Raw genomic sequence first — 115,343 nt, forward strand, 5'->3', positions numbered from 1 at the left:
CCGCGTCGTCCGCGAGCTCCGGCGGCGTCGCGTCGGCGAGCGGGCGCTCCAAGAGGTCGGTCACCGCGACCGAGGCGGCCGGGAAGCCCGTCGTCAGGGTGGGCTTCGCGCGGCCTCCGTGGGCCTCGTGGAAGCGGACGACCACGTCGCCGCTGCCGTCGTCGGCCAGCTTGACCGCCGTGATGACGACCGCGTCGTCGTCGACCGTGATCAGCGGGGCCACCTCGGAGCCGCCGCTCACCCGCCGCTCAGGCAGGTTGACGCGGTAGCCCTCGCGCACCGCGTCGCCGATCGCCGCGCCCGGCACCAGGGCGTGCCGGAAGCGGTGCACTCCCTGATCCGTCTCGGGGTCGGGGAAGCGCGGGGCGCGCAGCAGGGAGACGCGGACCGTGGTGGTCGTGCCGGAGTCCTCGGCGCGGACCGTGCGGGTCACGTCGTGGCCGTACGTCGAGTCGTTGACGAGCGCGACGCCCCAGCCAGGCTCCTCGATGTGCACGAAGCGGTGGTTGCACGCCTCGAACTTGGCCGCCTCCCAGCTCGTGTTGGTGTGCGTGGCCCGGTAGAAGTGGCCGAACTGGGTCTCCGACGCGTACCGCTCGGCGTGGATGTCCAGCGGGAAGGCGAGCTTGAGGAACTTCTCCGTCTCGTGCCAGTCGACCTCGGTGTCGATGTCGAGCCGCTGGGCGCCGGGCTCCAGGGTGAGGATCTGGGTGAGGCGCGAGTCGCCGAAGGTGCGTACGACGCGGACCGACGCGCCCTCGCCCGGCTCGACCTCGTCCGCCTCGACGAGATCGGTGACCGTGTTGCGGTAGAACTCGTCCACGTCCCACGCGTCCCACATGTTCGGGAAGTCCGCGTGGATCTGCGGCAGGTTCGCCGCCCGGCCCGGCGCGACCGTCTCACGATCGGCCACCAGGTCGTACGCGGAGACGACCAGGCCGCGCGCGTCGATCTCGACCCGCAGCAGGCCGTTGTCGAGGACGTAGCCGCCGTCGGCGCGCGAGGCGATCGCCGCCGCGCCGCCGATCGCGGCGGTGCGCGCGCCGCCCGCCGGGACGCCGTCGCGTGAGTGCGGCGCGGAGTTGAAGACCAGCTCTCCGGCGCCCTCGCCCGCGAGCGCGCGCTGCGCCTTGTCGATGATGCCGTTGAGTTCCTGCGCGAGGGCCGCGTACGTCGCGCGGGCCTCGCGGTGCACCCAGGCGATGGACGAGCCGGGCAGGATGTCGTGGAACTGGTGGAGCAGCACCGTCTTCCAGATGCGGTCCAACTGCTCGTACGGGTAGACGAAATCGGCGGAGCGGACGGCGGCCGTGGCGGCCCACAGCTCCGCCTCGCGGAGCAGGTGCTCGCTGCGGCGGTTGCCCTGCTTGGTGCCCGCCTGACTGGTGAGCGTGGCGCGGTGCAGTTCGAGGTAGAGCTCGCCGACCCAGACCGGCGGGTTCGGGTACTCGGCCTCGGCCTTCTCGAAGAACTGCTCCGGTGTCTCCCACCGGACGGTCGCCGAGCCTTCGAGGTCCTGCAGGCGCGCGGCCTTGGCGATCATCTCGCGGGTGGTGCCGCCGCCACCGTCGCCCCATCCCGTGGGCGCGAGGGAGTGCCGGGCGACGCCCTTGTCCTTGAAGTTCTTCGCCGCGTGGGCGATCTCGCTGCCCTTCATCGAGCAGTTGTAGGTGTCGACGGGCGGGAAGTGCGTGAAGATACGGGTGCCGTCGATGCCTTCCCAGTTGAACGTGTGGTGCGGGAAGCGATTGGTCTGCGACCACGAGATCTTCTGCGTGAGCAGCCACTTGGAGCCGGCCGCCTTGATGATCTGCGGCAGGCCCGCGGCGAATCCGAACGTGTCGGGCAGCCACGCCTCGTCGTTCTCCACGCCGAACTCATCGATGAAGAACCGCTTGCCGTGCACGAACTGACGGGCCATCGCCTCGGAGCCCGGCATGTTCGTGTCCGACTCGACCCACATGCCGCCGGCCGGCACGAACCGCCCGTCGGCGACCGCCTTCTTGACCTTCGCCCACACCTCTGGCCGGTGCTCCTTGATCCACGCCCACTGCTGCGCCTGCGACATGGCGAAGACGAAGTCCGGCTCGTCCTCGATGAGCGCCGTCATGTTGGACGTCGTACGCGCGACCTTGCGCACCGTCTCGCGCAGCGGCCACAGCCACGCGGAGTCGATGTGGGCGTGGCCGACGGCGCTGATGCGGTGCGCGGAGGGCTCGGCGGGGGTGGCGAGGACCCCTTCGAGCTGCGCCCGCGCCGCGGCGGCCGAGCCGTTCACGTCCTGGAGGTCGACGGCGTCGAGGGCACGGCCGACCGCGCGCACGATGTCGTAGCGCCGCGCGGAGTCCGCGGGCAGCTCCTGCATCAGCTCGCCGAGGACTTCGAGGTCGATGACGAGCTGCCACACCGTCTCGTCGAAGACGGCGAGGTCCATGCGCTCCAGCTTGTACTGGGGCTCGCTGCCCGCGGTCTCCTTGTCGCCCAACTGCGTGGGAAGGAAGGGGTGGTAGTCGAGAATGACGGGGTTGGAGGCGGCCTCGATGTGCAGGCGCACCTCCTCGCCGCCCTCGGCGGGCGCGGCGATCCGCACCCACTGGTTGCGCGGGTTGAGGCCCTTCACCGGGGTGCCGTCGGGGCGGTACACGAGGCCCTCGCACTGGAAGCCCGGCATGTTCTCGTCGAAGCCGAGGTCGAGGACGGCCTCGACGGTCCTGCCCGCCCACTCATTCGGCACGGTCCCGCTCACCCGGAACCAGCTGGTCCCCCAGGGCGCGCCCCACCGCTCCCCCACCGCGGTCGGCGACGGTTCGGCGGCGAGGCCTTCGGCCACCGGCACGGGCTCGCCCGGGGCATTCCAGACGGCCACGTCGAGCGGCACGGAGGCCGGATACACGGCGGGCCTGATGCGCTCGTCCAGGACGCGCTTGAGGCGGGCTTCGACCAGGGTGCGGTCGTCATGCATGAGGGGTCTCCCGGGGAGGTCGATCAGTGGGTTCGGTATTTCAGCCCCTCCGACGTGCGAGGAGCAGGGGCCAATTTCAGCCCCTCCGGCCTGCGAGGAGCAGGGGGCAATTTCAGCCCCTCCGGCGTTTGAGGAGCGGGGTCCGGGGCGGAGCCCCGTGCGGGACGGGCGGCGCTACCCGACGTCCTCCGGCAGCAGCACGTCGCTGATGCCTCGCGCAGCGAGGTGCCCGGAATCCGCCACCCGTCCGGCAAGGACCACCGTGGGGCGCACCCCATCCGCCACGAGCCGCGCGAACGCCTCGAAGACCGCGCCTCCAGGGGCACACTCCGAGCGCCGGGACATGGCGTCGTCCACGACCACCGCGGTCGTCCGGGGCGCCGGCGCGTACGTACGGCCGCGCCACTCCCGTACGATCCGGGCGATCGCCTCCCCCGCCGGCTTGACCTTCCCCTCATTGGTCAGCAGACCCAGGCTGTACTCCAGCTCAGGGAAATCCGCGAGGTCGCGCGAGACGTCGTGCGAGCACCACCACGTCACGCCCCACACGTCCTGGCAGTCGAGCGCGGCCTCGATGGTCTCCTCGGTGAAGGCGGCCGCGTGCTCGGCGGGGATCAGCGGGGCGGGGGCGCCGACCTCCTGGAGCCAGACGGGGCGGTGCGGGTCGAGCGCCCAGGCCTTGGACAGCTCGATCATGTACGCCGCGTGGTGCCGCGTCGCGGTGCCGGTGCGGCCGTGCCGCTGGGCGGTGCCGTTGAAGACCCAGGAGTGCACGGCGGTCACCGCACCGAGCCGGGCGGCCTGCGCCGGGGTGAAGGGCTGGTCGTCCTGGTACCAGGCGGCGTCGTACTCGGCGTGCAGGTGCAGCCTGCCGGGTGCGCCCTCCTCGCAGGCGGCGAGAACGGTACGCAGCCAGCTCTCCGCCTGCTCCTCGGTGATGCGGTCGGGGTCGGGGTGCGGGCCCGCCGAGAACTGGTTGATCTCGTTGCCGATGGTCATGCCGATGAAGTTCGGCCGGTCGGCGAGGGCGGCGGCGAGCGTGCGCAGGTAGGCGGCCTGCCCGGACACGACGTCGGGGTCGGAGAAGATGTTCCGCCGGTGCCAGGTCTGCGTCCACGCGGGCAGGAAGTCGAAGCTGGACAGATGCCCCTGGAGGCCGTCGACGTTGACGTCGAGACCGCGTTCGGCGGCGGCGTCCGCGAGCTGGACCAGCTGGTCGACGGCGCGCGGACGGATCAGGGTGCGGTTCGGCTGGAAGTACGGCCAGATCGGGAAGACCCGGATGTGGTCGAGGCCCAGCGAGGCGATCGCGTCGAGGTCGGCGCGTACGGCGTCGAGGTCGAAGTCGAGCCAGTGGTGGAACCACCCCTGACCGGGCGTGTAGTTGGCGCCGAAGCGCGGCGCGCCCGAAGGCATCGCGGAGGGCGGTGCGGAGTGCGGTGCGGGAGGGGGTGCGGAAGGCAATGCGGATCCTGGTTCTGGAGGGTTCGGGGCGGCAGTTCAGCCCTTGACCGCGCCCTCGCCCACACCGCGGAAGAAGTACCGCTGAAGGCAGGCGAAGAGGACGATCAGCGGGAGCACGGCGATGACCGTGCCCGCGGCGACGAGGCGCTCGTCGTTGGCGAAGGTGCCGTGCAGGTAGTTGAGGCCGATGGTGAGCGTGAAGCGGTCCGGGTCGCTGAGCACGATCAGCGGCCACAGGAAGTCGTCCCAGGCCCCCATGAAGGCGAAGATCGCGACGACCGCGAGGGTGCCCTTGACCGCGGGGAGCGCGATGCGCAGGAAGCGCTGCCAGACGTTCGCGCCGTCCACGAAGGCAGCTTCCTCGATCTCGTAGGGCACGTTGAGGAAGGCGTTGCGCATCAGCAGGACGTTGAGCGCGGAGACGCAGCCCGGCAGCAGCACACCGATGAGAGTGTTGTTCAGGCCGAGCTCACGCATGGTCGTGAACTGGGCGATGATGATGCCTTCGACGGGCACCAGCATGGCCAGGATGAAGACGACCGTGACCGCCTTGCGGCCGCGGTAGCGCAGCCGGGCCAGGGCGTAGCCCGCGAGCGTGGCGCCCACGCAGTTGGTGACGACGTTGGCCGCGGCCACCTTCAGTGAGTTGAGCGCGTAGTCCCATACGGGGATGGTGTCGGCGACCCGCTCGTAGTTGTGGAAGGTCGGGTCGGAGGGCAGGAACTTCGGCGGGGAGCTGAAGATGTCCTCGTGCGGGCCCTTCAGAGAGGTGGAAAGCTGCCAGAGGAACGGGCCGATCATCAGCGCGAGTACGGCGAGCAGGAGCCCGTAGCGCAGGACGATCTCCCAGACGGGCATGCGGCGGCCGTTCTCGTCGGTGACGCGACGGCGGCGGGGCCTCGGGGCGGTGGCGGGCGCGGTGACCGGCGCGGGTACCTTCTCGGCGGTGCTCACGCGTCCTCCTTCCGGTCCGCCCGCAGGACGAGCAGCATCAGTGCGACGGTGACGACGAAGACGACGACGGAGATGGCCGAGGCGTAGCCGACCCGGCCGGTCAGGCCGGTGCCGACGCGCTGCACCAGCATCACGAGGGTGGTGTCCTCGCCGGCCGGGCCACCGGCGGGTCCGGCCATCAGGTACACCTCGGAGAACACCTTGAAGGCGGCGACCGAGGAGAGCGCGCCGACCAGCACCATGGTGGAGCGGACGGCGGGCACGGTGACCGTGAGGAAGCGGCGGAAGGCCCCCGCGCCGTCGACCGCCGCCGCCTCGTGGAGTTCACGCGGCACGTTGGCGAGGGCCGCGAGGTAAATGATCATGTAGTAGCCGAGGCCCTTCCAGACCGTGACCGCCATGGCGCTGAAGAGCAGCAGCCACTGATCGCTGAGGAAGCCGACCTTGCCGACGCCCACCGCTTCGAGCACGGCGTTGACCAGCCCGCGTTCGTCGAGCATCCACACCCAGATGAGCCCCACGACGACGATCGAGGCGACCACCGGGGTGTAGAAGGCGGAGCGGAAGAAGGTGATGCCGGGGATGTGCTTCTGGACCAGCATCGCGAGCAGCAGCGGCAGCAGGACGAGCGCGGGGACGACCACGAGAACGTACAGCGTGCTGTTGCGCAGGCCGATCCAGAACATGTCGTCGTGCAGCAACTCCGAGAAGTTGGCGAACCCGACGTACTCGCCCGGCAGCAGCGTCCGCTTGTCCGTGAAGGAGTTGTTGAGCGTGCTGAGGAACGGATAGAGGATGAACACGGTGACGACCGCGAGCCCGGGAGCGGCGAACAGCCAGGGGCTGGTGGGCAGTTGCCGCGTGATGCGGCTGCCGCCCGCGCCGCGGCGGGCGTCGGCGGGCCGGTCCTTGAACGCCGGACCCGCTGTAGTGATGTCGGACGAGGTCGCCTTGGCGGCGGTGGGACTCTTCATGGCTGGTGTTCCCGGGTCGTGGCTCGGCACGGCGTCGGCGCTCAGCTCTGCTTGAGCAGCCGGTCGCAGTTCTTGACAGCGTTGTCAAGGGCTTCCTTCGGGCTTTCCTTGCCCTGCAGCGCCCTGGCGACGGCGTTGCGCAGCTCGACCTTCATCTGCTCGCTGAACAGCACGGGCGTGTAGTTCACCGCGGTCTTGATGGACTTGGCGGCGGCGACGCGGACCCGCGTCTCCTCCTTGCCGTCCTGCTTGGTGAAGTACGGGTCGTCGAGGGAGCCCGCGGTGCTGGGGAAGATCGCGACCTTCTTGGCGAACTCCATCTGGTGCTGGGCGTCGGTGACGAAGTGCGCGAAGGCGACGGCGGCCGGGGTCTGCTTGGTGCGGGCGTTCACCATCACGCCCATCACGTACATGTTGTCCTTGCCGGTGCTGCTGATCTGCGGGGTGATGCCGATGTTCTTGTAGAGCTTCGGCGCGTCCTTCTTGAACTTCTCCAGGTCCAGAGCGCTGCCGGGGTTCATCGCCACGGCCTCGGTGAGGAACTTCTTGCCCGTCGACTCGGGCGTCGCGGTCAGCGCCTGCCCGTCGAGCGCCTTGGCGTCGTACAACTTCTTGTACTTGGCGAGGAGTTCGACGCCCTTGGCGTCGTTGAAGGTGAAGCCGGTGCCTTCCTTGTTCATCAGCGGTACGCCGTACCGCCCGAAGTCCTCGATGGTGGGGACGTTGGCGAGCGTGGCGACCTTCCCGTCGCTCTTCTCGGCGAGCCGCAGTGCCTGGTCGAAGAGCTGGTCGTACGTCTTGGGGGGCTTGTTCTCGTCGAGGCCGGCGTCCTTGAAGAGGCGCTTGTTGTAGAAGAGCGGCCCGGTGTTGAGGTACCAGGGGAAGGCGTACGTGCCGTCCATGCCCGGTATCTGGTGGCTCTTCCAGGCTCCGGGCAGGTACTCCTTCTCGTACTTCCCGGCCGCCTTGCCGAGGTCGAGCGCGATGCCCGCCTTGGCGAGCGGGGCGACCAGGTCGGGCGATACGTTGACGACGTCGGGCAGTGTGCCGGCAGCGGCGTCGGCGCTGATCTTGTCGGGGTAGCCCTCGCCGGGCTGGTCGACCCAGTTCACCTCGGTGCCGGGGTACTTCTTCTCGAACTCGTCGACCAGGCCCTCGAAGTAGGGCTTGAAGTTCGCCTTCAGGTTCCAGGTCTGGAAGCTGATTTTGCCTTCGATCTTCCCGGACGCGTCCTGGGAACCGCCGCCGTCGTCGCCGTCGCCACAGGCGCTCAGCGGCAGCAGGACAGCGAGGACGGCGCCTGCGGCGACCGCTCTGCGAGGGATGCGGGAGATACGCACGGTGAAACGGCTCCTTTGCTCGGCCCAGCGTGAGACGGCGGTGACTGCAACCGTCCGAGCCGGGCAATCCACGCCGAGGCAGACCCTGCACGGGGTGGTGGCGCAAAGTCAATGGATTCGTGGAACGGAAATCGAAGATCGGTCGATCATCCAGACAACACACCAGGTCAGCGGGGTGTGTTGAAGCTCTTGCGGCGGACGACTAATGCGCTTTAGAGTCAGGCAGCTCAAGCGCATTAGTATCCGGTAGCCAGGAAAGGGGCAACGGGTGCAAGGCAAGCGGTCACCGGCGCGCCGGCCGACCATGAAGGACATCGCGCGCCGCGCCGGGGTCTCCGAGAGCGCCGTCTCCTTCGCGCTCAACGACCGGCCCGGGGTCTCCGACATCACCCGCGACCGGGTGCGCAGGGTCGCGGAGCAGCTGGGCTGGCGGCCCAGCACGGCGGCGCGCGCCCTGTCCGGCGAGGGCTCGGCGACGGTGGGCCTTGTCGTGGCGCGTCCGGCGGCGACGCTGGGCGTCGACTCGTTCTTCCTGCAGCTGATCTCGGGCGTCCAGGAGGTCCTGGCCGAGCGGCACTTGGGGCTTCTCTTCCAGGTCGTGGAGGACGTGGCCGCCGAGTGCGCGGTCTACCGCCGCTGGTGGGCAGAGCACCGGGTGGACGGCGTCCTGGTGGTGGACCCACGCACGGACGACCCGCGGCCCGCGCTCCTCGACGAACTGGGGCTGCCCGCGGTGGTGACGGGCGGCGTGCCCGAGCCGGGCGACGAACACCCCGGCCTGTCCACGGTGTGGGCGGACGACGCGGGCGCGATGGCGTCGGTCGTCGGCCATCTGCACGGCCTCGGGCACCGCCGCATCGTGCACATCGCGGGTCTTGAGGGGCTCGCGCACACCGAGCGCCGCATCCGCACGCTGCGCGTCGAGGCGGCGGGCCGTGGCCTGTCCGGGGTGCGTTCGGTGACGACGGACTACTCCGACGCGGAGGGCGCGGCCGTGACCCGGCGCGTCCTGGAATCGGCCGAGCCGCCGACCGCGCTCGTGTACGACAACGACGTGATGGCGGTGGCCGGCGTCGCCGCCGCGACCTCCCTCGGCTTCGCGGTCCCGGCCGACGTCTCCGTCGTCGCCTGGGAGGACTCGGCGCTCTGCCGCATGGTGCGCCCCTGGCTGACGGCCCTGTCCCGCGACACGGTCTCCTTCGGCCGCACGGCGGCCCGCGAACTCCTGTCCCTGCTCGACAACGGCCCGGCGGCCACGGTGCAGGTGCCGTTGCCGCGGTTGATCGAGCGGGAGAGTACGGGGCCGGTGCGAGGGGATGCGGTACGAGGGGATGCAGTACGAGGGGATGCAGTCTGAGTAGCGTACGTCCGCGTCAGATCGCGCAAAGGAGCCGGAAGCAGCCGCCAAGCAGCCGCACCCGGCCGGTCAGCTCCAGATCATGCAGATCCGGCGGGCGAAGTCGACGTATCCGGTGCGCTGGAAAGCGGCACCGGCGGCACGGAAGTGCGGCCAAAATCGGCAGCAGCGACTCCTCCTCGTAGTCAAGATGCGCAGTCAACTCGACGGACATGCCGGGCAGTTCGGAGCGGAAGCGGACGGGGTCCGCTTCGTCGATGGTCGTCAGGAGCGCGGACAGGTCGTTCTGGATGCGGGCGATGGAGCGGTGTTCCTCGGCCAGTCGGTCGAACGTCGCGCGCAGCTCGGGGTGGTAGTCGGCCATCACGGGGAAGAGGTGCGCGTCTTCGCCGGTGTGATGGAACTCCAGCGCATCGCAGAACGCCAGGCAGTGCTGGCGGATCTGCAGACCGAGGCCCGGCGGCGGAGGGGCGCCCGGCCCCCGATGCGCGGCGAGCGCGGTGAAGTACGCGTCGGTCTCGTCCCGTACGTGCCGCAGCTGACCGCGCGGCCAGCGGTGGACCTGGACCATCTTTGCCGCGAAGTCGGTTGCCTCTTCCGGGGTTTCGGCCTCGTGCACCGGCCGTTCCAGGACGACGACGGGCAGTTCGTGGGCATGACGGTGTCGGGTCTCCGTACGACGTGTTCGGTGCCGCGTCGGGCGCGGTGAAGGTGAGGGAGCGTCACGCGGGAAAGGCGTGGCGGGGCGCGCGAAGGCGCAGGTCAGGCGAGAGGCCCGGGATGTGAACTCACGACGTATCCATCGGCGTCGTCCTTGAGTGAAGGTGCTCGCCCGATCGCCGACCTGCCCACTGCTCTTTGGTCGGCGCCACGCGGCACGAGCACCATTACAGACAACCGCTCCCCCGCCTGTCAACGTGGACCGTTCACCGCGGGCTGCCAACGTGCGTGTGACAGCACACAGTTGCCCCCTGCCTTCGGACTACCGTCGAAGGCAGGGGGCACGTGGCGAAGCGGAACGGGCCGACACCTCGGGGACCCTGGCCCAGATCGCTCCCGAGTCGGTGCCGGATCGGCTCCGGTCCCGTACTGGACCGGTACCGTCAGTCGATCCCGGGGAGGATGTGCGGCTCGGCGAGGTCGTCCTCGTAACCGGCCAGGCGGATGGGGGCCGCCTTGGCCCACGCCTCCAGGTTGCGGAGCTTCGTGGGCCTGCCGGCCCCGTCGCCGCCGCGTTCCGCCGGTCGCTTTTCGTGCTTCGTCAGATCGGGTGTCACCGCGCACTCCTCTGTGTCGCGTAACGGAAGGTCAGGGGGCAGTTCGGTCGCGGTGGCGCCGTTCTCTGGCGGGACCGCGGCCGTGATTGCCGGCCTGTCCCCGGGCGGCCGAGGGAGGTTTGTGGCTCCCTGATGGATACCCGTTCGCTCCAGGTTAACCAAATGAGCAGGCCCCCGCTCGATGGGGCCCGAAAGATGGGGGTGAATTCCGGACAATGACGGACCAGGAGGGGCATGAAATGGAGCAGTCGGCAGTGGCGTTGGTGACCGGCGGATCCCGCGGGATCGGGTTCGCCGTCGCCGGGGCGCTCGCGGCGGCGGACCACCGCCTCGTTGTCACCGCGCGTGACGCCGACGGGGTGCGGGCCGCGGTGGAAGCGCTTCGCGCGACCGGCGCGAAGGCGGTCGGGCTCCCCGGCGACGTCGCCGACCCCGCGCACCTCGAAGACTGCGTCGACCTCGCGGTGCGTACGTTCGGCCGCCTCGACGTCCTCGTCAACAACGCCGCGACGAACGCGCCCCACGGCCCGCTGATGGAGGCCGATCCCGACGTGTGGCGCACCGCCTTCGCCGTGAATGTCGAGGCGGCCCTGCGGCTGACGCAACTCGCGTGGCGGGCCTGGATGGCGGAGCACGGCGGCGCCGTCGTCAACATCTGCACGGAGGGCGCCGAGCACGTGGGCCCGAACGTCGGCGCGTACGGCACGAGCAAGGCCGCGCTGCTGCACCTCACCCGACAGCTGGCGGGCGAACTCGCCCCGTCGGTGCGGGTCAACTCCGTCTCCCCCGGCCTCGTCCGCACGGACATGGCGCGTTTCGTCTGGGAGCGGGCGCAGGAGCAGGTGGCGGCGGGACTGCCGCTCGGCCGCATCGGGGAGCCGGAGGACGTGGCACGGGCCGTGGCCTGGCTGGTCTCGGACGCCGCCTGCTGGATCACGGGCGCCGATCTGCTGGTCGACGGCGGTACGCGGGTGCGCGCGGCGTCCACGACGAAGAGCCCGTCGCAGGTGGTGCACGGCCTCCGTAGTGGTGGGCTCGCGTAGTCAATTGTCGCCAGTTCCCCGCGGGCTCCAGCCGGGCGGCGACCGCCAGTGGCCTCCGGCAGCGGATGTCCGGCCGCGGGGGCCAAACCGCCCCGCTGGGCGCCGCGTTCGCCGGGTACGGGCGGATCGCCAAGGCCCGGTACCTGCTCGCCGTCGTCGCCCCGGTCGGTCACGTACAGGCGGCAGATGCACAGTCACGCTTTCTTGAGCGCTCGATCCAGATAGCTTAGGGTGGAACCATGGCAAGGACCCGGGAGTTCGACACCGAGGCGGCGGTGAGCCGCGCCATGGAGCTGTTCTGGACGCGCGGCTACGAGGCGACCTCCGTGCGCGACCTGACGCAGCACCTGGGAATCGGGCAGGGCAGCCTGTACGCGGCATTCGGCGACAAGGACGGCCTGTACCGGGCCGCGCTTGAGCACTACCGCACCACCCTCGCGGCGGCCGCCCTGCGCGACCTGGAGGAGGGGGCGGATGCCCGCTCGGCGATCCGTACGATGCTGACGGAGCGGGTCCGCATCGCCGCCGAGCATGACGGCCGGGGCTGCCTGGTGGTCAATGCCGCCTGCGAGCGGCTGCCGGGGGACCCGTCGATCCGGCGCATCGTGCGGGACGTGCAGGATGCCGGCCGGGACGCGCTCGCCGAGGTACTGCGAGTCGCGGTGGAGCGGGGTGAGGTTGCGGCGCGCCATGACCCGCATGTTCTCGCCGCCTTCCTCATCACCTTCCTCAACGGGCTGCTGGTCTCCTCGAAGATCACGCCGGATCCCCGCACCCTCGAACCGCTCGTGGAGCTTGCCCTGACCGCTCTCGACTGATCTTTTCATGGCCGCTATCCGTAACACCCGATCCAGAAACGGCACCGGAGACCCGCGGGCACGCCGCCCGCACACCGGAAAGCAGAGGTTGGCAACACATGATGCATGACCATGACGGAACGCCCGTCCGCACCGGCCGTGTCGCCGTCAACGGAACGAGCCTGCACTACCGCACGGCCGGGTCCGGCCCCGCGGTGGTACTGCTGCACGGAGTGCCCAAGACCGGCTACCACTGGCGCCACCTCGTCCCGAAGCTGACGCCCCACTACACCGTCGTCGTACCGGACCTCCGCGGCCTCGGCGACTCCGCCCGCCCCGCGGACGGCTACGACTCCGCGACGATGAGCGACGACGTCGCCGAACTGATGACCCGCCTCGGACACGAGACGTACGCGGTGATCGGCGAGGACTGGGGAGCGGTGATCGGCTACCAGCTGGCCGCCCGCCACCGCGACCACGTCAGCGGCCTCGTCTTCGCCGAGGCCCTGTTCCCCGGATTCGGCTTCGAGGACCACACCGCACTCACCCCCGAGAACGTCTCCAGCGGCCTGCACCTGTGGCACCTGGGCTTCTACTTCCAGCCTGACGTCCCCGAGATGCTGATCTCCGGGCACGAGCGCGAGCTGATCACCTACATGATCAAGAACGAGCGCAGCCGCCCCGACAGCGCCACCCCCGACGCGATCGAGGAGTACGTGCGCTGCTACTCCATGCCCGGCGGCATCCGGGCGATGCTCTCGATCTACCGGGCGATGCTCGTCGACGCCGAACAGAACCGGCAGGCCGCGCGGAAGAAGCTGGACATCCCGGTTCTGGCGCTCGGCGGTTCCGCGTTCATCGGCGATCGCAACGAGTCCCAGATGCGGCTCATGGCCCACGACGTCACCGGGCACGTCTTCGACGCAGGCCACGACCTGGCGGAGGAAGTACCCGACGAGATGGCTGACGTCGTCCTTCCGTTCCTGGCCGCGCATCTGTAACCGCCGCCGGGTCGGCGGCACACGCCCCACCGTCGCCACCAGGGAAGCCCGCCCCGCAGTCGGACGGCGATCAGGCGGTGAGGGTGAGCCCCGGCCCCGCTACCACTTTCCGGGCTCGTAGTCCTTCAGGAAGACGCCGTACACGTCTTCGCCCGCCTCGCCGCGCACCACCGGGTCGTAGACGCGGGCTGCGCCGTCGATCAGGTCGAGCGGGGCGTGGAACCCCTCCTCGGCCAGGCGCAGCTTGTCGTAGTGCGGACGCTCGTCGGTGATCCAGCCGGTGTCGACCGAGGTCATGAGGATGCCATCGGTCTGGAACATCTCCTGGGCGCTGGTCCGCGTCACCATGTTCATGGCCGCCTTCGCGGCGTTCGTGTTCGGGTGGCCCGCGCCCTTGTAGCCACGGCCGAAGACACCTTCCATCGCCGAGACGTTGACGATGTGGGCGCGGCCGCTCGCCGCCTTCTTCGCCGCGTCGGCCATCGCCCCGCGCAGCGCGCTGATGAGGATGAACGGCGAGGTGTAGTTGCAGAGTTGGGTCTCCAGGAGCTCGACAGGAGAGATCTGCTCGATGGTCTGCACCCAGGTGTTGCTGTCGACGACGTCCGGCACGAGGCCGCCCGCGTCGATGGCGGTGCCGTCGAGGTGCCGGGCGACACTGGCGTTGCCCCCGACGAGCGCGAGGTCGGCGACCTGCTGCGCGTCGAGGCCGCTGATGCCGACGGGCAGTGCGGCCAGGCCGTCGACCGCTCCGGAGTTGAAGGCGCCGATGACGGAGTGGGCGGGCAGTTCGCCGGCGGGCAGCGGCGCGCTCTCGCCTTCGACCAGCGCGGCGTACGCGGAGGGCAGGCGGCGTACGGTCTGCGTCGCGTTGTTGATGAGGATGTCCAGCGGTCCCGCCGCGGTCATCCGCTCGGCGAGCGCGACGGCCTGGGCCGGGTCGCGCAGGTCGATGCCGACGACCTCCAGGCGGTGCAGCCACTCGGCCGAGTCGTCCATCGCCTTGAACCGGCGGATGGCGTCCTTGGGGAACCGGGTCGTGATGGTCGTGTGGGCGCCGTCACGCAGGAGGCGCAGCGCGATGTACATGCCGATCTTGGCGCGGCCGCCGGTGAGCAGGGCGCGCTTGCCGGTGAGGTCGGCGCGGGCGTCGCGCTTGGTGCGGTTCAGGCGGGCGCAGTCGGGACAGAGCTGGTGGTAGAAGTAGTCGACCTCCACGTACCGCGTCTTGCAGGTGTAGCAGGAGCGCGGGCGCTCGAGTATCCCCGCGATCCGGCCCTCCTCGGTCCGCGAGGAGGGCAGCAGGCCCTCGGTCTCGTCGTCGATGCGCTGGGCGGAGCCGGTGGCGGTGGCCTCGGTGACGGCCTTGTCGTGGGCGGTCTTGGCGGCGCGGCGCTCCTGACGGCGGCGCTGCTTCACCGTCCGGTAGATCCCGGCCGTGGCCCGGCGCACCGCGATCGCGTCCGGGTGGTCGACGTCCAGCTTGTCCAGCTCGTCGAGGACGCTGAGGCAGACGGCGAGGCGGTCCGGGTCGATGCCGGGCCCGTACGCGTCGCCCGCGTCGTACTCGGCCTCGACAGGCCTCTCGTGGCTTTCGTCCGTCACCGTCATCGCCGCTGTCCTCGTGTCATTCCGTGCCACGGCGCATCTGGTCGTCCGCGGAAGCTCCAAAATCCGAAGTTTACGTAGGGGCGTGCCCGGGAACCAAACCCGCTTCCCGCGCGCACACCGCCACGAGGCCGTCGACCTCGTCCCGCACGCTCTGCGCCAGGAGTTCCAGGTCCGGTACGGCGGCGGCGTCCGCGATCAGCCCGTAGTGCACCCGGCCCCGGTAGGTGGAGACGGCGACGGCGAGCGACTGGCCCTGGGCGAGCGGCGCGAAGGGGTAGACCTCGGTGAGCCGGCAGCCGCCGAGCCGCAGTCCGACGCCGGGCAGCGGGACGCTGGTGACGAGGATGTCGAAGAGCAGCCGGGCGGCCTGCGCGACGACGGGGCCGCCGACCCGGTGCCCGAGCGGGGGCACGTGTTCGGCGAGCAGCGCCACGGCGCCCGCGCCCCGCTCGGGGCCCGCCTCCTTGCTGCGGTCCATGGCGGCGCGCACGCCGCGCAGCCTGGCCAGCGGGTCGTCGTCGCCGACGGGGAGGCGGACCAGATATCCGGAGAGCCGGTTCCCAGGGGGCTGCGCGGTGCGCGGGCGGCGCCGGGAGACGGGGATGAGGGCGCGCGGTTCGACTCCTTCGCTGCGGTCGCCGCGCTCGTCGAGCCAGCGGCGCAGGGCTCCGGCGACCACGGCGATCAGTACGTCGTTGACGGTCCCACCCACGGCCTTGCGTATGTGGTGGACATCGTCCAGGTCGAGGACGACGCCCGCGGTGCGGCGGGTGCCGCTGGCGGTGGCGGTGAGCGCGGCGCAGGAGCGTACGCCCAGGGTGGCGCGGGCGACGGAGGCGCCGATGCCGAGGATCTGGCCCGCGGCGGCGACCGTGGAGCGCACGCGGCCCGGCAGGGTGCGCGGGTCCAGGACGGACCACGGTGGGGCGGCGGGCGCCGGGGGCCGTTGCCGGGCGGCGGGCAGGTCGACGGGGTCGAGGAGGGCCGCGGCGAGCGTCAGGGCGCGCAGCCCGTCGGCGAGTGCGTGGTGGAACTTGAAGAGCACGGCGAAGGTGGTGCCGTCCGCGCCCGGCAGCACGTGTGCCTCCCAGGGCGGCCTGCCGCGCTCCACGGGCCGCTGCATCAGCTCGCCCGCGGCGGCGTGGAAGTCCGCCACGGGCGCCGCGACCCTGATGTGCTCCAGCGGATCGAAGGCGGGCACCGGTACGCGCATCGCGCCGCCCACGGGCAGCAGGACGGAACGTATGCGCATGCGAAGTGCGGGCACGAGCGCCGCGCGGTCCGCGAGGAGCTCGGCGGCACGGTCCGCCGCGTCGGGTCCTTCGGCCTCGAAGACGCCGAGTGCGGCCAGATGCATGGGGTGTGCGGGCGTCTCGATGTTCCAGAAGGCCAGATCGAGAGGCACGAGCAGGTCGGAGCTCTGAGCAGACGACGAAGTCACGGGCTCGCTCTCGCGTCGAGGACGATGCGGGGGATGACGAACGTGAAGTCAATCGCTCCGGCCGACTACGGTCAAGTACGGCCCCGCTACGCTTAGTCAACAACAGGTTAAGTCGCCGACCCTTCGGCCGGACCTATCCCGGATGTCCCCTTCGGTCACGAATCGGCGCGCCTTCAATGAACCTGCACATCGAATACGCAGTCCGGTCACGCTATTCGGCCCGCACTCCCGGTGAATTTCCTTGCAGGGGCCATAGAACGCGCTTTTCGACGGGAGAGTGTCCGATTTGTTGAACGGAATGCCGTCGTGCCCCTGATTTCCTTCTGTGAATCTTGTGAAGGAGCTGCCATCACGCGGTGAACCTGCCTGCACGCAGCAGCGATGCGATGCCGGAATCGCGCCCGATCCGCGCTTCACCGATTGGATGTGCGAGCTGCGAACGTGCTTTGATCCTGGCCGACGCGGAATTCGAATCCCCAGGTTCCGCGTCATGGGAAAACCTTTGCACCATTCATGAGAAGGGCAGCTCACACCATGAACAACGTCCCCCAGGTCGAGACCCTCGAGATTTCCGACGCCGACCTCGACAACGTCTCCGGTGGCCTCGTCGCCGGTGTCGCGTCCAACGTCACCAGCACCGTTGACTCCATCGCCCCCGTCTCGGGCGTCGTCGGCGGCGTCGTCGGCACGGTCGAGGGTGTCACCGGCGTCAACACCGGCGCCGTCACCGGCCTGGCCTCCGGCCTGACCGCCGGTCTCTGAGCCTCCCGCTCATCGAGACGCCTTGATCCGTGAGCCCCGGGACCTCTGGTTCCGGGGCTCACGGACGCCAAGGCGAAGACCCGGCCACCGGCAAAGACGCAAGCACCGGCGAAGGCGCAGCCACCGGCACAGTAAGGGAAGCGTTCCGTGCAGTTCCGCCAACAGGCCCTGTCCAAGCTGCAGTCGCCCGAGGAACTCGACCTTCCGGTGCGCTACGCCCGTCCCCAGGGCCTGCTCGTCCTCGCCGTGACCCTCGTCGTCATGGCCGCGGGGGCCGGCTGGGCCGTGACCGGCTCGGTCGCCTCCACACTCCGCGCGCCCGGCATCCTCACCCACGGCCAGGGCAGCTACGTCCTGCAAAGCCCCGTCACCGGACAGGTGACCCGCGTCCTGGCCGAGGAGGGCGAGCGGCTCACCGTCGGCGCGCCCGTCCTGAAGGTGCGTACGGAGCGGGGCGACAAGACCGTGCGCGCGATCGCCGCGGGGCGCGTGACCGCGCTGGTCGCCAGGATCGGCACCGTGGTCACCACCGGCTCCGACGTCGCGACCGTCGAGCGGGTGGCGGACACCGGCGACCCGCTCGTCGCGATCCTCTACGTACCCGCCGACAGCGCGGCCACCGTCCCCGTCGGCACCCCGATCGACCTCACCGTCCAGTCCGTGTCAACCGAGGAGTACGGGACGCTGCGCGGCCGGGTGAAGGCCGTCGGGCGGGCCGCCCAGACCCGGCAAAGGATCACCGATTTCCTCGGCGACAAGGAGCTGGCCGGACAGTTCACGAAGGACGGCCCGCCCGTCGCCGTCCTCGTCCGCCTCGAGAAGTCGTCCGCCACCAAGTCCGGCTACGCCTGGTCGACCGCCGACGGCCCGCCCTTCGCACCCGACTCCATGACCCTGGCCACCGGCGCCTTCCACCTCGCCGAGCAGCACCCGATCGATTGGCTGCTTCCGTGACCGCACCGCACCCCTCCCCCACACAGCAGCAGCTGCCGCCGCCCGGTGGCCGCCGCAGACACCGCCCCGAACCCCCGCGCTCCGGCCGCCGCAGGGCCGCACCCCGTCCCGCGTCGAAGGGCAGGCGCCCGAAGACGGTCCGCACGCCCACCGTCCTGCAGATGGAGGCCGTGGAGTGCGGCGCCGCCGCCCTCGCCATGGTCCTCGCCCACCACGGACGGCACGTCCCCCTGGAGGAGCTGCGCATCGCGTGCGGCGTCTCCCGCGACGGCTCACGGGCCAGCAACCTGCTGAAGGCGGCACGGAGTTACGGCCTCACGGCCAAGGGCATGCAGATGGAGCCCGCCGCGCTCGCCGAGGTCGAGGCGCCCGCGATCCTGTTCTGGGAGTTCAACCACTACGTCGTGTACGACGGCATGGGGCGCCGCCTCGGCCGCCGCGGCGTCTACATCAACGACCCGGACAACGGCCGCCGCTTCGTGCCGTCGGAGGACTTCGACACCAGCTTCACCGGGGTCGTCCTGGTCCTCGAACCGGGTGCGGACTTCCGTACGGGAGGCCGCAGGCCCGGCGTCATGAAGGCCCTCCCGGCCCGGCTGCGCGGCACCACGGGCACGATGCTCGCCGCGCTCCTCGCCAGCCTGCTGCTCGTCGCGGTCGGCGCCGCGCTGCCCGCGCTCAGCCGGACGTACATCGACCTCTTCCTGGTCGGCCGCCAGACCTCGCTGCTCGGCGTGCTCTTCGCGTCGATGGGCGCGATGGTGGCGCTCACCGTCGTGCTGACCTGGCTGCAACAGGCGAACCTGCTGCGCGGCCGCATCATCTCCTCCACCCTCGGCAGCGCCCGCTTCCTGCGCCATCTCCTCCGGCTGCCCGTCACGTTCTACGCCCAGCGCTCCCCCGCCGACCTCGTGCAGCGCCTCGCGTCGAACGACGCGGTCGCCGAGACCCTGGCCCGCGACCTCACGGCCGCCGGGGTCGACGGCGTCGTCGTCCTCCTCTACGCGGCCCTGCTGTGGACGTACGATCCGCAGCTCACCCTCGTCGGCGTCGGCATCGCCCTGCTCAACGTCGTGGCGATGCGCGTCGTCATCCGGCTGCGCGCCACCGGCACCCAGAAGCTGCGCGCCGACAGCGCCAAGCTCACCAACACCTCCTACACCGGCCTGCAGTTGATCGAGACCATGAAGGCCACCGGCGGTGAGAACGGCTACTTCCGGCGCTGGGCCGGGCAGCACGCCACCACGCTGGAGGAGCAGCAGCGCCTCGGCGTCCCGAGCGCCTGGCTCGGGATCGTCGCGCCGACCCTCGCCACCCTCAACAGCGCACTCATCCTGTGGATTGGCGGTCTACGCGCGGTCGAGGGGCATCTGTCGGTCGGGCTGCTCGTCGCGTTCCAGGCCCTCGTCACCCGCTTCACCGCGCCGATCACCCGGCTCAACGGCGTCGCGGGCCGCATCCAGGACTTCGCCGCCGACGTCGCCCGCCTCAGGGACGTCGAGAACTTCCCCGTCGACACGCTCTACTCCCGCCCCGAGCCCGCCGCGAGCACCCGCCGTCTCAAGGGCCACGTCACCCTCGACGACATCACCTTCGGCTACAGCCCCCTCGACAAGCCGCTCCTGACCGGCTTCTCGCTGTCGGTCGGGCCGGGGCAGCAGGTGGCGCTCGTCGGTGGCTCGGGCAGCGGCAAGTCGACCGTCTCCCGGCTGATATCAGGGCTCTACAGCCCGTGGGAGGGCACGATCCGCATCGACGGGCAGCGCCTTGAGGACATTCCGCGCGGCGCGCTCGCCGCCTCCGTCTCCTTTGTCGACCAGGACGTCTTCCTCTTCGAGGGCACGGTCCGCGACAACGTCGCCCTGTGGGACCCCTCCATCCCCGACGACGCCGTGATCGCCGCCCTCAAGGACGCCTGCCTGTACGAGGTCGTGGCCCGCAGGCCGGCCTCCATCCACGGCCGGGTGGAGCAGGACGGGCGGAACTTCTCCGGCGGGCAGCGCCAGCGCCTGGAGATCGCACGGGCCCTGGTCCGGCGCCCGAGCGTCCTCGTCCTCGACGAGGTCACCAGCGCCCTGGACGCCGAGACCGAGCAGGTCATCATCGACAATCTGCGCCGCCGCGGCTGCGCCTGCGTCGTCATCGCCCACCGCCTGAGCACGGTGCGCGACAGCGACGAGATCGTCGTCCTCGACCACGGCCAGGTGGTGGAGCGCGGACGCCACGAACACCTCGTCGCGGCCGGTGGCCCCTACGCCGACCTGGTCAAGGAGCACTGAGGTGACGTCGGTACCGGGGCAGCAGACCCCGTACGCGCACGACGCGGTCGGCGCCGCCTTCGGCGCGCTCGGCACACCCGTCGACGGCACGGGCCTGCGCAGCGTGCACCTGGAGGGCCCGCAGGTGCTCTGGTTCGTCGTGGCCGGCGCCCTCGACCTGTTCGCCGTCGACGCCGCGCAGCAGGGCCACTGGCACTACCTCGGCCGCCTGGAGCCGGGCACCCTCCTTCTCGGCCCCGTCGAAGGCCCCCGGCACACCCTGGTCGGCCGACCGCTGCGGGGCTGCGAGCTGCGCCGCGTTCCGCTGCGCGAGCTGTACCGGCCCGACTACGGCGACACCTGGTCGTACGAGCAGCGGTACCCCACCCAGTACGACACCCAGGACACGACGCTGAGCCTGCTGGAGCACGCCTTCGCGCTCGGCATCGGGCGCGGCCACCGGGTCCTTTTGGAGGCGCCGCTCGACGGCCGGGCCGTGGGCGACGAGATGGTGACGGACGACGACATCCTCTGGATGCCTGTGGCGCCGGGCAGCGTGCAGTACGGCGCCGCCTACAGCGCCGAGGCCATCGGCGATCTACTCGTCGACGCCGCGATGTGGCAGCGGATGGTCAACCAGCAGTACCGGCTCCTGTCGACCCTCGACCGCTGGATCGAACGCCTGGAGCGGGCCCACGAGGACCGTACTGCGGCCGGGATCAAGGCGGGCGAGAACGTCCGCGAGCAGGCCGACCGGACCCTGCTCGCCTCCATCGGGCGTTCGGGCAGGGGCGGTGCGCGCCGTACCGCGTCCCGCGCCGGCCATGACGCGACGTACGCGGCCTGCCGGCTGGTCGCAGAGGCGGCGGGCATCACGCTGGCCGGCAGCGCGGAGGGCGGCGCGGCCGGCGACCGGACCGACCCGGTGGAGCAGATCGCGGTGGCCTCCCGCGTCCGTTCCCGCGCCGTCCGGCTCGACGGCCGCTGGTGGCGCGAGAACGCGGGCCCGCTGGTCGGCCACAGGGCCGCGAGCGGCGCGCCGGTCGCGCTGCTGTGGCGGCGCGGCGGCTACGAGTCGGTGCACCCCACGTCCGGGCGGCGCACCCGCGTCGACGCGTCCAACGCCGACGAGTTCGAACCGCGGGCCGTCATGTTCTACCGGCCGCTGCCGGAACGGCCCCTGACGCCGTGGCGGCTGTTCCGCTTCAGCCTGCGGGGCACCGGCGGCGACATGCGCAACCTCGTGCTCGCCACTCTGTTGACGGTCGCCGTCGGGGCGCTGGTGCCGGTCGCGACGGGGCAGGTGCTCGGCGTCTTCGTGCCGAACGCGCAGCGGAGCCTGATCGTCCAGGTGTCCCTGGCCGTCATGGTCACCAGCATCGTCTCGGCGGCGTTCATGCTGCTGCAGAACCTGACCGTGCTGCGGATGGAGGGGCGCATGGAGAGCGCGCTGCAACCGGCGGTCTGGGACCGGCTGCTCCGGCTGCCCACGCGCTTCTTCGCCGCGCGTTCCACCGGCGAGCTGGCGAGCGCGGCGATGGGCGTCAGCGCGATCCGCCGGGTACTTTCGGGCATCGGCCCCGTCGCCCTCCAGGCCGGTTCGGTCGGCGCGATGAACGTGGTCCTGCTGCTGCTCTACAGCGTCCCTCTCGCCCTCGCCGCCCTGGCGATGCTGGCCGTCATCGCCGCCGTCTTCCTCACCCTCGGGCTGTGGGAACTGCGGTGGCAGCGGCGCCTGGTGGAGCTCGACAACAAGCTGAACAACCAGGCGTTCCAGACCTTGCGCGGGCTGCCCAAGCTCCGGGTGGCCGGGGCGGAGAGCTTCGCGTACGCGGCCTGGGCGGGCGAGTTCGCGCGCAGCCGCGAGCTGCAGCGGCGGGCCGGCCGCGCCAAGAACATCACGACCGTCCTGAACTCGGTCTACCTGCCGCTCTGCACGCTCGTCATGTTCGCCCTCCTCGCGGGTCCGGCGCGCGGCAGCCTGAGCGCGGGCGAGTTCCTCACCTTCAGCACCGCCGTGACGATGCTCCTGACGTCCGTCACCCAGCTCACCGGCGCGCTGATCTCGGCGGCGGCGGTGCTCCCGATGTTCGAGCAGATCAAGCCGGTGCTCGACGAGGCACCGGAGGTGCGGGCCGGGAGCGCGCAGCCGGGCGAGCTCCAGGGCGGGATCGAGGCGCGCGGCCTGTCGTTCCGCTACACCGACGACGGCCCGCTGGTCCTGGACGACGTGTCCCTGGCGATCCGGCCGGGCGAGTTCGTGGCCGTCGTCGGGCCGAGCGGCTGCGGCAAGTCGACGCTGCTCCGCCTGCTGATCGGCTTCGACGAACCGGTATCCGGCAGCGTGCTCTACGACGGCCAGGACCTGTCGGCCCTCGACCGGTCGGCGGTGCGCCGCCAGTGCGGTGTGGTCCTGCAGAACGCCCAGCCGCTGACCGGCTCGATCCTGGAGTGCATCTGCGGCGCCGAGTCGTACACGCAGGAGGAGGCGTGGGAGGCCGCCGCGATGGCCGGGCTCGCCGAGGACATCAAGCGCATGCCGATGGGCCTGCACACGATGATCTCCGGCGGCGGCGCGGTCTCCGGCGGTCAGCGCCAGCGCCTGATGATCGCCCAGGCCCTGATCCGCCGCCCCCGCGTCCTCTTCTTCGACGAGGCGACGAGCGCCCTGGACAACGAGACGCAGCGCACGGTCATCGACAGCACCCGGGCCCTGAACGCGACCCGTGTCGTGATCGCCCACCGCCTCTCCACCGTCATGGACGCCGACCGCGTCGTCGTCATGTCACAGGGCCGCATCGTGCAACAGGGCCCGCCCGCGCAGCTGTTGGCCGACACGAGCGGGCGTCTGCATGAACTGGTACGGCGTCAGATGCGGTGAGAGCGCGGCGAGAACCTGTCCTTGCGCCTCAGGAGCCGGGGCAGCCCGGGACCGTGGCCTGTGAGGCGTCACGGATCAGCGCTTCGTGCGCCGCCTTCACCCGCCGCACGTCCGGCTTGACGACCTTGCGGTCATAGGTGATCAGGCCGTTCAACTCGCCCTCCACATCGGTGATCTGAGTGTAGACGGCGCCGTTGTTCCCCTTGCAGGCGAGCGCGCGCACGTCGTGGAGCTTGGCGATGTAGTCGTCGGTGTACGTCGCCGGGTCCACGTCGACGTAGCTCTGCTGCACGGCCCAGGCGTGGCCGGGCACCGCGAGGCCGAGTCCGCCGTACTCGCCGCTCACCAGGGCCCGTCGGCCATCGGGGCGCGGCGGGAGTGCCGGGCTGGGGTAGCCGTGCTCGTCCATGATGTCGCCGGCGCCTCCGTCGGCCCCGAGGTTCAGGCCCGACATGTTGTTGACCAGGCGCGTGGGGTCCCAGGCCTTCGCCTGTTCGGCGATGCGGCCCACGTCGTACTGGCCCCATCCTTCGTTGAAGGTGACCCACATGACGACCGAGGGGCTGCTGGAGTGCTCGTCGATCATCTGCTTCATCTCGCGCTCGTACTGGGCGCGGGCGGCGGCGTCCGGGGTGCGCCCGGCCTCCATCGCGGGCATGTCCTGCCAGACGAGCAGCCCGAGCCTGTCGGCCCAGTAGAACCACCGGTCGGGCTCGACCTTGATGTGCTTGCGGACCGAGTTGAAGCCCATGGCCTTGTGCATCTTCAGGTCGTACGCGAGCGCCTCGTCGCTCGGCGCGGTGTGCAGGCCGTCCGGCCAGAAGCCCTGGTCGAGCGTGGCCATGAGGAAGGCGGGCTTGCCGTTCAGCAGGGTGCGCGGAATGCCGTTCACCTTCTCGACGGCGATGGAGCGCATCCCGAAGTAGCTGGTGAGACGATCGTCGCCGACCCGCACCTCCAGGTCGTAGAGGAAGGGGTCGTCCGGCGACCACAGGCGCGGGTCGTTGATCCTGAGCGTCAGCGGCTTTCCGGTGCGCCCGCTGACCTCCGCGACCTTCTTGCGCCCCGCGTACGCGGCGGCAGTGACCGGCACGCCGTCGCGCACGCCCTTCGCCTCGACGGTGACACGCTTGCCCTGCACATCAGGCGTGATCTTCAGGGAGTCGGCGTGGTCGGCGGCGACCGGCTCCATCCACACGGTCTGCCAGATGCCGGAGGACGGGGTGTACCAGATGCCGCTGGGGTCCAGGCGCTGCTTGCCGACGGGCGGGTTCGCGCCGTCCTCCGCGTCGGTCGGGTCGTACACGCCGACGATGAGTTCCTGGGTGCGGCCCGGCTTCAGCGCGTCGGTGATGTCGGCGCTGAACTTGTCGTAGCCGCCCTGGTGTTCGGTGACCTTCGTGCCGTTGACGTAGATCTCGGACTGCCAGTCGACGGCGCCGAAGTTGAGGCGGAGCCGCTTGCCGTGGCCGACCCGCCAGTCCTTGGGGACGGTGAAGGTGCGGCGGTACCACATGCGGTCCTCGTGCCGTTCGACTCCGGAGAGCTGGGACTCCACGGGGTAGGGGACGAGGATCTTCTCCTTGAGCTTCTTGCCGACCGGGGGCTTCTGGCCCGCCTCGGCGGCGGCGAACTGCCAGGAGCCGTTGAGGTTCTGCCAGTCGGTCCGCTTCAACTGCGGCCGGGGGTACTCGCGGTGCGCGTTGCCGGGCGTGACGTCGTCGGCCCATGTGGTGCGCAGCTCGTACTCGGAGTGGTTGGGGCCGCTGGTCCAGAACTGGCCGACGGCGGCACCGTCCGTGCCGTTCAGGCCGCCCTTGCCGTCGTAGCGGATGTCGGCGAGGCCGGGAGCGTCGCCGCCCTTCTTGCCGACGACGGGTTCCTTCAGGCCGACGAGCAGGCTGCGGTGGTCGGCCGGGTCGGGCTTGACGCTTTCCAGGGGCCACGTGGCGCCGCCGATGACGGCGTCGAGGTGGCCGGTGAGGCCGGCGGGCGGGGCGGCGAGCGGCTGGGCGAAGTCGAGCTTGAGGCTGCGGCCGTCCTTCAGCACGGTGGCGTCGATGGCGCCGTCGTAGTCGAAGTCGGCGGGGATGCGCAGGGCGGAGCGCGGGACGGCCTTCTTCTCGCCGCCGGGCTGCGTCCACTTCAGGCGCAGGTTGGAGCCGCCGTAGTGCTCGAAGTACTCGACCTTGATGTCGTACGCCTTACCGGCCGTCAACTCGACGCCCGGGGACGTCTGTTCCTTGTCCCAGTCGTCCTGCCAGTGGTCGATGGCGAGCTTGCCGTCGACCCAGAGGCGGAAGCCGTTGTCGCCGATCATCGAGAAGGTGGTGGCGCCGGTCTTCTCGGGCACGATCCGGCCGGTCCAGCGGACGCTGACGTCGTCGGCCTGACCGGTGGTGGCCTTGAGCCGGGGCTCCAGGTTGCCGAAGTCGATGTTCGGGTCGAGGCCTGTGGCCTTCAGCTCGTCGAAGTCGAAGGCGCCGGGGGCGGACTGGGTGAAGTACTCGCCCTTGAGCCCGTGGATCTCGGCTGGATCGTCGTCGGCGGTCGCGGCGGGGGCCGAGGTCAGCCCGGCGATGCCGAGGGCCCCTGCGAGCAGCAGGGCGAGGTGTCGGCCGAGTCGTCCGGGGCGTCCGGGATGTCTTCTGATGCGCACGGATCCTCCTTGGTGAGGAAGGGTGGCGGCTCGTCGCTGCAGTCTGTACAACGAATCTGTACAACGTTGGAAGGAACGGCAGTTGGCATGACAGCACGCCCCCCGGCGCGCTGTCCAGGGTCCCGGCAGACGCCCCGGACGGCCGGGGCGGCCACCGACGCAGGGAGAAGCAGTGCGGGTAAGCCTTAGGGACGTCGCGGAGCGGGCGGGCGTCTCGATCAAGACCGTCTCGAACGTGGTGAACAAGTATCAGCACGTCACCCCGGCGATGCGGGCCCGCGTGCAGGAGGCCATCGACGAACTCGGCTACCGCCCCAACCTGACGGCCCGCCACCTCAGGAAGGGGCGTACCGGGATCATCGCGCTCGCCGTCCCCGAGCTGGGCAACCCCTACTTCGCCGAACTCGCGGGCGCCGTCATCGACGCCGCGGCCGAGCACGAGTTCACCGTGCTCCTGGATCACACGCGGGGCGAGCGCGAACAGGAGGTGCTTGTCAGCCAGGGGTTCCGGGCCCGGGTGATCGACGGCCTGATCCTCAGCCCGATCGAGCTGGAGGCGGAGGACCTGCGCGGGCGCGAGGACGACGTACCGCTCGTGCTGCTCGGCGAGCGCGAGTACGACCTGCCCTACGACCACATCGCGATCGACAACGTCGCGGCGAGCCGGGCCGCGGTGCGCCACCTCATCGGCCGCGGGCGCACCACCATCGCGTTCCTCGGCGCCCGTACCGACTCCGCGAACCGCCCCGCCCACCTGCGCCTCGCCGGCTGGCGCGAGGAACTGACGGCGGCCGGGATCGCGGCGCCCGAGAGCCTGGTGGGCCCGGTCGGCGGCTGGGACCGGTGGGACGGCGCCAGGGCGATGGCACGGATGCTGGACGCCGGGGTGCGGCCCGACGCGGTGTTCGCGTACAACGACCTGGTGGCGATCGGCGCGATGCGCGTCCTGCACGAGCGCGGTCTGCGCGTGCCGTGGGACGTCGCGGTGGTCGGCTTCGACGACATCGCCGAGGGGCAGTTCGGAGCCGTCACGCTCACCACGGTGGCGCCGGACAAGCAGGCCATCGCGCGGCTCGCGGTCGAGTCGCTGCTGCACAGCCTGGCCCATCCGGAAGAGTCCTGCGGGCGCGAACTCACCGCGGATTTCCGGCTGCTTGAGCGGGAGAGCACGCTCGGCCGCCGGTGATCCGAAGCCGCGCCCGGGCGGCCTGCACCGGTCGGCGAAGAGTGCGCGGAGGGTTTACAGCCCTCTTTCAACGATGTAAAACCTCCCCCGTACCGCCGAGTTGACCGCCAGTGCCGTCTCTCCCGTGAGCGCTCTCAGTGCCGGGGCCGTGCCGTTTGGGGACCTCAATGAAGCCGACCACACTCCTCAGCCGTACCTCAGCCAGGACCCTTGCCGCCGTCGGCCTCGCCGCGGGCCTGGTCTTCACCGCGGGCTGCGCGAAGTCCGAGGACGACTCGTCCGACGGGGGCGGTTCCGCGTCGCAGGGCCGGGGCGACGCCGGGCAGGAGGTCGCGTCCCCGGGCGAGGGCGGCGGCAAGACCTGCGGGATCGACGCGTACGGCGGCGAGAAGCTGGACCTGAAGAAGGCGACCGTCGGCTTCTCCCAGTCCGAGAAGGAGGCCAACCCCTTCCGCATCGCGGAGACGGCCTCCATGCGGGCCGAGGCGAAGAAGCGCGGTGTCGAGCTCCTCACCGCCAACGCCCAGTCGCAGTTCTCCAAGCAGATCAGCGACGTGCAGGACCTCATCGCCAAGGGCGCCGACCTCCTCGTCGTCGCGCCGCTCAACTCCGACGGCTGGGAGCCGGTGCTGCGCGCCGCGGGCGCCAAGCACATCCCGATCGTCACCATCGACCGCAAGATCAACGCGACCGCCTGCAAGGACTACGTGAGCTACATCGGCTCCGACTTCGTCGCACAGGGCAGGCGGGCCGCGGACCGGATGATCGAGACGACGGGCGGCAAGGGCAAGATCGCCATCCTGCTCGGCGCCGCGGGCAACAACGTCACGACCGAGCGCACCAAGGGCTTCGAGGACCGCATCAAGGAGAAGGCCCCGGAGCTGAAGGTCGTCTTCAAGCAGACCGGCGAGTTCGCCCGCGAGAAGGGCCAGCAGGTCACCGAGCAGCTCATCCAGTCCAAGCCCGACATCACCGGGATCTACGCCGAGAACGACGAGATGGGCCTCGGCGCCGTCAACGCCCTCAAGGGCGCCGGCAAGAAGGCCGGTGACGTGAAGATCGTGACGATCGACGGCACGAAGGGCGCCGTGCGGGGCATCGTCGACGGCTGGATCGACGGTGTGGTCGAGTCCAACCCGCGCTTCGGCCCCCTCGCCCTCAAGACCCTGGACGCCTTCACCAAGGGCGAGAAGGTGGCGCGGTCGATCGTCATCAAGGACGACGCGTACACCGAGAAGAACGCCGAGTCCGATCTCGGCAAGGCGTACTGACGTGCTGTCGGTGACCGGCCTGACCAAGACGTTCCCCGGCGTGCGCGCCCTGGACGCGGTCGACTTCACCGCCCACGCGGGCGAGGTGCACGCACTGATCGGTGAGAACGGCGCGGGCAAGTCCACCCTCATCAAGGTCCTGACGGGGGTGTACCGGCCGGACGCGGGTGAGCTGGTGTACGACGGCCGTCCGGTCCGCTTCGCCACCCCGCTCGAAGCGCAGCACGCGGGCATCTCCACCATCTACCAGGAGGTCAACCTCGTCCCCCTGATGAGCGTGGCCCGCAACCTCTTCCTGGGCCGCGAACCGCGCGGCCACCTCGGTCTGATCGACTTCCGGCGGATGCACCGCGAGGCCGACGAGGCGCTGCGGGGCCTCGGTGTCCGCGTCGACGTACGCCGCCCCCTGCGCGAACTCGGCGTCGGAACGCAGCAGATGGTGGCCCTGGCCCGCGCGGTCTCGGTCGACGCGCGCGTCGTCGTGATGGACGAGCCGACGTCGTCCCTCGAACCCCGTGAAGTCCGCACCCTGTTCGGCGTGATCCGCATGCTGCGCGAGCGCGGCATCGCGGTGATCTACGTCAGCCACCGCCTGGACGAGCTGTACGAGGTGTGCGACACCGTCACCGTGCTGCGCGACGGCAAGGTGGTGCACACGGGACCGCTGGCCGAACTCGACCGGCTGCGTCTGGTGGCACTGATGCTGGGCCGGGAGATCGAGACCGTGCGGGACGAGGGACTCACCCGCTTCACGGGCGACCACGGGGCGGCCGAGGAACCGGTCCTGCGGGCAACCGAGTTGACTGTGCGTCACCGTCTGCACGGTGTCTCCGTCGCCATCCGGCCCGGCGAGGTCGTGGGCCTCGGCGGGCTGCTCGGCTCGGGCCGCAGCGAGACGGCGAAGGCCATCGCCGGCGCACTGCCTCCCGGCTCCGGGCGCGTCGTCGTCGCGGGCGCACGGATCCGCACCGGCTCGACCCCGGCCGCCATCCGCGCCGGCATCAGCCTGCTCCCCGAGGACCGCAAGGCGGAGGGCATCGTCCCCGGCCTCTCGGTCCGCGAGAACATCGCCCTGGCCGCGCTCCCCCGCCTCTCCCGCTTCGGCCTGGTGCACGAGGACCGCATCGACGCGATCGTGGACACCTTCATGAAGCGGCTGCGCATCAAGGCGTCGGGACCGCACCAGAAGGTCGGCGAGCTCTCCGGCGGCAACCAGCAGAAGGTACTGCTCGCCCGCTGGCTCGCGATGCACCCGAAAGTCCTCCTGCTCGACGAGCCCACCCGCGGCATCGACGTCGGCGCCAAGGCCGAAGTGCAGGGCCTGATAGACGAGTTGGCGGCGGACGGCCTCGGCGTCCTGCTGATCTCCTCGGACATGGAGGAGCTCATCGAGGGCTCGGACCGGGTCGTCGTCCTCAAGGACGGCGCCGTGGTGGAGGAACTCACCGGCGCCGACGTCACCGAGGACCGCCTGCTTCGCGCCATAGCCACCCCGCGGGCCACCACCGGAGGCCGCGGTGAGTGACCCCTCCCCCACCGCGCTCGCCGTCCCGGCGGGCCCCGGCCCGGACGGCAGCACGGTCGTCCCCCGCGACCGGGAACGCGCGCTCCGCCTCCTCCAGGAGTACGGCGTCTACCTCGGCGTGGCCGTCCTCCTCCTCGTCAACATCCTCTTCACCCCGCACTTCCTCTCCGGCGAGAACTTCCGCACCCAGGCCGTCCAGGTCGCCCCCGTCCTCGTCGTGGCGCTCGGCATGGCCCTCGCGATCGGCACCGAGGGCGTCGACCTCTCCGTCGGCTCGGTGATGGCCCTCTCCACCTCCCTGATCTCGCTCTACCTCGGCTACGGGATGTGGATCGCCCTGATCGTGGCGGTGCTCGGTGGCATGGCCGTCGGCGCGGCGAACGGTTCACTCGTCGCCTTCATCGGCGTCCAGCCCATCGTGGCGACGCTCGCCCTGATGGTCGCGGGCCGGGGCCTCGCCCTGGTCCTTCTCCCCCAGCTCAAGGACGTACGCGACCCGACCATGGCCTCGCTCGGCTCGGGCGACGTGATCGGCATCCCCTACCTGGTGCTGATCGCGGCGGCCCTCGCGCTGCTCGTCGCCTTCGTCGTACGGCGCACCACGTTCGGCCGGCAGCTCCTGGCCATCGGCGACAGCCGCCCGGCCGCACTGCTCGCGGGCCTGCCCGTGCGCCGCGTACTCATCGTCGTCTACGTCATATCGGGCGCTCTCGCGGCGCTCGCCGGCGTCCTCGCGACGGCGCGCCTGAGCGCCAGCGACCCGACCTCGCTCGGCAATCTGATGGAGCTCTCCGCGATCACCGCCGTGGTGGTCGGCGGCACACCGCTCAGTGGCGGGCGCGTCCGGATCGGCGGCACCGTGGCGGGCGCCGTACTGATCCAGCTGCTCACGGCCACCCTCATCAAGCACGACCTGCCGCCGTCGTGGACGCAGATCGCCCAGGCCGTGGTGATCATCCTCGCGGTCTACGCGGCACGCGAGAGGGGCAAGCGATGACCACCGGCACGAAGAGTCCGGCGGACCCCATGAGCCAGGCCGCCCAGGAAGAAGAGCAGGCCGTCGGCCCCTCCCGCTCCGAGCGGCTGAGTGCGCTGGCCCAGCGGCACGGCGCACTCGTCACCCTGATCGTCGCCGCGGTGGCCGCGTCGGCCGGCTTCGACACGTTTCTGACCGGCGACAACCTCCAGAACATGACGCTGTCCTCCGCGTTCCTCGCGGTGGTCGCGCTCGGCATGACGTTCGTCATCGTCACCGGCGGCATCGACCTGTCGGTCGGTTCGCTGTTCGCCCTCGGCGGGGTCCTCGCCGCCTGGGGCTCGCGGTACGGCACGGCGGTGGCGCTGCTCCTGCCGCTCGCCGTGTGCGGGCTGATCGGCCTGGTCAACGGCGTGCTGATCGCCCGCTCCCGGCTCGCGCCGTTCATCGTGACGCTCGCGGCGATGCTGGGCGCGCGCGGCATCCTCCTGTCGGTCACGGACGAGGGCTCAAGGACGTACCTCGTCGACAAGGACACGTTCTTCGCGACGCTCGGCCAGGGCAAGGTGCTCGGCGTCGGCGCGCCCGTGTGGATCACGGTCGCCCTGTTCGTCGCGGGCGCCGTCGTGCTGCGCCGCACCCGCTTCGGCCAGTACGTGTACGCGGTCGGCGGCAACGAGGACGCGGCGGCGCTGATGGGCGCGCCGGTGGCCCGTACGAAGATCGCCGTCTATACGGTCTCGGGCCTCTGCGCGGGGCTGGCCGGAGCCCTCAACGCGGCCTGGCTGGTCTCCGGGGTGACGATCCTCGGCTCCGGCATGGAGCTGGAGGCGATCTCCGCGGTCGTCATCGGCGGCACGCTGCTCTCCGGCGGGTTCGGCTTCATCAGCGGATCGCTGGTCGGCGTGCTGCTCCTGAAGGTGATCCAGAACGTCATCAACCAGATCGGCTCGCTCGACTCGGCCTACCAGCAGGTGGTGAGCGGCGCCTTCCTGGCGGTGGTGGTGATCGCGCAGACGTGGCTGGGGCGCAGGCGCCAGGTGCTGTGACCCCCGTGTTCACACCGGTACGATCTGGCCCTTGCCCAGCGCGATCACGCCGCCCCTCGACACCGTGTACAGCTCCTCGTCCCGCTCGGGGTTGACGCCGATCGTGGCGCCCGGCGGTACGTCGACGTTCTTGTCGAGGATGGCGCCTCGCACCACGGCGCCACGGCCGATCCGTACGTTGTCGTGCAGTACGGAGCCCTGGACGACCGCGCCCTCCTCGACGGTCACACCGGGCGAGAGGACGGACCGGGTGACCTGACCGCGGATGACGCAGCCGGGGCTGACGATCGACTCCCCCGCGATGCCGCCCGCGCAGAACTTGGCGGGCGGCAGACCGGCGGAGTGGGTGTAGATGGGCCAGCGCCGGTTGTCGAGGTTGAAGACGGGGTGGTCGGAGATCAGGTCCATGTGGGCTTCGTAGTACGAGTCGAGGGTGCCGACGTCGCGCCAGTAGCCGTGGTCACGCGGGGTCTCGCCAGGGACGTGGTTGCCGTCGAAGTCGTACACCTGGGCCATGCCGCGCTCGGTGAGCAGGGGCAGGATGGAGCCGCCCATGTCGTGCGCGGACTCCTCGTCCTCGGCGTCCTGCTGGAGGGCGTCGACGAGTGTCTTGGTGGTGAAGAGGTAGTTTCCCATCGAGGCGTAGACCTGGTGGGGGGCGCCCGGCAGGCCGGGCGGGTCGGCCGGCTTCTCCAGGAAGCGGTCGACCTTCACCCCGTCGCGGGCGGGCGTGATGACGCCGAACGACGACGCCTCGGAGCGCGGCACCCTGATCCCGGCCACGGTCACCGCGGCGCCGTTCTCGACGTGCTGCTGGAGCATGTGTCTGGCGTCCATGCGGTAGACGTGGTCGGCGCCGAACACCGCGATGTAGTCGGGCTGTTCGTCGTGGACGAGGTTGAGCGACTGCAGGATGGCGTCGGCGCTGCCCAAGTACCAGCGCGGGCCCAGGCGTTGCTGGGCGGGCACCGGGGTGACGTAGTTGCCGAGGAGGGACGACATGCGCCAGGTCGTCGACACGTGCCGGTCCAGGGAGTGCGACTTGTACTGGGTGAGGACGCAGATGCGCAGGATGTCGGCGTTCACGAGGTTGGAGAGCACGAAGTCGACGAGGCGGTAGGTGCCGCCGAAGGTGACGGCCGGTTTGGCGCGGTCGGCGGTGAGCGGCATCATCCGCTTCCCTTCCCCGCCGGCGAGCACGATTCCGAGCACCGAAGGTCCACCGCGCATCCCAGCCCCCTACTTGTCGGCTATCTGTCGGTGTGCAGGATCTCCTCGTACACATCAACGGTGCGCCGGGCGACCGCGTCCCAGCCGAACTCCCTGAGCACGCGGTGACGCCCGGCCGTGCCCATCGCACCGGCCCGCTCCGGGTCGGTGGCGAGCCTGCTCAGGAGCAGCCCGAGATCGTGCTCGAAGCCTTCCGGGTCGCTCTCCTTGTACGGGACGAGCAACCCCGTCGTCCCGTCGCTCACCACCTCCGGGATGCCGCCGACCCGTGAGGCGACGACGGCCGTGCCGCATGCCATCGCTTCCAGATTGACGATGCCGAGCGGCTCGTACACAGAAGGGCAGACGAACACCGCGGCGTGGGTGAGGAGTTGGACGATCTCCGGGCGCGGGAGCATCTCGGGGATCCACTGGACGCCCGCGCGGGCGCGGCTCAGCTCCTCGAAGAGGGTGCGGAATTCGAGGTCGATCCCGGGAGTGTCCGGCGCTCCCGCGCAGAGGACGAGCTGGACGCCCCGGTCCAGCCGTCGTGCGGCGCGCAGCAGATGGGGCACACCCTTCTGCCGGGTGATGCGTCCGACGAAGAGGACGTACGGGCGCCCGGGGTCGATGCCGAGCCGTTCCAGGACGTCGGTGCGGGGGTCGGGGCGGTACAGCTCGGTGTCGATGCCGTTGTGCACCACGTGGACCCTGGCCGGGTGAACGGCCGGGTAGCAGGTGAGGATGTCCTCGCGCATCGCGCCGGACACCGCGATGATCCCGTCGGCGGACTCGGCCGCGGTGCGCTCGGCCCAACTGGAAAGGGCGTATCCGCCGCCCAGTTGCTCGGCCTTCCAGGGGCGCAGCGGCTCCAGGGAGTGTGAGGTCATCACGTGCGGTATGCCGTGCAGCAGCTTGCCGACGTGGCCCGCGAGACCGGCGTACCAGGTGTGGGAGTGGATCAGATCGCGGCCCGCGAGGGCCGCCGCCATGGAGAGGTCGACGGAGAAGGTGCGCAGCGCGTCGTTGGCGCCGTCGAGCGCGGGCCACGCGCCGTGCCGCACCAGGCCGTCGGACGCGCCGTCCCCCCAGCAGTGCACGTCGAGGTCGACGAGGGGGCGCAACTCCCGCGCGAGGAACTCGACATGGACGCCCGCTCCGCCGTAGACGTCCGGCGGATACTCCCGGGTGAGCAGGCCCACCTTCACGTAGCACCCTCCGTCGTCCGTCCGATGCCGGCCGCGCCACCTCATGGTCACCCAGACGGGGCCTCGGGGGAAGACCGCTGCGGCGGGCGTTCGAAGCAGCAGTCGCCGCACAGCCCGCCGCCGGGGCACCGGTAGTAGAGGCAGCAGCTGCGACGCCGGAAGGCGGTGCCGCGCAGGGTGCCGGTGCCGCGCAGCTCCGGGTGGTCGAGGAGTTCGGCGGCCAGCTCCATGGCCCGCTCCCCGACGTCCGCGCGTCCCGAACGCGCCGCCCAGCCGTGCAGTTCGCGCGCGGCGCCCGCGAGCGCGGAGCCCGCGTTGCCCCACAGCAGCCCGGCGGAGATCCGGTACCGGGCCCGCAACGCGCCGGCGAGCGGCGCCAGATGGCCGTACTGCACGACGTCCCTGAGGGTCCCGGCATCGCCGGGCAGCGGTCGTACGTCGCTCAGCCACAGGTCGTCGGGCGAGGCGCCGTCGGCGTCCCAGCGCAGCAGCGCGGGGTCGAGGTCGGGCACCCGCCCGTACAGCGCGGCGGAGCCGAGGGCGATCGACCAGAGCCGGGCGGCGAGCCCGAGCTGGGCCACGGACACCGCGACACGGTCCTCGGGGACACCGAGCCGCCGCGCGACCTTGTCGACGCGGAAGCCGAGCGGATCGTGGGCGCCGGCCCGGGGCGCCGCGTACGCCTGCGCGAGGGGCCGGGCGCTCCCGTCGTGCGCCGGGGCTCGGCCCAGAGCGAAGAATCCGCCGACGGAGCCGAGTTCTGCCAGGTCGATGAGGGTGGTCACGACAGCAGTACAGCAAATCCCGGGATGCCGGCCGAGCCCGGGGTGAGCATCGGGGTCACTCTCCGCGCCCAGGAGGTAACCCCTCTTCAGGAGGACACGGGAAAGGTCGTACTCCATCGGCAGTAGGACCAATTGCCTGCTCAGGTACGACGACTCGGAGGGATTTCGGAGTCATCGTTGTCACTATGGAAGCAGACCGTTCGCCAGACCGGGATCACCGGACGCACCGCGCCGCGCGGAGCACCTCATGAGTGCTCTGGCGCTGTCCGTGCTGCTCTCCCTCGTCTCAGCCGTGGCGTACGCCGGCGGCGCGATCCTCCAGGAGCGCGTGGCGGCGACGTCGGCGGGCCAGGGGTACGCGCCGCTGCGCCGGGGCGCCTGGTGGACGGGGATCGCCCTGAACGGCCTGGGCGCCCTGCTGCACGTGGTGGCGCTCGCCTACGGTCCGCTCAGCCTGGTGCAGCCGCTCGGCGCGCTGACCATCGTGTTCGCCCTGCCGATGGCCGCCGTGTTCGTACGGCGCCGGGCCGGGGCCACCGCCTGGCGGGGCGCGCTCCTGGCGACGGTGGGCCTCGCCGGGCTGCTCTCGCTCACCTCGTCGTCCGACTCGCAGTCCCTGGCCGAGGCCGAGCGCCTCATGCTCGCCATGGCGACGGGCTGCGGGGTCCTCGCGCTGATGGTCGCTGCGCACGCGGCGCACCGGCACCCGGTGATGCGCAGCGTGCTCCTGGCCTGTGCGGCCGGTGGGGCCTTCGGCATCGCGTCGGTGTTCACGAAGACGGTGGCGGTGGACTGGGACCGCGACGTCGCACTCCTTGAGCAGCTTCCGACCCTCGGGGCGATCGCGGTGCTCGCGGCGGCCGGTGTCCTGCTCTCGCAGGCCTCGTACCGGGGCGCGGGCCTCGCGGCCCCGCTGGCCACGGTGACCGTCGTGAACCCGGTGGCGGCGGCCGCGGTCGGCCTGACCCTGTTCGGAGAATCCTTCCGCCACGGCGCCGCGGGTACCGTCCTGGCGCTGGTCTGCGGAGTCGTCGCGGCGAGTGGCCTGGTCCTGCTGACGACCGAGCGGATCGCGCGGGAGACGTCGACCGTGGCGGTGGGCGAGGGCCGTCAGGTGGCACGGGGCGGACCGTCACCGTCCGCCCGGCAGCCTGGTCCCCGGCCGGGGTCGGGAGCGGAGTCGGAGGCCGCCTCCGACGCGGCGGACGGGCCCGTGGCCCGTGCCGCCGCGGACGTGTTGCCTTGGGTGCCGACCCAGCAGGCACCGGTCGCGCACCGCAGGAGCCGACCGCGACCGCCGAGCCGCCGCGAGCGGATGGTGTCCTGACCGGAGGGCCGCTGAGGCGGAGGGCGTCCGGGCCGGAGGATTTCCGGGTCAGGGAGCGTGCGGGTTGGGGAGCGTCCGAAGCGGGGGGCGCTCAGATCCGTACGCCGCGTGCCCGCAGGTAGGCGAGCGGATCGACATCGGAACCGAAACCGGGCCCCGTCCGCACCTCGAAGTGCAGATGCGGGCCCGTGCTGTTGCCCGTGGACCCGGACCTCGCGATGCGCTGTCCGGCGCCGACCTGCTGTCCGGCCCGCACGGAGAGCGCCGACAGGTGGCCGTACTGGCTGTACTTCCCGTCGGCGTGGCGGATGACCACCTGGTAGCCGTAGCTGCCGCCCCACCCCGCGGAGACGACCCGGCCGGCGGCGACGGACTTCACGGACGTCCCGGTGGACACGGGGAAGTCGACGCCCGTGTGATACCCCTTCGACCAGGAACCGCCCGCCGCACGGTAAGGGGTGCTGGGCGAGGCGCCGACGGGGGCGACGGCGCCGGGAGTGGCGTGGTCGGGCCGGGGCGCGGAGGGCTTCGAGGAGTGCGGTTTCTGGCGCTTCTTCTCGGCGGCTGCTTTCTCTGCCGCCTTCCGCTCGGCGGCCTTCTTCTCGGCCGCCTTCCGCTCAGCCACTCTCCGTTCGGCTGCCTTCTCCCGCGCGGCCTTCTCCTGCGCGGCCTTCTTCTCCGCCGCCTGCTGGCGGGCCCGCGTCGCGGACCGGTGATCCGCTCGGTCGGAGGCGCGCTCGTGCCCCCGGCTCCCGGCGCGCTCCCCCGCAGACCGCTGCCCGTGGACCGAGAGCCGCTGCCCCGGCGTGATCAGGTCGGGGTCGTCCCCGATGACGCGCCGGTTGGCGTCGTACAACTGCTGCCAGCCGCCCCGGACCCGGCGTTCCCCGGCAATCCCGGAGAGGGTGTCGCCATGGACGACCGTGTACATCTCGGCGGTGCCCGCGGTGGACTGCGGGGTCACCTCGGGCCTGACGTCCTTGACGTCGCGCCGGGCCCGCTCCGGCTTGGCGGGCGCGCGGGCCGGGGTCACATCGGGCGTGCCGTCGCCCCGAGTGAGGCCCGCCTTCGACGAGCACACCGGCCAGGCACCGGGGCCCTGCGCGTCGAGGACCTTCTCGGCGACGGAGATCTGCTGGCCCTTGGTGGCCCGGTCGGCGCGCGGGGCGTAGGCCGTGCCGCCGTACGCCTCCCAGGTGGACTGCCTGAACTGGAGGCCGCCGTAGAAGCCGTTGCCGGTGTTGACGCTCCAGTTGCTGCCGGACTCGCAGGCCGCGACCTTGTTCCAGGTGTCGACGTCGGCCGCGCCCGCGGTCCCCGCGACGGTCAGCGGGAGCGCCATGCCGGCGCCGCCCGCCGTGACGGTCAGCGACGCGCGGTTGATGCGGTTCGGCTGATACCGGCGGTGCCGGCCCCGTACGGCCATTGGGAGCTCCCTCGGACACACGTCATCGCGGATCGCGCACGGCTGACACCGACAAGCCCGCAAGCTAGCCGGTCGGACCAATCCGTGACAAGAGCCCGGTGCCGAGCCGAGGTTCTGCGAGTCAGCTCCTCAAGTGCCCCTTCAGCCACCGCAGTTGGATGCCTTGCTGGTAGGGGCCGCCTCCCTCGTGATCGTTGAAGCCGTACACCTCCATGGAACGCGCGCTTCCCGCGTACGCGTTGAAGGCGGCGAACACCGTCGACGGCGGGCAGGTCAGGTCCTGCAGGGCAGCGGAGAAGAGCGCGGGCGCCCGCCCCCGGGCGGCGAAGTGCACGCAGTCGAAGTACGAAAGGGTTCCGAAGACCCGCTCCTGGCCGCCCCGACGGGCCTTCAGATACAGCCCGATCTCGCTGTACGGCGGCCGGTCCGTGAGGGTCGTCGCCCGCGGGAAGTCGCAGAGGAACGGCACGTCGGCCGCGACGGCGGCCAGATCCGGCACGAGCCCGCCGACCGCGAGGGCGAGGCCACCGCCCTGGCTGACGCCGAGCGCGGCGACCCGCGAGGCGTCCACGAGCGGATGGCTTCGGACGGCCTCGACCGCGCGCACCGCGTCCACGTACAGGCGCCGGTAGTAGTAGTCGTGCGGGTCCTCGATCCCGCGGGTCATGAACCCCGGGTACGACGGGCCGCTCCCGACCGGGTCCGGCGTGTCGCCCTGCGCCCACCCGCCGCTGCCCTGCCCCCGGGTGTCCATCACGAAGTGCGCGTAGCCGGCCGCGGCCCACAGCAGATGCATGTGGGGCAGCCCGCGCCCGCCGCCGTACCCGATGTACTCGACGACGGCGGGCAGCGGCTCGCCGTCCTCGGCACCGGACGGCAGCACCAGCCAGCCCTTGACGGGGTGGCCCCCGAATCCGGCGTATGTGACGTCGAAGACGCGTACACCCGTCAGCGGCAGCTCCACCTCCTCGAACCGCGCGTCCAGCCCGTGTTCCCGTGCCGCCTGCAACGTCTTCTCCCAGAAGGCGTCGAAGTCGTCCGGCTCGGGCAAGTCGGGGCGGTAGCGGCGCAGTTCGTCGAGGGGCAGGTCGAATTGGGGCACAGGCGGCTCCTCCTTCGTAAAGGCGCGGAAAGGTCACGTTATGCCAGCGGGGCGGGGCCGGGCAGGGGGCCGCGGCAGACCGGGAAGCGGACCCGGAACGGTCGGCGGCGGAGGCGTGGACCGGTGCCGGTGGGTCCACGCCTCCGCCGCTGTTCGGAACCATCGGGCGGTGGGCGGTCAGGGGTTGGGACGGCGGCCTTCCGGATTGCGCCGGTGGGCCGTCAGGGGTTGGGACGGGGCACGTCAGGGGGGGGCTGGTGGGCCGTCAGGGGTTGAGCCGGCCATCGTCAGGGATTCGGCCGGTCGCCTTCAGGGCTTGGGCCGACCGCTTTCAGGACTTGGGCGGGCCGCTTTCAGGACTGTGATCGGCCGCCCGTCACATCGGCCCCGGCTGGGGCTCGGGCTCCGGGTCGGGGCCCGGCGGCTGAGGGATCGGGGAGGGCGGCGGAGCCGGGCTCGGCCGGGGCTCCGGGTTGGGCACCGGGTCCGGGGCGGGGAAGGGCCTGCCCGGCTCCGGCGGCACGGGGTCGGGGTCCGGGAACGGCCTGACGGGCCCCGGGGCCGGTGCGGGATCAGGGTACGGGTGGGTCATTGCACTCCTCCAGCCAGTGGTACGCCAGCGGCTCCTCCCCGCGTACCCGACGCCCCCGCGCCCAAGCCTTCCACGGTTCGGTGTTCCTTGCGCGCGGCGTGCGCCGGGGCTGTGCGGTTGCCGTTGCGCGCGGCGGGCGCCGGGGCCGAGCCGCGCCGTTGCCGTGCTCCCGACGACGTCCGCGCCACTCGCGGCCACACACCCGGCAGCCCGCTACCTTGCGGGGCCCGCTACCTTGCGATCCCGCCGCCTACGGGGGCCCGCTACCCGGCGACCAGCGCGGCTGCCGCGGCGAGGCCGGCCCGAGGGCTGGAGAGCACCGGCACGCGCCCCTTGGCAACGAGCGCTTCCGCCCCGCCCATGGAGGCCTGCGCCAGCACGATGGCGTCCGCGTCCCGCACGGCACGCACCGCCCGGGCCACCCCCTGCGCGTACCCCTCGGAATCCCCCGCCTCGAACCTCTCCCACACCCCGTCGACCAGCTCGGCCCGCACCGAGACAGCCCGCCCGGCCCGCCGGGCCTCCTCCTCGACCAGCGCCGAGGTCGGCCCCAGCGTGGACGCGACCGCCGCGAGTACGACGACACGGGGCCCGCACGCGACGGCCGCCGCGGCCATGGGCCGGTCGACCCGGACCACGGGAATCCGCAGGTCCGCACCGGCCGCCTCGGCGACACCGCCGATGGTGGAACAGGTGCACAGCACGGCTCCCGCGCCCTCCTCCGCCGCCCGCACCAAGGCGTCCCGCACGTCGGCGGCGACCGCGTCCGGGCCCTCCCGGCGGGCCCGCGCGAGGAGTTCCTCCGCGACGTGGTGCCGGAGTCCGAGCCCCGGGTGTGCCGCGTCGCGCAGGCCGTCGAAGACGGGCACGTGGACCGGGGACGTGTGCAAGAGGCCCAAGGTCACTGCACCCGGAGCCACCGCATCCGCAGCCACTGCGCCTGGAACCAGGTCGCCACGCACCTCGATACCGCTCATCGTTCTCCGCTCACTCTTCTTCGCGTACGCGAGGGCGGCGGAGGCAGGAGAGCCAGGAGGCAGGTCAGGCGGAGACGCGACGGCTCGACGGGCTCCGCGCCATGTCCGGATCACCCGGCACCGGCTCCCCCGGGTCGTCCCCGAGGGCTACCGCCCGATTGGCTTCGTCGACATGGACGACCCTCGGCCGCAGCGCCCGCGCCTCGGCGTCCTCGACCTGGGCATAGCTGATGATGATCACCTTATCGCCGGGGTGTACGAGGTGTGCGGCGGCTCCGTTGATGCCGATGACACCGCTGCCGCGCTCCCCCTCGATGGTGTACGTCTCCAGGCGGGCGCCATTGGTGACGTCGACGATGTGGACGAGCTCGCCGGGCAGCAGATCGGCGGCGTCGAGAAGATCCGCATCGATGGTGACGGACCCTACGTAGTGCAGGTCGGCCTGGGTCACCGTGGCGCGATGAATCTTGGACTTGAACATGGTGCGCAGCATTGAGGCACTCCTGGACATAGGCTCCCTGCCTGCGTTTTTGCAGGTCAAGGGCTGTTTACCTACCTTACAACGAGTCGCAAGTCCGGGCAGCCTTCCCCAGGCTTTTCAGGAGTCAAGCTGACCGCTTGAGCTTCGCCCACCTCCCTGACCCGGCCGCCCGGCTACGCAAGCCTACGCAGCGCTCTCCGAACGGTGTCCGTGATCACCGTCACTCCACCACGGTGCAGCAGAACGGAAGTAGCTGTGATGCTCAACATGTCCACGAGCTGGGTCTACAGAGAGGCGTCAAACTTGGCTTGAAGGGATGCGAAATCGGCCGGGGCAAAAATGCCGCAGTCCTGCACCCCCTGGGTCGGAAGTATGGTGACGGGTGCCAGTCCTGGGTGCACGCCGCCACTGAGAGTCAGCCCATCGACTCTCAGTGGCGGGGTCAGGGTTCAACCGTCACGTCCCGAGACCGCGCCATGCGGCCTGGTGGCGTGATGAGGCGGGCACCTGGTGGGGCAAGGTCACGGTGTTCCGTTGGCGCCGCTCGCGCAGGGGCTGCCCGCGCCGAACGTTCCGCCGGCTCCACCGGCCCCGCCATGGAAGAGTGTGCCCCCCGTGGCGTTGCCGCCGGCGCCACCGATCCCGCAGGTGCCATCAACGCTGGCACCCGACTTCACACCGCCGTTGCCGCCGGTGCCGCCGTTGCCACCCGAGTTGGTCATCCCTCCAGAACTCACGCCACCGGCACCGCCGATGCCCGCGGCACCACCGGGGTAGGCCCCGCCGGAGCTGCCGTTGCCGCCCATTCCGGCATTACCGCCCTTTCCTCCGTTGCCGAAGGTGTTGGTGCCGCCCGCGCCGCCGTTACCGCCCGTGCCGCCGCCGTGGCCGATGCCGCCGTTGCCGGCGTTGCCGCCCGCGCCACCGGTCGATCCACCGACGCCACCCAGGCCGCCTTTGCCGCCGGCTCCGGCACTGGCACCGGAGTTCCCGCCGGCACCTCCGATGCCGCCCGCACTGACGTTGGTGCCCGCACCGCCCGCACCACCCGCGCCACCGGCGCCGTTGAGGCCGCCGGTGGCACCGGTGCCACCGTTACCGCCCGCCGCACCGCTGGAGCCGCCAGTGCCACCAGTGGCACCTGCACCGCCGGATCCGCTGCCCACGCCGATCCCGCCATTGCCGCCCGCACCGCCGACCCCAGCGGCGAAGCCGTTGCCGCCGGGGCCGCCGGCACCGCCCGCGCAGTTGCCCGTTCCGGTCGCAGCACCGCCCGCGGTACCAGGGAAACCCGCGGGGTGGGCGGCGCTGCCGTTGGCACCCGCAACGCCCGCAGCGCCTGCGGTACAGGCCAGGGCAGAGGCCCCGGCAGGGGTGCCGAGGAAGAGTGCCGCGCCGGCGAAGAGACTCGGGAGGGCGAGGAGAGCGGTGGTCTGTTTCCTGTTCACGGTGTGTTCCTCTGGCTCGGGTGAAGCAAGGGTCGATCCGAGGCGCGAAATCAGGCTGGCACGACACCCAAAAAGGAGTAATTTCCCTCGAACACTTTTCCGTGCCGCACGCCGTGCGGCCGTCCGAGAATTACGCGCTACTTCCATACGACACGCATGTCCAGATATTTGTAATGGAACAAGGTGCCCGATTTCCTTCGACAATCACCCGATGGAGCGGTACGCCAACTGCAGGAGAAAAAGTCCCCTTGAAATTTCGTTTACAGATATTCGCTGTTGCGCTACCCGGCGTGCACAGAGTTGGCCGAATCCACGCGGGTCCCGGCATATGCGGCCCCCGTCTTTGACGGGAAAGCATAGTCCTCGTACATCCCAGACGCAATTACGCCCAAAAATGCCAGGGATTAGGGCCGGGCCATCGACATCAGCAGCGAAATCCAGCCGTCCGTTTCGGGCGCCCGCCAACTTGGAAGCGGGTTGCCGAAGCAAGGCCCTGCCGGCGAACGCCGGATGCCTTCACCGCGCGAAAGGAAGCGTCGATGCTGTCGATGACACTTAGCCGGAGCCGGAGCCGGTGGCCTTGACGCCGGGTGCGGCCGGGATGCGGCTGGTCCCGGACCGCGTTGACGGAATGGTCTGGCTGGTCCACCGACTGTGAGCGCGGCGCGCCCGGGCGCATGAGGGCCTGATGGCTCACACAGACGGTGGGGGTTGTCTCGGACCGGAGAAGGCGGACAACACGCCGACGGCGCCCACCACGGAGATCAGGACGAGTAGGAGGGCCAGTGCGTTCTGCACCGCCGTGTGGCCGCTGAGTCTGTCCATGAAGTTCGCGGCGGACAACTCCTCCGCATCCTCCCCTTCCTCGGCCGCAACGACATGCGCATAGCGGCCGATGCGGTCGGGCAGCGCACTGATCCGATGCGACGAGGACTCTTCGAAGAAGGGTCCGTAGCCGGGCGTCTCACCGCTGGCGCGAACCTCCCGCTGGCGGCAGACATGGGTGTCGTTGTTTTCGAGCGTCCAAAGGAACGGTGGACAGAACGTGAGCATGAACCCGGCCAGGAGGGTTCCGATGGCGGCCCACCGTTCGTCGGCCGACGCAGGTACATGCGCCAGCACGGTCTGCGGCAGCCAACCGAGGGCCAGCCAGAGGATGATGAGGAGGAAGGCGTCCTGCGCCACCCCTTTCACGGGTGGGTAGTCCGTCCGGTATCGGCGACCTCCTGCTCGGTAGAAGGCCGCGGCCGCGGCGACCATGAGCAGGAGCACTGCCAGCGCACAGCAGGCCCAGGCGAGCAGTGACCAACCGACATTGGCCGGCCGCCCGGCAGGCCGGACCAGACCGGACATGGACCAGTAGCTGATGAGCCCCGTCGCGGCGGTGACCGAGACAAGGGCCGCCGTCGACGCCTTCGTCAGCCGCGTGGCGTGCAGCCATGCCCCGTTGCCCGCGATGCCCTCCGCGGCGAACAACATCATCACGAAAGCCTGGAGGAGAGCCAGGAGGTTCACCGCACCCTCGCGCACCAGCGCCACGAGCACGACGATGCAGATGACTGTCGCGCCACCGGCGCAGATCCACGCCGACCCTGCGGAGCGGTCGGGAGTAGCGGAGGCTGACGCGTCTGCCGTCGCCCAGGCGATGACGACGCTTCTGCCCGTGGCCAGCACCCCAGCGGCAGCGACTCCTCCCACGCTCAGCAGGATCTCCCAGGGGACCTGGGCCGAACCCGGGCTCCACTTCAGGGACGGGGCCAGGGCGATCGTGAGCACCAGGATGGCCGAGAACGCCGCGACACTGTAGCTCGCCATCCGCGTCCACACTCTGGTGGCCGCCCGTCGCTGCTCCCTGCTGGGCCGACCGTCGGGCGAACGGCGCGTCGAGTCTCCCTCCACGGCCATGAGGTCGACATAGTCGGCTTTGAAGTACTGGAAGAGGACTCCGCCCAGAACGGCACCGGCGATGGTGAGGATGAAGCCGCCGGTGATGTACTCGTCCGTCCTCCCGACAAGGGTCGTCGCGAACAGGGAGGCGACCAGGAGACAGGTCGAGATGCCGACCGACACCCCGTACTCAGCGGTCAGGGGAGACTGCCCGGGCATGCTGAGCACGTTGCCTCGCAGCCAGCGTAAGGACGCTGCGCAGGCGACCGCCAGGACCGGTGATGTCAGGGTGATCCAGAGGTGGTCCGGGCGTGCGGCGGAGACGTACACGGTGACGGCGCCGAACAGGCCGCACACCCCCAGTGCTTCCACCACCGACAGAGAGCCGCCCCGTCTCGTCGTCGCCGCCAGCCCGACGCCGGATGCCGTCACACTGGTCAGGGCGGCGTAGACAAGGCTGTTCATGTGGGGGTGTGCGTCGACGAAGACCACGGTGAACAGCACCAGCACCGAAGAGACGGCGAGGGTGCTGAGGTACGCGAGATGGCGCCATACCCGCAGTCGTACCAATGCCGCTGCCACAAGAACTGCGCCGATGGTCACAGCGACGAGGGAGGCCCGCCCACCGACGGTGTCGCCCGCACGTTCCGCGTCCGCAACGGCCAGCCATGCGTAACTCGCCATGCAGGCGCATGCCACGCACGCCCACGACGAGGTCAACGTCTTCTGGACGTCTGTCGCGTCGGCGGCGCGCAGATGCTTCACCACGTCAGTGCCCAGCCCTGCGAAGCAGCAACACGCGGAAACCAGGAACGCCGCGTGCCAGATTCCGACAGCGTTCAGATCTCCGGCTCTTGGGATCGTCCAGTTCAACACCGGATGCTCGTCCCACACCCATGCCACGATCACCGCGGCGCCCGCGGCCGCCCCCGACAGGGCACCGATGACGACAGCGCGCCACCGATGGAGCGGCGTGTACTGCGTGGCCAGCCGCCGCGTCGAGACGCGCAGACACAGCGCCAACAACGGCAGAAGGAGACCGTCACCCCACGTCGCACTTCGGAAATCGAACAACCCTGGAAGAGCAGACGTGTACGTTCCACTTGCCCAGAAGACCAATAGTGTTCCGTATCCAAGGACCAGAACAGCAAGAGGCCATGCCAAGATGCGCAATCTGGCCATCGGACCCCCGTACGAATTCATGCGAGCCCCACCAGATGGTGCGGTCGCTGATTTCAGTTGAAGGGTACCGCTGCCAGGTTCGACTGATAAGTCGTCGCGGCGCACAGTGAATTGGTTGACGAGTGTGGATTCTTCGCTTTCGGTGGCACCGGCTCACCTGGTGTCGAACAGGTGTCCTGTGTCCGGTACGTCAGCCACCATGGCGCAAGTCGTGCCGCTGTAGTTGGCTGTCGTGCGTCGGAGGGTGCTGCGGGATTTCCGAACTCGAGGTGAAGCCGTGCGGGTCGCGGCGGTCGGCAGGGAACTGTGCCGGGCTGGCGCCCATGATCACCGGCACTGTGGGCACCATGGTTCACCTGCGATATGTGACCGGGCTGTCGTGCACGTCCTGCAGCTGGCCACTTGGCGGCTATCCAGGCCAGGTGTGAAGGACTAGCGTGTGTCGTGCGGCCCCGGCCCCCGGCAGCGCAACGGCTCTCAGCTGTCTCGCTCCTTGGAGCGCGCCCATCCCCAAGGCCGGATTCCTGCATACACGGGCGTGCCCCCACCAAGGGTGCACGCGAGAGTGAACTGCCTCGACCTTCCGGCGCCTTCTATGCATGGCGCGGGGCAGCGCGCAGCTGTCCGCGCCTCCTTTCGGGCCGTCGATTGCGCTGTGGCTGCCACACGGGCCTGAGCTGCGGGAGGTATCGGCATTCCTTGCCTCATGTGGACGGCGCCCAGCGAGTCGGCTCTGGACCGCTGCGAACAAGTACTCAAGGGCGGAAACGCCCACATCAGCACGGAGAAGGCCGGTGGCCTGATTCTCCGTCCGCCGGCCCTTCAGTCGTCGCGGCAAGGCTCGTCATCACTCTGGAAGGCAGGTCGGAATGGGTACTCAGGACAGTGGACGGCGAAGGATCGTGGTTGGGGTTGACGGCTCGCCTCCCTCCCAAGCGGCGTTGCGGTGGGCGGTGCGTCAGGCGCGGATGACGTCCAGCGTCGTTGAGGCTCTGATCGCCTGGGACTACCCGACGACTGCCGGGTGGCCGGCGCTGCCGCTCCCCGATGACTTCGAGAGTACCTTCGGCAAAACCTTGTCGGAGGCGGTGGCGCGGGCCACGAAGGATGAGCCAGGTGTCGAGATCCGTCAGGCCGTGATCGACGGAAATGCGGCCAAGGCTCTGATTGCGGCAGCGCAGGGAGCTGACCTGCTCGTGGTGGGCAACCGCGGCCACGGTGCCTTCACGCAGGCGTTGCTCGGTTCGGTGAGCCAGCACTGCGTGCATCTGGCCACCTGCCCCGTGGTCGTCGTCCGAGTCTGATCCTCCCGCCGGGCGTTCCCACACGCCGCAGAACGCAGCGTGTATCCACGCGAAGCAGGGCCGAAGGGGTTCTTTCATGTCTCACGCCGAGCAAGAACACCGAACCAGCACCATGTCGTTGTCCGATGACGAACTGTGCGCGCTGGACGCTCACTGGCGGGCCGCCAACTACCTGGCTGTCGGCCAGATCTACCTGTTGGCCAATCCTCTGCTCACGCAGCCACTGCGGCCCGAACACATCAAGCCGCGCCAGCTCGGACACTGGGGGACCTCTCCGGGGCTCAACCTGGTCCACACCCACCTCAACCGCCTGATCAAGAAGCGCGGTCAGGAAACCTTGTGTATCTGGGGGCCGGGCCACGGCGGGCCCGCGGTCCTCGCCAACTCCTGGCTCGAGGGCAGCTACAGCCAGACCTATCCCGACGTGAGCCGGGACGCGACGGGCATGGAGCGGCTGTTCCGTCAGTTCTCCTTCCCCGGCGGAGTGCCGAGCCACGTGGCCCCGGAAACCCCGGGCTCCATCCATGAGGGCGGCGAACTCGGCTACGCGCTGTCCCACGCCTATGGCGCCGCGCTCGACAATCCCGACCTCCTGGTCGCCTGTGTGATCGGCGACGGTGAAGCCGAGACCGGCCCGCTCGCCGCCTCCTGGCACTCCAACAAATTCCTCGATCCCGCCCACGACGGTGCGGTCCTTCCGATTCTGCACCTCAATGGCTACAAGATCGCCAATCCCACGGTCCTGTCCCGGATTCCGGAGGCGGAACTCGACGATCTGCTGCGGGGGTACGGTCACGCCCCTCTTCACGTCACGGGGCACGATCCGGTCCAGGTGCACCGGGACATGGCCCGGGCGATGGACACCGCCCTGGACCGCATCACCGAGATCTGGAGTGCGGCGCGTCAGGAGGGCGCGACCGGGCGGCCCGCGTGGCCCGTGATCGTGTTGCGCACACCCAAGGGCTGGACCGGGCCGGCGGAAGTCGACGGGCTGCCGGTGGAGGGCACTTGGCGCTCCCACCAGGTCCCGCTGACCGGGGTCCGCGACAGCGCGGAACATCTGGGACAACTGGAGGAGTGGATGCGCTCCTACCGGCCCGAGGAACTCTTCGACCAGCGGGGACGCCCCCGCGAGCAGGTTCTCGCCTGTGTTCCCGAGGGCGCGCGGCGTCTCGGCGCGACCCCGCACGCCAACGGTGGTCTGCTGTTGCGCGACCTTCCCGCAGTGCCCCTGGAGAGGTTCGCCGTCGCCGTCGACAAGCCCGGCGCGACCCTGCACGAGCCCACTCGGATCCTCGGTGACCTTCTCGAATCCGTCATGGCGGCCACGAGCGAGCGGCGGGACTTCCGCGTCGTCGGCCCTGACGAGACCGCCTCCAACCGCCTCCAGGCCGTGTACGCCGCCAGCGGCAAGGCCTGGCAGGCCGAAACGCTGGACAGCGACGAGGACCTCGACCGGCACGGCCGCGTCATGGAGATCCTGTCCGAACACACCTGCCAAGGCTGGCTGGAAGGCTATCTGCTCACCGGTCGGCACGGCTTGTTCTCCTGCTACGAGGCGTTCGTCCACATCGTCGACTCCATGGTCAACCAGCACATCAAGTGGCTGCGCACCTCCCGCCGCCTGCCCTGGCGCGCGCCCATCGCCTCCCTGAACTACCTCCTCACCTCGCACGTGTGGCGCCAGGACAGCAACGGCTTCTCCCACCAGGACCCCGGCTTCATCGACCACGTCCTCAACAAGTCGCCGGAGGTCGTACGGGTCTACTTGCCCCCGGACGCCAACACCCTCCTCGCGGTGGCCGACCACGTGTTGCACTCCCGTGACTACGTCAACGTCGTCGTGGCCGGGAAGCAGCCCTCCTTCGACTGGTTGACCTTGAGCCAGGCGCGTGCCCACTGCGCCCGCGGGGCGGGGATCTGGACCTGGGCCGGCACGGAGGACAACTCACGGGAGCCGGACGTGGTGCTCGCCGCGGCGGGCGACGTTCCCACCCAGGAGGTGCTGGCCGCGGCGCAACTGCTCCGCCACCACCTTCCGGACCTGGCCGTGCGAGTCGTCAACGTCGTCGACCTCGCCCGCCTGCTGCCCGCCGAGGAGCACCCGCACGGCATGCCCGCCGCCCAGTACGACGCCCTGTTCACCCAGGACAAGCCGGTCATCTTCGCTTACCACGGCTACCCCTGGCTGATCCACCGCCTCACCTACCGCAGCGCCGGCCACGCCAACCTGCACGTCCGCGGTTACAAGGAAATCGGCACCACCACGACCCCCTTCGACATGGTGGTCCGCAACGACCTCGACCGCTACCGGCTGGTGATGGACGTCATCGACCGCGTGCCGGGCCTGGCCGTCCGCGCCGCCGGCGTGCGGCAGCAGATGGAGGACGTCCGGCTGCTGCACCATGCCTGGATCCGCGAACACGGCACCGACCTCCCCGAGGTCACCGACTGGACCTGGAGCGCCTGACGTGCCCCGGCCCACCCACGGGCACACCACCCTGACCACAAGCTCCGGCGGCTCCCGATGAGCGGCGGGCCGACCCGGTCGGCCGTACCGTGCTCACTGATGAGCATGGAGGCCGTGGTACTCGACACCGACGGCGTCATCACCGACTCGGCGCGGGTGCACGCCACGGCGTGGAAGACGGCCTTCGACGTCTACCTGAACGAGCGACAGGCCGGTCAGCGCCCCTTCGACGCCCATGACGACTACCTGCGGTACGTCGACGGCAAGTCACGTCACGACGGCGCCCTTGCCTTCCTCGACTCCCGCGGGCTCGACCCCGCCGAGGACGACGTACTGGCCGTCACCGCCGACAAAGAGGCGCTGTTCACCAACCAGCTGCGCGAGCACGGCATCGCCGCCTACCCCGGCACGATCCGGCTGCTGCACGTCCTGCGATCAGCCGGAATCCCCCGGGCCGCCGCGTCCGCGTCCCGGCACGCTCCAGAACTCCTCGATCACGCGGGTGTGCGGGACCTCTTCGACACCCTGGTCGACGGTGCCGAGGCCGCCCGCCTGAACCTGCCCGGCAAGCCCGACCCCGCCCTGTTTCTGGAGGCCGCCCGCCGCCTCGGTGTCCCCGCCGCCCGCACCGCCGTCGTCGAGGACGCCCTCGCGGGCGTCGAGGCCGGGCGGCGCGGCGGCTTCGGCCTGGTCATCGGCGTGGACCGGGCCCGCACCCCGGCCACCCGCGCCGCGCTCCTGGACCACGGCGCGGACATCGTGGTCGACGACCTCGCCGACCTGCTCGTATCGGAGGACTGAGCATGCCCGACGAGACCGGCTCGACCGGATTTCCCGACCTCGCCGACTGGATCTGGGAGTACGAGGGCTACGACCCCGCCCAGGAACGGCTCCGTGAGTCGCTGTGCACCCTGGGCAACGGATATTTCGCCACGCGCGGCGCCGCCCCTGAATGCGCCGCCGACTCCGTCCACTACCCGGGCACGTACGCGGCCGGCTGCTACAACCGGCTGACGTCCGAGGTCGCCGGGCGGCAGGCCGAGAACGAAGAGATGGTCAACCTGCCCAACTGGCTGCCGCTGCGCTTCCGCACCAGCCCGGGCGAGTGGCTGTCCCCGGACACCCACAGACTGCTCGACCACCGCCAGAGCCTCGATCTGCGCTCCGGCACGCTCACCCGCACCCTGCGCTACGAAGACGGCACCGGCCGCCGCCTCGCCGTACGCCAGCTACGCCTCGTACACATGGCCGACCCTCATCTGGGGCTCCTGCGCACCGAGTTCACCGCGGAAGGCTGGTCCGGGCCGTTCGACGTGGAGGCGGCGCTCGACGGGACCGTCACCAACTCCGGCGTCGAACGCTACCGACTGCTGGCCGCCCACCACCTCACCCACACCCACACCGGAACCTCAGGCGACAACGACACCATGTGGCTGCGCTGCCGCACCGCCACCTCCGACATCCGGATCGGGCTTGCCGCCCGCACCACGGCCGACGTCCCGGCGGACACGGCCGTCGAACACGACACCGGGCGAGCGGTGCAACGACTGAGGTTCTCGCTCACCGACGGTCAGACCGTGACCGTCGACAAGACCGTCGCACTGCACACCTCCCGCGACCCCGCGATCAGCGACCCGCTGCACGCCGCTGTCGACCGGGTGCGCCGAGCGCCCGACGCCACCGCCCTGCTGACCTCCCACCGAACGGCCTGGCGGCAGCTGTGGCGCAACGCCGAACTGGACGTCCCCCAAAGCGCGGGGCCGGTACTGCGGCTGCACCTCTTCCACGTACTGCAGACCCTCTCCCCGCACACAGCGGACCTGGACGTGGGCGTACCGGCCCGGGGACTGCACGGCGAGGCCTACCGGGGCCATGTCTTCTGGGACGAACTGTTCGTCCTGCCCTACCTCAACCTGCACTTCCCCGAGGTTTCCCGCGCCCTGCTCACCTACCGCCACCGCCGCCTGGAACAGGCCTGCCTCGCCGCTCGCGATGCCGGCCACAACGGCGCCATGTACCCGTGGCAGAGCGGCAGCGACGGCCGCGAGGAGACCCAGCACCTGCACCTCAATCCGCGTTCGGGCCGCTGGCTGCCCGACCACTCCGGCCTCCAGCACCACGTCGGCTCGGCCATCGCCTACAACGTGTGGCAGTACTGCGAGGCCAGCGGCGACACCGGGTTCCTGCACACCAAAGGCGCCGAGATGCTGGCACAGATCGCCCGGTTCTGGGCCGGGCTCGCCACATACGACCAGACAGTCGGCCGCTACCGGATCCGCGGGGTGGTCGGCCCCGACGAATACCACGAGGCCTACCCGGGAGCCGCACACCCGGGCCTCGACGACAACGCGTATACGAACGTCACCGCGGCCTGGGTCCTGTCCCGCACCCTCGACCTGCTCCGCGGCCTGCCCGAACCACGTCGGCGCGACCTCTACGAGCGCATCGCCCTCTCCCCCGGTGAACTCGACGCCTGGGAGGAGATCTCGAAGAAGCTGCACGTGCCGTTCCATGACGGAGTGATCAGCCAGTTCGAGGGGTACGGCGAGCTGGCCGAGCTCGACTGGGCGGCGTACCGGGCCCGTTATGGTGACATCCGCCGCCTGGACCGGATCCTTGAGGCCGAGAACGACAGCGTCAATCACTACCAGGCGTCCAAACAGGCTGACGTCCTGATGCTCGGCTACCTTTTCGCCCCGACCGAACTCCGCGGCCTGTTCACGCAGTTGGGGTACACGCTCGACGACGCCACATGGCAGCGCACCGTCGACTACTACCTGGCCCGGACCAGCCACGGATCCACCCTCAGCAGCCTCGTCCACGGCTGGATCCTGGCCCGCGCCCGCCGCTCCGACGCCTGGACCTACGTGCAGGAGGCCCTGGCCGGGGACATCGCCGATGTACAGGGCGGTACCACGGGCGAGGGCATCCACCTCGGCGCCATGGCGGGCACGCTGGACCTGATCCAGCGAGGCCTGACCGGCCTCGATACCCGCGATGGGACGCTGCACCTCGACCCCGCACCGCTGCCCGAACTGTCCGAATACAGCTTCGCGATCCGCTACCGGGGGCACTGGGGCGTCCGGTTGCGACTCGGCGCCGGACAACTGCGGGTCACCGTCCCGAAGTCGGACCGAGACCCGATCGACATCGCGCTCCCCCATCGCACTGTGTCAGTCGAGCCCGGGGACTCCTGCACCCTCCTCCTCGCCGACCAGCCATAAGCATGTGCATCTCTCCGCATGACCAATCGAAGGAAGTCACACCATGCGCACCATGCGCGCAACCACTGCAAGGACCTTCCTGATCGCCACGATCGCCGTAGCCGGCCTTACCCTGACGCCCGCTCTCGTCTCCGCCCAGCCGGGTACTGGCAGCGCCCGGGCTCACAGCGCCGCCGGGGCTCCCGGCAGTAACGGGGCCAACGGCGTTGGGGTCCTCGGTGGTATCGGTGGGCTCGGCGGCACCGGTGGCGCCGCGGGCGCCAATGGCAATGGAGGCAACGGAGGGACCGGAGGCAATGCCGGCGGCGTCGCGAGCGTCGGCGGCCTGGGCGGCACGGGCGGGGCGGGCGGAGCCAACGGCAACGGCGGCAACGGCGGCTCCGGCGGCGAGGCCCAGCTCGGCGGTACCGGCGGCAAGGGCGGCGTCGGCGGCGTCGGCAATGCCGGGGCCGGAATCAACGGCGGCAAGGGCGGCAACGGCGGTGCCGCCATCCTCAGCGGCGGCCACACAGGCGGCACGGGCGGCGCAGGCGGCGCGGCCAGCCCGGTGTGCCCGGGTAAGCCCGGCGGCAACGGAACCGCGGCCACGATGTTCGCGAACGGCACCACCGGCGCGACAGGCGCCGCAGGCAAGACCACTCTGCCCTGTTGAACATCCCGGTGAGCCCGGTGAGCGGGTCGCAGCGGGAAGAGGAGAAACCCTCAGAACTTGCCGATCACCTGAGAGTTGCCGGGGGCGGAACTCGTTGATGCCATATGCGCATCCTGGACGAGACTGGCGGCGCCGGAGCGGCCATCGGGCTCCAGCGCAGGAGTACGGTGGCTGCACCAGGGGCACTTCGCACTCCGGCATCCACGCGGGTCTCGTCCTCGGTGAACGACGGCAACGGGGACGACCACCGTGTCGCTCCTAAGACGGGTTCGCATCATGGCTGCGACCACCACCCTCACCCGCACCACCCGCCCTGTGCCTCCCGCCGCCCGGGTGGCCCTGCGGTCCCCGACGGGCCGCGGGCTGCTCGACGGCGCCTGGTGGCCCCGTTCTCGCGACCTGACCGCCGAACTTCCCGCTCTGGCGGACGTACTCGACCCACTGTGGGGCCGCATCACCCGCATCGCCGTCAACCCGATGCTCTGGCCCGTCGTCCCGCGCAAGGTGACCCTCCACGACCACGTACTCAGGATCGGTTGGTTCACCCCCGAACTGGATCCGCACAAAGTGCTGTTGCTGTCCTATGGGACCGGCCGCTGGGACCTCTTGGTGATCCCGCCCGAAGCGGATTCCGCGAGCGCCACCCGGCTCATGGCCGCCGCCGGCGACCCGGGCGGACCTCCGCTGACCGCCACCGCTCTCGTCGCCGCCGACATCGGTCCCACGGCCGTGGGGCGGTGACCATCGTCGACACCGCACTCACCGCAATCGCCTTCCTGTTCCTGATCGCCACCCACGCATACGCGGTCCACCGCCTCAACGCACAGCACGCCGAAAGGATCGCCTTGCGCGCCTACAGCCGCACGGTCTCCCCGGCTGATCGGCACGACCATCGCAACGGGGGCCGCGGCCGGTTCCCCGCGCGCCGCCGCCGCGACCGCACCTCGCACAAGCGACCCCGCTGACCCAGGCCTCGCCAAAGACGACCGTTTGACGGGAACGGGATCGGTCAGTCGTGGGTCGCCCTGGCCTCGGCGGCTTCTTCAGGCAGCGGTTCCTCCCGGCCGGGTACCACCACGGGCGGGCCTCTCATTACCCCGGACGTAATCGACCACCGCGCGACCGAGCGGCAGGCTTGAGTCATCGCCCCGCAAGAAGAGACTCACCTCACAGGAGGCTGACCCGCCATGACCGCACACGACACCATCGCGTACGAGACCGCCGTCGCCCGCTACTTCGAGGCCTGGAACGCCGAGGGAACCGAGAACGTCATCAAGGCCGTGGCCGCCGCCTGGACGGAGGACGGCAGCTACACGGACCCGCTGGCCGACGTCTCCGGACACGAGGGTGTCGCCGCCGTGATCAACGGAGCCCACGAGCAGTTCCCCGGCTTCGAGTTCCGCAGGACCGGCACGGTCGACGGGCACCACGACATCGCGCGCTTCACCTGGGAACTCGTGTCGCCCGTGGACGGGTCCGCGCCCGTAGCCGGGTTCGATGTGATCACGCTGACCGACGACGGCCGGATCCGTACCGTGCACGGGTTCCTGGACCGCGTGCCTACGGCCTGAACGCCGCGCAGTCCGCCCTCGGCGAGCCCCAACGGCCGATGTCACGTGTTCGTGCGCTGTATCCCCAGCCGCGGAGTGAGCGTGAGGCACAGGCCCGCGACTGCCCGGTCCGGTGTCGTGGGCCAGGGGGGGGCATGGCGCTGGTGCCGTGGCCGCCGAGGCCCACCGGTCGGTGTCCGGGCAACGGTTCGCGGAGCTTGTCGAACAGACGGGTCGAGCCGTCGTCACGGGCGTCGCGGAGATCCTCGATGCCGCTGACGATGTGCAGGAACGACTCGTGCAGGCGCAGGCCCCGCTGATCGCGGTGGCTGAGTGTCCGGGCGCGCCGGAAGTGGGCGTCGCGGCCCTCGTGGATGTCGTAGAACCGATGCTGGAAGCGGGTCTCTCCTCGCGCTCCGTCCGCGGCCTCCCAGAGGGCTGACACCGCCCGTCCCGCGTCCATCGTGATGTGCCGGACCGCGACTCCCTCCCGGACCCGCACGCCCTGTTCACGGGCGTGTTCCAGCAGCGCGTGGTCGAAGTCCGCACGGACGGCCTGGAAGCTGTACTCGGCCGTCCGCCCCAGGCCGTCGAACCGCAGGTCCCACTGCTGCCCGCCCCAGTCGTAGTAGGCGCCGGTCTTGCGGACGAAACCCAGCCGCTCCACCCGTTCCCGTGCGCCCAGGAGGTCGAGCAGTGGCAGCAGTGCCGGCAGCAGCGACTCGCCGATGTGGTGGCGCGGGAACCGGGTCTTGTCCAGCAGGTGGACCTCGCGGCCCTCGCGGGCCAGCAAGGCCGCCGCCGTAGCACCGGCCGGTCCGCCGCCCACCACCAGGACCTCCGTACCATCGACCGGTCGCTCGTGCCTGGCACCTCCCGGAGCCGCGCGGGACGAAGTGGCGCAGCCGCCAGTGAACTGCACGGGCCCCCGTTCCGCCGGATGGCCTCCGGCCGGCAGCGTCCTCCGTCAGCCCGGCGCCGGGCAGGGCGTTCCCCGATCGCGTACTCGTACGACCCGGTTCGCGGCCGTCTTCTGCAGCAGCCCGTAGGCGAGGACGGGCAGCAGGAGGTGCGGTTTGTCGGGCAGGGCGGTGGTGATCAGGACGGCGCTCGCGCTGCTGTTGTTCATGCCGCAGGCCAGGGTGAGCGACGAGGCCGCGGGGGCGTCCAGGCGCAGGACGCGCGCGGTGATCCTGCCCGCCCCGAAGGACAGCAGGCAGACGGCTGCGGCCACGACCAGCGCGGCGGCGAGCAGCAGGGGGCGGGGGCGGGCGAGGAAGGAGCCGAGGGCGCCGCTGGCGTTGACGTAGGTCAGGGCCGGTGAGCCGATCAGCGTCATGGGTACGACGACGCTCAGGAGATTTTCCCGCCATGTGGCCGGGAGGGCGAGGCCGCAGGCGATGCCCGCCGCGCACGGCAGCACCACCGTGGTGAGGGTGAAGCCGCCGCTGACGGCGTGTCCTGCCGCGACGAGGGCGCTCGCGCGAGCGCCGCTGAGGAGCGGGGTGAGGGCGGAGACGGTCAGCGGGACGGTGACGGGGCTGGCCAGGGTGGACGCGAGGACCAGGCCCACCATGGTCGGCTGGTCGCCCAGGCCCTTGCCGGTCCACACGGTGGCACCGGCCGCGACCGGCATCGCGACGATCAGGATCATCGCGGTGACCAGGCCGCTTCCGCCGTCGGCGTCGGGAGAGCAGCGCAGCAGGAGCGCGATCAGGGGAATGATCAGCAGTGGTACGGCCAGGTGCAGCGCGAGCCCTGCCACCAGGGCCCTCGGGCGACGCAGGAGCAGGCCGAGGGCGCGCACCGGGACCTGGAGGCCGGCCGAGAAGAGCATCAGGCAGAGCAGTATCGGGGCGGTGTGCAGGGGGAGTTGGTGTGTGTTTCCCAGGGGGAGCGTGTGGGGGTGGCGCAGCCACAGGCCGGGGGCCGGGAGGACGAGGGCGGCCAGGTAGGCGAGGGTGACGGTCAGGCCGAGGTGTCGTCGCAGCCGGCTCGCCACGCGGTCGCCCGGGCGGCGGTTGGAGGGGGGCGGGGTGTTCATGGCGGTCTTCTTCCGGTGCACGGGCGGCGCGTTGGCGCGGGGCACCGCTTCGTGGGGCCGGGTACGCGGCGTACACGGCGGTGCGTGCCAGACATGGTGCGTGCGTCGGTCCGGCGAGGCGGGCGGTGCCGCGCGGCGGTCAGGATGTGTTCAGGCGGCAGTCCGCTTGGGGCCGGTTCACGCGCCCGGCAGGCTGACCACGAAGCGCGTGCCGGGACGGTGCTCCCGGTCGGCGCGCGGGCCGCGCGACGGCTCGTACCGCACCTCCCCGCCGACGGAGCGGGCGAGGCGGCGCGCGAGGGGAAGGCCGAGGCCCGCTCCGTCGTGTCCGTCCCCCGGCTCGGCGCGGCGACCGGGCACGAAGAGGTGTGCGATGAAGTCGGGCGGGACCCCCGGGCCGTCGTCGATGACCTCGATGCGTACGCCACCGGGTTCACGGGTCGCGTGAACGGTGACGGTCGAGTTCGCGTACCGCACGGCGTTGGTGAGGAGCGGACTGACAATGCGTTCCAGGAGGGCGGGCTCGACTCCGGCTTCGGGGCCGGGGCACGCCTCGCCGGTCACCGCCACCGCCACGTGAGGGGGCACGTCCAGGGTTCGGGCGAGTCGGCGGAGAGTGGACAGGGTGTCGACGGTGCCGGGGACGGTGGAGGCGTTGTCGCGCGCGTCGTCAAGGATCGTCCGGCAGATCGCGGCCATGGACTGTGCGGCCTCGGCGATCACCCGGTGGGTGGCGCGGGTCTCTTCGGACGAGCGCGGGAGGGCCCGCCACCAGTCGAGTTCGGCGATGATCCGGCTGAGCGGGGTGCGCAGTTCGTGCGACAACTCCCCGGTCAGCTGCCGCTCGTGGCGCAGCACGGCGCGGATACGGTCGAGGAGCGCGTCCAGCGACGTGCCCAGGTCGGCGAGTTCCGCGGGACGTTCCGTCGTACCGAAGCGTTCGTCGGAGGCCATGGCGCTCCACCGAGCGGCCTGGTCCGTCATGGTGCGGACGGGGCGCAGCGCACGGCCGACGGAGAGGCGGGTGAGGACGTACGTGCACGCGAGCATCACGGCGTCCAGGACGAGGGAGCCCAGCAGCAGGGCGTCGGCCGAGCTCCGGTACGGGGCGAGATCCAGGGCCGTGACGACCGTGGCCGTACTCCTGGCAGGGCGTACCGGGAAGGCGCACAGCCGCACCGGTCCCCGTATCCGCACGGTGACGCAGCCGCCGACGCCGCGCTCCCCCAGCCGGTCGGCTCCCTCGGCCAGCGGGCCCCCGGAGGGGGCGGACGGGGGCCGCTCAAGGAGCCGACTTCCCGCGTAGATCCATACGTTCGCGTCGAGGGCGTCGTCGTGCGGGGTCTCCACGACCCGCACCCGCCCATGACCGGCGTCGACGGTGGCGGCGACGGCGGCTGCCCGGTTGCGCAGTTCGTCGTCCGCCTGGTGACGCAGGTGCTGGCGTGCGACGGCGTTGAAGGCGACGGTCAGTACGGTGATGAGCAGCGCGGCGGTGGCGAGCGCCAGCAGGGAGAGGCGGCCGCGCAGGGTGCGGGGGGCCCGCCGGGGCAGAGGGAGGTTCATGCCAGGCGGTGGCCGATCCCGCGCGCGGTGGCGACGGTCAGCGCGCTGCCCGCGGTGCGCAGCTTCCGGCGCAGGCGCGTCAGGTACTGGTCCAGCGTGTTGTCGCTGACGTACGCGCCCTCGTGCCAGGCCGCCTTGATGAGTTCGCGGCGGCCCACGATGCCGCCGTTCGCCGCCATGAGGACGGCGATCAGTCGGAACTCGGTCGGTGTGAGGGCCACTTGGGATCCCCGGGTGGTGAGGGTGTAGCGGACAGGGTCCAGTTCCAGGTCTCCGGTGGTGATCGTGGGCCGCGCCCCGGAGCGTTTGAGCGCTGCTCGCAGCCGGGCGGTGAGTTCAGCGAGGTGGAACGGCTTGGGCAGGTAGTCGTCACCCCCGACGGAGAAGCCCGAGAGGCGGTCGGCGAGTCGGTGACGTGCCGTCAGGAAGACGACGGGGCCGGGGAAGCCGTTGGCCCGGATCGCCTGGCACACGTCGCGGCCGTCCGCGTCGGGCAGCCCGATGTCGAGCACGGCCGCGGCGATGCCGGCGGTGGCCAGGCGTACGGCGGTGGCGCCGTCCGGTGCGGGAACGGTGTCGTAGCCCTCGTCGCGCAGCCCGCGCAGCACGACGTCACGCAGGGCGTCATCGTCCTCGACGACCAGAATCCTGTGCCGCATGGTCCTCCCCCGGCCCGGTGGGCCCGCCGTTCGTCCGTACGGTGAACCCGTCGGGCGGCCACCAGGACACGGCGCACGGGTAACAGGGAACGCCCCGGCCCTTCCGCCCCGGGCGGCACATACGGGACGGGGCGGGGCGGGACGGGACGGGACGGCCGGGTCGCTGAGCGCCTGTCAGCTCTTGGGCATGAGGACGCTGTCGATGATGTAGACGTTGGCGTTGGCGGTCCTGACGTTGCCGCAGACGACGTTCGCGCTGTCGTTGACCTTGTAGGACTCGCCCGAGCCGGACGTGGTCAGCTCCGACTTCTCCAGTGTCTGCTGGGAGCCGTTCTCCAGGTCCTCGGGCGCCAGCTTCTTGCCGACCACGTGGTAGGTGAGGATCTTCGTGAGCTGCGCCTTGTCGTTGAGGACCTTGTCGAGGTCCGCCTTGGGGATCTTGTCGAACGCGTCGTTGGTCGGCGCGAAGACGGTGATGTCCTGGGCGTTGTTCAGGGTGTCGACGAGGCCGGCCTTCTTCACGGCCGTCACGAGGGTGGACAGGGCCGGGTTGTTGGAGGCGGCGGTGGCGACGGGGTCGTCGGCCATGCCGGCGAAGCTGCCCTTGCCGCCCTTGGGCACGGTCGAACAGGCGGGGCCGAACGGCTCGCTCATGCTTGCCGTGTCCTTCGACGGGTCGGCCTTGTCCGATCCCTTGGAGGCGCTGTTCGACCCGCTGTCGGACGCCTTGTCCTTGGAGTCGTTGTCGGAGCAGGCGGTCAGCCCGAGCGGCAGCAGGGCCGCGGTGGCGATGACGACGGCTGCGCGGCGGATACGAGTCTGCATGGCGATCCCTCGGCGATCAGATGTCGTGAAGGCCCTCTGCCCTCATCACCCGGAATCCGGAACCGACCGGCCCGCGGATTGGTCCACCACCGCGCGGAGGTCAGTCGACGGTGACGGCGACCGAGTGGTGGCCGGACGCGCCGTCGGGGATGGTCCGGGTGCGCTCGTCCGTCTGAGTCGTGCCGGTGCGGTCCGTGGCACGGACGGTCAGTGTGTGGCTGCCCTTGGCCGCCTGCCAGGCGTACGACCACTGGCGCCAGGTGTCACGGGTGTCCTCGGCGGCCAGCTCGGCCCGCTGCCAGGCCCCGTCGTCGACGCGCACCTCGACCCTGTCGATGCCCCGGTGCTGGGCCCAGGCGACGCCCGCGACCATGACGGTCCCCGCCTGTGGGCGCCCGAAGGGTTTGGGGGTGTCGATGCGCGACTGGGTCTTGACGGGCGCGCGGGGGGCCCAGGCGCGCTTGACCCAGTAGGAGTCGTAGGCGTCGAACGTGGTGAGTTCGATGTCCCGGATCCATTTGCAGGCCGAGACGTACCCGTAGAGGCCGGGGACGACCATCCGTACGGGGAAGCCGTGCTCGAAGGGGAGCGGATGGCCGTTCATGCCGATGGCGAGCATCGCGTCGCGGCCGTCCATGACGTCCTCCACCGGCGTGCCGATGGTCATGCCGTCCACGGAACGCGCCACCAGCTGATCAGCGGGCCCTCCCTTGGAAGGGGGCTTCACCCCGCACCGCGCCAGGAGGTCGGCAAGCCGTACGCCGATCCAGCGGGCGTTGCCCGCGTACGGTCCGCCGACCTCGTTGGACACGCAGGTCAGAGTGATGTCCCGTTCGATGAGCGGCATGCGGAGCAAGTCGTCGAAGGAGAGCGACAGTTGACGCTCGACACCTTGCCCGTGGATGCGCATCCGCCACCGTGCGGCGTCGACCTTGGGTACGAGCAGGGCGGTGTCGACGCGGTAGAAGTCGCCGTTGGGCGTCATGAACGGGCTGATGCCGTTGATCCGCAGGGCGGCTCCGCGCGGGACGGGGGCGGCCGGTGAGGAGGGGGCCGGCAGTCTGACACCGTTGCGTGAGGCGACCGCCTGCTTGTCCTGCGAGCCGTTCAGGACCCGGCCCGCGAGGCCCGCGCCGGTCGAGGCGGCGGCCGCGGCGGTGGCCGCGATGATGAACCCCCGCCGGTCCCAGTCGGGCGGGGACGCGAGGGTCCGCACCGCCTCGCGCGGCTCTTGTGCCGCGGCCGGTTCCCTCGGGTGCTCTTCCGCCGCAGCCTGTTCCCTCGGGTGCTCCACTGTGGCCGGTTCGACGGAGCGTCCGGTCGGCGCCGCCAGGCCCGTCGTGTCGACGAGTCGCCCGACGAGCCGGTACAGCAGGGCGGCTCCGGCGACGGCACCGACGACGGAGGGCAGCGCGTCCGAGAGGCCGGTGGAGTCGGGGCGGTTGACCGCGGCCAGCGCTCCGACGGCGCCGAAGGCCAGGACGCCGGCCGCACCGGTCGTCCGCCATCGGGTGGCGACCATGCCGAGGACCAGGGCGAGCACGCCGAGTACGACGACGATGCCCAGTTGCAGGACGAGTTTGTCGTTGGTGCCGAAGTGGCGGATGGCCCAGTCCTTGACGGGGGCCGGGGTACGGTCGATCGCCGCTCCGCCGACCGCGATGACGGGGCTCGCTTCGGGCCGCACCGCGGCGGAGACCAGTTCCGCGACCGCGATCGCGGCGTAACCTGCGAGCAGGCCGCTCAAGGCGCCCAGCGACAGGCGTTCGACGCCGCCGAGGGGCCGATGTGTCACGTTGTCCATGCTCAGGATCCGTCCTCGACCCGCGCCCGGATTGGTCGCTCGCACGCCGCGTCCCGGTGCGTCCCGGGCGCGGCCGGGGCCGGACCAATCCGCCACCGCCGTCGGCTCCGAATCATAGGAGCAACCAGCGCAGTGCACCCGTTCCGTGGAGGACCGCTGCATGAAGGAAGTCGTGCACATCGGGATCGGGAGAGCTCCGGGACCCGATCTCCAAGAGCTCGTCGCCCGGGTCGCCCAGGGCGACCAGAAGGCCTTCGCCGACGTCTATGACGCCGTGGCGGGACCCGTCCTCGGCGTGATCCGTGCCGTGCTGCGCGATCACGCCCAGTCCGAGGAGGTGGCCCAGGAGGTCCTCCTGGAGGTGTGGCGTACTGCTCCCCGCTACCGGCCGGAGATCGGAACGGCGCGGAACTGGATCCTCACGCTCGCCCACCGGCGGGCCGTGGACCGGGTGCGTTCCGCCGAGGCGTCCGCGGCCCGCGACCACAAGTCGGCGATGCTGGCGCGCGAGCGGGACTTCGACGAGGTGAGTGAGCAGGTGGAGACCCGCCTGGAGCACGAGCAGGTACGCCGGTGCCTGCGCACCCTGACCGAATTCCAACGACAGTCCGTCACCCTCGCGTACTACCGCGGCCTGACCTACCGGCAGGTGGCCGAGCTGCTCTCGCTCCCGCTGGGAACGGTCAAGACCCGCCTCAGGGACGGACTCATCCGCCTTCGTGACTGCCTGGGGGTCGGCGCATGACCAACATGGACGACCCGCACACGTTCACCGGCGCGTACGCGCTGCACGCGTTGGGCGACGAGGAGCGCGCGGCGGCGGAGGAACATCTCGCGCGGTGCGAGGCCTGCGCGCAGGAGGTGCGCGAGTTCACCGAGACCGCCGCTCGTCTGGGGCAGGCCACCGCGGTCGCGCCCCGCCGGGGCATGAGGGACGACGTGCTGCGCCGCATCACCACCATCCGGCAGGACGTCCCGCGCACAGGGCCGGACACCGGGCCGGACGCAGGACCGGACGCAGGACCGGACGCCGAGCGGGGCCCCGGCCCGGGCAACGTACGACAGCGGGCACACCGGCTGTCCCGCTGGGCGCTGGCCGCCTGCCTGGCGGCGGCCGCGGGCCTGGGCGGCACCGCCGTGTGGCAGCACCAGCAGGCGCAGGACGCCCGCGAGCAGGCGCGGCAGACGCAGCGTCAGGCCGAGGACATCGCGGCGGTGCTCGCCGCCCCCGACGCCAGGACCCGCACCGGGAAGCTGTCGGGCGGGGGCAGCGGGACGGTCGTCGTGTCCGCGAGCCGCGACCGGGCCGCGTTCCTGGTGGCCGGGCTCCCCGCTCCCCCGCGGGGCAAGGTCTACCAACTGTGGTTCGACGACGGCGGCGGCATGCGGCCCGCCGGTCTCCTGGACCCCGGCGCGGACACGGAATCCCTGCTCCTCGACGGGCGGGTCGACCGGGCCCGCGGCATGGGTATCACCGTGGAACCCGCTGGGGGGTCCCCCCGGCCCACCAGCGCACCGGTGGCGTTGATGGACTTCCCTGCCTGACGAGGATCGCGTGCCGGGCGCATTCTGGGCGCCCGGCACTCACGCCAGTACGGGAAGCGACGCGAGACCGCGTACGAGGCGGGTGCGCCGCCAGCTCAGTCGGTCGGCCGGTACGGCGAGCCGGAGGCCCGGGAACCGGGTCAGGACCGCTCGCAGGGCGATCTCCGCCTCGGCCTTCGCGAGGGGGGCGCCGACGCAGCGGTGGATGCCGTGGCCGAAGCCCAGGTGTGCGGCGGCGTCCCGGTCCGGGTCGAGCAGGTCCGGCGAGGGGAACCGCGCCGGGTCGCGGTTGGCGGCCCCGAGAGCGACCAGTACGGGGACACCGGCCGGGATCTCGGTGCCGCCGAGCGTGACGGATTCCGTGGTGAAACGGAACGTGGCCGTGCTTACGGGGGAATCGAACCGGAGCAGTTCGTCCAGCACGTAGGGGATGTCGTCCGGGTTCTCCCTGAGGCGGTCCAGCTCGGCCGGGCGCTGGAGCAGTGCGAGGACGGCGTTGCCGAGGAAGTTGGTGGTGGTCTCGTGCCCGGCCACCAGCAGCAGTACGGCCAGGGAGACGAGTTCCTCCTCGCTCAGGTGGTCGTCCCCGTCGCGGGCCCGGATGAGCCGGTCGAGGAGGCAGTCGCCGGGAGCTCGGCGCTTGGCGGTGATGAGGTCCGTCATGTAGTCGGCCAGTGCGTGCGAGGCCGCGTCGATGACGTCCGGTTCTCCCGCCGCGAACAGCTCGGCGGACCAGCGCCGGACGTCGGGCCGGTCGGCCCGTGGGACGCCGAGCAGTTCGCAGATCACGATGACCGGCAGCGGCACCGCGAGTCCGGCCACGAAGTCGAACCGCTCCCCTACGGGCCACTGGTCCAGCAGTTCGTCGGTGACGCGCGCGATGAACGGGCGCAGCTGCTTGACGGCCCCCGTCGTGAACGCCTTGGTCACCAGTCTGCGCAGCCGGGTGTGCCGGGGCGGGTCACTGGCGAGCATCGTGCGGGCGACCGCGGGGTGCAGGCGACGCCGCGAATCCTTGCCCGCGAAGAAGGCGGCCGTGTCCTTCGAGAGCCGCGGGTCGGCCAGGGCTTCTCTGGCTTCCGCGTAGCCGGTGACCAGGTAGCCGGGACGCCCGGTGGAGCCGCCGGGTGCGGGCTGTACCGGGCAGCTGGACCGCATGGCCGCGTAGGCCGGATACGGGTTCCGCAGGAAGCTGGGGTCCTGGGTCGGGTCGGTCATGCGTCTGGGCTCCCACGGGTTTCGGCTTCTGGTGCACGCTATCCGGGGAGCGCGCCGGGGTCGACGCCGGTCAGGTCGCGGCGCGCGTCCCACAGGCCTGCCGCGACGGGGTGAGGGAGCCCAGCGGCCCGCACGTCAGGGATGAGCGCCGCAGCCGCAGCCCCTGATGGCCGCGCCCTCCTCGGGAGGCGGGGTGCTCGCGGCGGCCCGTTCCACCGCCGCGAGGAGCCGGCGGCGTTCCTCCGGCGGGATCCATCGGCCGTCGACGACCACGCCGTGGATGCGACGGGTGTTGCGGATGTCCCGCAGCGGGTCGGCGTCGAGGACCAGCAGATCGGCGGCGTGTCCGCGGGCCACGGTGCCGACGGCGGGCAGGCCGAGGACGCGGGCGGCGTCCCGTGTGGCCGAGCGCAGGGCATCGGCCGGGGTGAGCCCGGCCGATACGAGCAGCGCCAGTTCGTCGTGGAGGGCGAAACCCGGGACGAGGTATCCGGTGCCGGTGTCGGTGCCCGCCGCGAGGCGCACGCCCGCGCCGTGCAGCTCGCTGACGAGGCGGAGCCGGTGCGCGAAGATCTGGCGTATCCGCCGGGCCTGTTCGGGGGTACGGCCGCCGGTCAGGGCCGTCAGCTGGTCCGGCCAGCTCTCCACCTGCCAGGCGGGCAGGTACTTCCACTCCTCGGCCCGGGACGGGACGTCGTCGGGCAGCTCCAGGTTGCGGTGCACGCTGAGCGTGGGGACGACCGCGGTCCCGTCGGCCGCGAGCCCGCGGAAGAGGGCGTCGGCCCGCTCCCGGTCGTAGCCGCGCACCGCCCGCCATTCGAGAGGATGCACCTGCTGGAACCAGCTGTGATAGCGGGACAGGCTGCTGGGGTCGTGCGGATCGGTCCGTACGGCGGCCAGGCGGCGGCGTATCTCCTTCTCGTGCCGTGAGGTCGCGAGGAGCAGCGCGTGCAGGTGCTCGATGGTGCGGTGACCGGTGGCGCTCGCCTCCGTGATCCGTACGGTGTCGGGGCAGTGCCCGAGGTGGGGGATGCCCTGGCACCTGGCCTCGTCCGCGAGGGCGAAGTACGCCTCGCGGGACAGGCGGGAGTACACCTTGACGAAGTCCGCGCCCTCCCGCTTGACCCGCCGTACGGCACGCCGGGCCTCTGCCGCGTCGCGCACCTCGACGGTCGGGCCCACGTCCGCCGCCCACAGGGAGGGCGCGCCGTCGACGATGGGGCTGCCGACGACCCAGCGGGGGCCGAGCAGCGCTCCCGAGCGGATCTTCGCGCGCCACTCGTGGTGGACCGCCTGGCCCCGCATCTCCCGGACCGTCGTGACACCGGTGAGGGCGTACAGCGCGGGGATCACCGTCTCCGGGCCGTCGCTGTGGGTGTGGGCCTCGATCAGTCCCGGGATCAGGTACTTGCCGGTCAGATCGACGGTGCGGGTGCCCGGGCGGAGCCGGGTCCGTGCGGTCGGGCCGAGTCCCGTGATGCGGCCACCCTCGACGACGACCGTCATGTCGGGGGCCGGGGGTGCGCCCGATCCGTCGATGACGGTGACGTGGGTGAACGCCAACTGGCCGCGGCCCGCGCCGCCTTCCGACTTCGTACCGGCCGCGCGTGCGGTCCATGTCAGCGCCGTCCCTGTCAGCGCCGTGCCTGTCACGGCGACGGACCCGACCAGGAAGCCCCGTCGGGCCATGCCGCGACGTGGCCCGCGACGTACCCCGAGATGTGCCCCGGCTGTCACTTCGTACATGCTGCTCCCCCTCCGCCTTGTGATGCCGTCGGCCGTGTCCGCCGGCCCCCACGACTCTGGCGGACGCGGGGCGTTCGGACAGTGCGGCCAGGCGGCGTGTGCGGGGTGTTGCCGGGACCACCCGGGGGCATGCTGACACTCTGCCTCCGTCACGCTCCGTGGGCCTACGTTGACTTCGTCGCCTAGTGCGGATTCACTAGACCGAGGCTGAGCTCCTCGCACTATGAGGCAGCGAAGCCGCAGTTGACATCTGGCGGCCTCTTCGCAGGGAGGGGCCTGGGGAGCGCGCTGCGCTGGTACGCGCCGCACGTGAGCACGGAGAGGTGCGGGACACGGTGACCGTTTACCCGTTCACGTCACATGCTGTTGTTCATTCGGACGAGGCCCGGGTGACTCTCGCCGGCGAACTCGACCTGGACACCGCTCCATACGTCCACGACGCGGTCGCGACGTGTCTGGCGAAGCGGCCGACGAGGCTCTGCCTCGACCTGAGCGGTGTCTCGTTCTGCGACTGCGCCGGAGTGAACGCCTTGTTCACGGCCCGGATCCTGATCCTCCGGTCCGGTGCGGACCTGCTCGTGGAAGGGATCGGTACGCAGTTGGGGCGGCTGCTCTCGCTGCTCGGGGCCGACGCCCTCCTCACCACGCACGGCACACCCGCGCACGCGGCGTCGGCCCGCGCCGCTTCGGGTGCGGCGGGAAGGCGCCCCGCCCCGGCGGTGGCCGCCGCCGAGTCGGCCTTCGGGGACCTTCTGGCATGATCGTGCGGTCCGCCACCTGCAAGGATGCGTCGATGCCTTCTCCTTCCCCGCACAGTCGTCCGGGCCAATCGGGCGGTCCGGATCGTCCGGGCCGTCCCGTCAGGGTTCTGTTGGTCGAGGACCACGACATGGTGGCCGAGGCGATCTGCCTCGCCCTGGAGCGGTCGCCCGATCTGCGGATCGTGGGGCGCGCGGCGTCGGTGGAGTCGGCGCTGGCGGACGCGAGGCGGTGCGATCCGGACGTCGTCCTGATGGACCGGCGCCTGCCGGACGGTGACGGAGTCGCCGCCATCGCCGATCTGCTGGCCCTCGTGCCGGACGCGCGCGTACTGGTGCTGGCGGGCGAGGCGAGCGGGTCGGTGGCCGCGCGCGTCGTGGAGACGGGCGGGGCAGGGCTGATCCTGAAGGCCCGCGGACTGAGCGAACTGGAGGACGCCGTACGCCGGGTGGCGGCGGGCGAGGTCGTGTTCGGCCAGGATCTGCTGGGCGACGTGCTGGGGCAGCTGACCGGCAGGACGGCGAGTGTCGGCGGGAACCTGACGCCACGGGAGCGGGAGGTCCTGCATCTGCTCGCGGAAGGCCGCAGCACCGCCGAGATCAGCGACCGGCTGGGCTTCGCCCTCAACACCGGGCGCAATCACGTCCAGCGCGTACTGGAGAAGCTGGGTGCGCGCTCCCAGCTGGAAGCCGTGGTGATCGCGCGCCGGGAAGGGCTCGTCACATGACGCGGGACTCGCGAGTGCCGAAGATGGCACGGAAGCAGGCGGCTCCGCTGTCGGAAGCGGCCTTCACCCTGCTGGTCCAGGGCGTTCTGGACTACGGCATCTTCATGCTCGACCCGCAGGGCTACATCATCAGCTGGAACGCGGGGGCGGAGCGGATCAAGGGGTACCAGGCCACGGACATCGTCGGGCAGCACTTCTCGGTCTTCTACCCGCCCGAGGACCAGGCGTCGGGCAAGCCGCAGTGGGAGCTGGAGACCGCCGTGGCCGACGGCCGCCTCGAGGACGAGGGGTGGCGGGTGCGCAAGGACGGCTCCCGGTTCTGGGCGAACGTGGTCATCACCGCCTTGTGGGACGAGAAGGGCGTGTTGCAGGGATTCGGCAAGGTCACCCGCGACATGTCCGAACAGCGGGCGGCGCAGCACGCCCTCAGCGAGCGGCGGCGGTTGTTCGACCACCTGGTCCAGGCGCAGGAGACGGAACGGCGCCGCATCGCGTGGGACGTCCACGACGACTCCATCCAGGCCATGGTCGCCGTCGGCATGCGGCTGGAACTGCTCGCGGAGCAGGTGCCGGAGGCGCACGCGGCCGAACTGCGGCGTCTGGACACGTCGGTGCGCGAAGCGATCGGCCGCCTGCGCAGCCTGACCTTCCGGCTGCATCCGCCGGGGATCGACCGGCACGGCCTGGTCGAGGGGCTCTCCAGCCACCTGGAGGACGTCGTGGGCTCCTCCTGGGGCATGGCCTTCTCCTTCGAGCACCGGCTGGACCGCCAGCCCACGCCCGAGACCGCCATCACCATCTTCCGCATCGTCCAGGAAGCACTGCTGAACGTGCACAAGCACGCGCGGGCGAGCAAGGTCGACGTCCATGTCGCGTCCGCCGACGGGGGAATCGTGACGCGCGTCGCGGACGACGGGACCGGCATACCGATGTCCCAGGACGGCACCCAGAACCATTTCGGGGTCATCGAGATGCGGGAGAGGGCCGAGACGGCGGGAGGCTGGTGGTCCATGCACAGTCGGCCCGGCACGGGAACGACCGTCGAGTTCTGGGTGCCCAACCCCCTTCCCATGCCGGAGCCCGCGCCGAAGGACGGTGCGCCGTGACCGAGACGCCGCCGCCCGGCTCCCCCGGCGCGCCGTGGACCGTGCTCCTGTGCGATGACAACGCCCTGCTCCTGGAGACCCTCATGGAGGTCGTGCGGGCCCAGCCCGATCTGGAGGTCGTGGGCACCGCGTGCGACAGCGAGCAGGCGCTTCGGCTCGCGAGCCGCCACCGGCCGGACCTCGTCGTCCTGGACGTCCGCTTCCCCGGTGGCGGCCACACCGTGGCCACGGGCATCTCACGGTGTTCACCGGCCAGCAAAATCGTGGCGTTCTCCGCGTACGACGACAAGGGCTCCGTCGAGCAGATGACGAGCGCCGGCGCCGTCGCGTACGTACTGAAGGGTGAGAGCAACCGCAAACTCCTCACCGCGCTGCGCCGGGCGGCGGCCGGACCGGACGGGGCGCGCTAGTCACGGCCGGGTCTCATCGGGGCCGTCGTCGGTTTCGGGCCGACTGGCGGCGGTCGGCCCGTGCCTGGGCCGCGGCTCGGGTGGGAGGCGGCGCGGCCGGGGTGTCGAGGAACGCGGCAAGGCTCGCGACGGTGGAGTGGCGGAAGAGGTCGACCATCGAGAAGGGCCGTTCGAGGGCCGCTTCCAGGAGGTTGTGTACGCGGGCGAGGTGCAGGGAGTGTCCGCCGAGGTCGAAGAAGTTGTCGTGCGGGCCCACCCGGTCGAGGTGGAGGACGTCGCACCAGGTGCGGGCGACGAGTTCCTGGGTGGGTCCGGCCGGCGCGGCGGCTGTGCCGGACGAGGAGTCGCCGCAGGCGTCGGCCGGCGCGCAGGTGGTGGCGAGGCCGTACCGGTCGGGAAGCGTCACCGCCCCCGGCTCCGGGGGCACGGAGGTGTGTGCGCTCAGGCGGTGCACCGGGCGCGTGGGAGCGTCGAGACGGCTGCGGATGAACGGCTTGGAGGCGTCGAGTCCGACCAGCACGTGGGGGCGGTCGTGGCGCAGGCCGTGGAGGAAGGCCCGCAGACCCTCGCCCTTGCCGATGGGATGGTACCCGCGGGCCCGGCTGGGTTCGGTGAGGTGGTGGCCGCGGCTCATGCCGGTCTCCTCCCACAGGCTCCAGGCGAGGCTGCGGAAGCGCGGGCTCCCCGTTTGGTGCGCTCTGGCGTCCAGGTGGGCGTTGGCGGCCGCGTACGCGCTCGCCAGGGCCGCGCCGAGCGTGCCGTTGACGGAGGAGAAGCCGATGAGGACCGTTTCCGGGCTGTCGGCGAGGCAGTCGAGGAGGACCTGGGTGCCGGTGGTCTTGGGCGCGAGGATTCCGGCGAGGTCGTCGACGCTCTGGGTGAGGAAAGGCTGTTGGCGGAAGGTCCCCGCGAGGTGGAGCACCGCGCAGGGCTCCTGTGACCAGCGGGCGCGGGCGAGGTCCAGGGCGGCGCGCGTCTGCTCCGGGTCGCAGACGTCGGCCGTGGCGTACAGGACGTCGTCGCTGCGGGATCGCAGCGAACGCAGGGTCTCCAGGCGGGACCGGGCGGCGGGGTCGTCCGGTGCCGCGGAGTCCGGCGGCAGCTCGGTGCGGCCGAGGATGAGCAGCCGGGCGTCGTAGGCGTCGAGCAGGTGGGCGCAGATCTCGGCGCCGAGGCCGCCGAGACCACCGGTGACGACGTACAGGCCGCCGCGGCGCAGCGGTGAGCCGGTCTTCGCGGGGGTGCTCGGCAGTTGGGCGAGGCGCGGGGTGAGGCGGCGGCCCTCTCGTACGGCGGCTTCCGGTTCGCCGGGGCGGGCGTCCAGTTCGGCGAGCAGATGCGTCAGGTCGGTTGCGGGTGTGCCGTCGCCGGGCAGGTCGAGGTGGGAGGCGTTGAGCCAGGAGAGCTCCTGGCCGAGGCTGACGAGCAGCGCGAGGCGGGCGGCCCGGTCGCAGTCGGGGCGGTCGCCGGGCAGGGCGTGCTGGGTGTGGCGTCCGGCGACCCGCAGGGTGACGTCGGCGGCGTCGGCGGCGCGGTGGGCGGCGAGGGCCTGCACGAGGTGGATCAGGCAGGCGGTGGCGGCGGGCACGGTCCTGTCGGGGTCGGCGGGGGCCGGCGGCGCGTAGGTGGTGAGGTCGACGATCTCGCCGGGGGTGAGTCCGTCGGCGGCGAGGGCGCGGAACAGCCAGTCGTGGTCGTCGCGGTGGTCGGGGCGGATGCGGTAGTGGCCGGGGGCGATCCGGGCGTGGTCCGCGCCGAGGTCGACGCGGGCGGCGGTGCGTCCGTCCGCGGCGAGCCGGGTCAAGAGGGCGTCGGCGAGGCCGAGTCGGTCGGTCAGGACCAGGGCCGTGGCGTGGGAGCGGGGTGCCCGCTGCGGGCGGGCGGGGCGCCAGCGCCGCTCGTAGAACCAGTTGGGCAGGGTCCGCTCGTTGCCCAGGGCGAGGTCGGTGGCGCGGATCAGGTCGGCGAAGTCGCCCGCGTGGAAGCGGTCCCGCAGCTTGGAGCGCTGGATCTTGCCGATCTCGGTCTTGGGGATCTCCTCGCGGTCCACGGGCAGGACGTGGCGCGGGTTGAGGCCGCTGCGCCGCACGAGGTGGGCGCGGATCTCCCGGATGGCGTCCGCGGGATCGGCGGGGCCGCCCCGCAGGTGGACGAAGAGGACGAGGTCGTCGGTGGTGGCTCCGGGGTCGCGGACCGCGCACGCGGCGGTGAAGGAGTTCTCGACGCCGTCGAGTTCCTCCACCACGGACTCGATCTCGTGGCAGTAGTGGTTCACGCCGTTGATGATGAGTACGTCCTTGGCGCGCCCGGTGATGGTGAGGGCGCCGTCGCGGAGAACCCCCAGGTCGCCGGTGTCGAACCAGCCGTCGTCGGTGAACGCGGCCCGGTTGGCCTCCGGGTTGTCGTGGTAGCCGGAGGTGACCGTGGGGCCCTTGACCAGCAGGCGGCCCGGTGTGCCCTCGGGCAGCGTCGTGTCGTGCTCGTCGACGATGCGCAGGGTGGTGCCCGGCAGCGGGCGGCCGACCTCGGTGAAGGAGGCGTCGTCGCTGGTGGTGGCGAGAGTGAAGGCGTCGGAGTACGTGACGGCCGACGAGGTCTCGGACATGCCCCAGGAGGGGCGCATGGCGGTGGCGGGCAGGCCGAACGGCGCCAGGGCGGCCAGGAACCGCCGGGCGACGCGCGGCATGATCGCTTCCCCGGCGTTCTGGATGAAGCGCAGGCACGACAGGTCCCAGTCCGCCCCGGCCGCTTCCGCGACGCGGTCGTTGACCAGGCCGAACGCGAAGTTGGGCGCCCATGTCAGCGTCGCCCGACAGGCGTTGACCGTCTCCAGCCAGCGCAGCGGCTCCTGGAGGATCCACGCGGTGGGTGCGTGCACCTGGCGGCAGCCGAGGTAGACGTCCCGGACGTGGAACATCACGACGCCCCCGACGTGGTCCAGGGGCATCCAGTTGAAGGACACGTCCCCGGGGCCGAAGCCGTTGGCGGCGCTGGTGGCGGCGGACCGGGCGAGTACGTTGCGGTGGCGCAGCGCGACCGCCTTGGGGGCGCCGGTGCTGCCCGAGGTCAGCAGGAGCAGCGCCACGTCGTCGGGGTCGGCGGGGTGCGGTGTGCCGGGGGCCGCGGCGCGCAGCTCGTCCAGGATGCCGAGGCGCGGCGCCGTGGTCCAGGCGCGGCGGGCGGCGGTCTCGGCCAGGGCGGTGGCGGTCGCGCCATCGGTGAGGACGAGTGGCGCCCCCAGCAGTTCGAGGGCCCCGGCCAGCCGGTCGGCGGCGGGTCCGTCCTGGCCCGGCGTGATGGGCGCCAGGGGGACGGGCACGATGCCGCCGAGCACACAGGCCCAGAACGCGACGAGGAAGTCACGGTGGTCGGGGCACTGCAGGAGGGCGCGGTCGCCCGCGGTCAGGCCCGCCGCCCGCAGCCCACCGAGCACGCGCCCGGCTTCGGCGGCGAGCGTGGCGTAGTCCAGTTCGCGCGCCTCCCCCTGGTGGTCGAGGAGCAGGATGCCGCCCCCACCGCGGGCGGCGGCGCGGTGCAGCGCCTCGGGGAGGGTCGCCACGTCCGGCACCGCGTCGCCAAGTCCGGTGGACAGGGCGGGGCGGGCGGTCGCGTCGGTGGTGGCGCGGGAACCGGCCGAGTCCACGAGGGGGCCCGAACTGCCCTCCGCCTTAACGTCGTTGGCGTGCGGGCCGGGAATGTCGGTGTGTACGCGGCCCTCGGAGGTCGCGGTGGTGTCCTCGGTCAGGGTGACCTTCGCGGAGGGCAGGGCCCGCTCCCACTGCCGTATCAACTCCTCGTCGAGGACCGGAAGAGCCCGCAGCGCGGCTTCGTCGAGGTGGCCGTCGCGGGTGCGGGGCAGGGAGGTGACCGCGACGTAGGCGCTCGGCACCAGGGGGGCGGGCAGGAGCGAGCGGGCGTGGTCGCGCAGCCGGGCGGGGTGGAAGCCTCCGGTGGGCACCACGTAGGCGACCAGTTCCTCGACGCCGTCGGTGGTGGTGCGGGCCAGGACCGCGCAGGCGCCGAGCGACTCCTCGCGCAGCAGGGCGTTCTCGATGTCGGCGGGGTCGGCGCCGAGGCCGTCGCGGCGTACGCGGCCTGCGGTGTCGTCGAGTGCGATGCGGCCGTCGGGCAGGCGACGGCAACGCCAGGAGAAGGGCCGCTCGTGGGTGGCGACGTGCAGCAGGCCGGGGATGCCGGGCGCGAGGGGCCGGAAGCGGGAGTCGACGACGGCGGCGGGGCGGTTGCCCGGCTCACCGGTGCTCAGCTCGTGGCCGGCCAGGCCCGGTGCGCAGTGCAGGGCCGCGACGTAGCCGCCTGCTTCGGGGAGCGGCCACAGGCGGTGCAGCGCGGCGCCGGTGGCGGCGTGGAACCGGTCGGCGAGGCGGGCCGTCAGCAGGCCGCCCGAGGTATGGACCAGGCGCAGCCGGGCGACGGCCCCGGTGGCCAGTGCGGTGGGCGGCAGGAACGCGACGGTCGCCGGGGTGTCGTCGGCCGACGGCGCCGGGTGGACGGCCGCGCCGTGCAGCAGGGGCCACAGGATGGCGTGGACGGCGCAGAGCAGCGCGTCCGGCCGGTGGTGCAGGACGATGTCGTCGGCGGTGAGCGGGGTGCGGCGCTGGAGCCAGTCCACGGTGTCGCACAGCTGGGCGTGGGTGACCGGTACGGGCCCGTGGTCGCCGTGGACGACTACGGCGGGGTCGGTGGGACGCACGGGCGGACCGGCCGGGTCGTCGGCGCCGTCGGGCCGGGTGACCGGCAGGCCGGTGAGGTCCAGGACGGGCGGGGTGTGCCCCCAGGAGGGCGGCCCCGCGGTGAGCAGGACACTCGCCCCGCTGTCGGCGATGAAGGCGCGGGCGGCCGGTTCGGGCGTCGCGGGGTCGAGCGGTACGCAGACCACGCCGAGCCGCAGCAGGGCGAGCGCCGTCGTCACGGAGAGAGGTCCCGGCGGCAGGCACAGGGCGGCACGGTCGCCGTGGCGCAGCCCCTGGGCGTGCAGCCAGTGGGCGGCGGCCCGTACGCGCTCGGCGAGATCCGTGTACGTGTGCCGGCCCGTGCCTGTCGTGAGGGCCGTCGCCCGCGGGGTGCGCAGCGTCTGTGCGGCGAGGCGTGCCGGGACGGTGTCGGGTGCGAGGGCGGGCGGGGCCGGGAGGGCCTCGGCGTCGTGCAGGGGCAGGTCCGACACGGGGCGTTCGGGGGTGCGTACGGCCTCGGCGAGGAGGCGGTGCAGATGGTCCGCCAGGCCGCGCACCGTGGCCTCGGCGAAGAGGTCGGTGCTGTACACGATGGTGCCGCGCAGCTGCCCGCCGTCCTGCCAGAGGTGGAACTCCAGGTCGAAGCGGGTGGACGCGCGGGGCAGCGCCTCCGCCCGCAACTGGGCGCCGGGAAGGGCGCGTTCGGTGTCCGGGCCGCTCTGGAGCGCGAAGAGGGTCTGGAACAGCGGGGTGCGGCTCGCGTCGCGATCCGGCTGGAGCTCCTCCACCAGCCTGTCGAGCGGTACGTCCTGGTGGGCGAAGGCATCGGTACACATCTGCCGTACGCGGCCGAGCAGTTGGGCGAACGTCGGTTCGCCGGACAGGTCGCCGCGGAGCACGAGGGTGTTGACGAACAGGCCGAGCAGCGCTTCGGTCTCGACCTGGTCGCGGCCTGCCACCGGAGAGCCCATCAGCACGTCGTCCTGCCCGGTGTACCGGTGCAGCAGTGCGCTGACGCCCGCGAACAGGGTCATGAACAGGGTGGCGCGGTGGGCGCGGCCGAGTGCGGTGAGGGCCTCGGTGAGCTCGGCGGGCAGGGCGATGTCGACGCGGGCGCCGCGGAAGGTCTGCTCCGCGGGGCGCGGCCGGTCCACGGGCAGCTCCAGGGTCGGCAGGTCGCCCCTCAACTGCGCGCGCCAATACCCAAGTTGGCGTTCCAGTTCGTCTCCGGCGAGCCGGTCGCGCTGCCAGTCGGCGAAGTCCGCGTACTGGATCTCCAGCGCCGGGAGGCCGGTGGGCTCGCCGGTGAGGTGCTCGCGGTAGAAGGCGGTCAGCTCCTTCGTGAGGAGGTTGAGCGACCAGCCGTCGGTGATGATGTGGTGCTGGCAGAGGATCAGCAGGTGCCGGTCGGGTCCCGTGGTGATGAGCGCGGCGCGCAGCAGCGGTCCGCGGGTCAGGTCGAAGGGCCGGTCCACCCAGTCCAGGGCCCACTGCCGCTCCTGCTCGGGCGCCAGTTCCACGGTGTCGAGAGCCGCCGTACCGGAGGGGGCCACGACCTGGTGCGGTTCGCCGTTCTGCGTGGTGAAGGTGGTGCGCAGGATCTCGTGGCGCGCCACGACCTGCTCAAGGGCGAGGCGCAGCGCGGCCACGTCGACCCGGCCCGACCAGCGCAGCGCGAGCGGGATGTTGTAGTACGGGTTGTCCCGCTGCAGGTGGTGGAAGAACCACATGCGCTGCTGGGCGTAGGAGGCGGGGAAGCGCAGCGGCCCGGCGTCGGCGGGGGCGTTGGACTCGGGGTGCTCGGCCAGGGTCACGGCTGCTGCGTCCTCTCGGTCTTGTCGTGCTGCTCGGACGTGTCGCCCCGGACGTTTGCGGCCGTTGCGGCCTGCGGCGTGCCGCGGCGGGCGCTGCGGCGGATACGGCCGACGGCGGCCGGTGCGGCCTGTTCGAGGAGGGGGACGAGGTCGGCGACGGTGGGGGCGTCGAAGATGCGGCGCAGTGACAGTTCGGCGCCGCACCGGTCGCGGAGGCGCGCCATCAGCTGCATGGCCAGAAGGGATTCGCCGCCCAGATCGAAGAAGTTGTCGTGGACGCCGATGCCGTCGATACCGAGCACCTCCTCCCAGACCGTGACGACCTCCTTCTCGCGCGGGGTCGCCGGGGCGGTGTAGGCCACGGACAGGTCGGGGCGCCGGTTGAAGGAGCGGCCGACGGCGGCGGACGAGGGGCCGGCGGCGGCGCGGGGCGCCGCGCCGCGCCGGGCGACGACCAGGGTGTGATCGCTCTCGTCGTCGGCGGCGGAACGGGGGAAGGTGGTGACGTCGGCGAGGCCCTCGGCGCGCAGCAGGTCCCGCCAGACCTCTGGCCCGACCAGCGGGGACCCTTCGCGCAGGTCGTCGTCGAAGTACCACCAGCCCTCGTACAGGCCGGTCGTCATCAGTGACCAGCGCTGCTGCCGGGACGCTTCGAGAAGCATCGCCGCTCCGTCGGGGACGAGGAGTCCGGCGGCGTGGCGCACGGCCTGGCGCAGGTCGGGGGTGGCGTGCAGCACGTTGAAAGCGAGGACGAGGTCGAAGGAGGCGGCCGGATAGCCCTGGGGCGCCGGGTCGCGGGTGATGTCGAGAACCCCGAACTGAAGGGCCGTCAGCCCCTGTTCTCGCGCGTGGCGTTGGCCGTCCAGGACGAAGGAGCGGCCCAGGTCGGTGAAGTGGTACTCGACGCCGGGCAGCGAACGCAGCTCTTCGGCCACGCCCCAGGTGAGGTAGCCGCGGCCGGCACCGATCTCCAGGACGCGCACGGGGCGCCCGCCCGCCTCGGCGGCGAGCCTGGCGACCGTCCGGGCGATGAGCCCGCGGTAGAGCGGGATGTCGCTGAAGGCGAGGCGGCGGTCGATCAGGGCCCGCTGGCGCTCGTCGCTGCCTTCGGGGAGCAGCACTTCGGTGCCCGCCAGGGCTCCGGAGAGCACCTGCGGGTAGTGGCGTACGCAGTGGTCGAGGTAGTCGAGATCGTCGGCCTGGTCGGGGTGGTCCCGGACGATGCCCGCGGTGAGCACGGCCGGGTCACCGACGTCGGCGGCGGCCGGGGTGAAGCGCAGTCGGTCGGCGTCGGCGGTGAGAATGCCGTCGTCGGCCAGCAGGCCCAACAGGGCGTCCACGAAGGGGCGGTAGGCCGGGACGGTGCGGAACGCCTCGTGGACGGTGGCGCGTTCGACGACGGCGCCCGGGGCTGTGGGGACGCCTGCCCGGCGCAGCAGCGCGCAGACATGGGCCGTGGCCAGGGCGTCGAGGTTCCGGGTCAGTTCGACGGGGAGCCTGCGGGCTGCGTGCTCGGTGCGCAGGTGCCGCTCGGCGGTGGTCATCCAGTCCAGGTGTGCGGAGAGTTCGACCGGGAACCGTTCCGCCTGCGCGGGAGCCGGGGGTCCGGCCGGTGCGGCGGGCGCGGTGGGCGCGGTGCGCGCCTGGACATCGATCCAGTGCCGCGTGCGGGCGAAGGGGTAGCCGGGCAGTGGGACACGGCGGGGGGCGGGGCCGGTGGTCAGGGCGTTCCAGTCGATGTCCGCGCCATGGCTCCAGGCGTCTCCCACGGCCTGGAGCAGCGTGCGCCGGTCCGGCTCCTGGGCCTGGGGGTGGCGCATCAACGGCAGCACCGGCGTGCCGGGAGCGGCCAGGCCCCGGGTCAGTGTGGAGAGGGCGCGTCCGGGGCCGACTTCGAGGACGAGCGGGTCGCCCTCGGCCAGCAGGGTGCGCAGGCCGTCGGAGAACCGCACCGGTTCGCGGGTGTGGCGCACCCAGGCGGCGGGGTCCGCGGTCTGTTCGGCGGTGGCCCAGGTGCCGGTGAGGTTGGAGACGTACGGGATGCGGGGGGCGCCGAGCCGGACGGTGCTCAGCGCCTGCGCGTAGGTGTCGAGGACCGGGTCGAGCAGGGCGGAGTGGGCCGCCGCGCCGAAGCGGATGCGCCGGTGGTCGACGCCCTGTTCCGTCAGCCGCCGTTCGGCGCGGGCGAGCGCGGCTTCCGGTCCCGCGAGGACGCAGGCGCGGGGGCCGTTGACGGCGGCGAGCGAGAGGTCCGCGTCAAGGCGGGCCGCCCCTCTCTCGTCGAGGGCCACGCCCAGCATGCCGCCGCCTCCGGCAGCGCGTGCGAACAGTTCCTCGCGCCGTACGACCAGCGGCAGGGCCTCCTCCAGGCGCAGCACGTCGGCCACGCAGGCCGCGGTGTACTCGCCGAGGCTGTGGCCGAGCAGCGCCGCGGGGCGCAGGCCCCAGGACATGACGAGCCGGGCGAGCGCGTACTCGGTGGACAGGAGGGCCGGGAAGACCCCGCCGGCCACGGGCTCGTCCTCGTACAGCATCGTGCGCAGGTCGGTGGGCAGGTGCGGGCGCAGGATGTCGGCGCACCGGTCGATCTGCTCGCGGAAGACGGGTTCGCGGTCGTACAGGTCGCGGCCCATGCCGGGGTGCTGCGATCCCGCGCCGGGGAAGAGGAAGACAACCGGGCGGCCGGGGACCGCCTGGTGGGCCGGGCCGCCGGGGGCGAGCGCGCGGGCCGCCTCAGCGGTGTCGCGGGCGACGACGGCGCGCCGGTGGGGGTGGGCGCGGCGGCCCGCGCGGAGCGTGTGGGCCACGTCGGCCAGGGCGAGGCCCGGCTCGTCCTTGAGGCGTCGGCCGAGCCGGTGGCCGAGGTCGTCGAGCGCTTCGGGTGTGCGGGCGGAGAGGACGAGGATGTGTTCGGCGGGAGTTTCGGCGATCGGCGCGGGGGCGGAGGCGGGCGGGGGCGTGGGGGCGGGTGCGGGTGCGGGTGCCTCCTCCAGGATGACGTGCGCGTTGGTGCCGCCGATCCCCAGGGAGCTGACCCCGGCGCGGCGCGGGTGGGGCTGTTCCGCCCAGGGACGGGTCGTGGTGGGTACGTAGAAGGGGGTCGTGTCGAGCGCCAGGTGGGGGTTGGGCGTGCGGAAGTTCAGGGACGCCGGCACGGTGCGGTGCTCCAGGGCGAGGACGGCCTTGATCAGCCCCGCGATGCCCGCCGCGGCGTCCAGGTGCCCGATGTTGCTCTTGACCGAACCGAGCGCGCAGTAGCCGGTACGGTCCGTGTCGAGGGCGAACGCCCTTGCCAGCGCCGCGACTTCGATGGGGTCGCCGACCGGTGTGCCCGTGCCGTGCGCCTCGATGAGGCCGATGGTGTCGGCGTCCACTCCCGCCAGGGTCCGGGCGGTGACGATCACTTCGGCCTGGCCGACGACGCTGGGGGCGGCGAAACCCACCTTGCGGTCGCCGTCGTTGTTGACCGCGGTGCCCTTGATGACGGCGTGGATGTGGTCGCCGTCGGCGAGGGCGTCGGCGAGCCGCTTGAGCAGCACGGCGCCCACGCCCTCGCCCCCGGTCATGCCGGTGGCGTCGGCGTCGAAGGGGCGGCATCGGCCGTCCCGGGAGAACGGGCCGTCCTGCACGTAGCGGTACCCCTGGCGCAGGGCCGGGTTGAGGGACACGCCGCCGGCGAGCGCCACGTCGCAGCGCTCGTCGAGCAGGTCCTGGCAGGCGAGGTGCACCGCGACGAGCGAGGTCGAGCAGGCGGTCTGCACGGACAGGCTGGGGCCGTTCAGGCCGAGTTCGTAGCTGACCCGGGTGGCCAGGGTGCTGTTGACGTTGCCGAGCTGGGCGTGGTGCAGGGCCAGGCCGTCCCCGGCCCGCAGCCGGGGGTAGACGTGGTCGAGGAAGTACCGGCTCTGCTGGGCTCCCGCGTACACGCCCACCAGGCCTTCGGTGGTGCCCGGGCCGTAGCCGGCGTGTTCCAGAGTGTGGTGGGCGCATTCGAGGAAGAGCCGCTGCTGCGGGTCGAGGAGTTCCGCCTCGGCGGGCGGGTAGCCGAAGTACGCGGCGTCGAACTCCTCGATGCCGTCGACGACGGAGGCCATCCTGACCAGGTAGGGATCGTCGAGCAGCTCGGGGTCGCCGCCCGCCGCGAGGTAGTCGGCGTCGTCGATCGGCGCGACCGACTCACGTCCCGCCGTCAGGTTCTCCCAGAAGGCGGTCAGGTCGCGCGCGCCCGGGAAGCGTCCGGCCATGCCGATGACGGCGATGTCGGTGCCGTTCTCGATGTCGGTGCCGTTCTCCCTGCCGGTGCCGTTCTCGATGTCGTTGTCCGGGTGTGCCCCCCGGGGCGCCTCGGCGCCGGATGCCAGTGCGTTGTCCACGGTCCTCATCACGTCCTCTCACCGGGGACCTCGGGGGTCCCGGCCGTGCCCGCCGCTCCTCCGGTCCCGCGCTGCCTGCGGCGCCGGGCGCGGGCCCGTACGCGTTCCAGCTCCGGGTCACCGCCCTTGCCCGGGTCCCGGGAGAGGTGGGCCGCGAGCGCGGCCACGGTGGGGTGGTCGTAGAGCTCCACCAGGGGGATGTCGCGGCCCAGGCGGCGCTTGTACAGGTTCTGCGCGCGGACGAGCAGCAGCGAATGGCCGCCCACGTCGAAGAAGTTGTGCCGGGTGCCGAGGTCGGTCCGGCCGAGCAGTTCGGTCCACACGGCGGCGACCGCGCGTTCGAGGTCGTTCTCAGGGTCCACGACGGCGACGGCGGCGGCAGGGGCCGGCTCCAGGGCGAGCAGCGCGGCGCGGTCCGTCTTTCCTGCGGCGGTCAGCGGCAACGCGGGCAGTAGGCGCAGTTCACCGGGGACCGCGTAGTGCGGAAGGCGGGCCGCGAGCCACGCACGCAACTCGGCCTCCGCCACCGGCTGTTCGGCCACACACCACGCCGCGAGCCGGTCTCCGCCCGGTTCCCCGGAACGCACCAGGGCGACGGCCTGGCGTACGGCCGGGTGGGCGGCGAGGGCCGCCTCCACCTCGCCCAGTTCGATGCGGAAGCCCCTCACCTTGACCTGGTGGTCGGCGCGGCCGATGAACTCGACGCGCCCGTCCTCGCGGTAGCGGGCCAGGTCACCGGTCCGGTAGAGGCGCCCGCCGGGCTCGACGCCGAACGGGTCGGGCACGAACGACTCGGCGGTGCGCGCCGGGTCGTTCAGGTAGCCGCGGGCCAGCGGCATGCCGCCGATGTGGATCTCTCCCACGACGCCCACGGGCACGGGCCTCATGGACGGGTCGAGCACGTACAGGCGGGCGTTGGGGTTGGGCCTGCCGAGGGTGACGACCGCGCCGTCCTCCTCCTCGTCGAAGACCTGGCAGCTGATCCCGATGGTCGTCTCGGCGGGGCCGTAGCCGTGGTACATGGTGGCGTCGAGGCGTTCGCGGAAGCGCCGGTAGAGCGCGGGGGTGAGCGCCTCGCCGCCGCACCACAGGTGCCGGATCGAGCGGGCCGCACGGCTGATGTCGTCGCGTTCGAGGAGGACCTCCAGCATCGAGGCGACGATGTAGAGGAACGTGACGCGTTCCCGCTCGATCAGCTCGGCCAGATATCCGACGTCACCGTGCGCGCCGGGGTCCGCGAGGACGAGGCGGGCACCGTTGACCAGGGGCAGGAAGATCTCGTTCACGGAGATGTCGAAGCCCATGGGCGCCTTGTGCAGGACACGGTCGTCGCTGGTCATGCCGAGGAGCGCGGACTGCCACACCAGGCGGCTCGAAATGGCCTGGTGACGGATCATCACCCCCTTGGGGGTGCCCGTGGAGCCGGAGGTGTGGATGACGTAGGCCACGTTCTCCATCGCAGGGTCGCAGCCGGGGATGTCCGGTCCTTCGACCGGGGCCGGGGGCTGCGCCAGGTCCAGCACGGGCACGTCGAGCGGTGGTGGCGCCGCGGTGTGCCGGCTGTCCGTGAGGACCAGCAGCGGGCGGCTCCGCTCCACCACGGAGCGCAGGCGCAGGGCGGGCCAGTCCGGTTCGAGCGGCATGAAGGCTCCGCCCGCCTTCAGTACGGCGAGCAGCGCGACCACCAGGGCCGGCGTACGGGCCAGGTGCACGCCCACGATGCGTTCGGGCCCCACCCCTTCGGCCCTGAGCCGGGCGGCCAGCTCATCGGCCCGCTGGTCCAGTTCTCGGTACGTGAGGGTGGTGCTGTCCGCCGCGACGGCGACCAGGTCGGGGGTGCGGGCCGCCTGCTCGGCCACCAGCCGGTGCAGCGGCCGTTCCTCGGGAGGCTCCTCGCGGGAGCGGCTCCACTCGGTCAGGGCCCTGCGCTCCTCGGCTTCCGTGAGCAGCCGCAGGTCGTCCAGCGGAGCGTCCGGGCGGGCGACCGCGTCCCGCAGGAACGTCAGGAGGTGGCCCAGCATCCGGTCCAGCGCGGTCGCCGAGAAGAGGTCGCCCCGGCCGGTGAGTCCAAAGGCGAGCCCGTCGGCGGCCTCGCGCACTTCGAGGACGAGCGGGAAGCGCGAGGTGCCGTTGTGGTGCGGGTGCTCAGCGAAGGTCAGGGAGGGGGTCTCCACCCGGCGGGGCCGCGCGGCGACGAAGGAGAACACGGCGTCGAACAGCGGCGCCTGGCCGACCGCGCCTGCGGGCCGCAGGGCCTCGACGACCCGGTCGAAGGGGACGTCCTGGTGGGCGAAGGCGTCGGCGCAGGTGTCGCGGGTACGGGCGAGGAGCGCGCGGAAGGAGGCGGCGCCCGAGAGGTCGGTGCGCAGTACGACGGTGTTGCCGAAGTTGCCGACCACGTCCTCGAACTCGGTCCGGCCCCGGTTGACGACGGGCGAGCCGACCGCGATGTCGCTCTCGCCGCTCCAGCGGTGCAGGACGGCCTGGTACCCGGCGAGCAGCGCGGTGTGCAGCGTCGCCCCGCTCCGGCGGGCCAGTTCCCGCAGGGCGCGGCTGTCGTCGGAGCCGAGAAGCGCGTCGCGCCGGACGCCGTCCGTGTCGGTGCCGCCGGTGCGGGGATGGTCGGCGGGGAGGGCGAGGGGGGCGGCCGGTTGACCCAAGCGCCCCTTCCAGTATGCCAGTTGGCGTTCCCAGACGCCGTCGTCGAGCTGCGCCCTCTCCCACCGGGCGAAGTCGGCGTACTGCACGCGGGGGCGGGCGGGTACGGAACCTCCTGCGCCGCTCGCCACGGCGTATCGGGCGGCGAGCTCGTCGAGGACGCGGCCCCAGGAGGTGTCGTCGAAGGCGATGTGGTGGACCGTCAGGGTGAGCACGTGGTCGGCCGGCGTGAAGCGGAACACGCGCAGGCGCATCGGCGTCTCGTCATCGAGCCGGAAGGCCCTGCGCCCCTCCTGCTCGATGGCGCGTTCCGCCGCGGGCACGCGCTCGTCGTCGGGCAGGTCGCCCAGCTCGGTCACCTCCAGCGGGACCGTGTCCGGCGCGGGCAGCACCTCGCGGACCGGCGCTCCGTCGTCGCCGGACGGGTAGCGGGTGCGCAGGATGTCGTGCGCCGCCACCAGGCCGGTGACGGCGGCGGCCAGCGCGTCCAGGTCGAGTCGGCCGGTGAGCCGGATGCCCCCGCACAGGTTGTAGGCGATGTCGTCCGGCCGCAGCTGCCTCAGGAACCACATGCGTTCCTCGGCGGCGGTCAGCGGGGCGGGCGCCGCATCGGCGGTGCCGTTCCCCGGCTCCTGGACCGCGACGGTGGCGCGGGCCGGATCCGGCCGCCGCACTCCCGCCTCGGCCAGCAGCAGCCGGGTGAGTTCGCGCCTTTGCTCATCGGGGGATATCTCGGTCCGGTCCTCGGTACTCGTCACTGCGCGGGTCCCCTGTTTTCTCTCTTCGGGACAGCGGGCCGGGCGCCCTGAGAGGGATTCCCGCAATTCCCGCATTCAAAGTCGTCCGACGGAGCCGGTAACCGACATCATCGGCCCCGGCCGAACGTAACAGCGGGGTACGCGGGCGTCGTCCAACTCCGGTAGCCATCGGTGTCTCCAACCGTGGTTCCGCCTCGTGCCCCGCGCTATCCCGGCCCTTGTCCAATGCCCGGCCCATATGTACGATCGCGGCTCCTCAAGCGGCCGCGAATTTCCCGGGAAGAGCCGGGCGAAAGACGATGCCCCTTTGCGGCGCCACGGGCAACGGACATGCGGGAGAAGGAGCATGACGGCCGAAATGGCAGGTTCCGAGCGATGGGTGCGCCGCCACGGGGCGAAGCCGGGTGCGCCGCGCCTGGTGTGCTTTCCGCACGCCGGCGGCGGCGCCAGTTCCTACCAGGGGTGGGCCCGGGAACTCGCACCCGAGGTGGAAATTCTTGCGGTGCGCTGCCCCGGACGCGAGGACCGGTTCGACGAGCCGCCCGCGCCGAGCATCGAGGCACTCGCGGACGAGATCGCCGCCGCGCTGCCGGTGACGCGGGAACGGCCGCTGGTGCTGTTCGGGCACAGCATGGGCGCCGCCGTCGCCTTCGAGGTGGCGCGGCGGATCGAGCGGGACTGCCCTGGCGGGCTGCTGCGGCTGTGCGTGTCGGGGCGGCCCGCACCGCACGCGGCCCTCGCCTCCGCGGTGCACCTCTTGTCGGACGACGCCCTGGTCGAGGACTTGCGCGCGCTGGAGGGCACGTCGAGCGACATCCTCGACAGCGCCGACTTCCGGTCCCTGTTCCTGCCCGCCATCCGGGACGACTACCGCCTCATCGAGACGTACCGGCCGGACCCGCGGGCGCGGATCTCCGCCCCGGTCTCGGCGTACTGCGGCACGGACGACCCGCATGTCAGCCCTGCGGAGATGCTCCGCTGGAGCGAGATCACCGATGGGGAATTCACCTCACATGTCTTCCCCGGCGGCCACTTCTACCTGCACGAACGGCTTGCTGAAGTGGCCGCGGAGGTGGCCCGGACGCTGGCCGCTGCGCACGGCTGCCAAGTCCCGACGGCATAGCCAGGGGCCGCGGGGCGCCGGGCCGGCCGGCGCCCCGCTCCCTCAAGCGGTGGAACGGGGTTCCGTGACGGCTCCCGCGACGCCCATCTCGTAGGCGAGGATCACCGCGTCGACCCGGTTGCGCAGGGCCAGTTTGCGGCAGATGCGGTTGAAGTGGGACTTGACCGTCGCCTCGGAGAGGACGAGGACGTCCGCGATCTGCTGATTGGTGAGTCCCTGGGCGACGAGCTGGAAGATCTGCATCTCGCGCGGGGTGAGCAGGGCGAGTTCACCGGACGGGCGCAGCGCCTGTGGCCGGTGGGTGCGGCGCAGCGCCTTGAGCACCTGGCCCACGATGCCGGGACTCATGGCGGCGCCGCCCCGGGCGACGTCCAGTACGCCGGAGACGATCTCCGAGGACTCCCGCTTGAAGAGGAAGCCGCGCACCCCCGCGCGGGCGGCACCGAGCACGCATCCGTCGGCCAGGCCGCCTTCGGAGGCAAGCAGGACCACGCCGGTACTGCCGTCGTGACGGTCTCCGACGAGCCGGCGGACGACGTCGAGGACATCGGGTCCTGGGAGGTCCGCGTCCATCAGCACCATGTCCGGCCGGTGGGTGTTCGCCAGTTCGAGCAAGGAGGCGCCGTTGGCCGCCTCGCCCTGGACCCGGAACGCCGGATCGCTTTCGAAGAGTGCGCGCAGTCCGCGGCGCACCAATGGCTGTTCGTCGCCGAGCAACAGTTTTATCCGGCTGTTACGCGCCCCTGGTCTGGGCCGCGCCGACAGCATTTCCTCCCGACCGTCCACGGCTCGTATCGCACTTACGCACCGCATTGCCAGCTCCCCCATCAGACGAGTCATCACATCCGCCGGTGCGCCTGCAACGCACAGAACAGCGTGGGCCGTTATGAGCCATAGCCTATGTGAACGTTACATAAATTTGACGGAATCTAGTCTTCCGCTTTTAGGTTGGCGCGATTCCCCCTCCCTTCGGGGCGGCGGGACGCAGCGCTGGAGCCGCCGCTTCCGCCCCAGCGCCGCACTTGCGCACCTTTTGCAATATGAAAACTGTTATCACTGCGCTTTACGGCTACTCTTATTCAGCCACGGGGTCTCACCCTCTTATGGTCACCATATGCCGGACCAATCCATGCATATGGCAAGGAAATTGCCCGAGCGGCCCTTACCCCGCTACTCCACCCGAACGGGCCCATAGCCTGTTTCACACGTGACAACAGTCACTGTGCCGTGGCCGGATCACGCCCACTGGATCGAGCGCAACGCCTCCTTGTCGAACGCGGCGCCATGCTCGCCGGGCTCGCCGGGCAGCGACTCCAGGAGCACGAACCGGCCCGGCATCACGGACTCGGCTCCCCGCTCCCGTACATGGGCACGCAGTTTGACCGGGCTCAGGTTCTCCACCCGCCCGTACCACGGCCGGTTGACGGGCCTGCGCGGCGGGGCAGGCTCCTCGGGGAAGCGGACCTCCGGTGCCGGGGCCGCCGCGTCCTCGACCCGGACCAGGCTCACGTCGAAGGCCCCGTCGGGCAGGGAACGGGCCCAGCTGAGGCGGACCGCGTAGGGCAGGTCGTCGCCGAGCGCCCAGATCTCCTCGGGGTCGACCCCGTCGGTGGCCGCGGCGCGGGCCTTGGCGAGCACCTCGCCCGCCACGGCGGGGCGGTCGGGCCGCGCAAGGAGCTCGGCGGCCACATGGTCGGCCAGGACGCGCGCGTTGGGCACGCCGAGCAGCCCGAGCGCCGCAGGGCGCTCGTCCCGAAGATGGCGGCGCAGTTCGGCCGCGCCCCAGCGGTCCCGCTCCCAGGGCCGCCACTCGGGCACGGCGGTGACGCCCGCGGGCAACCGGTCGAGGCGGATCACCACGTCGTAGCGGAAGCGGTTCATCTCGGTGCGACGCGTCCCCCGCCGCAGCAGCACGGCCACATGGACGACGCGCGGCAGCCGGTCGGCGAGCGAGGTGAAGTAGCTCGGATCGATGATGAGTTCGGTGCCCGTGCAGCAGCGGCGCTCGACGAGTGCCTGCACCTTCTCGCTCGGGGCCCGCTCCGGGGCGCGGGCCAGTTCGAGGCCCGCGCCGAACGCCCGGTTCAGCGCCGCGGACCGTACGTCCCCGATGAAGAGGAAGCCGCCCTCGTCCACCGCGTCGACGGCCTGGCGCATGACGCGGTCCAGATACTCCTCGTCCGGGAAGTACTGCGACACCGAGTTCACGACGAAGCCGTCGACGGAGCGGGGGGCCACCGCCGACATGTCGTCCGCGGGCGCCTGGAAGATGTCCACGCCGCCCGGCAGCCGGCCTCCGAACGCACCGCGGATGCGGTCCACCGCGCCCGCCGAGATGTCGCTGGCCAGATAGCGTTCGGTGCCGGGCGCCAGGCGGTGCAGCAACAGGCCCGTGCCGCAGCCGACTTCGAGGATGCGCCGGGCGCCCAGGCTCTTGATCCGGGTCACCGTGCCGTCCAGCCAGGCCCGCATGTCGTCCTCGCTCAGCTCGCCGCCGGTGTAGCTGCTCAGCCAGCCCCGGATGTCGAACGTGGGGTCGTCGGAGGCGGGCTGGGCGTACACGTGGTCGTACACGCCCTGCCATTCGGCCACGTACTGCCGGCCGAGCGTGGCCCCGTCGTCCATGACGGCGTCGTTGCGGCGGGGGACCACATAGGCCGTGCGCACCGGTATGCCGTCAGGACTGGTCCCGGTCAGCACGGCGCACTGCTCGACACCGGGGTGTGCCTCAAGGACACGCTCCAGTTCCGCGGCGGCCGCCGTGCCTTCGGAAGTCCGCGCATCGAGAGCGGGCATGTGATTCTCCTTCTCTGGGGGCAAAGTTCGGATTCGGGTGGCCGGCCACGGGAATGCGGAAAGGCGGTTCGGATTCGCCCGTATCACCACCGCAAGGTGGCCCACATGCTATCGATCTGCGATGCCGACCGGAAGACGGTTTGCTGCCGGGCAACGCAGTACATCCCACGGTTTACATCACACCCGTTTCTTGCACTCTCGGTTGCAGGGCGGAATGCCTACTCGAGTTGGAAGACCCGCGCCGGTGAACGCTGGTAGCGTCCTCGCCGATCGGTGCCCGGCCGCCAGGGCAGCGCGAATGAAGAGCTACCGTCGGGGTGATATTCACATGGCAGAGAACGTCATCGGCGAAATACCCGAGTGGGGGCCTGAATGCGTTCGGGAATTGCAGGAGACGCTCCTGTCGAATAATTCGCCCTTTCCCTGCACTTTCGCGGTGTCGGGGACCAAGCGGGACAGTCTGCGCTTCGGCTTCGTGGAGTCCCTCGACGACCGGAGCACCTGGGACTCGCTCGGCGCCACGCTCACCGAGTACCTGGCCGGATATCAGGAGCTCGGCCGTGAGACGTCGTTGATCGTCTTCTTCCGGCCGGACGGCCGCACCCGAACGATGGACGAGTACCGGGGGACGTTCTGGTCGGTGCTCCAGCATCTGCACGACACGGACGAGAGCCCGTGGCCCGCACAGGTGCCGCGGGACACGGACGACCCGTGGTGGGAGTTCAGCTTCGGCGGCACTCCGATCTTCGTGGTCTGCAACACCCCCGCGCACGTGCTGCGCCGCAGCCGGCACAGCCCCGTCTTCTTCATCACCTTCCAGCCGCGCTGGGTGTTCGAGGAGCTGGGCGCCGACACGCCGCCCGGGGCCGCGGCACGGCGCATCATCCGCAAGCGGCTCAGCCGCTACGACGCCGTCGAGGCCTCCCCGGAACTGGGCTCGTACGGCGACCCGGACAACCGGGAGTGGCGGCAGTACTTCCTGGCCGACACACCGGAGGGACCGGCGACCGGCGAGGACCGCTGCCCCTTCCGGTCCCAGGACGTCGAACGCGTACCCGCGGGTCAGGCCACAGGGCTCGACAGCACCATGCGCTTGCAGCCGAGGACGGTCGGCGACGTGTAGGGCACCGGTGGCTCGGCGAAGCGCAGTTCACCGCAGCGTTCGAGGAGCATGCCGAGCGCGATCCGGGCCTCCATCCGCCCCAGCGGTGCGCCGATGCAGAAGTGGATGCCGTGGCCGAAGGACAGGTGCGGGTTGGGGCTGCGGGTGATGTCGAAGGTCTCGGGGTCGGTGAACTGCCGCTCGTCGTGGTTGGCCGAGAGCACCCAGGACGCCACCATCACGTCGGCGGGGATCTCCACACCGCCGAGTGTGGTGTCGCGCGTGGTCAGCCGGTACGCAAGCGGGGCGGGCGGGCTGTGGCGCAGCACCTCCTCCAGGGCGCCGGGGACTGCCGCGGGGTTCGCGCGCAGTGCGGCGAGGGCCGCCGGGTTGTCGTCGAGGCAGAGCAGGCTGTTGCCCAGGAGCAGGGTGGTGCTGATGTGTCCGGCGAGCAGCAGCATGAGGGTGGTGGTGAAGACCTCGGTGTCGCTGAGCCGTTCGCCGTCCACCTCGGCGGCCACCAGCCGGCTGAGCACGTCGTCGGACGGCTCGCGGCGCCGGTGCGCGGCGTGATCGAGGAGGTAGTCCTGCATCTCCAGGAGCAACGCGTCCATGTTCCCCGGCAGTTGCAGCCGCTCCGCGTCGACCGCGCCCGCGTCGTGGTTGGCGGTGACCAGGGCGTCGGCCCAGCCGCGGAACATCGCGTGATCGGCCGCCGGCACGCCGAGCAGCTCCGCGATGACCGTCACGGGCAGCGGGTTGAAGAACGCGGTCACCATGTCGACCTCGTCCCGGCCCGCCATGGCGTCGAGGAGTCCCGCGGTGATCTCGGTGATCTTTCCTTCGAGTTGCTGGACGGCGCGGGGTGTCAGGGCCTGAGCGACCAGCTTGCGCAGCTTGCTGTGGCGCGGCGGGTCGGTGACGCTCAGGTGCCCCTCCAGCAGGTTCGGGACCGGACGGCCCTCGGGCGTGGTCTTGGCCGCTCCCTTGGCCGGAACCAGTCTGGCGAAGTCGGAGGAGAAGGTCTCCGGGTCCTTCAGCATGTGCTGGGTCTCGGCGAAGCCGAATACCTGGCACGAGCGAGTGGCCTCGTCCCAGAGCACCCGGTTCTCCCGACGGTTTCGGGCCAGCCACTCACGCAATAGCCGCCCGCCGTCCTCACTTGAGGGCGGTGGGCTGGTCACGGTCTCGGTCATCGGTCCACTCCCCATTCGCGGCCGTGTCGGGTTCACAGGTCGGTCCGCCCGGCCACCATAACCACGAGGTGGGCGGCTTGCCCAGGAACCTCAACTGCGGGTCGTAGAGGGGATTTCCACCCCTGGTTGGACGACTCCGTTCGCGTCCCGTTGTTAGCTTCTTATCCGCTCCAGGCCGCGTGCGAACAGTGCGCCTCCAGCGGCGCCAAAGAAAGGGAAAGAAACTCATGTCCCCTGTTTCGCGTATCAAGAGCGCGCCGGACGATCCCAATGGAATTGTCCGGCGATACGCAGCGAATACGCCTTTCCGCAGTGCGACGGCAGATGAGCTGGTCAACGAGGACAATCCCTTCCGGCGGCCGGTCCGCCCGCACGACCTGGGGTTCCTGGACTACGGCACGCCGCTGACCGCCGACCGGGCGCTGCGCCTGAGCGCGCTCCTCGGCCACCGGATGCTGCGCACCGTCCACGACGCCGATCTGCTGTTCGTGCCGGCCGCCGGCGAGGGCCACCCGAGCGCCGCCGACGCCGAGGCGTTCCGCTCGCTGGACAACCGCGTCCTGGCGCTGCGGGCGGGTCAGGTCCTGGAGAACCACCTGTTCCACTGGCTGGACGAGGAGCGCACGCCGCTGGAAGGCGGACCCGACGCTGTCACCCGCCACGTGCAGGGCGTCCTCGAGGAGCGGCGGGCCCGCCCCGGCCGCGCGCTCGAGGTGGCGCGGTCCTGCCGCCACCGCACGGACGCGGCGACGTTCGCCCTGGTGCAGCTGACGGCCGCGCGCCCCGCGGTGCAGAGCGCCGTGAGCCGCGGCCTGCTCGGCGACCACGACCCCGCCCACCCCGCGCTGCGTGGCCTTCTCCTTGACGACCTCCGCGACCGCGCGGACCGCGCGCCGCACTACCGGGCGCTGCTGGCAGGTGCGGAGCTTTCCGCCGAACCGTACGCCTACTGGCAGTTCCTCCTCGGCTCCTCGCTCGCGGGCGCCAACCACCTGCACTCGGTGGCCCGCGACCACGCGCGCCTCGGTGAGTTCCTGGGCGCCTGGGTCCACCACCGCCTGGACGAGGCCGTCACGGCGGCCGCGTACGGCGAGGTGTTCCAGGAGGCGTTCGGGGACGAGGGCGCCGCGTACTTCACCGACGCGCCGCAGCTGACCGGCGAGGGCCTCGCGGCACTGACCGGGGCGCTCCTCGACCCGCTCGTCGACCGGTTCGGGGCCGGCGCAGCGCACTCCTTCCACCGCGGTTTCGAGGACGCGCGACGGCTCGCCTCGGTGTCCGACGAGGACCTCGCCGTGCAGCTGGACTGGGCGGACCGGCTCGACGAGTACAAGGTCAAGGCGGAGAAGCTCTCCGCGCTGATCGCGGAGAACGGCATCGAGGTCGACCTGGAGACGTTCGTGGAGTCCCACGAGGAGACCTCCACCACCCATGTGCACGACGACCACCGCCTCGTCGTGGTGGAGATCGGGCAGATGCACTTCTGGAACAACGTCGGCCAGATGATCCCCATGGAGGAGGGCGACAAGCTGCTCATCCCCGCCGAGCGGCTGCACGGCTCGATGGTGCGGTCGGGGACCTGCACCTACCACCAGCCCGTGATCTCCGAGGAGTTGCTCGGCCAGGTCTGAGCCGGGCCGTTCCCGCTCCACCCCGCAACACCGCTCCCAGGGCTGCCGCCCGGTACTTCGCGAAGGACTTCCGGTGACACTTCCGGCAACAGACGAGCAGGACGGCAGCGCGTACCGCGTCGTCGTCAATGACGAGGGGCAGTACGCGCTGTGGCCGGCCGGCCGGGCCGACCCGCCCGGCTGGCGGCACGAGGGCACCACGGGGTCCCGCGTGCGGTGCCTGCACCGCATCGAGGAGGTCTGGGCGGACATGCGCCCGGCGTCGCTGCGGCGCCTGATGGACGGGCAGGCGGGGGGGCGGTGAACGAGGCGACGTACGACCACGGGCTCCCGGAGCGGGGAGAGCAGGGGCCGCGGGGAGACGACGACCGGATCGCGGTCGTGGGCTTCTCCGGCCGCTATCCGGGGGCGGCCTCGCCCGAGGAGTTCTGGCGGCTGCTCCACGACGGCGCGGAGGCGCACACCGAGTTCACCGAGGAGCAGCTGCGCGCGTCCGGGGTGCCGGACGCGCTCCTGGACGACCCCCGCCTGGTGCGCCGCCGTCCGGTCCTTGACGGGGTGGAGTTCTTCGACGCCGCGTTCTTCGGCTGCACCCCGCGCGAGGCCGAGCTGATGGATCCGCAGCAGCGGCTGTTCCTGGAGTGCTCCTTCGAGGCGCTCCAGTCGGCCGGGTACGATCCGGCGGCCTTCGCCGGGTCCGTCGGGGTGTTCGGCGGCGGCGGGCCGACCTCGTACTGGCAGCGCCATCTGTCGGCGGACCCTGCCTACCTGCATGAAGTCGGCGATTTCCAGGCGCTGTTGGGCAACGAGAAGGACTTCCTCGCCCCGCGGGTCTCCTACCGCCTCGACCTGCGCGGGCCGAGCATGAGCGTGCTCACGGGCTGTTCGTCGTCCCTGGTGGCGGTGCACCTGGCGGTGCAGAGCCTGCTCGGCGGCGAGAGCGACCTGGCCCTGGCGGGCGGTGTGACCGTGTACTTCCCGCAGCGTGCGGGCTACGTGCACAACGAGGGAGGGGTCAATTCGCCCGACGGCCGCTGCCGGGCCTTCGCCGCCGACGCGAACGGCACCGTGCCGGGGGACGGAGCGGGCGTGGTGGCCCTCAAGCGCCTCGCGGACGCGCTGGCCGACGGCGACCAGGTGCTCGGCGTGCTCCTCGGCACGGCCGTGAACAACGACGGCGCGCACAAGGTGGGCTTCACCGCGCCGAGCGTCAGCGGCCAGGCCGAGGTCATCGCGGAGGCGCTGGCGGTCGCCGGTGCCGAGGCCGAGTCGATCTCGTACGTCGAGACACACGGCACCGGGACCCCGCTGGGCGACCGGGTCGAGGTCGCCGCGCTGACCGAGGCGTTCGGCACGGAGAAGCTCGGCTACTGCACGCTCGGCTCCCTCAAGCCGAACATCGGCCACACGGACACGGCGGCCGGCGTACTCGGTCTCATCAAGGTGCTGCTCGCGCTGCGCCACGAGGAGATCCCCCCGGTCGCCAACTGCGCGGTGCCGCACCCCGACATCGACTTCCCCAGCACCCCGTTCCGCGTGAGCTCCCTGCCCACGCCGTGGCCCCGGGGCACCGAGACGCGCCGCGCGGGTATCAGCTCCTTCAGCGTGGGCGGCACCAACGCCCACATCGTCGTGGAGGAACCGCCGCTCCCGCTCCCCTCCCCCGCCGGCGAAGGCCCCCAGCTCCTGGTGCTCTCGGCCCTCGGTGACGCCGCGCTGCAGCGCTCAGGGGCCGCGCTCGCGGACGCCCTGCGCGCCGACACGGCCCCGGATCTGGCCGATGCCGCACACACCCTGCGGGTCGGTCGGCGGGCCTTCACCCACCGCATGGCGCTGGTGTGCCGGGACCGCGCGGAGGCGGTGGCCGCCCTGGACGGCACGGGCATCACACCCGTCACCGTGGGCCGCAGCGACCCGACCGGGCCCGCCCCCGACGTGGCGTTCCTCTTCCCCGGTCAGGGCAGCCAGCGCCTCCACATGGGGCGCGGGCTCTACGAGACGCAGCCGGCGTACCGCGCCGTGGTCGACGAGTGCGCCGAGCTGCTCGCCCCCGAGCTCGGCGAGGACCTGCGCGCGGCGCTGTTCCCCGACCCCGGCGACGCCGACGCCGTCGACCGGGCGACACGGCGCCTCACCGAGACACGGCTCGCCCAGCCCGCCCTCTTCACCACGCAGTACGCCCTGGCCCGGCTGCTCGGCACCTGGGGCGTGTCCCCAACGGCCCTGCTCGGGCACAGCATCGGCGAGTTCACCGCCGCGTGCCTGTCGGGGGTCGTCGCGCTGCCGGACGCGTTGCGCGTGGTCGCCCTGCGGGGCCGGCTGCTCCAGGAGTGCCCGCCCGGCGCGATGGCCTCCGTGCCGCTGGCCGCCGACCGGGTGCGTGAACTGGCCGACTCCGTGGGCGATGTGTCGGTGGCGGCGGTCAACGGCCCGGAGCAGACGGTGGTCTCGGGGCCCGTCGCGGCCGTCGACGAGCTGACCCGGCGGCTCACGGCCGAAGGGCACCGCGTCACCGGGCTGCGGACCTCGCACGCCTTCCACTCGGCGCTGACGGCGTCCGCCGTGGAACCGTTCACCGCCGCACTGGCCGGGGTGCCGCTCCACGCGCCGGAGGTGCCGTACGTGTCGAACGTGACCGGCACGTGGATCACGGCGGAGCAGGCCACCGACCCGGCCTACTGGGGACGGCAGTTGCGTGAGCCCGTGCTCTTCGCGGACGGCCTGCGGACCCTGCGCGAGGCACCCGGGCGCACGCTCCTCGAGGTCGGCGCGGGCAACACGCTGCGGGCCCTCGCCGGGCGCGGCACCGGCCCAGGCGGTGCTCCGGTCGTCGCCACGCTGGGCACCGACCAGGACGCGGCCGACGCGGGGCCGCTGCTGGACGCCGTCGCCCAACTGTGGGTGCGCGGTGTGCCGGTGGACCTCGGTGCGCTCGGCGGGGAGGGGCCGCGGCGCCGCGTCGCGCTGCCGACCTACCCCTTCGAGCGGCAGCGCTACTTCGTCGACGTCCCCACCGGCCCGTCGGCCGCGCCTGCCCTGTCACCCTCCCCCTCCGCCCGCACGACCTCCCCCGCCCCCGCCGAGGCACCGCACGAGCCGCGCCTCACCCGGTACGAGCGGCCCGAGCTGCCCACCGCGTACACCGCGCCCCGTACGGCGCTCGAGGAGACGGTGGCGGAGGTCTGGCAGGACGTCATGGGCGTCGCACCGGTCGGGGCGCACGACAACTTCTTCGACCTGGGCGGCCATTCGCTGCTCGCGGCCCAAGTAGTCACCCGGCTCCAGGACCTGCTGCCGGTGACCCTCACCGTCACCGACCTGCTCTCGCAGGCGCAGACCGTCGCCCAGACGGCCGAGGCCGTGGAGCGGCGGCTGCACGAGAAGCTGCTCGCCATGTCGGACGACGACGCCGCGCGGCTGCTCGGCGACTGACCCGCGCACCGTCCAGCGGCACCCGAGAACATCCCAGCGCCCGCCACCGGGCACGAGCGAAGGTTGACGCCCCATGGTTCCACCTGGTCCCCTCGCGGGCGGCACAGAGCTGTCCGCGACGAAACAGCGGCTGATGGAGAAGTGGCTGACCGGCGGCGCGGGACCGCAAGCGCCCCGCATCCCCCGCCGGGGCCTCGACACGGCCGACCTCTCCTTCGCGCAGGAGCGCCTGTGGTTCCTCTCCCAGCTGCACCCGGAGAGCTCGTACCACCACATGGTGGAGGCGATCCGCGTCCGCGGCCCCCTCGACAGGGACGCCCTGACGTACGCCCTGGAACAGGTCGTACGGCGCCATGAGGCGCTCCGCACCGTCTTCCACGTGATCGCGGGCGAACCGCGTCAGGTCGTCCTCGCGGAGCAGCCGCTCGCCTTCGACGTCGACCCGCGGGTGCGGGGCGAGGACGAGGCGGTCGAGCGGCTGCGGCGGGACTCCGACCGGCCGTTCGACCTCGAACGGGGTCCGCTCGTCCGGTTCCTCCTGACGCCGCTGGGCGCCGACGACCACGTCCTGATGGTGACCATGCACCACCTGGTCGGCGACGGCATGTCCATGGGCATCCTCTTCCGGGAGCTGTTCGCCTGGTACGCGGCCCGCACCGGCGGGCAGGAGGCGCCCGCGCTCCCCGCCCTCCCGCTCAGCTACCCGGACTTCGCCCAGTGGCAGCGCGACCTGCTGCGCGGCCCGGAGCTGGAGCGGCGCCTCGCCCACTGGGGCCGCATCCTGCGCGAACCCCTGCCCACCCTGGACCGGCTGACCGACCGCCCCCGCCGCGGCCGTACCAGTCTGCGCGCCGTCAGCCGGGCCTTCACGCTCACCGAGCCGGTGGCCACGCGGCTGCGGGCGCTGGCCCGCGAGCATCAGGCGACCCTGTTCATGGCGCTGCTCGCCGGCTTCAACACGCTGGTGCACCTGCGCTCGGGCGACGAGGACATCGTCACCGGATCGGTGGTGCACGGCCGCGACCAGCCCGAGGTGGAGCACCTCATCGGCTTCTTCGCCAACACCCTGGCCCTGCGCTTCGACCTGTCGGGCGGGCTCACCTTCACCGAGATCCTGGAACGTACGAGGGGGACCTGTCTGGAGGCGTACGCCCATCGGGACACCCCGATCGAGGTGGTGGCCGCCGAGCTGCGCCCGGGACGCAACGGCGGCGACAACCCGCTGTTCCAGGCGGCCGTGGTGGGAGAGAACCCGGCGGGGGCCGCGCGCATGGGCGACCTGGAGGTGGCGGCCTTCGACTTCGGCCTCGACACCTCCGAGTTCGACCTGGTGCTGCACTACTGGGAGACCGAGGGGCGGATCGAGGGCGGGGTGCGCGGCAGCGTCGACCTGTTCGACCCGGAGTCCGTCGACCGGTTCACCGCGGATCTGGAGCGGCTGTTCACCGCCGTGCTCGACGCGCCCGGCGTTCCCGTGACCGAACTAGGCCTCCTGGGCGACTCGTTGGGGCAGCCGTCCACGCCGGTTCCGCTCACCGCGGCGGTGCCGGTTCCACACGAGTCCGCCGCCGCGGCCCCGGACGGCGATGCGTCGCTCACCGCCACCGAGCGGGAGGTCGCGGCCGTCTGGCGCGAGGTGCTCGGACTGCGCGAAGTCGACCCCGACGAGGACTTCTTCGACGCGGGCGGGCATTCGCTGCGGGCCGTGCGGGTGCTGCTGCGGCTGCGCGAGCGGCTCGGCGTGGACCTGCCCGTCCAGGTGTTCTTCGAGGCGCCCACGGTGACCGCGCTGGCCGCCGTGTTCGACCGGGCGCGCGCCGAGGGGAGCGGGGCCGGACAGGAGGCCACAGCCGACGCGGCCGACGCGGAGGCGGCGGTGCTGCGGGCCGATGCCGTGCTCGACGAGGACATCGTCTGTGCCGGGGCTCCGGTCGACCCGGCACGCGTCGCCGCGCCGGAGCACCTGTTCCTCACCGGCGGCACGAGCTTCCTCGGTGCCCATCTGCTGGCCCGGCTGCTCGACGTGACGGGGGCGCGGCTGCACGTCCTGGTGGACGCCGAGGGGCCCGGTGAGGCCGAGCGGGCCCTTGCCCGCGCGCTCGCCCGCTTCCGCCTCGACGTGCCGATGGACCGGGTGACCGTCCTCGCGGGCAGCCTGCGCGAGCCGCTGCTCGGCCTGTCGCCGATGACGTTCGCGCGCCTCGCGGGCACCCTCGACGCCATCCACCACGTCGGCTGCGAGGCCAACCTGGCCCAGCCCTACGCCCGGTTGCGGGCCGCCAACGCGGGCGGCACCGCGGAGGTGCTCAGGCTCGCGGCCCGGAGCCGTACCAAGCCGGTGCACTACGTCTCGTCGCCGGGTGTGCTCTTCGCCCGCGACACCGAGCCGGGCGTCCTGCGCACGGACGGCAGGGTGGGCGCCGACGCGGTACTGCCCTCCGGCTATGTGCGCAGCCGTTGGGTGGCCGAGGAACTGGTCGACGAGGGCAGGCGGCGCGGCGTGCCGGTCTCCGTGTACCGGCCGGGGCGGCTCGGCGGTGACTCGGTGACCGGCGGCGGGGACCCCGATTCGGCGTTCTGGCGGTTCATCGGCGCCTGCGCCGGTCTCGGCGCGGTGCCCGACTTCGGCCCTGACGCCGACTTCGATCTGGTGCCCGTCGACTTCGCGGTCGCCGCCCTCGCCGAACTGTCCCTGAGCGGTACGGCGTCGGGCGGCACGTACCACCTCGCCAACCCGGTGCGGACCCGGCTCGACGCGGTCGTGGCCCGGTTGCGCGCGGCCGGCTACCGGCTGGTGGAGACCGACCCTGAGCGCTGGGCGCGGCTCGTGTCCAAGGACGTCCTGGACGCGGGCGGTGACGAGGGTTCGGTGCCGGTGGCCGCGCTCGCCGGTGCCTCGCACGGCATGCCCGGCTTCGGCAGTCTGCGTCTGGACGTCACCGGCACGCTCGACGCGCTCGCCGGGACCGGGGTGAGCTGCCCGGTCGTCGACGGTCCGCTCCTCGACCGTTACGTGGACCACCTCATCGGCGCGGGGCTGCTGCCACCACCGCGGCCGGACCGGGCCGATGACGGCCCCACCCGCATCCCCCACGCCCCGAGAGACGTCCGAGACTCCCGATCGGAGAACCCCGTATGAGCACCGGCCTCGCCCGTGACCCCGGCGGTGCGGTGCCGCGCGGCCCCCGCCTGCCCCTGCTGCCGCCGTCGTCCGGCGGCCCCCGCGCCGTCCACCGGGCTGCCCTCGGAGCCGGCCTGTGGCGCGGCCTCACCGAAGGCGCGCGGGCCGCGGGCCTGGACCCGACCGCCGTGCTGCGCACCGCCTTCACCGAGGTCATCGGCCTGTGGTCGCGCGATCCCCGGTTCGCGCTGCGGGAGCGTACGGCGTCCGGCTGCCGCGTCCTGGTGGCGGACGCACTCGGCGACGGCGGGTTCGCCGGCCGTGCCGCCGCGCAGTCCCCCGCGGCGCCCGGCACGACGGCCGTGGACCCGGTGGCCGGGGTCACCGACGCGGATCTCGATCCACTGGTCGAGTTCACGGACGCCGTGACGGGCGAACCGGTGACGGCACCTCCGGGCCCGGCCCCGGTCCTCGCGCTTGGTGTGGCGGCGGCGGGCGGCCGGATCGAAGCCGTCTGGGAGCACGCCCCCGGCGTACTGCCCGACGGCATGCTGGCCGACATGGCCGAGTCCTGGCTCGCGCTGCTGACCTCGCTGGGCGGGGGCCCTTCGGCGTGGGCCGCGCCGGCCTCACCGGTGCGGTTGCCCGCCGCGCAGGAGAAGCAGCGCGCCGAGGTCAACGCGACGGCGGCGCCGGTGCCCGAGGGGCTGTTGCAGGAGGCCGTGGCCCGGGCCGCCGAGCCCCGCCCCGGGCACACCGCGATCGTCTCGGGCGAACGCCGGATCTCCTACGGGGAGTTGATGAGCCGGGCCCGCCGTATCGGGCGGCGGCTCCGGGAGCTGGGTGCGCGGCCCGGTGATCCGGTGGCCGTGTGCATGGAGCGGGGCTGGGAGCAACCGGTGGGCCTGCTCGGCGCGTTGGAGTCCGGCGCCGCCTGGCTGCCGCTCGATCCCGGGCTGCCCGCGGACCGCCGGGAGCGGCTGCTCGACATGACCGGCGTACGCCTCGTCCTCACGCAGCGGAAGGTGGCCGGGCGGTGGGAGTGGCCGCGCGGCGTCACCGAACTCGTGGTGGACGACGACGCGCAGTGGGCGGACGTCGACGACGGCCCGCTGACGCCCGCCCAGAACCCCGAGGACCCCGCCTACCTGCTGTTCACCTCGGGCTCCACGGGCACCCCCAAGGGTGTGGTGGTGCCGCACCGGGGCGCGCTCAACACGCTGGTCCATGTGATCGAGCGGTATGGAGTCACGGACCGCGACCGGGCCATCGGCCTGTCGGCGATGAGCTTCGACCTGTCGATCTGGGACATGCTCGGCACGCTGTGCGCCGGGGCCACGCTGGTCCTGCCGGACGCGGGCACCGACCGGGACCCCGGGCACTGGCTCGACCTCGTCCGCCGGGAGGGCGTCACCACCTGGCTGGGTGCCCCGGCGCTGTTCGAGCTGTTCTGCGAGCAGGTGGAGCGCGATCCCGAGCCGTGGGTCGCCTCGCTGCGGCTGCTCATCCTGGGCGGTGACTGGATTCCGCTGTCCCTGCCCGAGCGCGCCAGGGACATCGCGCCGGACGTCCGGTTCGTCGGACTCGGCGGCAACACCGAGGCGTCGATCCTCTCCAGTACGTACGACGTGGACGAGGTCGATCCGGCGTGGCCGAGCATCCCGTACGGCAAACCGCTGCCCAACCAGACGCTGCACGTGCTCGACGCGGCGCTGCGGCCCAGGCCCGTGGGCGTGCCCGGTGACCTGTACATCGGCGGGGCGGGGCTCGCGCTCGGCTACTGGCGCGACCCCAAGCGCACGGCCCAGGCGTTCATCAGCCACCCGGTGACCGGCGAGCGGCTGTACCGCACCGGCGACGTGGCGCGGTTCCTGCCGGACGGCAACGTGGAGTTCGTCGGCCGCGAGGACTTCCAGGTGAAACTGGACGGCCACCGCATCGAGCTGGGCGAGATCGAGGCGGCGCTGCGGTCCCACCCCTCGGTCGGCACGGCGGCGGTCGTCGCCCTGCCGCGCCAGGACGGCGAACTGGGCAACCAGGCGCTCGCCGGATACGTGTCCCCGGCCACCGGGACCCGGCCTCGCGTGGCGGAGCTGCGCGAGCACATCGCCGCACGTCTTCCGCACTACATGGTGCCCGCGCACCTCCTCGTCATGGAGGCGCTGCCGCTGACCGCGCACGGGAAGGTCGACCGCGGCGCGCTGCCCCGGCCGGGCACCGTGTCCGGCGAGGACACCGCGGGCGGGCCGCGCACCGGTCTTGAGGAGCTGGTGGCCGGCCTGTGGTCGGAACTCCTCGGCGTGGACCGGGTGAGCGTGCACGACACGTTCTTCGAACTGGGCGGCAATTCGCTGCTCGGGATCCGCGTGATGAACCGGCTGCGCGAGCGGCTCGGCATGGAACTCGACCCGCACAGCGTGTTCCGGCACCGCACGGTGGCCGAGCTGTGCCGGGCGATCGAGAGCGAGCGTGACCGGTCGGGCGACGGGCCGGACGCCGCCGCGCTGCCCGCCGTGCGGCCCGACCCGGCGTCGGCGTACGAACCGTTCCGGCTCACCGACCAGCAGCAGGCGTACTGCGTGGGCCGCACGGGATCACTCTCCTCCGGGAACGTCTCCGCCCACATGTACCTGGAGTTCGAGGGCGAGCACCTGGATGTGCCGCGGTTCAGGGCCGCCTGGCAGCGCGTGGTGGACCGGCATCCGATGCTGCGCGCGGTGGCGATGCCGGAGACGATGACCCAGCGGGTCCTCGAAACGGTGCCGCCGTACGAGATGCCGGTCGTCGACCTGCGGGCGGCGGACGAGGACAAGGTGCGCCGCGGCCTCACGGAGATCCGCGAGCGCTACTCGCACGAGGTGCGCCCCGTCGACGTCTGGCCGCTCTTCGACGTGGTGGTGGCCGAGCTGCCCGAGGACCGGTTCCGGGTGCACTTCAGCATCGATGCGCTCTGCGCCGACTTCGCCAGCATCCGCATTCTCTGGGACGACCTGACGCTGTTCTACACGGACCCGGACGCGGCTGCGGCGCCGCCCGCCATGGCCTACCGGGACTACGTCCTCGCGACGGCGGACCTCTCCGGCACGGAGGCGCACCGGCGCTCGGCCCAGTACTGGGAACGGCGGCTGGCAGACCTCGCGCCCGCGCCGGGGCTGCCCATGGTGCGCACCCCGGAATCGGTGGAGCATCCGCGGTTCGTCCGGCGCTCGGTGCGGCTCGCGGCCGACCGCTGGCGGCGGGTGACGGACCGGGCCGCGGAGGCGGGTCTGACGCCTGCGGGGCTGCTGCTCGCGGTGTACGCGGAGGCGCTGGCGCCGTGGGCCCAGGCGTCCCGGTTCACGCTCAACGTCACCAACCTCAACCGGCTCGGCGCGCACCCCGACGTCAACGACACCGTCGGCGAGTTCGCCTCGTTCGCCCTGGTCGAGGTGGACGCCGCCGCGCCCGGCGACTTCACCGGCCGGGCGCGCCGGGTGCAGGAGCAGCTGTGGAGCGACCTGAGCCATTCCTATGTCAGCGGAGTCCATCTGCTGCGTGAACTGATGCGTATGCGCGGCGGGTTCGACGGTGCGCTGATGCCGGTGGTGTTCACCAGCGCGGTGCCGCTGAGCGGCGGCAGGAGCACGCTCCTGGACGGCTCGCTGCGCCAGACGGGCGGCATCACCCAGACCCCGCAGGTCTGGATGGACCTCCTGACCGAGGTGCAGGACGGCGCTCTGGTCGTCAACTGGGACGTGAACGCGGCCCTGTTCGACCCGGGAATGGTGGACGACGTGTTCGCCGGGCTGAGCTCGCTCCTGGAGCGGCTGGCCGACGACCCCGCCGCGTGGTCGGCGCAGGAGCCCCTCGACGCGCCGCCGCGCCGGGGCCCCGACGGCAGGGAGCCGGGCGACGGCGGCCGTCGTCCGCTGCCGGAGCGGCTCGTGCAGGACGCCTTCCTCGATCAGGTGGCCGCGCGCCCCGACGAGGTGGCGGTCGTCGCCGACGGCCGGACGCTGACGTACGGGGAGCTGCACCACGAGGCCTGCCGGGTCGCCGCGTGGCTCCGGGCGAACGGCGCCGCGCAGGACCGGCCCGTCGGTGTCGTACTCGACAAGGGCTGGGAGCAAGTCGCGGCCGTGTACGGGGTGTTGTACGCGGGAGCGCCCTACCTCCCCCTGGACGCGGAGGCCTCCCCCGGGCGTGTGACGGGGCTGCTCGACCAGTGCGGGGTGGACCTCGTCGTCACCCGGCGGGATCTCGCTCCCCTGGCGGCCGGGCGGCGAGCGCTGTGCCTGGACGCGCTGCCGGATGAGGTGCGGTCGGTGGCCCCGGCGCCGCCGGATGCCGGGGCCCAACCGTCCGACCTGGCATACGTGTTGTTCACCTCGGGCTCGTCCGGGCGGCCCAAGGGCGTGATGGTCGAGCACCGGGGCGTCGTCAACGCCCTGCGCGAGACCGCGGAGACCTTCGCGATAGGTCCGGACGACCGGGTCCTGGCGCTGACCGCGCTGCACCACGACATGTCGGTGTTCGACCTGTTCGGGGTGCTCGGCGCGGGCGGCACGCTGGTGCTGCCGCGCGCCTCGGAGCGGCGCGAGGCGGCGCACTGGGCGCGGCTCATGAGCGAGCACGGTGTGACCGTCTGGAACTCGGTGCCCGCGATGATGGAGATGCTGGTGGAGCATCTGGGCGCGCACAGCGGCCCGTTGGAGGGGCTGCGGCTCGCCTTCCTGGGCGGTGACTGGCTCAACGTCGCCACGGTGCGCCGGCTCTCCGAGGAGGCAGGTGTGCGGGTGGTGAGTGTGGGCGGACCCACCGAGACCACGCTGTGGAACATCTGGCACCCCGTGGACGACGCGCACAGGCTGGCTCCGGAGCAGCGGAGCGTCCCGTACGGCACCCCCATCGCCAACACCCGCTACCGCATCCTCGACGAGCGCATGCGGGACCGTCCGGTGTGGGCGACCGGTGAGATGTACTGCTCCGGAGTGGGCGTGGCGCGCGGCTACTGGGACGACCCGGAGCGGACGGCGGCCTCGTTCCTGACGCATCCGCGGACCGGCGAGCGCCTGTACCGGACCGGTGACCTGGGCCGCTTCCTGCCGGACGGGAGCATCGAGTTCGTCGGACGTGCCGACTTCCAGGTCAAGGTGAACGGGCACCGGATCGAGCCGGGCGAGGTGGAGGCGGCGCTCCTCGCGCACCCGGGCGTCACCGCGGCCGTGGTGACCGGGCAGCGGCGCACCGACCGGGCGGGCCACCGGGGCCTGACCGGGTACGTCGTGCCGGCCGCCGGGAGCACGGACGTCACCGACGCCGCGCTGCGGGCGCACCTGCGGACGACACTGCCTGAGCACATGATCCCTTCGGTGTTCGTGACACTGGACGCGTTGCCGCTCAACGCCAACGGCAAGGTGGACCGCTCGGCGCTGCCCGAGCCGCGCCCGGAACTCTCCGGCACTGCGGGGGATGCGCCGCGGTCGGCCGTCGCCGAGGTGTGCGCGCGGGTGTGGGCCGAGGTGCTCCAGGTGGAGGCGGTCGGCGAACAGGACAACTTCTTCGCGCTCGGCGGGGATTCCGTCCTGGCCACCCGGATCGTGACGCGGTTGCGCCAGGTGTTCGCCTCGGACGCGGTGACGCTGCGCACCGTGTTCCTGTCGCCGACGGTGGCCGGGCTCGCGGCGGGCGTGGTCGCCGCCGAGGAGGCGCCGGGGCAGGCCGAGGCCATGGCCGGCGTACACCTGCGGGTCGCGCGGATGTCGCCCGAGGAGGTCGAGCGCGAGCTGTCGGCCCGGCGCGCCGCGGCCGGGAGCGGGGCGGGAGCGTGAGCGCGGACCCGGCGCGTGAGCGGCGCCCGCTCCTACACGAACTGGTGGCCCGCCAGGCTGGGTTGACGCCGGACGCGGAGGCCGTCGTGAGCGGCCGGGAGCGGCTGAGCTACGGAGAGCTCGAAGAGGCGGCGCAGCTCCTCGCCGGGCATCTGCGCGGCCTGGGCGCGGGCCCGGAGACCCTGGTCGGCATCTGCCTGGGGCGTTCGCCGTGGATGGTGGTGGCGATGCTCGCGGTCCTGAAGGCGGAAGCGGCGTACGTACCGATCGATCCCGCGTTCCCGTTGGAGCGCAGGCAGTTCATCCTGCGCGACAGCGGCGCCGAGCTGATCGTGACCGAGGAGTCGCTGCGGGAGAAGTGGCCGGACCGGCCGTGCACGGTGGTCTCGCTGGACCGCGACTGGGACCGCATCGCCCAGGCGCGGCCGTGGACCGGCGAAGGCACGGGCCAGGAGACCCAACTGGCGTACGCCCTCTACACATCGGGCTCCACCGGGCGGCCCAAGGGCGTAGCGGTGGAGCACCGCAGCGCGGCGGCGTTCCTGGCCTGGGCACTTGAGCGTTTCACGCCGGACGAGCTGCGGTACACCCTGGCCTCGACGTCCATGTGCTTCGATCTGTCGGTCTTCGAGCTGTTCGCGCCGCTGGCGGCGGGCGGCACGGTGGTCCTGGCGGAGACGGTGTTCCATCTGCCGGTGGCCGCCGCGGACCGGCCGGTGACGCTGGTGAACACCGTGCCCAGCCTCCTGCTCGACCTGCTGCCCTGCGGGCCGCTGCCCCCGTCGGTGGTGACGGTCAACCTCGCGGGTGAGGCACTGCCCGCCGCACTGGCCCGCCAGTTGTACGCGACCGGCACGGTGGAGCGGGTCCACAACCTGTACGGGCCGTCCGAGGACACCACGTACTCGACCTGGAGCCTGGTCGGGCGGGACGTCGACAAGCCGTTGATCGGCCGCCCCATCACGGGCACCACCGCCCACGTCCTCGACGCCAAGGGGCATCCGGTGGCCGACGGTGAGGCCGGGGAGCTGTACCTGGGCGGCGACGGCCTCGCGCGCGGCTACCTGGGGCGTCCCGCCCTGACGGCGGAGCGATTCATCCCCGACCCGTTCTCGGAGCGCCCGGGTGCGCGCCTCTACCGCACCGGCGACCTCGCGCGGCGGCTGCCGGACGGCGATCTCGACTACCTGGGGCGGGCCGATCAGCAGGTGAAGGTGCGGGGTCTGCGCATCGAACCGGGCGAGATCGAGGGCGTGCTGATGGAGCATCCCGGCATCCGGCGCGCCGCGGTGCTCGCCCGGGGCGGGAGCGCGGACGAGGTCGGGCTCGTGGCGTACGTGGTGAGCGAGGGGGACGCCGACTTCACCGCGGTGCGGCGGTTCCTGCGGGAGCGGCTGCCGTCCTACATGGTGCCGGGGGTGTTCGTACCGGTGGAGTCCATCCCGCTGACGGTGACGGGGAAGGTCGACGTCGGGGCGCTGCCCGCGACCGCTCCGTGACCGGGCAGCACCGGCACCGGCACCGACACCGACACAATTCCGTCGCAAGAGGGCGGCCATTTCCTTTCGGAGGCGCCCTTCAAAGCCGCGGAAATCGAGTGCTACACTCACGCAACCATGCGCGGTAAGGTAAGCCTTACTCTGAATGGCGGCGCCGCTCCGGAATTGAATCGGAAACGATTTTCAATGCACCGCGCACGGCCGGACGAGGCCGCCGTACCACGTCAGCGGAAGAGGAATTCGTGAGCGCCACGGATACCACGACGAGTCGCGAGGCTCGAATCGTCCTGATTATCACCGTCGTAGCGTCGGCGCTATTGGTTATCGATATCACCATCGTTTCCGTAGCGTTACCCGAGATCCAGTCGGACCTCGGGGGCTCGCTCGCCGCCCTGCAGTGGATCATCATCGGCTACACGGTCACCTTCGGCGCCTTCCAGCAGGCGGCGGGCTCCCTGTCGGACCGGCTCGGCCGGCGGTCCATGTTCATGGGCGGCATCGCCCTGTTCACCCTCTCCTCGCTGGCCTGCGGCATCGCGCCGAACGCCGTCGCGCTCGACGTCGCCCGCTGTGTGCAGGGCATCGGCGCCGCCTTCGTGCTCGCCAACGCGATGCCGCTGATCGCGCAGGTCTACGAGGGGCAGAGCCGCAACATGGCCATCGCCGTCTGGGGCACCACGCTGGGCGCCTGCGGCGCCATCGCCCCGGTCATCGGCGGTCTCCTCGTCGACCTCACCGAGTGGCGCTACCTCTTCCTCATCAACGTGCCGATCGGCGTGGTCGCGCTCTTCCTGTGCCGCACCAAACTCCCCCTCGACGCGCCGCGCAGCTCGCTCGCCGGCATCGACTGGACCGGCGCGGGACTGCTCGTCCTCACTCTCGGCCTGGTCAACTTCGCGCTCACCCGCGGCGAGGACCAGGGCTGGGGCTCCGCCGCCACCCTCGTCCAGCTCGGCGTCTCCGCCGTGCTGTTGACCGGCTTCCTGCTCCTGGAGCGCCGGGTCGCGACGCCGACCCTGGACCTGACGCTGTTCAAGGTGCCGACCTTCGTGGCGGCCACCCTCATCGCCTTCTTCTCCCGCTTCGCCACCATCGGCGGTTCGGTCTACTACATCCTGTACTTCCAGAGCGCCCGCGGGCTCAATCCGCTGGAGACCGGCCTGATGATGATGGCCATCTTCGCGCCGCAGCTGGGCATGGGCCTGGTCGCGGGCAAGCTGCAGGCCAAGTACTCCCCCTCGCACATCATCGGCGCCGGTTTCGGCATCCTGGCCCTCGGCGGACTCACCATGTCCTGGGCCTTCGACCAGGGCCACACCATCTGGGCGGCGCTGCCCGGCCTCCTGCTGTGGGGCGTGGGCGGCGGCCTCGCGGGCAGCCCGTCCATGTCGCTCGCGGTCAACGTGGTGCCCAAGGAGCGCGCGGGCATGGCGTCCGGCGCGATCAACAGCCTGTTCATGTTCGGCGCCGGCATCGGCGCCGCGATCTTCGGCGTGCTCTTCCGCAGCCGGATCGAGGACCAGGTGGGCGGTGACCTGCGCACGGGTACGGCCGACCACGACGACGTGGTCTCCGCCGCCGCCCAGGGCGACATCTCCCGGGCCGTGCAGGACGTGCCCGACGACCTGGCGGGCCAGGTGCGGCGTGCCCTGGAGTCCGCCATCGCCGACGGCGCCTCGTTCGTGATGCTGTGGGCCGCGGTGGTCTGCGTCGGCACGGCCGCCGTCGCGCTCACCCTCGTACGCAAGAAGGACCTGCTCACCGGCGCTCCCGAGCCCGCCAAGGAGGAGGACAACGCGGCACCGGAACCGGCCTGATCATCCGGGGCGGCTCCCTGCCCGGAGCCGCCCCGGACCTTTCCCCGCGGTTCCCGACCTTTCCCCGCACGCCGCACGACCACCCGACGTACGACCCACCCGACGTACGACCCATCCGACGTTCGACCGCCCGCCAGGAGCCGTGATGTCCCCGCATTCCCCCGCCGGTCCGCTGCGGCTGCTGGTCCTCGGCGGCACCGGCTTCGTCTCCGGCGCCGTGGCGGCGGAGGCCGTCGCCCGCGGCCACGACGTCACCTGCGTCGCCCGCGGCACCGGCGGCGCGGCGCCCCCCGAAGGAGCGCGGCTCCTACGCGCCGACCGGAACACCCCGGACGGCCTCGCCCCGCTGCGCGGCACCCGCTTCGACGCGGTCGTCGAGACCGCGACACTCTCGCTGCCCTGGGTCCAGCGGGCCCTGCGCGACGTGAGCGCCGGCCACTGGACGTTCATCTCCTCGATCAGCGTGTACGCCGACACCTACACCCGCGGCCAGACGGCCCGCACCGCACGGCTGCGCCCCGTCCTGGCCCACGCCGGGACGTACGACCCGGCCCGCGACCCGGAGCCCACCCAGGCCACGTACGGAGGGGTGAAGCTCGCCTGCGAGCAGGCCGTCCGCGAGGCCACCGACGACGCGGCCTTCGTGGTACGCCCCGGCCTGGTCGTGGGCCCCGGGGACGACGTCGGGCCGTTCGGCTACTGGCCGCTGCGGATGGCGCGCGGCCGTGCCACCGCCGTGCCCCCGGCGACCGGCGCCGACGGCCTCGCCCTGCCCGCGCAATGCGTCGACGTGCGGGACCTCGCCGCCTGGATCGTCGACCGGGCGGCGGCGCGGGCGGCCGGGGTGTACGACGCGGCAGGGCCGCCGGTGGCCCTGGACTCCCTGCTCCACGAGGTCGCCGACGCCGTGGGGCACAGCAGCCTGGAACTGGTTCCGGTGCCCGAGGACGTGCTGCGGGACGCCGGGGTGCGGGCGTGGACCGGACGTCCCTCGATGCCCATGTGGCCGCCTCGCGAACTGCACGGCGCGCTCACCCGTGACGTCACGTCGTCCTTCGACGCGGGGCTACGCGTCAGGCCGGTCGCCGAGACGGCGCAGGCGGTCCTGCGCGACCGTCTCGGACGCGGCGCGGGCACACCGCCGGTGGCGGGCCTGACCCCCGTCGAGGAGGCGGCGCTGCTGCGCCTCGCGGGCGTCTGAGGACCCCGGCCCGTACCTCCGAGAACTTTCGAGAACCCTCCGAGACCCTCCGAGACCCTCCGAGAACCCTTCGTGCAACCGGAGTTGGACGCCACGATGCCATCCCGGGGTGGCATACATCCGGCCATGTCCGTTGATACGTTCGGCGCGTTTTTGACGCTTCGAACATGTCAGGAGACGCCGTGGCAACGGCCGTGCCGCCCCTTCCCTCCGCCGCGAGACTGCCCTCGCTCACCGGCCTTCGCTTCGTCGCCGCGTTCGCCGTGTTCGCCTCGCACGCCTATCTGGCGATCTGGTTCGACGGGGTGTGGGAGGGCAACACCCCGGCCATGGTCGCGCTGATCACCGCGCGTTCCGGGGTCGGATTCTTCTTCCTGCTCAGCGGATTCGTCCTGGCCTGGTCGGCGCGGCCCGGCGACGGGGCGGTGTCCTTCTGGCGCAGGCGCGCGGCGAAGATCTACCCGGTGCACGCCGTGACCTGGTTCGCCGCGCTCGTGCTGATCAACTGGACCGGCGGCCAGGTCGCCGCCCGTCAGGCCGTGCCCAATCTGCTCCTCGTGCAGTCCTGGTCCCCCGCGTTCGACGTCTACGACAGCGTCAACGGCGTCTCCTGGTCACTCTCCTGCGAGGCCTTCTTCTACCTGGCCTTCCCGCTGCTCATCCACATCATCCGCCGCATACCCGCCCGCAGGCTCTGGGCCTGCGCCGCCGCCGCGGCCCTCGCCGTGATCGCCATGCCGCTGGTCGCCTCGGCCGCGTTCTCCTCCGAGCCGAAGTTCTTCGCGTTCCCGGTGACGCTGCACCAGTACTGGTTCATCTACACCTTCCCCCTCACCCGCCTCCTGGAGTTCGTGCTCGGCATCCTTCTGGCCCGCGCGGTCCTGGAGGGCACACGGGTGACGGTGCGCTTCCGGCACGCACTGCCCGCGCTCGCGATCGGCTACCCCCTCGCGCTCCAAGTGCCCTTCCTGTACGCGATATCCGCGGTCCTCGTCGTCCCGATGGCCCTGCTCGTGCTCGCGGGCGCGGGGGCCGACATCCGCGGTTCGCGCTCGCCGGTGCGGCAGCGGCCGATGACGTGGCTCGGGGACGTCTCGTTCGCCTTCTACATGGTCCACATGCTCGTGCTGACGTACGTCTACCGGCTGATCGACGAGGAGCACACAGCCTCCGACGGGGTCCGGGCCGGCTCTGCCGTACTGATCTTCGGGCTCTCCCTGCTGGCGGCGTGGGCGGTGAACGCCTTGGTGGAGCGGCCCTTGACGCGGCGCTGGGGGTCGGGGCGGCCCGCACGTCCCCAGGCCGGGGCGCCGCTCGACGAGAAGCCTGTGGCCCCCTGAACCGTGCGGACACGGCCCGGGGGGCCAACAGGCGGACCGCCCCGTCGGGGGATGCCGGGGCGGGCCGGTCCATGAGGGGTCAGCGCCTGTCTTTCAGCGGACCCCGGTCTCCTTGCGCAGGACCGTGCCGTGCGGGTCCTCGCAGTGCTGTCCGTCTTCGGTGGCTCCGGCGCCGGTCGGCCTCTCGGGAGCGTGGTCGACCTCCAGCGTCGCGTGCTTGATGCCGTGGTCCTCGCGCAGCCGGGCCTGGATGCCCTTGCGCACCGCGTGACAGTCGCCACCGGGCTCCACAAGTACGTGGGCGGAGAGCACCGGCTGACCGGAGGTGATCTCCCAGATGTGCAGGTCGTGGACCTCGACCACGCCGTCGTGGCCGACCATGCCGCTGCCCACGTCGTCCGGGTCCAGGTCGGCGGGGGCGGCCTCCAGGAAGATCCTGCCCGAGGCCCGGACGAGCGAGGTGCCCGACCTGACCATGAGTACGACCACGACCATCGAGGCGATGGTGTCGGCCCTGGCGAAGCCGGTCGTCATCACGACGGCGCCGGAGACGGCCGTCGCGATGAAGCCGTAGAGGTCGGTGAGGATGTGCTGGAAGGCGCCCTCGACGTTGAGCGAGGAACGGTTGGCTTTCGACATGCACCACGCGGCGGCGATGTTCACCACCACACCCGCCAGCGCGGTCACCAGTACCAGGGTCCCGCCGACCTTCGGCGGGTCGAGGAGCCTCTCGATGTTCTCGTACGTCAGCCAGGCCGAGAGCAGTAGCAGGGTGAGCCCGTTGGCCTGGGCCGAGAGGATCTCCGCGCGCTTGAAGCCGTAGGTGAAGCGCCCGCGCACCGGCCTGCTCGCCAGCTTCATGGCCCACAGGGCGAGTGCGATCGCTCCCGCGTCCGAGAGCATGTGCGCCGCGTCCGCGAGGAGGGCCATCGACTCGGCGACGAACGCGACGACGACTTCCACCGCCATATAGCCGACGATCAGCGCGAGCGAGAGGGCTAACCAACGGCGGTCGGCATCCTCGGCCACCGCGTGGCTGTGCCCCGCGTGACCGTGACCATGTCCATGGCTGTGTCCATGTCCGTGATCGTGCCCATGGCTGTGTTCGTGTTCGTGGTCATGATCGTGGTCGTGCGTCACCACTGCACCGTCGGCATGCTGGCGCCGATGATTCATCGAATTCCCCATCGCTCTGCGTGGCCTGGGCAAGGAAAGTGAAGCGCATCATTCACGCGATTTCAAAGGCTGCAATGAAGACGGTTATCAATTACCTGCGTCCAGGACGGAGAATTCCGATATTCCGCCAGGTGCCACCTCGGTGTGTCGACCACGCATGGCCGGAAATGAGTCCGAGAAGGGCCGGAAGAAACACGCGGAGTCCCGGTCTGCCGGTCTGCCGACTCTTCAGGTTCCGTACTTGTCCGTGTATCCGCGGGCGATCTCCAACTGCTCCCGTTCCATCCACTCGGCGGCCACCAGCACACCGGGAAGCGCCGCGCGCTCCGTCGTCAGGGCGCGGAACAACCGGGAGACGGTGACGTCGTGACGGGGACGGTGCACCACCTCGATCGCGTCGCCCCCGCGGAACTCGCCGGGCTCGATGACCCGCAGCATGGCCCCCGGGGACGCGGCTTCGGTGAAACGCCGCACCCAGCGCGGCTCCCCGAGCCAGGCACCGAAGGTGCGGCACGGCAGGCGGCCTCCGGTCACTTCGAGGACGACCTCAGGGCCGAGCCGCCACCGCTCACCGACCAGGGCGTCCCGCAGCTCGATGCCGGTCGTGGTGAGATTCTCCCCGAACGAACCGTTGGCGAGCGGACGGCCGAGGTCCCGCTCCCAGCCGTCCAGGTCCTCCCGCGCGAAAGCGTAGACAGCCCGGTCGTCACCGCCGTGGAAGCGCAGGTCGCAGACCGTGTCGCCGACCAGCCCGCTCGCTCCGACGCCCGCCGCCCCGGGACGGACGACCCGGACCGGCCCTTCGACCGGCCGCTTGTCGATCCCGGTGGTTCCGGAGGGGGCATCGGTGTAATCAACCGACCTGGCCGAACCGGCATTTACGCTCAAGATCTTCATGCGGCTGCATGGTACGTCCGGCGGTGCGTCCGTCTCCCGCCTCCGGGCGCGGTCCGCCCCGGCTGTTTCAGGCCGCTCGGTCGCGGCGACTCTCGCGGCGATTCTCGTGGCGGTTCGCGCGACGTTCCCCGTGCCGGCCCTTCGATCCGTGGACGAGCCGGAGGTGACGTCGGTGACGGCCGGCCGGTGGTGAAGCGTTTCCGTTCAACCGGTCCTCGACCCGGTCCATACCGATCAGCAGAAGACCCATGACCGGCAACAACAAGAGAGCGACAACTAGCATCTGCGGCGACCTCCCCGCGGCATCCCTTCTCGCCTGCCCCGCCCGAAGGCCTTCACGGACCGGAAGATGTGAAGGTCCCGCAACGTCGCCCAGCGGCCCGGCCGTCCGCCGAATCGGCGGCCCGAGGCCAACTCGGTCCGCCCGGCGCCCCCTTGACGCCCACGGGCCGATGTTTTGTCGACGCCGACGCGGACATGCGGTTCCCACACCGCCGACGCGGAGCCCCGGTCGGCGCGCACAGCACGGATGCCGCCCGCGGCGGAGAGGACTTGAGCGAATGAACGACAGCGTCCAGGACTCCGGAATCCCGAACGGCCCCATCTCCGCCGCCGGTCTTCTCGGTTACGCGGTGGAGGCGAGCGACGGCTCGTCCGGTGAGGTCGACGCCACCACGGAGGAAGTGGCGCCCGACCACCTCGTCATCGACACCGGCGGACCGCTGCTGAGCAAGAAGGTGCTGCTGCCCGTCTGGGTCATCGCGCACGTCGACGAGGCGAACCGCACCGTCCACGTGCCCCGCACGAAGGACCACATCAAGGCCGCACCGCGCTTCGACAGGGACCTCCGCGTCACCGACCCCACCTATCGGGCGCACATCGACGAGCACTACCTCGACGAGCCGGGCGCCTGACCCGGCCCGCGCACCGCGCGCCGCCCCGCGATCAGCGCGTGTCGGTCAGCCCGCCGGTGACGGCGATCATCTCGCCGACCGTGAAGCTGGAGTCCGCGTCCGACGCCAGGTAGACGTACGCGGGAGCGACCTCCTCGGGCTGGGCGACGCGCCCCATGGGGGCCGAACTGCCCAGGTCCCGCAGGTAGTCGTCGGGGAAGCGCTGGCCCGCCAGATTGAGCACGGTCCACGTGCGTCCTGGCGAGACGATGTTGACGCGGACTCCGCGCTGCGCCAGATGGGAGGCGATGGACTTGGTGAACGCCACCACCGCGGCCTTCGAGGCCGCGTAGTCCATCATCATGTCGCTTCCCTTGAGCGCCTCTTCGGAGGCGGTGGCGATCACGGCGTCGCCGTGGGACAGCTGCGGCAGAGACGCCATCACCAGGTGGAAGTAGGCGTAGACGTTCGTCTTGAAGACCCGGTCGAAATCGTCGGCGGTCAGCTCCGACAGGTCGTTCTGGCTGTTGAGGTACGCGGCGTTGCTCACCAGGACGTTGAGGCCGCCGAGTTCCGCCACCGTCCGCTCGACGACTTCAGCGCAGAAGGACGGATCACGCAGGTCGCCCGGCAGCAGCAGGCACCTGCGTCCCTCCTTCTCCACCGCCTCCCGCGTCTCGACCGCGTCCCGCTCTTCCTCGGGCAGGTAGACGATGGCTACGTCGGCGCCCTCGCGGGCGTAGAGGACGGCCACCGAGCGATGCCGGAGTCGCCTCCGGTGATCAGCCCCACCTTGCCGACGAGCTTTCCGGAGCCGCGGTAGTTCTGCGCGAGGTACCTCGGGCGTACCTCCATGTCCGCTTCGAGGCCGGGACGTTCCTGGCGGTGGAAGCGGTAGGGCGGAGAGATCTCCGCCTCCTCCTGCGGCATCGCCGGACGCTCGTTCGGCGCGCGGTCTGTGGCGTTTCCTTCCGGCATGGCTGCACCTTCACTCTCGGGCTTGCCTGCAGAACCGTGGACACGCCATTGCGCCGGCAACGGACCGAGAATCCCTCGTCACCGGCACGCACACGCGTCGCACAACGGCTCGGGTGCCCCGGCCCAGGCCGGTCATTCCCGCGTGTTCACACCCGCGACCGGTCGGGCCCGAGGCACCCGGGCAGTGCACGTCAGTCCGTGGAGAGGGCCTGGAGCAGGTCGCCGACCTGCGGGTCGTCGAGCGAGCGGGCGACGTCCGCCTGGGCGACCATGCCGACCAGGTCGTGTCCGTCGATCACCGGCAGGCGGCGCACCTTGTGCGTGCTCATCGTGCGCAGGACCTCGCTCACGTCGTCGTCCGCGCCGATGGTCACGGCCTCGCCCTGGGCCAGGTCGCCAACCGGACAGCCGGCGGGGTCCTTGCCCGCGCCGAGGACCTTCACCACGATGTCCCGGTCGGTGATGACGCCCTTGAGCTTGTTGTCCGTGCCGCAGATCGGCAGGGCACCGACGCCGAGGTCCTTCATCTTGCGGGCCGCGTCAAGCACCGTCTCCTGGGCGCCCACGCACTCGGCCCCGCCCGTCATGATGTCCCGCGCCTTGGTCATGGCATTTCTCCCTGTGTTCGTACGTATCCCCACGCTGCTCGGGGGAGCGTGGTCTCGGATGTGGCATGAGTACCCGTACGTACGCAGAGGTAACGTTCTGTCCCGTTCTTGAACGGACATCTCGGGCCGGGATCCGCGCCGCCATGTGCCCGAGGGGGCCACGGCCAGCGGTGGCGGCGGCCCGCGGCGGAGGTCCGCCGCGGGCGGCGGCTCTGGCCGTTCAGCGCCCCAGCGCCTTCTTCAGCTGCTGCTTGTTCATCGAGGAGCGGCCCTCGACGTTCTTCTTCTTGGCCTCTTCGTAGAGCTGGTCCTTCGTGGGGCCCTGGGAGCCGCTGTGCGAACGCTCCCCGCCGCGCTGCGAGGCCGACTTGGGGTCCTTGGTCGACGTCTTGCTCGCGGTCTTCGACTCGCCGGAGCGGGCCCGCTCCTTGTTGACCGTGCGGGCCGCGATCTCCTTGGCGCGGCCCTGGGAGGCTCCGCGGTCCTCGGCGCTGTCCTTGATGTGTTCGTACTGGCGCTCGCGCTTGTTGCTGGATCCAGCCGGCATGGTGACCTCGCTTCCTCATCGCCACCGCACTGCTTGGGCGAGTGTGCGCGGTGGTCTTCTTTGCGGGCATTGCGCCCAGTTTCACACCGGTACCCCTGCCTCGCGCGGTCAATCGGCCCGGTCGGCGGGGACGGTGAGGATCTGCGGTGCCAGGATCTTGATCATCGTGTTGGTCCAGCGCATCTGCCGCAGGCTCCGGGGGTGGCCCGCGGACGCCACGTCGAGCAGGTGGCTGTCGCGAACGGCCTGCGCGGCCTGCGCGAGCGTCTCCCAGAGGAGCGAGTTCTCGGACGCCCGCAGGTGCAGATGGCGAAGGTCGTGCAGGAGAAGCGCGCCCTCGTCCCCGTCGGCGGGCCCGCAGGCCCCGGTCAGCGCCATCAGGCAACCGGTCTCGCCGGATCCGGCCTCCGGCCCGCTGCCACCGTCCTGTCGCTCGATCTCGGCGGCGAGCCTCTCCTCGTCCTCCCCCGACCAGCGGGCCAGGTCCCGGGCCACGTGGAAGATCTCCTGCTCGTCGCGGTGGCGCTCCGCGACCAGGCGCAGTTCTTCGGCCAGGGTCCGGTCCCCCCCCTGCGCGGCGCCCACATGGTCGTCACGATGCCGCTCATGCGGTGCCTCCGGCAGGGTCGGCGGGTCCCGGATCCGACGTGGCGTGTGCTCGCGGGCCGCCCTCCGTGGCGGGTACGGCGTCCGCGCCGGGGCCCGCGGGGGCGGACGCGCCGGTGGCCGGGGCGGGCGCTGGACGGCCCCCGCCGCGTTCGACGAGGCGCAGCACGGCGGCGGCCGTCTTGAACAGGGACTGCTTGGAGACCGGGTCCCAGTCGGTGACCGTCGTCTCGTTGGCCGCCCGCCCCGGTGCTCCCTCGTCGGGGGCGCACCCGTTCGGGGTGTCCCAGTAGCCGTAGTG

At 71.7% G+C, this 115,343-nt stretch carries 81 protein-coding genes and 1 pseudogene (2 of these 82 cut by a window edge); 41 read left to right on the forward strand and 41 right to left on the reverse strand.

Features of this window, described 5'->3' with window-relative positions; all coding sequences use genetic code 11:
• From AC07DI_RS08940 to AC07DI_RS08960, 5 genes are all read right to left on the reverse strand, one after another.
• Positions 1-2,962, reverse strand: the 5' portion of a protein-coding gene (locus AC07DI_RS08940) for an alpha-mannosidase (RefSeq protein ID WP_478903190.1). 56 nt of this gene lie to the left of the window's left edge; only the first 2,962 of its 3,018 coding nucleotides appear in the window; the start codon lies at positions 2,960-2,962; its stop codon lies beyond the left edge, outside the window.
• A 174-nt stretch (positions 2,963-3,136) separates the two neighbouring features.
• Positions 3,137-4,378, reverse strand: coding sequence for a glycoside hydrolase 5 family protein (locus tag AC07DI_RS08945; protein ID WP_478903191.1), 1,242 nt, complete (start codon positions 4,376-4,378; stop codon positions 3,137-3,139).
• Between the two features lie 84 nt (positions 4,379-4,462).
• Entirely contained in the window at positions 4,463-5,380 is a 918-nt protein-coding gene (locus AC07DI_RS08950) for a carbohydrate ABC transporter permease (RefSeq protein WP_384246941.1), read from the reverse strand.
• Complete coding sequence (locus tag AC07DI_RS08955) at positions 5,377-6,354, reverse strand: carbohydrate ABC transporter permease (protein ID WP_478903193.1); 978 nt, start codon at positions 6,352-6,354, stop codon at positions 5,377-5,379. Before AC07DI_RS08955 ends, AC07DI_RS08950 begins: the two co-directional genes overlap by 4 nt.
• Positions 6,355-6,395: 41 nt before the next feature.
• On the reverse strand, positions 6,396-7,694 hold the full coding sequence (locus AC07DI_RS08960) for an ABC transporter substrate-binding protein (protein ID WP_384246945.1): 1,299 nt from the start codon (positions 7,692-7,694) through the stop codon (positions 6,396-6,398).
• A gap of 304 nt (positions 7,695-7,998) precedes the next feature.
• Here AC07DI_RS08960 and AC07DI_RS08965 point away from each other — a divergent pair, with 304 nt between their 5' ends.
• Positions 7,999-9,051: a LacI family DNA-binding transcriptional regulator gene (locus AC07DI_RS08965; RefSeq protein ID WP_478903454.1), complete on the forward strand. Its 1,053-nt coding sequence runs from the start codon at positions 7,999-8,001 to the stop codon at positions 9,049-9,051.
• A 16-nt stretch (positions 9,052-9,067) separates the two neighbouring features.
• On the opposite strand, the gene AC07DI_RS08970 is transcribed toward AC07DI_RS08965, so the two are convergent.
• Positions 9,068-9,670 carry a hemerythrin domain-containing protein gene (locus AC07DI_RS08970; RefSeq protein WP_478903195.1) on the reverse strand — a complete coding sequence of 201 codons (603 nt, stop codon included), beginning with the start codon at positions 9,668-9,670 and terminating at the stop codon, positions 9,068-9,070.
• A gap of 484 nt (positions 9,671-10,154) precedes the next feature.
• Positions 10,155-10,328, reverse strand: coding sequence for a hypothetical protein (locus AC07DI_RS08975; protein WP_384246948.1), 174 nt, complete (start codon positions 10,326-10,328; stop codon positions 10,155-10,157).
• A gap of 239 nt (positions 10,329-10,567) precedes the next feature.
• On the opposite strand from AC07DI_RS08975, the gene AC07DI_RS08980 reads away from it, so the two are divergent.
• From AC07DI_RS08980 to AC07DI_RS08990, 3 genes are all read left to right on the forward strand, one after another.
• Complete coding sequence (locus tag AC07DI_RS08980; RefSeq protein ID WP_478903196.1) at positions 10,568-11,371, forward strand: SDR family oxidoreductase; 804 nt, start codon at positions 10,568-10,570, stop codon at positions 11,369-11,371.
• Between the two features lie 239 nt (positions 11,372-11,610).
• A complete protein-coding gene (locus tag AC07DI_RS08985) occupies positions 11,611-12,189 on the forward strand; it encodes a TetR/AcrR family transcriptional regulator (protein ID WP_478903197.1) in 579 nt (192 codons plus the stop codon).
• Positions 12,190-12,287: 98 nt separating this feature from the next.
• Positions 12,288-13,169, forward strand: coding sequence for an alpha/beta fold hydrolase (locus tag AC07DI_RS08990; RefSeq protein ID WP_478903199.1), 882 nt, complete (start codon positions 12,288-12,290; stop codon positions 13,167-13,169).
• 99 nt (positions 13,170-13,268) lie between these two features.
• On the opposite strand, the gene AC07DI_RS08995 is transcribed toward AC07DI_RS08990, so the two are convergent.
• A complete protein-coding gene (locus AC07DI_RS08995; RefSeq protein WP_478903200.1) occupies positions 13,269-14,780 on the reverse strand; it encodes an SDR family NAD(P)-dependent oxidoreductase in 1,512 nt (503 codons plus the stop codon).
• A gap of 70 nt (positions 14,781-14,850) precedes the next feature.
• Entirely contained in the window at positions 14,851-16,221 is a 1,371-nt protein-coding gene (locus AC07DI_RS09000) for a wax ester/triacylglycerol synthase family O-acyltransferase (RefSeq protein WP_478903202.1), read from the reverse strand.
• A gap of 534 nt (positions 16,222-16,755) precedes the next feature.
• Between AC07DI_RS09000 and AC07DI_RS09005 the strand changes: the two genes are divergently transcribed.
• From AC07DI_RS09005 to AC07DI_RS09020, 4 genes are all read left to right on the forward strand, one after another.
• Positions 16,756-16,983, forward strand: a complete 228-nt coding sequence (locus tag AC07DI_RS09005; protein ID WP_478903203.1) for a type A2 lantipeptide — start codon at positions 16,756-16,758, stop codon at positions 16,981-16,983.
• Positions 16,984-17,130: 147 nt separating this feature from the next.
• Positions 17,131-17,937, forward strand: coding sequence for a hypothetical protein (locus tag AC07DI_RS09010; protein WP_478903205.1), 807 nt, complete (start codon positions 17,131-17,133; stop codon positions 17,935-17,937).
• Positions 17,934-20,216, forward strand: coding sequence for an NHLP family bacteriocin export ABC transporter peptidase/permease/ATPase subunit (locus AC07DI_RS09015; RefSeq protein ID WP_478903206.1), 2,283 nt, complete (start codon positions 17,934-17,936; stop codon positions 20,214-20,216). Before AC07DI_RS09010 ends, AC07DI_RS09015 begins: the two co-directional genes overlap by 4 nt.
• A 1-nt stretch (position 20,217) precedes the next feature.
• Positions 20,218-23,076 (forward strand): NHLP bacteriocin export ABC transporter permease/ATPase subunit, encoded by a 2,859-nt coding sequence (locus AC07DI_RS09020; protein ID WP_478903207.1) that lies wholly within the window; start codon positions 20,218-20,220, stop codon positions 23,074-23,076.
• Positions 23,077-23,104: 28 nt separating this feature from the next.
• On the opposite strand, the gene AC07DI_RS09025 is transcribed toward AC07DI_RS09020, so the two are convergent.
• Positions 23,105-25,735 (reverse strand): PA14 domain-containing protein, encoded by a 2,631-nt coding sequence (locus AC07DI_RS09025; protein WP_478903209.1) that lies wholly within the window; start codon positions 25,733-25,735, stop codon positions 23,105-23,107.
• Between the two features lie 172 nt (positions 25,736-25,907).
• Between AC07DI_RS09025 and AC07DI_RS09030 the strand changes: the two genes are divergently transcribed.
• The 5 genes from AC07DI_RS09030 (at position 25,908) to AC07DI_RS09050 (ending at position 31,742) form a co-directional block, all read left to right on the forward strand.
• Entirely contained in the window at positions 25,908-26,921 is a 1,014-nt protein-coding gene (locus AC07DI_RS09030) for a LacI family DNA-binding transcriptional regulator (RefSeq protein ID WP_384246973.1), read from the forward strand.
• A gap of 167 nt (positions 26,922-27,088) precedes the next feature.
• On the forward strand, positions 27,089-28,192 hold the full coding sequence (locus tag AC07DI_RS09035) for an ABC transporter substrate-binding protein (RefSeq protein ID WP_478903210.1): 1,104 nt from the start codon (positions 27,089-27,091) through the stop codon (positions 28,190-28,192).
• A gap of 1 nt (position 28,193) precedes the next feature.
• Entirely contained in the window at positions 28,194-29,717 is a 1,524-nt protein-coding gene (locus AC07DI_RS09040) for a sugar ABC transporter ATP-binding protein (protein WP_478903212.1), read from the forward strand.
• A gap of 118 nt (positions 29,718-29,835) precedes the next feature.
• The gene (locus tag AC07DI_RS09045) at positions 29,836-30,714 is read left to right on the forward strand and encodes an ABC transporter permease (RefSeq protein WP_478903456.1); all 879 of its coding nucleotides are present in this window, start codon (positions 29,836-29,838) and stop codon (positions 30,712-30,714) included.
• Positions 30,715-30,743: 29 nt separating this feature from the next.
• Entirely contained in the window at positions 30,744-31,742 is a 999-nt protein-coding gene (locus tag AC07DI_RS09050) for an ABC transporter permease (RefSeq protein WP_478903458.1), read from the forward strand.
• A gap of 9 nt (positions 31,743-31,751) precedes the next feature.
• On the opposite strand, the gene glgC is transcribed toward AC07DI_RS09050, so the two are convergent.
• From glgC to AC07DI_RS09065, 3 genes are read right to left on the reverse strand one after another with little or no spacing between them, the layout of a single operon-like run.
• A complete protein-coding gene (glgC, locus tag AC07DI_RS09055) occupies positions 31,752-32,972 on the reverse strand; it encodes a glucose-1-phosphate adenylyltransferase (RefSeq protein ID WP_478903213.1) in 1,221 nt (406 codons plus the stop codon).
• Positions 32,973-32,992: 20 nt separating this feature from the next.
• Positions 32,993-34,159, reverse strand: coding sequence for a glycogen synthase (gene glgA / locus AC07DI_RS09060; RefSeq protein ID WP_478903215.1), 1,167 nt, complete (start codon positions 34,157-34,159; stop codon positions 32,993-32,995).
• A 47-nt stretch (positions 34,160-34,206) separates the two neighbouring features.
• Entirely contained in the window at positions 34,207-34,944 is a 738-nt protein-coding gene (locus tag AC07DI_RS09065) for a (2Fe-2S)-binding protein (protein ID WP_478903217.1), read from the reverse strand.
• A gap of 247 nt (positions 34,945-35,191) precedes the next feature.
• On the opposite strand from AC07DI_RS09065, the gene AC07DI_RS09070 reads away from it, so the two are divergent.
• Entirely contained in the window at positions 35,192-36,271 is a 1,080-nt protein-coding gene (locus AC07DI_RS09070; protein ID WP_478903219.1) for a DMT family transporter, read from the forward strand.
• Between the two features lie 91 nt (positions 36,272-36,362).
• Here the strand turns inward: AC07DI_RS09070 and AC07DI_RS09075 are convergent, their stop codons facing one another.
• The 6 genes from AC07DI_RS09075 to AC07DI_RS09100 all read right to left on the reverse strand — a co-directional run bounded on the left by AC07DI_RS09075 (position 36,363) and on the right by AC07DI_RS09100 (position 45,258).
• The gene (locus tag AC07DI_RS09075; RefSeq protein WP_478903220.1) at positions 36,363-37,697 is read right to left on the reverse strand and encodes a transglycosylase family protein; all 1,335 of its coding nucleotides are present in this window, start codon (positions 37,695-37,697) and stop codon (positions 36,363-36,365) included.
• Between the two features lie 121 nt (positions 37,698-37,818).
• Entirely contained in the window at positions 37,819-38,799 is a 981-nt protein-coding gene (locus AC07DI_RS09080; protein ID WP_478903222.1) for an acetylxylan esterase, read from the reverse strand.
• An 855-nt stretch (positions 38,800-39,654) separates the two neighbouring features.
• Positions 39,655-40,296, reverse strand: a complete 642-nt coding sequence (locus AC07DI_RS09085) for an aspartate/glutamate racemase family protein (RefSeq protein WP_478903224.1) — start codon at positions 40,294-40,296, stop codon at positions 39,655-39,657.
• Between the two features lie 136 nt (positions 40,297-40,432).
• A complete protein-coding gene (gene panD / locus AC07DI_RS09090; protein WP_384247002.1) occupies positions 40,433-40,861 on the reverse strand; it encodes an aspartate 1-decarboxylase in 429 nt (142 codons plus the stop codon).
• Between the two features lie 509 nt (positions 40,862-41,370).
• Positions 41,371-42,297 carry a hypothetical protein gene (locus tag AC07DI_RS09095; protein WP_478903225.1) on the reverse strand — a complete coding sequence of 309 codons (927 nt, stop codon included), beginning with the start codon at positions 42,295-42,297 and terminating at the stop codon, positions 41,371-41,373.
• A gap of 693 nt (positions 42,298-42,990) precedes the next feature.
• Entirely contained in the window at positions 42,991-45,258 is a 2,268-nt protein-coding gene (locus AC07DI_RS09100; protein ID WP_478903226.1) for a hypothetical protein, read from the reverse strand.
• A gap of 977 nt (positions 45,259-46,235) precedes the next feature.
• On the opposite strand from AC07DI_RS09100, the gene AC07DI_RS09105 reads away from it, so the two are divergent.
• The 8 genes from AC07DI_RS09105 to AC07DI_RS09140 all read left to right on the forward strand — a co-directional run bounded on the left by AC07DI_RS09105 (position 46,236) and on the right by AC07DI_RS09140 (position 54,587).
• A complete protein-coding gene (locus tag AC07DI_RS09105) occupies positions 46,236-46,670 on the forward strand; it encodes a universal stress protein (protein ID WP_384247009.1) in 435 nt (144 codons plus the stop codon).
• A 76-nt stretch (positions 46,671-46,746) separates the two neighbouring features.
• Positions 46,747-49,140: a phosphoketolase family protein gene (locus AC07DI_RS09110; protein ID WP_478903227.1), complete on the forward strand. Its 2,394-nt coding sequence runs from the start codon at positions 46,747-46,749 to the stop codon at positions 49,138-49,140.
• Positions 49,141-49,197: 57 nt separating this feature from the next.
• Positions 49,198-49,941: an HAD family hydrolase gene (locus tag AC07DI_RS09115; RefSeq protein ID WP_478903229.1), complete on the forward strand. Its 744-nt coding sequence runs from the start codon at positions 49,198-49,200 to the stop codon at positions 49,939-49,941.
• 2 nt (positions 49,942-49,943) lie between these two features.
• Complete coding sequence (locus tag AC07DI_RS09120) at positions 49,944-52,364, forward strand: glycoside hydrolase family 65 protein (RefSeq protein ID WP_478903230.1); 2,421 nt, start codon at positions 49,944-49,946, stop codon at positions 52,362-52,364.
• 43 nt (positions 52,365-52,407) lie between these two features.
• Complete coding sequence (locus tag AC07DI_RS09125; protein ID WP_478903232.1) at positions 52,408-53,016, forward strand: hypothetical protein; 609 nt, start codon at positions 52,408-52,410, stop codon at positions 53,014-53,016.
• 276 nt (positions 53,017-53,292) lie between these two features.
• The gene (locus tag AC07DI_RS09130) at positions 53,293-53,757 is read left to right on the forward strand and encodes a DUF5994 family protein (RefSeq protein ID WP_478903233.1); all 465 of its coding nucleotides are present in this window, start codon (positions 53,293-53,295) and stop codon (positions 53,755-53,757) included.
• Positions 53,754-53,981, forward strand: a complete 228-nt coding sequence (locus tag AC07DI_RS09135) for a hypothetical protein (RefSeq protein ID WP_478903235.1) — start codon at positions 53,754-53,756, stop codon at positions 53,979-53,981. Before AC07DI_RS09130 ends, AC07DI_RS09135 begins: the two co-directional genes overlap by 4 nt.
• Positions 53,982-54,203: 222 nt before the next feature.
• Positions 54,204-54,587 (forward strand): nuclear transport factor 2 family protein, encoded by a 384-nt coding sequence (locus tag AC07DI_RS09140; RefSeq protein WP_478903236.1) that lies wholly within the window; start codon positions 54,204-54,206, stop codon positions 54,585-54,587.
• On the opposite strand, the gene AC07DI_RS09145 is transcribed toward AC07DI_RS09140, so the two are convergent.
• From AC07DI_RS09145 to AC07DI_RS09170, 6 genes are all read right to left on the reverse strand, one after another.
• Positions 54,577-55,398 carry an NAD(P)/FAD-dependent oxidoreductase gene (locus tag AC07DI_RS09145; protein WP_478903238.1) on the reverse strand — a complete coding sequence of 274 codons (822 nt, stop codon included), beginning with the start codon at positions 55,396-55,398 and terminating at the stop codon, positions 54,577-54,579. The genes AC07DI_RS09140 and AC07DI_RS09145 overlap by 11 nt on opposite strands.
• A gap of 135 nt (positions 55,399-55,533) precedes the next feature.
• Positions 55,534-56,610, reverse strand: coding sequence for a bile acid:sodium symporter family protein (locus tag AC07DI_RS09150; RefSeq protein ID WP_478903239.1), 1,077 nt, complete (start codon positions 56,608-56,610; stop codon positions 55,534-55,536).
• 177 nt (positions 56,611-56,787) lie between these two features.
• Complete coding sequence (locus AC07DI_RS09155) at positions 56,788-58,176, reverse strand: sensor histidine kinase (protein ID WP_478903241.1); 1,389 nt, start codon at positions 58,174-58,176, stop codon at positions 56,788-56,790.
• Entirely contained in the window at positions 58,173-58,835 is a 663-nt protein-coding gene (locus AC07DI_RS09160) for a response regulator transcription factor (RefSeq protein WP_478903243.1), read from the reverse strand. The genes AC07DI_RS09155 and AC07DI_RS09160 overlap by 4 nt, the downstream gene beginning before the upstream one ends.
• Positions 58,836-59,009: 174 nt before the next feature.
• The gene (locus AC07DI_RS09165; RefSeq protein WP_384247030.1) at positions 59,010-59,660 is read right to left on the reverse strand and encodes a fasciclin domain-containing protein; all 651 of its coding nucleotides are present in this window, start codon (positions 59,658-59,660) and stop codon (positions 59,010-59,012) included.
• A gap of 100 nt (positions 59,661-59,760) precedes the next feature.
• On the reverse strand, positions 59,761-61,464 hold the full coding sequence (locus AC07DI_RS09170) for a sulfite oxidase (RefSeq protein ID WP_478903246.1): 1,704 nt from the start codon (positions 61,462-61,464) through the stop codon (positions 59,761-59,763).
• A gap of 160 nt (positions 61,465-61,624) precedes the next feature.
• Between AC07DI_RS09170 and AC07DI_RS09175 the strand changes: the two genes are divergently transcribed.
• Both AC07DI_RS09175 and AC07DI_RS09180 read left to right on the forward strand, forming a co-directional pair.
• Positions 61,625-62,209: a sigma-70 family RNA polymerase sigma factor gene (locus tag AC07DI_RS09175; protein ID WP_384247035.1), complete on the forward strand. Its 585-nt coding sequence runs from the start codon at positions 61,625-61,627 to the stop codon at positions 62,207-62,209.
• Positions 62,206-63,009 carry an anti-sigma factor gene (locus AC07DI_RS09180; RefSeq protein ID WP_478903248.1) on the forward strand — a complete coding sequence of 268 codons (804 nt, stop codon included), beginning with the start codon at positions 62,206-62,208 and terminating at the stop codon, positions 63,007-63,009. The genes AC07DI_RS09175 and AC07DI_RS09180 overlap by 4 nt, the downstream gene beginning before the upstream one ends.
• A 39-nt stretch (positions 63,010-63,048) precedes the next feature.
• Here AC07DI_RS09180 and AC07DI_RS09185 read toward each other — a convergent pair whose 3' ends face one another.
• Together AC07DI_RS09185 and AC07DI_RS09190 are read right to left on the reverse strand one after the other, a co-directional pair.
• A complete protein-coding gene (locus AC07DI_RS09185; protein ID WP_478903250.1) occupies positions 63,049-64,227 on the reverse strand; it encodes a cytochrome P450 family protein in 1,179 nt (392 codons plus the stop codon).
• Positions 64,228-64,362: 135 nt separating this feature from the next.
• On the reverse strand, positions 64,363-65,916 hold the full coding sequence (locus AC07DI_RS09190; RefSeq protein ID WP_478903252.1) for an amidohydrolase family protein: 1,554 nt from the start codon (positions 65,914-65,916) through the stop codon (positions 64,363-64,365).
• A gap of 446 nt (positions 65,917-66,362) precedes the next feature.
• Here AC07DI_RS09190 and AC07DI_RS09195 point away from each other — a divergent pair, with 446 nt between their 5' ends.
• The 4 genes from AC07DI_RS09195 to AC07DI_RS09210 are packed head-to-tail and all read left to right on the forward strand — an operon-like array spanning position 66,363 to position 68,975.
• On the forward strand, positions 66,363-66,734 hold the full coding sequence (locus AC07DI_RS09195) for an STAS domain-containing protein (RefSeq protein ID WP_478903254.1): 372 nt from the start codon (positions 66,363-66,365) through the stop codon (positions 66,732-66,734).
• Positions 66,735-66,766: 32 nt separating this feature from the next.
• On the forward strand, positions 66,767-67,459 hold the full coding sequence (locus tag AC07DI_RS09200; protein WP_478903256.1) for a response regulator: 693 nt from the start codon (positions 66,767-66,769) through the stop codon (positions 67,457-67,459).
• A gap of 23 nt (positions 67,460-67,482) precedes the next feature.
• Entirely contained in the window at positions 67,483-68,565 is a 1,083-nt protein-coding gene (locus tag AC07DI_RS09205) for a PAS domain-containing sensor histidine kinase (protein WP_478903258.1), read from the forward strand.
• On the forward strand, positions 68,562-68,975 hold the full coding sequence (locus AC07DI_RS09210; RefSeq protein ID WP_478903260.1) for a response regulator: 414 nt from the start codon (positions 68,562-68,564) through the stop codon (positions 68,973-68,975). Before AC07DI_RS09205 ends, AC07DI_RS09210 begins: the two co-directional genes overlap by 4 nt.
• Positions 68,976-68,988: 13 nt before the next feature.
• Here the strand turns inward: AC07DI_RS09210 and AC07DI_RS09215 are convergent, their stop codons facing one another.
• From AC07DI_RS09215 to AC07DI_RS09225, 3 genes are read right to left on the reverse strand one after another with little or no spacing between them, the layout of a single operon-like run.
• The gene (locus tag AC07DI_RS09215; protein ID WP_478903262.1) at positions 68,989-75,480 is read right to left on the reverse strand and encodes an SDR family NAD(P)-dependent oxidoreductase; all 6,492 of its coding nucleotides are present in this window, start codon (positions 75,478-75,480) and stop codon (positions 68,989-68,991) included.
• Positions 75,477-79,853: a type I polyketide synthase gene (locus tag AC07DI_RS09220; protein WP_478903264.1), complete on the reverse strand. Its 4,377-nt coding sequence runs from the start codon at positions 79,851-79,853 to the stop codon at positions 75,477-75,479. The genes AC07DI_RS09215 and AC07DI_RS09220 overlap by 4 nt, the downstream gene beginning before the upstream one ends.
• Positions 79,854-79,861: 8 nt before the next feature.
• On the reverse strand, positions 79,862-83,269 hold the full coding sequence (locus tag AC07DI_RS09225; RefSeq protein ID WP_478903266.1) for a non-ribosomal peptide synthetase: 3,408 nt from the start codon (positions 83,267-83,269) through the stop codon (positions 79,862-79,864).
• A gap of 346 nt (positions 83,270-83,615) precedes the next feature.
• Here AC07DI_RS09225 and AC07DI_RS09230 point away from each other — a divergent pair, with 346 nt between their 5' ends.
• Entirely contained in the window at positions 83,616-84,392 is a 777-nt protein-coding gene (locus AC07DI_RS09230; protein WP_478903268.1) for a thioesterase II family protein, read from the forward strand.
• Positions 84,393-84,434: 42 nt separating this feature from the next.
• Here AC07DI_RS09230 and AC07DI_RS09235 read toward each other — a convergent pair whose 3' ends face one another.
• Both AC07DI_RS09235 and AC07DI_RS09240 read right to left on the reverse strand, forming a co-directional pair.
• Positions 84,435-85,109, reverse strand: a complete 675-nt coding sequence (locus tag AC07DI_RS09235) for a LuxR C-terminal-related transcriptional regulator (protein WP_384247063.1) — start codon at positions 85,107-85,109, stop codon at positions 84,435-84,437.
• A gap of 519 nt (positions 85,110-85,628) precedes the next feature.
• Positions 85,629-87,188, reverse strand: a complete 1,560-nt coding sequence (locus AC07DI_RS09240; RefSeq protein WP_478903271.1) for a class I SAM-dependent methyltransferase — start codon at positions 87,186-87,188, stop codon at positions 85,629-85,631.
• Positions 87,189-87,516: 328 nt separating this feature from the next.
• Here AC07DI_RS09240 and AC07DI_RS09245 point away from each other — a divergent pair, with 328 nt between their 5' ends.
• Positions 87,517-88,311: a YqcI/YcgG family protein gene (locus AC07DI_RS09245; protein WP_478903273.1), complete on the forward strand. Its 795-nt coding sequence runs from the start codon at positions 87,517-87,519 to the stop codon at positions 88,309-88,311.
• Here AC07DI_RS09245 and AC07DI_RS09250 read toward each other — a convergent pair.
• The gene (locus AC07DI_RS09250; protein ID WP_478903275.1) at positions 88,251-89,486 is read right to left on the reverse strand and encodes a cytochrome P450; all 1,236 of its coding nucleotides are present in this window, start codon (positions 89,484-89,486) and stop codon (positions 88,251-88,253) included. The two genes, AC07DI_RS09245 and AC07DI_RS09250, sit on opposite strands and share 61 nt — an antisense overlap.
• Before the next feature lie 227 nt (positions 89,487-89,713).
• Between AC07DI_RS09250 and AC07DI_RS09255 the strand changes: the two genes are divergently transcribed.
• From AC07DI_RS09255 to AC07DI_RS09295, 9 genes are all read left to right on the forward strand, one after another.
• A complete protein-coding gene (locus AC07DI_RS09255) occupies positions 89,714-91,117 on the forward strand; it encodes a cupin domain-containing protein (RefSeq protein WP_478903277.1) in 1,404 nt (467 codons plus the stop codon).
• Positions 91,118-91,190: 73 nt separating this feature from the next.
• Positions 91,191-91,421: an MbtH family protein gene (locus tag AC07DI_RS09260; RefSeq protein WP_478903279.1), complete on the forward strand. Its 231-nt coding sequence runs from the start codon at positions 91,191-91,193 to the stop codon at positions 91,419-91,421.
• Positions 91,418-94,549, forward strand: coding sequence for a type I polyketide synthase (locus tag AC07DI_RS09265; protein ID WP_478903281.1), 3,132 nt, complete (start codon positions 91,418-91,420; stop codon positions 94,547-94,549). Before AC07DI_RS09260 ends, AC07DI_RS09265 begins: the two co-directional genes overlap by 4 nt.
• Positions 94,550-94,622: 73 nt before the next feature.
• Complete coding sequence (locus AC07DI_RS09270; RefSeq protein WP_478903283.1) at positions 94,623-97,688, forward strand: thioester reductase domain-containing protein; 3,066 nt, start codon at positions 94,623-94,625, stop codon at positions 97,686-97,688.
• Positions 97,685-103,480 (forward strand): amino acid adenylation domain-containing protein, encoded by a 5,796-nt coding sequence (locus AC07DI_RS09275; protein ID WP_478903285.1) that lies wholly within the window; start codon positions 97,685-97,687, stop codon positions 103,478-103,480. The genes AC07DI_RS09270 and AC07DI_RS09275 overlap by 4 nt, the downstream gene beginning before the upstream one ends.
• Complete coding sequence (locus tag AC07DI_RS09280) at positions 103,477-104,979, forward strand: amino acid adenylation domain-containing protein (protein WP_478903287.1); 1,503 nt, start codon at positions 103,477-103,479, stop codon at positions 104,977-104,979. Before AC07DI_RS09275 ends, AC07DI_RS09280 begins: the two co-directional genes overlap by 4 nt.
• A 242-nt stretch (positions 104,980-105,221) precedes the next feature.
• Positions 105,222-106,796, forward strand: a complete 1,575-nt coding sequence (locus AC07DI_RS09285; protein ID WP_478903289.1) for an MFS transporter — start codon at positions 105,222-105,224, stop codon at positions 106,794-106,796.
• Positions 106,797-106,941: 145 nt separating this feature from the next.
• Positions 106,942-107,997, forward strand: a complete 1,056-nt coding sequence (locus AC07DI_RS09290; RefSeq protein ID WP_478903291.1) for an NAD-dependent epimerase/dehydratase family protein — start codon at positions 106,942-106,944, stop codon at positions 107,995-107,997.
• 167 nt (positions 107,998-108,164) lie between these two features.
• Complete coding sequence (locus AC07DI_RS09295; protein ID WP_478903293.1) at positions 108,165-109,337, forward strand: acyltransferase family protein; 1,173 nt, start codon at positions 108,165-108,167, stop codon at positions 109,335-109,337.
• A 93-nt stretch (positions 109,338-109,430) separates the two neighbouring features.
• On the opposite strand, the gene AC07DI_RS09300 is transcribed toward AC07DI_RS09295, so the two are convergent.
• Positions 109,431-110,366 carry a cation diffusion facilitator family transporter gene (locus tag AC07DI_RS09300; protein ID WP_384247094.1) on the reverse strand — a complete coding sequence of 312 codons (936 nt, stop codon included), beginning with the start codon at positions 110,364-110,366 and terminating at the stop codon, positions 109,431-109,433.
• Between the two features lie 18 nt (positions 110,367-110,384).
• Between AC07DI_RS09300 and AC07DI_RS09305 the strand changes: the two genes are divergently transcribed.
• Positions 110,385-110,555, forward strand: coding sequence for a hypothetical protein (locus AC07DI_RS09305; protein WP_478903295.1), 171 nt, complete (start codon positions 110,385-110,387; stop codon positions 110,553-110,555).
• Positions 110,556-110,741: 186 nt separating this feature from the next.
• Here the strand turns inward: AC07DI_RS09305 and AC07DI_RS09310 are convergent, their stop codons facing one another.
• Positions 110,742-111,410 carry an MOSC domain-containing protein gene (locus tag AC07DI_RS09310; RefSeq protein ID WP_478903297.1) on the reverse strand — a complete coding sequence of 223 codons (669 nt, stop codon included), beginning with the start codon at positions 111,408-111,410 and terminating at the stop codon, positions 110,742-110,744.
• A gap of 560 nt (positions 111,411-111,970) precedes the next feature.
• Here AC07DI_RS09310 and AC07DI_RS09315 point away from each other — a divergent pair.
• Complete coding sequence (locus AC07DI_RS09315; protein ID WP_384247099.1) at positions 111,971-112,324, forward strand: PRC-barrel domain containing protein; 354 nt, start codon at positions 111,971-111,973, stop codon at positions 112,322-112,324.
• Positions 112,325-112,355: 31 nt separating this feature from the next.
• Here the strand turns inward: AC07DI_RS09315 and AC07DI_RS09320 are convergent, their stop codons facing one another.
• From AC07DI_RS09320 to AC07DI_RS09345, 6 genes and pseudogenes are all read right to left on the reverse strand, one after another.
• Positions 112,356-113,057 carry an SDR family oxidoreductase gene (locus AC07DI_RS09320; RefSeq protein WP_478903300.1) on the reverse strand — a complete coding sequence of 234 codons (702 nt, stop codon included), beginning with the start codon at positions 113,055-113,057 and terminating at the stop codon, positions 112,356-112,358.
• Positions 113,021-113,281, reverse strand: coding sequence for a hypothetical protein (locus AC07DI_RS09325; protein ID WP_478903302.1), 261 nt, complete (start codon positions 113,279-113,281; stop codon positions 113,021-113,023). The genes AC07DI_RS09320 and AC07DI_RS09325 overlap by 37 nt, the downstream gene beginning before the upstream one ends.
• A gap of 191 nt (positions 113,282-113,472) precedes the next feature.
• Entirely contained in the window at positions 113,473-113,889 is a 417-nt protein-coding gene (locus AC07DI_RS09330) for a CBS domain-containing protein (protein WP_478903304.1), read from the reverse strand.
• A 220-nt stretch (positions 113,890-114,109) separates the two neighbouring features.
• Positions 114,110-114,436, reverse strand: coding sequence for a plasmid stabilization protein (locus AC07DI_RS09335; RefSeq protein ID WP_384247106.1), 327 nt, complete (start codon positions 114,434-114,436; stop codon positions 114,110-114,112).
• 108 nt (positions 114,437-114,544) lie between these two features.
• The gene (locus AC07DI_RS09340) at positions 114,545-115,021 is read right to left on the reverse strand and encodes a hypothetical protein (RefSeq protein ID WP_478903306.1); all 477 of its coding nucleotides are present in this window, start codon (positions 115,019-115,021) and stop codon (positions 114,545-114,547) included.
• Between the two features lie 19 nt (positions 115,022-115,040).
• Positions 115,041-115,343 (reverse strand): annotated as a pseudogene (locus tag AC07DI_RS09345) (molybdopterin dinucleotide binding domain-containing protein); its annotated part runs 351 nt beyond the window's last position; the annotation flags it as partial.

It is taken from the genome of Streptomyces sp. NPDC044106, from assembly GCF_056433985.1.

Coding starts and splice junctions, on each gene's coding strand:
- AC07DI_RS09335 (WP_384247106.1), bottom strand. CDS start 114,436: ATGCCGGCTGGATCCAGCAACAAGCGCGAGCGCCAGTACGAACACATC.
- AC07DI_RS08990 (WP_478903199.1), top strand. CDS start 12,288: ATGATGCATGACCATGACGGAACGCCCGTCCGCACCGGCCGTGTCGCC.
- AC07DI_RS09050 (WP_478903458.1), top strand. CDS start 30,744: ATGAGCCAGGCCGCCCAGGAAGAAGAGCAGGCCGTCGGCCCCTCCCGC.
- AC07DI_RS09075 (WP_478903220.1), bottom strand. CDS start 37,697: ATGGCCGTACGGGGCCGGCACCGCCGGTATCAGCCGAACCGCATCAAC.
- AC07DI_RS09150 (WP_478903239.1), bottom strand. CDS start 56,610: ATGAACACCCCGCCCCCCTCCAACCGCCGCCCGGGCGACCGCGTGGCG.
- glgC (WP_478903213.1), bottom strand. CDS start 32,972: ATGCGCGGTGGACCTTCGGTGCTCGGAATCGTGCTCGCCGGCGGGGAA.
- AC07DI_RS08985 (WP_478903197.1), top strand. CDS start 11,611: ATGGCAAGGACCCGGGAGTTCGACACCGAGGCGGCGGTGAGCCGCGCC.
- AC07DI_RS09315 (WP_384247099.1), top strand. CDS start 111,971: ATGAACGACAGCGTCCAGGACTCCGGAATCCCGAACGGCCCCATCTCC.
- AC07DI_RS09275 (WP_478903285.1), top strand. CDS start 97,685: ATGAGCACCGGCCTCGCCCGTGACCCCGGCGGTGCGGTGCCGCGCGGC.
- AC07DI_RS09230 (WP_478903268.1), top strand. CDS start 83,616: ATGACGGCCGAAATGGCAGGTTCCGAGCGATGGGTGCGCCGCCACGGG.
- AC07DI_RS09295 (WP_478903293.1), top strand. CDS start 108,165: ATGTCAGGAGACGCCGTGGCAACGGCCGTGCCGCCCCTTCCCTCCGCC.
- AC07DI_RS09170 (WP_478903246.1), bottom strand. CDS start 61,464: ATGGACAACGTGACACATCGGCCCCTCGGCGGCGTCGAACGCCTGTCG.
- AC07DI_RS09180 (WP_478903248.1), top strand. CDS start 62,206: ATGACCAACATGGACGACCCGCACACGTTCACCGGCGCGTACGCGCTG.
- AC07DI_RS09310 (WP_478903297.1), bottom strand. CDS start 111,410: ATGAAGATCTTGAGCGTAAATGCCGGTTCGGCCAGGTCGGTTGATTAC.
- AC07DI_RS09070 (WP_478903219.1), top strand. CDS start 35,192: ATGAGTGCTCTGGCGCTGTCCGTGCTGCTCTCCCTCGTCTCAGCCGTG.
- AC07DI_RS09330 (WP_478903304.1), bottom strand. CDS start 113,889: ATGACCAAGGCGCGGGACATCATGACGGGCGGGGCCGAGTGCGTGGGC.
- AC07DI_RS09140 (WP_478903236.1), top strand. CDS start 54,204: ATGACCGCACACGACACCATCGCGTACGAGACCGCCGTCGCCCGCTAC.
- AC07DI_RS09035 (WP_478903210.1), top strand. CDS start 27,089: ATGAAGCCGACCACACTCCTCAGCCGTACCTCAGCCAGGACCCTTGCC.
- AC07DI_RS09120 (WP_478903230.1), top strand. CDS start 49,944: ATGCCCGACGAGACCGGCTCGACCGGATTTCCCGACCTCGCCGACTGG.
- AC07DI_RS08955 (WP_478903193.1), bottom strand. CDS start 6,354: ATGAAGAGTCCCACCGCCGCCAAGGCGACCTCGTCCGACATCACTACA.
- AC07DI_RS09175 (WP_384247035.1), top strand. CDS start 61,625: ATGAAGGAAGTCGTGCACATCGGGATCGGGAGAGCTCCGGGACCCGAT.
- AC07DI_RS09325 (WP_478903302.1), bottom strand. CDS start 113,281: ATGCCGGAAGGAAACGCCACAGACCGCGCGCCGAACGAGCGTCCGGCG.
- AC07DI_RS09115 (WP_478903229.1), top strand. CDS start 49,198: ATGAGCGGCGGGCCGACCCGGTCGGCCGTACCGTGCTCACTGATGAGC.
- AC07DI_RS09110 (WP_478903227.1), top strand. CDS start 46,747: ATGTCTCACGCCGAGCAAGAACACCGAACCAGCACCATGTCGTTGTCC.
- panD (WP_384247002.1), bottom strand. CDS start 40,861: ATGCTGCGCACCATGTTCAAGTCCAAGATTCATCGCGCCACGGTGACC.
- AC07DI_RS08995 (WP_478903200.1), bottom strand. CDS start 14,780: ATGACGGTGACGGACGAAAGCCACGAGAGGCCTGTCGAGGCCGAGTAC.
- AC07DI_RS08980 (WP_478903196.1), top strand. CDS start 10,568: ATGGAGCAGTCGGCAGTGGCGTTGGTGACCGGCGGATCCCGCGGGATC.
- AC07DI_RS08945 (WP_478903191.1), bottom strand. CDS start 4,378: ATGCCTTCGGGCGCGCCGCGCTTCGGCGCCAACTACACGCCCGGTCAG.
- AC07DI_RS09240 (WP_478903271.1), bottom strand. CDS start 87,188: ATGCCCGCTCTCGATGCGCGGACTTCCGAAGGCACGGCGGCCGCCGCG.
- AC07DI_RS09105 (WP_384247009.1), top strand. CDS start 46,236: ATGGGTACTCAGGACAGTGGACGGCGAAGGATCGTGGTTGGGGTTGAC.
- AC07DI_RS09125 (WP_478903232.1), top strand. CDS start 52,408: ATGCGCACCATGCGCGCAACCACTGCAAGGACCTTCCTGATCGCCACG.
- AC07DI_RS09185 (WP_478903250.1), bottom strand. CDS start 64,227: ATGACCGACCCGACCCAGGACCCCAGCTTCCTGCGGAACCCGTATCCG.
- AC07DI_RS09270 (WP_478903283.1), top strand. CDS start 94,623: ATGGTTCCACCTGGTCCCCTCGCGGGCGGCACAGAGCTGTCCGCGACG.
- AC07DI_RS09245 (WP_478903273.1), top strand. CDS start 87,517: ATGGCAGAGAACGTCATCGGCGAAATACCCGAGTGGGGGCCTGAATGC.
- AC07DI_RS09200 (WP_478903256.1), top strand. CDS start 66,767: ATGCCTTCTCCTTCCCCGCACAGTCGTCCGGGCCAATCGGGCGGTCCG.
- AC07DI_RS09160 (WP_478903243.1), bottom strand. CDS start 58,835: ATGCGGCACAGGATTCTGGTCGTCGAGGACGATGACGCCCTGCGTGAC.
- AC07DI_RS09205 (WP_478903258.1), top strand. CDS start 67,483: ATGGCACGGAAGCAGGCGGCTCCGCTGTCGGAAGCGGCCTTCACCCTG.
- AC07DI_RS09290 (WP_478903291.1), top strand. CDS start 106,942: ATGTCCCCGCATTCCCCCGCCGGTCCGCTGCGGCTGCTGGTCCTCGGC.
- AC07DI_RS09165 (WP_384247030.1), bottom strand. CDS start 59,660: ATGCAGACTCGTATCCGCCGCGCAGCCGTCGTCATCGCCACCGCGGCC.
- AC07DI_RS09255 (WP_478903277.1), top strand. CDS start 89,714: ATGTCCCCTGTTTCGCGTATCAAGAGCGCGCCGGACGATCCCAATGGA.
- AC07DI_RS09005 (WP_478903203.1), top strand. CDS start 16,756: ATGAACAACGTCCCCCAGGTCGAGACCCTCGAGATTTCCGACGCCGAC.
- AC07DI_RS09130 (WP_478903233.1), top strand. CDS start 53,293: ATGGCTGCGACCACCACCCTCACCCGCACCACCCGCCCTGTGCCTCCC.
- AC07DI_RS09190 (WP_478903252.1), bottom strand. CDS start 65,916: ATGGCCCGACGGGGCTTCCTGGTCGGGTCCGTCGCCGTGACAGGCACG.
- AC07DI_RS09250 (WP_478903275.1), bottom strand. CDS start 89,486: ATGACCGAGACCGTGACCAGCCCACCGCCCTCAAGTGAGGACGGCGGG.
- AC07DI_RS09155 (WP_478903241.1), bottom strand. CDS start 58,176: ATGAACCTCCCTCTGCCCCGGCGGGCCCCCCGCACCCTGCGCGGCCGC.
- AC07DI_RS08965 (WP_478903454.1), top strand. CDS start 7,999: ATGAAGGACATCGCGCGCCGCGCCGGGGTCTCCGAGAGCGCCGTCTCC.